124 protein-coding genes, 2 tRNA genes, 2 pseudogenes and 2 riboswitches (1 of these 130 only partly in view) are annotated in these 110,697 nt (G+C 49.6%); of the genes and pseudogenes, 31 read left to right on the top strand and 97 right to left on the bottom strand.

Going from position 1 to position 110,697, the window contains the following annotated elements; translation table 11 throughout:
* Positions 1-6, top strand: the 3' end of a protein-coding gene (locus tag ACLQ3M_RS11910; RefSeq protein WP_411677905.1) for an amidase domain-containing protein. 483 nt of this gene lie to the left of the window's left edge; 6 of the gene's 489 nt are visible here — the last part of the coding sequence; its start codon lies off the left edge, out of view; it ends in the stop codon at positions 4-6.
* 11 nt (positions 7-17) lie between these two features.
* Here the strand turns inward: ACLQ3M_RS11910 and ACLQ3M_RS11905 are convergent, their stop codons facing one another.
* Complete coding sequence (locus tag ACLQ3M_RS11905; RefSeq protein ID WP_411677904.1) at positions 18-239, bottom strand: hypothetical protein; 222 nt, start codon at positions 237-239, stop codon at positions 18-20.
* An 80-nt stretch (positions 240-319) separates the two neighbouring features.
* On the opposite strand from ACLQ3M_RS11905, the gene ACLQ3M_RS11900 reads away from it, so the two are divergent.
* Together ACLQ3M_RS11900 and ACLQ3M_RS11895 are read left to right on the top strand one after the other, a co-directional pair.
* Positions 320-1,708 (top strand): recombinase family protein, encoded by a 1,389-nt coding sequence (locus tag ACLQ3M_RS11900; protein WP_411677903.1) that lies wholly within the window; start codon positions 320-322, stop codon positions 1,706-1,708.
* A 20-nt stretch (positions 1,709-1,728) separates the two neighbouring features.
* Positions 1,729-2,256, top strand: a pseudogene (locus ACLQ3M_RS11895) (manganese catalase family protein); the annotation flags it as partial.
* 212 nt (positions 2,257-2,468) lie between these two features.
* On the opposite strand, the gene ACLQ3M_RS11890 reads toward ACLQ3M_RS11895, so the two are convergent.
* From ACLQ3M_RS11890 to ACLQ3M_RS11810, 17 genes are all read right to left on the bottom strand, one after another.
* Positions 2,469-2,630 (bottom strand): XkdX family protein, encoded by a 162-nt coding sequence (locus ACLQ3M_RS11890; protein ID WP_411677902.1) that lies wholly within the window; start codon positions 2,628-2,630, stop codon positions 2,469-2,471.
* Between the two features lie 3 nt (positions 2,631-2,633).
* A complete protein-coding gene (locus ACLQ3M_RS11885; protein WP_411677901.1) occupies positions 2,634-2,891 on the bottom strand; it encodes a hypothetical protein in 258 nt (85 codons plus the stop codon).
* 13 nt (positions 2,892-2,904) lie between these two features.
* Positions 2,905-3,993 carry a Kelch repeat-containing protein gene (locus tag ACLQ3M_RS11880; RefSeq protein ID WP_411677900.1) on the bottom strand — a complete coding sequence of 363 codons (1,089 nt, stop codon included), beginning with the start codon at positions 3,991-3,993 and terminating at the stop codon, positions 2,905-2,907.
* On the bottom strand, positions 3,993-5,042 hold the full coding sequence (locus ACLQ3M_RS11875; protein ID WP_411677899.1) for a hypothetical protein: 1,050 nt from the start codon (positions 5,040-5,042) through the stop codon (positions 3,993-3,995). The genes ACLQ3M_RS11880 and ACLQ3M_RS11875 overlap by 1 nt, the downstream gene beginning before the upstream one ends.
* Positions 5,043-6,086 carry a siphovirus ReqiPepy6 Gp37-like family protein gene (locus ACLQ3M_RS11870; protein WP_411677898.1) on the bottom strand — a complete coding sequence of 348 codons (1,044 nt, stop codon included), beginning with the start codon at positions 6,084-6,086 and terminating at the stop codon, positions 5,043-5,045.
* A 15-nt stretch (positions 6,087-6,101) separates the two neighbouring features.
* Positions 6,102-6,971 (bottom strand): phage tail family protein, encoded by an 870-nt coding sequence (locus ACLQ3M_RS11865; RefSeq protein ID WP_411677897.1) that lies wholly within the window; start codon positions 6,969-6,971, stop codon positions 6,102-6,104.
* Positions 6,972-8,633 carry a hypothetical protein gene (locus ACLQ3M_RS11860; protein ID WP_411677896.1) on the bottom strand — a complete coding sequence of 554 codons (1,662 nt, stop codon included), beginning with the start codon at positions 8,631-8,633 and terminating at the stop codon, positions 6,972-6,974.
* On the bottom strand, positions 8,634-9,017 hold the full coding sequence (locus ACLQ3M_RS11855; RefSeq protein ID WP_411677895.1) for a Gp15 family bacteriophage protein: 384 nt from the start codon (positions 9,015-9,017) through the stop codon (positions 8,634-8,636).
* A complete protein-coding gene (locus tag ACLQ3M_RS11850; protein WP_411677894.1) occupies positions 8,965-9,315 on the bottom strand; it encodes a hypothetical protein in 351 nt (116 codons plus the stop codon). The genes ACLQ3M_RS11855 and ACLQ3M_RS11850 overlap by 53 nt, the downstream gene beginning before the upstream one ends.
* Positions 9,316-9,396: 81 nt before the next feature.
* Positions 9,397-9,831 carry a phage tail tube protein gene (locus ACLQ3M_RS11845; protein WP_411677893.1) on the bottom strand — a complete coding sequence of 145 codons (435 nt, stop codon included), beginning with the start codon at positions 9,829-9,831 and terminating at the stop codon, positions 9,397-9,399.
* Positions 9,832-10,222: 391 nt separating this feature from the next.
* Complete coding sequence (locus tag ACLQ3M_RS11840) at positions 10,223-10,507, bottom strand: hypothetical protein (protein ID WP_187038178.1); 285 nt, start codon at positions 10,505-10,507, stop codon at positions 10,223-10,225.
* A complete protein-coding gene (locus ACLQ3M_RS11835) occupies positions 10,504-11,472 on the bottom strand; it encodes an ABC transporter ATP-binding protein (RefSeq protein ID WP_411677892.1) in 969 nt (322 codons plus the stop codon). The genes ACLQ3M_RS11840 and ACLQ3M_RS11835 overlap by 4 nt, the downstream gene beginning before the upstream one ends.
* A 13-nt stretch (positions 11,473-11,485) precedes the next feature.
* A complete protein-coding gene (locus tag ACLQ3M_RS11830; RefSeq protein WP_066647144.1) occupies positions 11,486-12,460 on the bottom strand; it encodes an ABC transporter ATP-binding protein in 975 nt (324 codons plus the stop codon).
* 16 nt (positions 12,461-12,476) lie between these two features.
* Complete coding sequence (gene opp4C / locus ACLQ3M_RS11825) at positions 12,477-13,388, bottom strand: oligopeptide ABC transporter permease (protein ID WP_411677891.1); 912 nt, start codon at positions 13,386-13,388, stop codon at positions 12,477-12,479.
* 10 nt (positions 13,389-13,398) lie between these two features.
* Complete coding sequence (locus ACLQ3M_RS11820; RefSeq protein ID WP_066647153.1) at positions 13,399-14,364, bottom strand: ABC transporter permease; 966 nt, start codon at positions 14,362-14,364, stop codon at positions 13,399-13,401.
* Between the two features lie 113 nt (positions 14,365-14,477).
* A complete protein-coding gene (locus ACLQ3M_RS11815; protein ID WP_411677890.1) occupies positions 14,478-16,238 on the bottom strand; it encodes an ABC transporter substrate-binding protein in 1,761 nt (586 codons plus the stop codon).
* Between the two features lie 51 nt (positions 16,239-16,289).
* A complete protein-coding gene (locus ACLQ3M_RS11810; protein ID WP_411677889.1) occupies positions 16,290-17,027 on the bottom strand; it encodes a FadR/GntR family transcriptional regulator in 738 nt (245 codons plus the stop codon).
* Positions 17,028-17,458: 431 nt separating this feature from the next.
* Between ACLQ3M_RS11810 and ACLQ3M_RS11805 the strand changes: the two genes are divergently transcribed.
* The 10 genes and pseudogenes from ACLQ3M_RS11805 to ACLQ3M_RS11760 all read left to right on the top strand — a co-directional run bounded on the left by ACLQ3M_RS11805 (position 17,459) and on the right by ACLQ3M_RS11760 (position 28,096).
* Positions 17,459-18,457 carry an ROK family protein gene (locus ACLQ3M_RS11805; protein WP_411677888.1) on the top strand — a complete coding sequence of 333 codons (999 nt, stop codon included), beginning with the start codon at positions 17,459-17,461 and terminating at the stop codon, positions 18,455-18,457.
* Complete coding sequence (locus tag ACLQ3M_RS11800; RefSeq protein WP_411677887.1) at positions 18,441-19,088, top strand: SIS domain-containing protein; 648 nt, start codon at positions 18,441-18,443, stop codon at positions 19,086-19,088. The genes ACLQ3M_RS11805 and ACLQ3M_RS11800 overlap by 17 nt, the downstream gene beginning before the upstream one ends.
* A gap of 32 nt (positions 19,089-19,120) precedes the next feature.
* Positions 19,121-20,737 (top strand): response regulator, encoded by a 1,617-nt coding sequence (locus tag ACLQ3M_RS11795; RefSeq protein WP_411677886.1) that lies wholly within the window; start codon positions 19,121-19,123, stop codon positions 20,735-20,737.
* A 13-nt stretch (positions 20,738-20,750) separates the two neighbouring features.
* A complete protein-coding gene (locus ACLQ3M_RS11790; protein ID WP_411677885.1) occupies positions 20,751-21,788 on the top strand; it encodes a sensor histidine kinase in 1,038 nt (345 codons plus the stop codon).
* Entirely contained in the window at positions 21,778-23,244 is a 1,467-nt protein-coding gene (locus tag ACLQ3M_RS11785) for an ATP-binding cassette domain-containing protein (RefSeq protein WP_411677884.1), read from the top strand. The genes ACLQ3M_RS11790 and ACLQ3M_RS11785 overlap by 11 nt, the downstream gene beginning before the upstream one ends.
* A gap of 177 nt (positions 23,245-23,421) precedes the next feature.
* Positions 23,422-24,939 carry a sugar ABC transporter ATP-binding protein gene (locus ACLQ3M_RS11780; RefSeq protein ID WP_411677883.1) on the top strand — a complete coding sequence of 506 codons (1,518 nt, stop codon included), beginning with the start codon at positions 23,422-23,424 and terminating at the stop codon, positions 24,937-24,939.
* Between the two features lie 31 nt (positions 24,940-24,970).
* Positions 24,971-26,005 (top strand): ABC transporter permease, encoded by a 1,035-nt coding sequence (locus tag ACLQ3M_RS11775; RefSeq protein ID WP_411677882.1) that lies wholly within the window; start codon positions 24,971-24,973, stop codon positions 26,003-26,005.
* A 46-nt stretch (positions 26,006-26,051) separates the two neighbouring features.
* A complete protein-coding gene (locus ACLQ3M_RS11770) occupies positions 26,052-27,041 on the top strand; it encodes a substrate-binding domain-containing protein (protein WP_411677881.1) in 990 nt (329 codons plus the stop codon).
* Between the two features lie 128 nt (positions 27,042-27,169).
* A pseudogene (locus tag ACLQ3M_RS11765) lies at positions 27,170-27,664 on the top strand (methylated-DNA--[protein]-cysteine S-methyltransferase); the annotation flags it as partial.
* Positions 27,665-27,718: 54 nt separating this feature from the next.
* On the top strand, positions 27,719-28,096 hold the full coding sequence (locus ACLQ3M_RS11760; protein ID WP_411677935.1) for an acyl-CoA thioesterase: 378 nt from the start codon (positions 27,719-27,721) through the stop codon (positions 28,094-28,096).
* Here ACLQ3M_RS11760 and ACLQ3M_RS11755 read toward each other — a convergent pair.
* Both ACLQ3M_RS11755 and ACLQ3M_RS11750 read right to left on the bottom strand, forming a co-directional pair.
* Complete coding sequence (locus tag ACLQ3M_RS11755) at positions 28,041-28,442, bottom strand: sigma-70 family RNA polymerase sigma factor (protein WP_411677880.1); 402 nt, start codon at positions 28,440-28,442, stop codon at positions 28,041-28,043. The two genes, ACLQ3M_RS11760 and ACLQ3M_RS11755, sit on opposite strands and share 56 nt — an antisense overlap.
* Positions 28,439-28,642 carry a hypothetical protein gene (locus ACLQ3M_RS11750; RefSeq protein ID WP_411677879.1) on the bottom strand — a complete coding sequence of 68 codons (204 nt, stop codon included), beginning with the start codon at positions 28,640-28,642 and terminating at the stop codon, positions 28,439-28,441. The genes ACLQ3M_RS11755 and ACLQ3M_RS11750 overlap by 4 nt, the downstream gene beginning before the upstream one ends.
* A gap of 247 nt (positions 28,643-28,889) precedes the next feature.
* On the opposite strand from ACLQ3M_RS11750, the gene ACLQ3M_RS11745 reads away from it, so the two are divergent.
* The 3 genes from ACLQ3M_RS11745 to ACLQ3M_RS11735 all read left to right on the top strand — a co-directional run bounded on the left by ACLQ3M_RS11745 (position 28,890) and on the right by ACLQ3M_RS11735 (position 30,106).
* The gene (locus ACLQ3M_RS11745) at positions 28,890-29,240 is read left to right on the top strand and encodes a helix-turn-helix domain-containing protein (RefSeq protein WP_411677878.1); all 351 of its coding nucleotides are present in this window, start codon (positions 28,890-28,892) and stop codon (positions 29,238-29,240) included.
* 17 nt (positions 29,241-29,257) lie between these two features.
* On the top strand, positions 29,258-29,701 hold the full coding sequence (locus ACLQ3M_RS11740) for an ImmA/IrrE family metallo-endopeptidase (protein ID WP_411677877.1): 444 nt from the start codon (positions 29,258-29,260) through the stop codon (positions 29,699-29,701).
* Between the two features lie 87 nt (positions 29,702-29,788).
* Positions 29,789-30,106 carry a DUF5640 domain-containing protein gene (locus ACLQ3M_RS11735; RefSeq protein WP_411677934.1) on the top strand — a complete coding sequence of 106 codons (318 nt, stop codon included), beginning with the start codon at positions 29,789-29,791 and terminating at the stop codon, positions 30,104-30,106.
* Between the two features lie 157 nt (positions 30,107-30,263).
* On the opposite strand, the gene ACLQ3M_RS11730 is transcribed toward ACLQ3M_RS11735, so the two are convergent.
* From ACLQ3M_RS11730 to ACLQ3M_RS11715, 4 genes are read right to left on the bottom strand one after another with little or no spacing between them, the layout of a single operon-like run.
* Positions 30,264-30,833 carry a chromate transporter gene (locus ACLQ3M_RS11730; protein WP_411677876.1) on the bottom strand — a complete coding sequence of 190 codons (570 nt, stop codon included), beginning with the start codon at positions 30,831-30,833 and terminating at the stop codon, positions 30,264-30,266.
* Entirely contained in the window at positions 30,830-31,366 is a 537-nt protein-coding gene (locus ACLQ3M_RS11725) for a chromate transporter (RefSeq protein ID WP_411677875.1), read from the bottom strand. The genes ACLQ3M_RS11730 and ACLQ3M_RS11725 overlap by 4 nt, the downstream gene beginning before the upstream one ends.
* A 36-nt stretch (positions 31,367-31,402) precedes the next feature.
* Complete coding sequence (gene tadA / locus ACLQ3M_RS11720; RefSeq protein ID WP_411677874.1) at positions 31,403-31,852, bottom strand: tRNA adenosine(34) deaminase TadA; 450 nt, start codon at positions 31,850-31,852, stop codon at positions 31,403-31,405.
* Between the two features lie 3 nt (positions 31,853-31,855).
* Entirely contained in the window at positions 31,856-32,878 is a 1,023-nt protein-coding gene (locus tag ACLQ3M_RS11715; protein ID WP_411677873.1) for a lysostaphin resistance A-like protein, read from the bottom strand.
* Between the two features lie 209 nt (positions 32,879-33,087).
* Here ACLQ3M_RS11715 and ACLQ3M_RS11710 point away from each other — a divergent pair, with 209 nt between their 5' ends.
* The gene (locus tag ACLQ3M_RS11710) at positions 33,088-33,261 is read left to right on the top strand and encodes a hypothetical protein (protein ID WP_411677872.1); all 174 of its coding nucleotides are present in this window, start codon (positions 33,088-33,090) and stop codon (positions 33,259-33,261) included.
* 426 nt (positions 33,262-33,687) lie between these two features.
* Here ACLQ3M_RS11710 and ACLQ3M_RS11705 read toward each other — a convergent pair.
* The 3 genes from ACLQ3M_RS11705 to ACLQ3M_RS11695 form a co-directional block, all read right to left on the bottom strand.
* Positions 33,688-33,764: transfer RNA gene (locus ACLQ3M_RS11705), tRNA-Arg, on the bottom strand.
* A gap of 136 nt (positions 33,765-33,900) precedes the next feature.
* Positions 33,901-35,103 (bottom strand): peptidoglycan-binding protein, encoded by a 1,203-nt coding sequence (locus ACLQ3M_RS11700; protein WP_411677871.1) that lies wholly within the window; start codon positions 35,101-35,103, stop codon positions 33,901-33,903.
* A gap of 26 nt (positions 35,104-35,129) precedes the next feature.
* Positions 35,130-36,377: an ATP-binding protein gene (locus ACLQ3M_RS11695; protein ID WP_411677870.1), complete on the bottom strand. Its 1,248-nt coding sequence runs from the start codon at positions 36,375-36,377 to the stop codon at positions 35,130-35,132.
* 181 nt (positions 36,378-36,558) lie between these two features.
* On the opposite strand from ACLQ3M_RS11695, the gene ACLQ3M_RS11690 reads away from it, so the two are divergent.
* Both ACLQ3M_RS11690 and ACLQ3M_RS11685 read left to right on the top strand, forming a co-directional pair.
* A complete protein-coding gene (locus ACLQ3M_RS11690) occupies positions 36,559-37,383 on the top strand; it encodes a hypothetical protein (RefSeq protein ID WP_411677869.1) in 825 nt (274 codons plus the stop codon).
* Positions 37,384-37,796: 413 nt separating this feature from the next.
* Positions 37,797-37,885 (top strand) — tRNA-Ser (locus ACLQ3M_RS11685).
* Between the two features lie 162 nt (positions 37,886-38,047).
* Here the strand turns inward: ACLQ3M_RS11685 and ACLQ3M_RS11680 are convergent.
* The 6 genes from ACLQ3M_RS11680 to ACLQ3M_RS11655 all read right to left on the bottom strand — a co-directional run bounded on the left by ACLQ3M_RS11680 (position 38,048) and on the right by ACLQ3M_RS11655 (position 43,053).
* Complete coding sequence (locus tag ACLQ3M_RS11680) at positions 38,048-39,295, bottom strand: tyrosine-type recombinase/integrase (RefSeq protein ID WP_411677868.1); 1,248 nt, start codon at positions 39,293-39,295, stop codon at positions 38,048-38,050.
* A 155-nt stretch (positions 39,296-39,450) separates the two neighbouring features.
* Entirely contained in the window at positions 39,451-39,669 is a 219-nt protein-coding gene (locus ACLQ3M_RS11675) for a helix-turn-helix domain-containing protein (RefSeq protein ID WP_411677867.1), read from the bottom strand.
* A gap of 17 nt (positions 39,670-39,686) precedes the next feature.
* Positions 39,687-40,025 carry a recombinase family protein gene (locus ACLQ3M_RS11670; protein WP_411677866.1) on the bottom strand — a complete coding sequence of 113 codons (339 nt, stop codon included), beginning with the start codon at positions 40,023-40,025 and terminating at the stop codon, positions 39,687-39,689.
* A gap of 634 nt (positions 40,026-40,659) precedes the next feature.
* Entirely contained in the window at positions 40,660-41,073 is a 414-nt protein-coding gene (locus ACLQ3M_RS11665) for a sigma factor-like helix-turn-helix DNA-binding protein (protein WP_411677865.1), read from the bottom strand.
* Positions 41,074-41,597: 524 nt separating this feature from the next.
* Positions 41,598-42,338 carry a DUF4097 family beta strand repeat-containing protein gene (locus ACLQ3M_RS11660; protein ID WP_411677864.1) on the bottom strand — a complete coding sequence of 247 codons (741 nt, stop codon included), beginning with the start codon at positions 42,336-42,338 and terminating at the stop codon, positions 41,598-41,600.
* 127 nt (positions 42,339-42,465) lie between these two features.
* Complete coding sequence (locus tag ACLQ3M_RS11655; RefSeq protein ID WP_411677863.1) at positions 42,466-43,053, bottom strand: TetR/AcrR family transcriptional regulator; 588 nt, start codon at positions 43,051-43,053, stop codon at positions 42,466-42,468.
* Between the two features lie 201 nt (positions 43,054-43,254).
* On the opposite strand from ACLQ3M_RS11655, the gene ACLQ3M_RS11650 reads away from it, so the two are divergent.
* Positions 43,255-43,578 (top strand): helix-turn-helix transcriptional regulator, encoded by a 324-nt coding sequence (locus ACLQ3M_RS11650; RefSeq protein WP_411677862.1) that lies wholly within the window; start codon positions 43,255-43,257, stop codon positions 43,576-43,578.
* Positions 43,579-43,755: 177 nt separating this feature from the next.
* Here the strand turns inward: ACLQ3M_RS11650 and ACLQ3M_RS11645 are convergent, their stop codons facing one another.
* Positions 43,756-44,010: a helix-turn-helix domain-containing protein gene (locus ACLQ3M_RS11645; protein WP_411677861.1), complete on the bottom strand. Its 255-nt coding sequence runs from the start codon at positions 44,008-44,010 to the stop codon at positions 43,756-43,758.
* Between the two features lie 14 nt (positions 44,011-44,024).
* A complete protein-coding gene (locus ACLQ3M_RS11640) occupies positions 44,025-45,827 on the bottom strand; it encodes a VirD4-like conjugal transfer protein, CD1115 family (RefSeq protein ID WP_411677860.1) in 1,803 nt (600 codons plus the stop codon).
* Between the two features lie 304 nt (positions 45,828-46,131).
* Between ACLQ3M_RS11640 and ACLQ3M_RS11635 the strand changes: the two genes are divergently transcribed.
* Positions 46,132-46,365: a DUF3781 domain-containing protein gene (locus ACLQ3M_RS11635; protein WP_411677933.1), complete on the top strand. Its 234-nt coding sequence runs from the start codon at positions 46,132-46,134 to the stop codon at positions 46,363-46,365.
* Between the two features lie 38 nt (positions 46,366-46,403).
* Here ACLQ3M_RS11635 and ACLQ3M_RS11630 read toward each other — a convergent pair whose 3' ends face one another.
* The 12 genes from ACLQ3M_RS11630 to ACLQ3M_RS11575 form a co-directional block, all read right to left on the bottom strand.
* Positions 46,404-47,336, bottom strand: coding sequence for a DUF3991 and toprim domain-containing protein (locus ACLQ3M_RS11630; RefSeq protein WP_411677859.1), 933 nt, complete (start codon positions 47,334-47,336; stop codon positions 46,404-46,406).
* Positions 47,337-47,350: 14 nt separating this feature from the next.
* Complete coding sequence (gene mobP3, locus ACLQ3M_RS11625) at positions 47,351-50,149, bottom strand: MobP3 family relaxase (RefSeq protein ID WP_411677858.1); 2,799 nt, start codon at positions 50,147-50,149, stop codon at positions 47,351-47,353.
* 85 nt (positions 50,150-50,234) lie between these two features.
* On the bottom strand, positions 50,235-51,068 hold the full coding sequence (locus tag ACLQ3M_RS11620; RefSeq protein WP_411677857.1) for a hypothetical protein: 834 nt from the start codon (positions 51,066-51,068) through the stop codon (positions 50,235-50,237).
* Between the two features lie 39 nt (positions 51,069-51,107).
* Positions 51,108-51,548 carry a hypothetical protein gene (locus tag ACLQ3M_RS11615; RefSeq protein WP_411677856.1) on the bottom strand — a complete coding sequence of 147 codons (441 nt, stop codon included), beginning with the start codon at positions 51,546-51,548 and terminating at the stop codon, positions 51,108-51,110.
* Between the two features lie 116 nt (positions 51,549-51,664).
* Positions 51,665-51,952: a hypothetical protein gene (locus ACLQ3M_RS11610; RefSeq protein WP_411677855.1), complete on the bottom strand. Its 288-nt coding sequence runs from the start codon at positions 51,950-51,952 to the stop codon at positions 51,665-51,667.
* Between the two features lie 104 nt (positions 51,953-52,056).
* Positions 52,057-52,470 (bottom strand): hypothetical protein, encoded by a 414-nt coding sequence (locus ACLQ3M_RS11605; protein WP_411677854.1) that lies wholly within the window; start codon positions 52,468-52,470, stop codon positions 52,057-52,059.
* Positions 52,471-52,864: 394 nt separating this feature from the next.
* Positions 52,865-53,113, bottom strand: a complete 249-nt coding sequence (locus ACLQ3M_RS11600) for a DUF6103 family protein (RefSeq protein ID WP_411677853.1) — start codon at positions 53,111-53,113, stop codon at positions 52,865-52,867.
* 19 nt (positions 53,114-53,132) lie between these two features.
* On the bottom strand, positions 53,133-53,756 hold the full coding sequence (locus ACLQ3M_RS11595) for a DUF6329 domain-containing protein (RefSeq protein ID WP_411677852.1): 624 nt from the start codon (positions 53,754-53,756) through the stop codon (positions 53,133-53,135).
* A 15-nt stretch (positions 53,757-53,771) separates the two neighbouring features.
* Positions 53,772-54,863, bottom strand: coding sequence for a M23 family metallopeptidase (locus ACLQ3M_RS11590; RefSeq protein ID WP_411677851.1), 1,092 nt, complete (start codon positions 54,861-54,863; stop codon positions 53,772-53,774).
* Positions 54,864-54,869: 6 nt separating this feature from the next.
* On the bottom strand, positions 54,870-55,373 hold the full coding sequence (locus ACLQ3M_RS11585) for a gamma-glutamylcyclotransferase family protein (protein ID WP_411677850.1): 504 nt from the start codon (positions 55,371-55,373) through the stop codon (positions 54,870-54,872).
* Positions 55,374-55,399: 26 nt separating this feature from the next.
* Positions 55,400-56,443 carry an amidoligase family protein gene (locus ACLQ3M_RS11580; RefSeq protein ID WP_411677849.1) on the bottom strand — a complete coding sequence of 348 codons (1,044 nt, stop codon included), beginning with the start codon at positions 56,441-56,443 and terminating at the stop codon, positions 55,400-55,402.
* A gap of 15 nt (positions 56,444-56,458) precedes the next feature.
* On the bottom strand, positions 56,459-58,288 hold the full coding sequence (locus tag ACLQ3M_RS11575; protein WP_411677848.1) for a VirB4 family type IV secretion system protein: 1,830 nt from the start codon (positions 58,286-58,288) through the stop codon (positions 56,459-56,461).
* 149 nt (positions 58,289-58,437) lie between these two features.
* Here ACLQ3M_RS11575 and ACLQ3M_RS11570 point away from each other — a divergent pair, with 149 nt between their 5' ends.
* The gene (locus tag ACLQ3M_RS11570; RefSeq protein ID WP_172634805.1) at positions 58,438-58,857 is read left to right on the top strand and encodes a nuclear transport factor 2 family protein; all 420 of its coding nucleotides are present in this window, start codon (positions 58,438-58,440) and stop codon (positions 58,855-58,857) included.
* 80 nt (positions 58,858-58,937) lie between these two features.
* Here ACLQ3M_RS11570 and ACLQ3M_RS11565 read toward each other — a convergent pair whose 3' ends face one another.
* The 4 genes from ACLQ3M_RS11565 to ACLQ3M_RS11550 are packed head-to-tail and all read right to left on the bottom strand — an operon-like array spanning position 58,938 to position 61,268.
* Entirely contained in the window at positions 58,938-59,528 is a 591-nt protein-coding gene (locus ACLQ3M_RS11565) for a hypothetical protein (RefSeq protein WP_411677847.1), read from the bottom strand.
* Positions 59,521-59,790 (bottom strand): hypothetical protein, encoded by a 270-nt coding sequence (locus tag ACLQ3M_RS11560; RefSeq protein WP_411677846.1) that lies wholly within the window; start codon positions 59,788-59,790, stop codon positions 59,521-59,523. Before ACLQ3M_RS11560 ends, ACLQ3M_RS11565 begins: the two co-directional genes overlap by 8 nt.
* 12 nt (positions 59,791-59,802) lie before the next feature.
* Positions 59,803-60,369: a hypothetical protein gene (locus ACLQ3M_RS11555; protein ID WP_411677845.1), complete on the bottom strand. Its 567-nt coding sequence runs from the start codon at positions 60,367-60,369 to the stop codon at positions 59,803-59,805.
* Positions 60,366-61,268, bottom strand: a complete 903-nt coding sequence (locus ACLQ3M_RS11550; protein ID WP_411677844.1) for a conjugal transfer protein TrbL family protein — start codon at positions 61,266-61,268, stop codon at positions 60,366-60,368. The genes ACLQ3M_RS11555 and ACLQ3M_RS11550 overlap by 4 nt, the downstream gene beginning before the upstream one ends.
* 144 nt (positions 61,269-61,412) lie before the next feature.
* Here ACLQ3M_RS11550 and ACLQ3M_RS11545 point away from each other — a divergent pair, with 144 nt between their 5' ends.
* On the top strand, positions 61,413-61,583 hold the full coding sequence (locus ACLQ3M_RS11545; RefSeq protein WP_411677843.1) for a hypothetical protein: 171 nt from the start codon (positions 61,413-61,415) through the stop codon (positions 61,581-61,583).
* A 7-nt stretch (positions 61,584-61,590) separates the two neighbouring features.
* On the opposite strand, the gene ACLQ3M_RS11540 is transcribed toward ACLQ3M_RS11545, so the two are convergent.
* The 19 genes from ACLQ3M_RS11540 to ACLQ3M_RS11450 form a co-directional block, all read right to left on the bottom strand.
* Entirely contained in the window at positions 61,591-61,929 is a 339-nt protein-coding gene (locus tag ACLQ3M_RS11540; RefSeq protein WP_411677842.1) for a DUF3852 domain-containing protein, read from the bottom strand.
* A gap of 82 nt (positions 61,930-62,011) precedes the next feature.
* Positions 62,012-63,751, bottom strand: a complete 1,740-nt coding sequence (locus ACLQ3M_RS11535) for a hypothetical protein (RefSeq protein WP_411677841.1) — start codon at positions 63,749-63,751, stop codon at positions 62,012-62,014.
* 68 nt (positions 63,752-63,819) lie between these two features.
* Positions 63,820-64,335, bottom strand: coding sequence for a DUF6550 family protein (locus ACLQ3M_RS11530; protein WP_411677840.1), 516 nt, complete (start codon positions 64,333-64,335; stop codon positions 63,820-63,822).
* A gap of 96 nt (positions 64,336-64,431) precedes the next feature.
* The gene (locus tag ACLQ3M_RS11525) at positions 64,432-64,977 is read right to left on the bottom strand and encodes a hypothetical protein (protein ID WP_411677839.1); all 546 of its coding nucleotides are present in this window, start codon (positions 64,975-64,977) and stop codon (positions 64,432-64,434) included.
* A complete protein-coding gene (locus ACLQ3M_RS11520) occupies positions 64,974-65,369 on the bottom strand; it encodes a DUF4320 family protein (RefSeq protein ID WP_041700882.1) in 396 nt (131 codons plus the stop codon). Before ACLQ3M_RS11520 ends, ACLQ3M_RS11525 begins: the two co-directional genes overlap by 4 nt.
* Positions 65,370-65,381: 12 nt before the next feature.
* Complete coding sequence (locus ACLQ3M_RS11515; protein ID WP_411677838.1) at positions 65,382-66,251, bottom strand: secretion protein F; 870 nt, start codon at positions 66,249-66,251, stop codon at positions 65,382-65,384.
* Positions 66,252-66,256: 5 nt separating this feature from the next.
* Complete coding sequence (locus ACLQ3M_RS11510) at positions 66,257-67,186, bottom strand: type II secretion system F family protein (protein ID WP_411677837.1); 930 nt, start codon at positions 67,184-67,186, stop codon at positions 66,257-66,259.
* The gene (locus ACLQ3M_RS11505; protein ID WP_411677836.1) at positions 67,183-68,622 is read right to left on the bottom strand and encodes an ATPase, T2SS/T4P/T4SS family; all 1,440 of its coding nucleotides are present in this window, start codon (positions 68,620-68,622) and stop codon (positions 67,183-67,185) included. Before ACLQ3M_RS11505 ends, ACLQ3M_RS11510 begins: the two co-directional genes overlap by 4 nt.
* Positions 68,619-69,434, bottom strand: coding sequence for an AAA family ATPase (locus ACLQ3M_RS11500; RefSeq protein WP_411677835.1), 816 nt, complete (start codon positions 69,432-69,434; stop codon positions 68,619-68,621). Before ACLQ3M_RS11500 ends, ACLQ3M_RS11505 begins: the two co-directional genes overlap by 4 nt.
* The gene (locus tag ACLQ3M_RS11495; RefSeq protein WP_411677834.1) at positions 69,435-70,268 is read right to left on the bottom strand and encodes a Flp pilus assembly protein CpaB; all 834 of its coding nucleotides are present in this window, start codon (positions 70,266-70,268) and stop codon (positions 69,435-69,437) included.
* A 15-nt stretch (positions 70,269-70,283) separates the two neighbouring features.
* Positions 70,284-70,703: a prepilin peptidase gene (locus ACLQ3M_RS11490; protein ID WP_411677833.1), complete on the bottom strand. Its 420-nt coding sequence runs from the start codon at positions 70,701-70,703 to the stop codon at positions 70,284-70,286.
* Positions 70,693-70,863: a DUF6133 family protein gene (locus ACLQ3M_RS11485; RefSeq protein WP_411677932.1), complete on the bottom strand. Its 171-nt coding sequence runs from the start codon at positions 70,861-70,863 to the stop codon at positions 70,693-70,695. Before ACLQ3M_RS11485 ends, ACLQ3M_RS11490 begins: the two co-directional genes overlap by 11 nt.
* A 95-nt stretch (positions 70,864-70,958) precedes the next feature.
* The gene (locus tag ACLQ3M_RS11480; protein WP_411677832.1) at positions 70,959-71,300 is read right to left on the bottom strand and encodes a SpoVG family protein; all 342 of its coding nucleotides are present in this window, start codon (positions 71,298-71,300) and stop codon (positions 70,959-70,961) included.
* Positions 71,301-71,344: 44 nt separating this feature from the next.
* On the bottom strand, positions 71,345-71,893 hold the full coding sequence (locus ACLQ3M_RS11475) for a YodL domain-containing protein (protein WP_411677831.1): 549 nt from the start codon (positions 71,891-71,893) through the stop codon (positions 71,345-71,347).
* Positions 71,894-71,906: 13 nt separating this feature from the next.
* A complete protein-coding gene (locus tag ACLQ3M_RS11470) occupies positions 71,907-72,464 on the bottom strand; it encodes a hypothetical protein (protein WP_411677830.1) in 558 nt (185 codons plus the stop codon).
* A 2-nt stretch (positions 72,465-72,466) separates the two neighbouring features.
* Positions 72,467-72,751 carry an AbrB/MazE/SpoVT family DNA-binding domain-containing protein gene (locus tag ACLQ3M_RS11465; RefSeq protein ID WP_411677829.1) on the bottom strand — a complete coding sequence of 95 codons (285 nt, stop codon included), beginning with the start codon at positions 72,749-72,751 and terminating at the stop codon, positions 72,467-72,469.
* Positions 72,741-73,172 (bottom strand): hypothetical protein, encoded by a 432-nt coding sequence (locus ACLQ3M_RS11460; protein WP_411677828.1) that lies wholly within the window; start codon positions 73,170-73,172, stop codon positions 72,741-72,743. Before ACLQ3M_RS11460 ends, ACLQ3M_RS11465 begins: the two co-directional genes overlap by 11 nt.
* Positions 73,173-73,186: 14 nt before the next feature.
* Entirely contained in the window at positions 73,187-74,152 is a 966-nt protein-coding gene (locus ACLQ3M_RS11455) for a DNA adenine methylase (protein WP_411677931.1), read from the bottom strand.
* Between the two features lie 36 nt (positions 74,153-74,188).
* On the bottom strand, positions 74,189-74,695 hold the full coding sequence (locus ACLQ3M_RS11450; protein WP_411677827.1) for a hypothetical protein: 507 nt from the start codon (positions 74,693-74,695) through the stop codon (positions 74,189-74,191).
* A 432-nt stretch (positions 74,696-75,127) separates the two neighbouring features.
* Between ACLQ3M_RS11450 and ACLQ3M_RS11445 the strand changes: the two genes are divergently transcribed.
* Genes ACLQ3M_RS11445 through ACLQ3M_RS11420 form a run of 6 tightly spaced genes read left to right on the top strand, consistent with a single transcriptional unit; the run spans position 75,128 to position 83,044 of the window.
* A complete protein-coding gene (locus tag ACLQ3M_RS11445) occupies positions 75,128-75,346 on the top strand; it encodes a helix-turn-helix domain-containing protein (protein ID WP_208925126.1) in 219 nt (72 codons plus the stop codon).
* A 57-nt stretch (positions 75,347-75,403) separates the two neighbouring features.
* Positions 75,404-76,711 carry a DNA cytosine methyltransferase gene (locus ACLQ3M_RS11440; protein WP_411677826.1) on the top strand — a complete coding sequence of 436 codons (1,308 nt, stop codon included), beginning with the start codon at positions 75,404-75,406 and terminating at the stop codon, positions 76,709-76,711.
* Between the two features lies 1 nt (position 76,712).
* Positions 76,713-77,759 (top strand): DNA cytosine methyltransferase, encoded by a 1,047-nt coding sequence (locus ACLQ3M_RS11435; protein WP_411677825.1) that lies wholly within the window; start codon positions 76,713-76,715, stop codon positions 77,757-77,759.
* A 5-nt stretch (positions 77,760-77,764) separates the two neighbouring features.
* Complete coding sequence (locus ACLQ3M_RS11430) at positions 77,765-81,034, top strand: type ISP restriction/modification enzyme (protein ID WP_411677824.1); 3,270 nt, start codon at positions 77,765-77,767, stop codon at positions 81,032-81,034.
* A 6-nt stretch (positions 81,035-81,040) separates the two neighbouring features.
* Entirely contained in the window at positions 81,041-81,448 is a 408-nt protein-coding gene (locus ACLQ3M_RS11425; protein WP_411677823.1) for a very short patch repair endonuclease, read from the top strand.
* Between the two features lie 12 nt (positions 81,449-81,460).
* Complete coding sequence (locus tag ACLQ3M_RS11420) at positions 81,461-83,044, top strand: DUF6119 family protein (protein ID WP_411677822.1); 1,584 nt, start codon at positions 81,461-81,463, stop codon at positions 83,042-83,044.
* A 295-nt stretch (positions 83,045-83,339) separates the two neighbouring features.
* Here ACLQ3M_RS11420 and ACLQ3M_RS11415 read toward each other — a convergent pair whose 3' ends face one another.
* The 23 genes from ACLQ3M_RS11415 to ACLQ3M_RS11305 all read right to left on the bottom strand — a co-directional run bounded on the left by ACLQ3M_RS11415 (position 83,340) and on the right by ACLQ3M_RS11305 (position 103,973).
* Positions 83,340-83,912 carry a helix-turn-helix domain-containing protein gene (locus tag ACLQ3M_RS11415; protein WP_411677821.1) on the bottom strand — a complete coding sequence of 191 codons (573 nt, stop codon included), beginning with the start codon at positions 83,910-83,912 and terminating at the stop codon, positions 83,340-83,342.
* A gap of 576 nt (positions 83,913-84,488) precedes the next feature.
* Positions 84,489-85,736, bottom strand: a complete 1,248-nt coding sequence (locus tag ACLQ3M_RS11410; RefSeq protein WP_411677820.1) for a tyrosine-type recombinase/integrase — start codon at positions 85,734-85,736, stop codon at positions 84,489-84,491.
* Between the two features lie 424 nt (positions 85,737-86,160).
* Positions 86,161-87,327: a hypothetical protein gene (locus tag ACLQ3M_RS11405; protein ID WP_411677819.1), complete on the bottom strand. Its 1,167-nt coding sequence runs from the start codon at positions 87,325-87,327 to the stop codon at positions 86,161-86,163.
* 198 nt (positions 87,328-87,525) lie between these two features.
* Positions 87,526-87,759: a hypothetical protein gene (locus ACLQ3M_RS11400; RefSeq protein ID WP_411677818.1), complete on the bottom strand. Its 234-nt coding sequence runs from the start codon at positions 87,757-87,759 to the stop codon at positions 87,526-87,528.
* A 39-nt stretch (positions 87,760-87,798) separates the two neighbouring features.
* Positions 87,799-88,494, bottom strand: coding sequence for a metallophosphoesterase family protein (locus tag ACLQ3M_RS11395; protein ID WP_411677817.1), 696 nt, complete (start codon positions 88,492-88,494; stop codon positions 87,799-87,801).
* Between the two features lie 49 nt (positions 88,495-88,543).
* On the bottom strand, positions 88,544-89,752 hold the full coding sequence (locus ACLQ3M_RS11390) for an ATP-binding protein (RefSeq protein ID WP_411677816.1): 1,209 nt from the start codon (positions 89,750-89,752) through the stop codon (positions 88,544-88,546).
* Between the two features lie 106 nt (positions 89,753-89,858).
* Entirely contained in the window at positions 89,859-90,431 is a 573-nt protein-coding gene (locus tag ACLQ3M_RS11385; RefSeq protein WP_411677815.1) for a hypothetical protein, read from the bottom strand.
* The gene (locus tag ACLQ3M_RS11380) at positions 90,424-91,539 is read right to left on the bottom strand and encodes a tyrosine-type recombinase/integrase (RefSeq protein ID WP_411677814.1); all 1,116 of its coding nucleotides are present in this window, start codon (positions 91,537-91,539) and stop codon (positions 90,424-90,426) included. Before ACLQ3M_RS11380 ends, ACLQ3M_RS11385 begins: the two co-directional genes overlap by 8 nt.
* 375 nt (positions 91,540-91,914) lie before the next feature.
* On the bottom strand, positions 91,915-93,162 hold the full coding sequence (locus tag ACLQ3M_RS11375) for a tyrosine-type recombinase/integrase (protein ID WP_411677813.1): 1,248 nt from the start codon (positions 93,160-93,162) through the stop codon (positions 91,915-91,917).
* On the bottom strand, positions 93,159-93,476 hold the full coding sequence (locus tag ACLQ3M_RS11370) for a helix-turn-helix domain-containing protein (RefSeq protein WP_411677812.1): 318 nt from the start codon (positions 93,474-93,476) through the stop codon (positions 93,159-93,161). Before ACLQ3M_RS11370 ends, ACLQ3M_RS11375 begins: the two co-directional genes overlap by 4 nt.
* Positions 93,473-93,805, bottom strand: a complete 333-nt coding sequence (locus ACLQ3M_RS11365; protein WP_411677811.1) for a recombinase family protein — start codon at positions 93,803-93,805, stop codon at positions 93,473-93,475. Before ACLQ3M_RS11365 ends, ACLQ3M_RS11370 begins: the two co-directional genes overlap by 4 nt.
* Complete coding sequence (locus ACLQ3M_RS11360; RefSeq protein ID WP_411677810.1) at positions 93,720-94,178, bottom strand: type II toxin-antitoxin system PemK/MazF family toxin; 459 nt, start codon at positions 94,176-94,178, stop codon at positions 93,720-93,722. The genes ACLQ3M_RS11365 and ACLQ3M_RS11360 overlap by 86 nt, the downstream gene beginning before the upstream one ends.
* 520 nt (positions 94,179-94,698) lie before the next feature.
* Positions 94,699-95,148 carry a sigma-70 family RNA polymerase sigma factor gene (locus ACLQ3M_RS11355; RefSeq protein WP_411677809.1) on the bottom strand — a complete coding sequence of 150 codons (450 nt, stop codon included), beginning with the start codon at positions 95,146-95,148 and terminating at the stop codon, positions 94,699-94,701.
* A 490-nt stretch (positions 95,149-95,638) separates the two neighbouring features.
* Positions 95,639-95,725: riboswitch (cyclic di-GMP riboswitch) on the bottom strand.
* Positions 95,726-95,865: 140 nt separating this feature from the next.
* Positions 95,866-97,269 (bottom strand): sensor histidine kinase, encoded by a 1,404-nt coding sequence (locus ACLQ3M_RS11350; protein WP_411677808.1) that lies wholly within the window; start codon positions 97,267-97,269, stop codon positions 95,866-95,868.
* Positions 97,260-97,919 carry a response regulator transcription factor gene (locus ACLQ3M_RS11345; RefSeq protein ID WP_411677807.1) on the bottom strand — a complete coding sequence of 220 codons (660 nt, stop codon included), beginning with the start codon at positions 97,917-97,919 and terminating at the stop codon, positions 97,260-97,262. The genes ACLQ3M_RS11350 and ACLQ3M_RS11345 overlap by 10 nt, the downstream gene beginning before the upstream one ends.
* Before the next feature lie 75 nt (positions 97,920-97,994).
* A complete protein-coding gene (locus ACLQ3M_RS11340; protein ID WP_411677806.1) occupies positions 97,995-98,495 on the bottom strand; it encodes a NisI/SpaI family lantibiotic immunity lipoprotein in 501 nt (166 codons plus the stop codon).
* A gap of 10 nt (positions 98,496-98,505) precedes the next feature.
* Entirely contained in the window at positions 98,506-99,246 is a 741-nt protein-coding gene (locus tag ACLQ3M_RS11335) for a lantibiotic immunity ABC transporter MutG family permease subunit (RefSeq protein WP_411677805.1), read from the bottom strand.
* Positions 99,247-99,975 carry a lantibiotic immunity ABC transporter MutE/EpiE family permease subunit gene (locus tag ACLQ3M_RS11330; RefSeq protein ID WP_411677804.1) on the bottom strand — a complete coding sequence of 243 codons (729 nt, stop codon included), beginning with the start codon at positions 99,973-99,975 and terminating at the stop codon, positions 99,247-99,249. It abuts the gene before it with no gap.
* Position 99,976: 1 nt separating this feature from the next.
* Complete coding sequence (locus tag ACLQ3M_RS11325; protein WP_411677803.1) at positions 99,977-100,684, bottom strand: lantibiotic protection ABC transporter ATP-binding protein; 708 nt, start codon at positions 100,682-100,684, stop codon at positions 99,977-99,979.
* A gap of 133 nt (positions 100,685-100,817) precedes the next feature.
* Positions 100,818-100,904: riboswitch (cyclic di-GMP riboswitch) on the bottom strand.
* 35 nt (positions 100,905-100,939) lie between these two features.
* Positions 100,940-101,695 (bottom strand): ABC transporter permease, encoded by a 756-nt coding sequence (locus tag ACLQ3M_RS11320; RefSeq protein WP_411677802.1) that lies wholly within the window; start codon positions 101,693-101,695, stop codon positions 100,940-100,942.
* On the bottom strand, positions 101,695-102,645 hold the full coding sequence (locus ACLQ3M_RS11315) for an ATP-binding cassette domain-containing protein (RefSeq protein ID WP_411677801.1): 951 nt from the start codon (positions 102,643-102,645) through the stop codon (positions 101,695-101,697). Before ACLQ3M_RS11315 ends, ACLQ3M_RS11320 begins: the two co-directional genes overlap by 1 nt.
* A 1-nt stretch (position 102,646) precedes the next feature.
* The gene (locus tag ACLQ3M_RS11310; protein ID WP_411677800.1) at positions 102,647-103,102 is read right to left on the bottom strand and encodes a GyrI-like domain-containing protein; all 456 of its coding nucleotides are present in this window, start codon (positions 103,100-103,102) and stop codon (positions 102,647-102,649) included.
* A gap of 4 nt (positions 103,103-103,106) precedes the next feature.
* Positions 103,107-103,973, bottom strand: coding sequence for an effector binding domain-containing protein (locus tag ACLQ3M_RS11305; protein WP_411677799.1), 867 nt, complete (start codon positions 103,971-103,973; stop codon positions 103,107-103,109).
* Between the two features lie 570 nt (positions 103,974-104,543).
* Between ACLQ3M_RS11305 and ACLQ3M_RS11300 the strand changes: the two genes are divergently transcribed.
* Positions 104,544-104,867: a helix-turn-helix domain-containing protein gene (locus tag ACLQ3M_RS11300; RefSeq protein WP_411677798.1), complete on the top strand. Its 324-nt coding sequence runs from the start codon at positions 104,544-104,546 to the stop codon at positions 104,865-104,867.
* A gap of 172 nt (positions 104,868-105,039) precedes the next feature.
* Here ACLQ3M_RS11300 and ACLQ3M_RS11295 read toward each other — a convergent pair whose 3' ends face one another.
* The 3 genes from ACLQ3M_RS11295 to ACLQ3M_RS11285 all read right to left on the bottom strand — a co-directional run bounded on the left by ACLQ3M_RS11295 (position 105,040) and on the right by ACLQ3M_RS11285 (position 108,020).
* A complete protein-coding gene (locus ACLQ3M_RS11295; RefSeq protein ID WP_411677797.1) occupies positions 105,040-105,309 on the bottom strand; it encodes a helix-turn-helix domain-containing protein in 270 nt (89 codons plus the stop codon).
* 14 nt (positions 105,310-105,323) lie between these two features.
* Positions 105,324-106,058 (bottom strand): MerR family transcriptional regulator, encoded by a 735-nt coding sequence (locus tag ACLQ3M_RS11290; RefSeq protein ID WP_411677796.1) that lies wholly within the window; start codon positions 106,056-106,058, stop codon positions 105,324-105,326.
* A gap of 87 nt (positions 106,059-106,145) precedes the next feature.
* On the bottom strand, positions 106,146-108,020 hold the full coding sequence (locus tag ACLQ3M_RS11285; protein WP_411677795.1) for a VirB4 family type IV secretion system protein: 1,875 nt from the start codon (positions 108,018-108,020) through the stop codon (positions 106,146-106,148).
* A gap of 332 nt (positions 108,021-108,352) precedes the next feature.
* Between ACLQ3M_RS11285 and ACLQ3M_RS11280 the strand changes: the two genes are divergently transcribed.
* Positions 108,353-109,990: a DUF6119 family protein gene (locus ACLQ3M_RS11280; protein ID WP_411677794.1), complete on the top strand. Its 1,638-nt coding sequence runs from the start codon at positions 108,353-108,355 to the stop codon at positions 109,988-109,990.
* A gap of 87 nt (positions 109,991-110,077) precedes the next feature.
* Here ACLQ3M_RS11280 and ACLQ3M_RS11275 read toward each other — a convergent pair whose 3' ends face one another.
* The gene (locus ACLQ3M_RS11275; RefSeq protein ID WP_411677793.1) at positions 110,078-110,362 is read right to left on the bottom strand and encodes a hypothetical protein; all 285 of its coding nucleotides are present in this window, start codon (positions 110,360-110,362) and stop codon (positions 110,078-110,080) included.
* Between the last annotated feature and the right edge of the window lie 335 nt (positions 110,363-110,697).

Raw genomic sequence — 110,697 nt, 5'->3', positions numbered from 1 at the left:
AAATAGGCCGAAACCGTCTACGGACGCGCGTTCATCTCCCGCTCCGCGCGTTCCATCCGTTCCCGGTCCTGCCGGAGCTGTTCTTCCCGCGGCAGATATTCCCGGCAGCCGACCACCCTGAACCCGCCGCTGCCGGGCTCCGGAAGCTGTTCAAATTCGGTCCGCCTTCTGAGCGAAAAAGCCCCGGACCGGTCTGCCGAATAGCACTCGCCCGTAAACCGAAACGGCTTCTTTTTCATTTTACTCACCCCGTTTCTATTTATACGGGGCGTCGGCCCGTCCTATCCCCCGCCGATTCCCGCGCAAAGGGTGACTTTCCATGAAAACCGCGGCGGCCTATATCCGCGTTTCCACCAGCGACCAGTTGGAATACAGCCCGGACAGCCAGCTCAGCTGCATCCGCGACTACGCAAAGAGCAACGGTTATCTGCTGCCGGACCGATACATCTTCCGCGAGGACGACGGCGTGAGCGGCCGCGGAGCGAAAAAGCGCACGGAATTTCAGCGCATGATCGCCGAGGCGCAGCGCAGGCCGCGCCCGTTCGACTGCATCCTTCTGTGGAAATTCAGCCGTTTCGCGCGCAGCAGAGCGGACAGCGTCCTTTACAAGACCCTGCTGCGGCGCCGGGGTATCGAGGTGATCTCGGTCAGCGAGCCGCTCGGCGATGAAAAGACCTCCATCCTGGTGGAAGCGATGATTGAGGCGATGGACGAGTATTACAGCGTGAATCTCGCCGAAGAGGTCCGCCGCGGCATGCGGGAAAAAATCGCGCGGGGCGAACCGGCCGCCGGCCCCCCGTTCGGGTACCGGATGGCGGAAAAGCGCTTTGTTCCGGACGCGGAGGAGGCCGCCGCGGTCCGGCTGGTCTTCGCCGATTTCCTCCGCGGCGCGTCTCCGGGCGAAATTGCGGAAAAGCTCAACTCAACGGGCCTTCGCACCCGGCGCGGAGGAAAATGGGAGCCGCGCGCCGTGCGCTACCTTTTGAAAAACCCGGTCTACTGCGGGGCGCTCAGGTGGAATCCCGGCGGGCCGCTGGGACGGGGTTCCCCGGAAACCGATACGCTTCTGACGCGGGGCTGCCATGAACCGATCGTTTCGGAAACGCTCTGGAAGGAAGCCCAGAGCCGTCTGCGCCCCGGAGCGGCCCGCAGACGCGGCGCGCCGCCGTGCATGCTGAGGGGGCTGGTCTTTTGTTCCGGCTGCGGATCGCTTCTGGTCCCCTCCTCCTCGGGCAGCATGCAGTGCGGCGGATACAGTCACGGGGCCTGTCAGGAATCCCACTCTATTTCCACGCGGAAACTGGAAGCCATGGTGGTCTCCCTGCTGGAAAACGACCTGCAAGCAACCGCCCTGCGGATTTCTCCCCTTCTTCCCGGGGAGGAAAGCGAGGAGCGCGGGCTGCTTCGCCTGCGGCTGAAGAAAGAGCGCCGCCGCCTTTCAAGGCTGCGGGAGGCCTACCTGGGCGGCGCGGAGAATTTAGCGGAATACTTAAAGGAACGCGGTGAGATCGAACGCGCCTGCCATGCGCTGGAAACGGATTTAAACCGGCTTCCCGGCGGGAATCAGCCCGCCGTTCCGTCGGACCTGATTCTATTCCTCCGCGACGGCGCTTTTCCCCCCGACCAAAAAAATGCGCTGCTGCGGTGTCTGGTCCAAAAGATCATATTTGACCGCGCGCAAAACCGAATCAGCCTGTATTACCGGTAAAAAATCATCGCGGTAAGCCATTCGGCGGACCGCATGGAGAGATGGGGGCGTCGCTGCGGTATCTGAGCCAGCGATACACCATGCCGAACCCGGAGCTCAAGGCGATCCTGACCGATATCGGCACGGAAGAGCTGGCGCATCTGGAAATGGTGGGAACCATTGTCTACCAGCTAACCCGCAACCAGACCCCGGAGCAAATCAAGAAGGCCGGCTTCGACGCCTATTTTATCGACCACACAACCGGCATTTATCCGGCCGACGCGTCCGGCGTGCCGTTCAACGCCGCAACGCTCGCTTCCACCGGGGATTCCCTGGCGGATATTCACGAAGACATGGCCGCCGAGCAAAAAGCCCGCCTGACCTATGACAACATTCTGCGTTACTGCAACGACGACCCCGAGGTGCGCGACGCGATCCGTTTTCTGCGCGAGCGCGAGGTCGTACATTACCAGCGTTTCGGCGAAGGTCTGCGGATTATCACCGACAGTCTCGACTCCAAGAATTTCTACGCGTTCAACCCGCAGTACGACCAGAAAAAGAACATGTAACCCTCTGCTGAACAGGAATTCCCCTCTGAAACCAATCCGTGTAAAAAGCAGGCGGGCCTTTTTGCAAAACCGTCATCCATTGAGCCGGTCAGCCGGCGATTCCTTTCAAATACACGGCAAAAAGCCGGGGCGACCCAATACCGTTTGGTATGAGTGCCCCGGCTTTTTATGTTTTGTTTGATAACAATTTTTACACGTTAAACTCGATGAGCTTAATCCGCGCGGTACTCTTCGCCGGTGATTGTTTTGTAGTCGTCGGCGGTGATATAGCTTTTCGTAACCGCCGTTTTTAATCTGTCAGCCGAAACGCCTTTGGTATTATCAGCCTGAAACATTTTGTACTGCACATTAAAAAACAGTGCATATCCAGTCATCCTTTACACCCCCAATGCCGCGACCTGCGCCGCTTCCAGAGCGGAAACACGGTCTTCAATGGTCGGCTGGCCTTTTGCTTCTTCGGCGGCTTGCTGTTCTGCAAGAATCGCAGCAATGTGAGTTTGCGCTTTGTTTGCCATTGTGTCTCCTGCATACGGGAAATACGGATTATCACCGTCCTGCACAATCCAAGGCTTACCATTAAGCAAGATCGTGTATCCGGTATCTGTAGTTGTGTACGTTAAATCCGATGCTGTCATATATATGCCTCCTTTATTGCGCTGGGCGCGCTAAATTCCATTGTGTTCCATCTCCAATATAAAGCGCTGGAAATGTTATTTCGCCGTCTTTAAACAGCATACAATCTTTGAAATTGATCGGAATAGAATCGATTAATTTGCCTTTTGAAATCGACGCTTCATGTGTGATATCGCCGTTTATGCGGTAAATTAAAAAGGATGGAGAATTTGGATATTGCTTCGCGGTTAGCATGTAATGAAATACTGTTGATAAGGTAGCATGGTTGTAATATCCTCCAAAAATATAGACCTCACTTCCGACTAAAGCGCAGCAGGCATACCCCCGCGCTTCTGGCATGGATGCTATACTGGTATATGTGTTTGTAGAGGGGTTGTATTTGATTGCGGAGGGAAAAAAAGTGGAGGGGTATCTGTATCCCCCAAAAATATAAACTTCGCTTCCGACTAAAGCGCAGCAAGCGTAAGCCTGATTTGCCGGTATATCTGCAATCGAAGCGTATGAATTTGTGGAGGGATTGTATTTGATTGCAGAGGATAAATTGTCTTCTCCGTTGTATCCCCCAAAGATATAAACCTCACCATTATATTCAGCACAACAAGCGCTTGCTCGTTCCCCCGGTATGCTCGCTATGCTAGTATATGAATTTGTGGATGGGCTGTATTTGATTGCGGAGGATAAATAACCGGCGCCACTGTATCCCCCAAAAATATAAACCTCGCCACCAACGATTGCGCAACAAGCACCCCCACGCGCTTCCGGCATTGATGCTATACTGGTGTATGTGTTTGTGGACGGATTATATTTGATTGCGGAGGATAAATTGTCTTCTCCGTTGTATCCACCGAAGATATAAACCTCGCTGCCGACTAAAGCACAGCAAGCGCTGTACCGTGATCCCGGCATATTAGTCACTAAACTAGGGTTTTGCCACTGCCCCGCCGCCCAAATATTATCATCAAATACAATCTTTTTCAGCGTTTCTTTTGAGCCGGTTTGAAGCAGAATCCCGTCGAATTTATTGGTCGGCAAGTCCGGTTGGGCGAATACATTGAGTTTTAGATCTGAACCCCCACTCCCGCCAACCCTGATAATATTTGGCATTACAAATCCCCCCTGACAATGATTCGGACAGGAAGATCAATGGTCGGCTTGTCCCCCCACGCTTTCAATGTGATGCTTCCCGCCGCCTGCCCGCCGTCCTGAATGTTCGCGGCCTGTAGGGCTTCCAGTTCGTCCGCCGTGACTGACGCGCCCGGGAGTATTTCATTCGCGCTGGTTGCCGTCACGCCCGATACACTGATCGTCTGACTGTACGGGGCGGCGGAACCGGCCCAGCCGGAGGCGGAGAGAGTCGCGGCGGTGATAGAGCTTACCCTCGCCGCTCCCACATCAGCGGCAGTCAGATTCACGTCCCCGGTTAGCGCGTGCCCGTTGATTTTCCTGCTGTTCGGCACCGCAGCCGCAAGCTGGTCCTTCTGTGCCTGCGTCATGTGGGCGACGGTGTCGGCTTTATGTTCGTTGATTAAATTGAGCAGATTCCCGGCGGTTGTTTCGTCCAGAATATCTTTTAGCCCGTTTACCCACGCCGTGAAATCGGCTTCATTGCTGCTTTTAAATTCTGCCAAATCCGCAGCAACCTGATTGTAAAACGTCTTTGTGTCAATGTGGTCCACGACCGCGTGAACGATGCCGCAGACGCTGTTATCCAGCCGCGTGTCAGTAATCAGGCTTTGCGTGATTGCCGTCGTGCCCGCCGGGATGCTGATTTCCGCGAGCTTCAGATCGTACTGCTCCGCCGTGCGGACAATTGCCGGGGCGACGGGATTGCTTGCGGGCGCGCCGGTCAATATCTGTGCCGAGATGCTCCGTTCGTTTAAATCCCACCGCAGCACAACCGTGTCTTTCCGGTTCAAAACGCCGTCGGCGTTCCGGATTTGAAACGGAATGTCCGCGTCGCTGCGGTAGTAGTACCCGTTAATCCACGCCTGCCCCGACGGGACAAGCACCTGCATGTTTGCGTCCGCGGTTACCGCAAGGGCGTCCGTGTAGACTCCGTTGCTCAGAAAACTCGCGACCCATTTCGCGAGGAAATCCACCGTGTATTTTCTGTCGCCGCCGACGCTGCGAAAAAATCCGCTCGATTCAGCCATTTATCCTTCACTCCCTAAGTCCAAAGTTTCCGGCAGCGGGGTCCCGCATACCGGCGTGATTGTTGCCGTTCCGTTTTCATAAACTTCCTCGACCTCCGTGACTCGTTGGTCAAGGCGCAGCCCCCACTTTTCGAAGCTGATAATGTCGCCGAGGTCCCAGTCCGTCCGATAGCGGAAATTCTCCGTATCAACCGCCGACGTCTCGAAATTTTCCGCTTTGGCGGCCTCCGCCAGACTTTGGATTCCCCGCTGCCGAAGCTGCTCCCGGTATTCCTCGTCCGTCAGGCTGCCTTTCTGAAGGTCTCCCGCGTCGACCCAAAGCTCCCGGCGCGGTTCGCCGTTTGTCAGGTCCGCTTCCGCAAGGACAGCGGTACCGTCCTCCTCCGCCGCGCAGACATAAGCAAAATTGCAGAAGCCGGTGGTGTCCAGCGTGTAGGAAGACCCGCTGATGTTGGAAAAGCCGTCGCTGAACAAAATGTAGGGATTCAAGGCTTGCGCAACCGTCCGGTCGGCGCCGGAATACACCTCGAAAATCCACTTCCGGTTCTGCACATCCGGACGGAGCCGAAAACCGAGCGGGGCTGATTTTCCCAGTGCTTTCAGAACCGTCAGAAGATTCTTGCCGGATGTCTGAAAGCTGCACAGGGGCGCGAATCCGCCGGATTCTCCCAGGGTAAGAAAATCGATCGGGCGCGAGGAGATTGCGTTATCCGCGACGATTTTCCGCATGCCGTCTTCCACCGTACCGGAAAAACTAACCGCCGGCTGGATTACCCTCCTGCTCAGCAGAGAAGAGGCCATCCGTCCCGCCGCCTCGATTTCATCGCCGGTTTCGCTGTCTGAGGTAATTTTAACGCTTTCAATGATTCCGGCTTCCTGACGGTCCAGGCGGTGCAGAATATTCCCGGCTGTCAGAAGGGACAGAGTATCCTGATTTGCCGGAGCATGGAGTTCAAATTCTCCGGGCTCAAAAAACCGCCTTCTCCATCGCAGGGAAGTAAACCCGTCGAGCACGCCCTGCTGTTCCAGCGCGGCGTTATACACGTACAGTTCCGTCGATCACACCCCCCAATAAGCCTGTGTGCTGAGGATGGACACGCTCAGGTTGTCGATTCCGGAATCGGCGTCGTACCGGAAAAGATTGTCGCCTTCATACGCCTGAAGCCACACGGGCGGGTACGCCATTAGATTATTGATGTTCTTGGTCACTCCGCCGGAAGTCATGCGAACCCGCTTGCCGCCTGTCCCGGTCGTGATGACAATCTGGTCGCCGGTATGCATGGTTGCGTTGATTTTCATGAGTTCATGGCGGTTTACATCATACAGCGACGGACCGACGACCTCGCCGGATGCGGCAAACCTCACGGTAAGTCCCATGGGAACCGCGCTGCCGTTCCAGACATTGCCGATCAGGGTATTCGTTTTTTCCGTCATGGCAAACGGTTCGTCCGTGATCTCCAGGTTCCACTCGATCAGCCCGTTCCAGGCGGCAAGCTGTGTCAGCCGGTCTTCGGCCGAGTAAAACTTCGGGTCGGGACAGATCAGGGAAATCGTAACGTTCCGCGTTTCGTACGGTGAGCTGCCTGCGGGCGAGAAGCTTTCCGCTTCCGGCTCCACTTTTTCCGCATAATAGCGGATTTTCCGGGGTTCGTCGCCCGAAAAGATCAGCGTGCCGGGCGAATCCTTCTGAAAAAAGCTGTACAGCTTCTCGATCTGTTTGTCGTAGTCCCTCAGACCCAGTTCCAGCGTCAGAACGATGTTCCGCTTCTGCGCGTCCGACCCATTGTAGTTTTCTCCGTCCTGCCCGCTGCTTTTGGAGGTGTAGACGTTAAAATCCGACCCAAGGCCGTGCGCGGCAATCAGCCAGAAGGGGGCCGACTCGCCGAATGCCAGCCTCACGCCTTTTCCATTTTCACAAATCAGTTCCATTCAGCGCCTCCGAAAGTAGAGTGAAAGTCTTTGCGCGTTCATCCGCTCCTGCCGGGCGACTTCCCCATAGCTGAGTGCCTTGGGGCTTTGAAAGACCGGGTGATAATCAATCGTTGGACCGGTCCGTCCGGAGGCAGACACCGCGCCGGGCTGCTGCGAACCGGAATACCCACCGGCCGGAACCGCGCTCAGGCTCAGCGTCATCGTGCCGGTCAGGTCCTGCAAAGCAGCGGTAACCAGAGATTTGTTTTCCCGAATTCCGGAAGCAAGTCCCTTCATCATATCGGGCATCCAGTCAGGAAAATCGACCAGAGGTCCTTCGTCCGGAACACTGAAATGCAGAAACTTGCGAATATCATTCGCGACGCCGTTTACCGCATCCCCAACCGCTTTTGCCGCGTTCCTGATTCCGTCGGCGATTCCGCCGATGATGTCACTGCCCCACTGAATCGCCTCTTTTGGAAGATTCTTAATCCAGTCGATAGCCGCTCCGATTCCTGATTTCACGGAATCGACCACCGTGTGAACCGTGCTCTCCACTCCGTTTTTCATCGAGTTAAACATGTTTGCGCCAATATTTTTTAGGGTTTCCGGCAGGGAACTGAACCAGCTGATGATCGAGTTCCACAGCGTCGTGATGCCGGTTTTAATTTTGGTCCCGATTGTAGTCACAACCGTAATGAATCCGTTCCAGGTGTTTTTAAAGATCGTTGCGATTGCCGTCAGAAGTCCTGTAAAATACTGCTGAATGCCGGTCCATACCTGTCGGATGCCCTTCGTGATATTCGCCCAGATTTTTTGCAGGTCAGGCCCGATCTTTCCGAAATTCCCGGTGACCAGGTCGCAGATAATCAGAATCGGGGCCATCAGCACATTTTTTAAAACCGTGAACGCGCCCGTAAAAATCTTCTGAATTCCGCTGAAAATCTGGGAAAAACTCGCCTGAAGCCCGCCGAACGGAGTCATAATTGCCTGGATCAAAGGCCGAACAACTTTCTTCACAATACCGGTAATGGTGTTCCACAGATTGGCCATTCCCGTAATCAGATCGTTCCAGAGGTTTTTGAAAAAAGCACTGATGGGTCCCCAATTTTTAATGATTAACGTTGCGATCAAAGCAATTGCCGTGACGGCTGCGGCAAACGCCAGAATAGGTAAAGCGGACCCGCTTGCTACGGATGAGATTCCTGTAAAAGCCTTTTTCAGTGGTTCAAAGTTGATTTTCAGATTCTTTAGGGTTTCAAATGCCTGATGAACCGTATTGAATTTCCCCAACTGGTCAACGATGTTTTGAACGACGCCGGAAACCGGTGCAAACGCAGATTGCAATGCACTTGAGAAGCCCTGCGCTTTCTGCCCCTGCGCAGCACCCAAATTTTGACTAACAGCGGCTCCGAGCGACTGCAAGGACACGATGATCTGATTCAAAGAGCCAGTTATTGTTTGTGTCTCGGAAGAAAATACGGGCAGAACCTTGCGAAAGGCAGTGCCGATTTCATTTTGCAAACTGCCCGCAATTCTGTCTCCCAGACCCGAAAGCGCGGCCGTTAAGCTTGTATTTAGCTGCTCTGCCGCTTCTTTGCCCGCCTGAGCGGCTTCCGCCAACAGAGAGTCCGTGTTCATTTGATAAGACAAGGCGATGTCTTCCGTATTGTCAGCCATTTAACTCCTCCTTTCATAAAACATTGATTTCAAGGTATTTTGCAGTTGTCCGCCGACCGCCGCCTTTTCGGCGGTTGTTGTGCGCTTGTTCAGCCATGCATACCAATCGTCACGCAGCTTTTTCTGCGGCGCCGAAAGCCTATTCAATTCTTCTCCTTCTGCAGTACGTATCGCGATGGCACGTGCAAGCTGGCTTTCCGCCGGAAGGTTCGTCAGCAGCACGCTGAATTCTTTCCAGCTCATGCGAATTTCAGGAAGTCTGAGACGAAGGCCGTAAGCTGCGGCGAACGACGCACAGATCAAATCATAATCGTATTCCGAATCAAATCCGTTATTTCTTGCCGTGGCTGCCGGTGCGAAAGGAGGGCTTTTTCTCTGTGTCAAGCTGTCCCTCCAATTCTTCCGGCTTTTTTCCGGTCATTGCCGCCATTACGGCAATTTCAAGCTTTTGAAGAACAGAAAACGGCATGGGGTGCGATAAAATTTCATCCGCGGCCGTTTCTCCTCCGATCAGCGAAAAGGCGAGAAATTGATGAATGGAGTCCGCGTCTCCTTTTAAATCAGAGGCAAAACGCTGCATGCTCAGGACCTTTTTAAAATCGCTGTCCACTTCGTAGGATTTTCCGAAAATGGTAACGCAGGGACGCATTTCATCCAGGTATTCATCGAGGTTGATGTTCATTCAGGTTCATCCTTTCATCAGTTGTCCGGGCTTTTGAAAGCCCGGACGGTCTTCAGCACAATTTGTTCCTGCCGCGCTGCGTTACGCCTGCGCCGCTTCCTGATACTCCGGTTTTCCGTCGACGGTATAAGTCCATTCCATCGAATCCATATCGGTGGAAGCGCCGCCGAACGAAGATGTAATGTCAACCAGCCCGTCGCAGACAAGCGCATCGCCGTTGGGAAACGTGATTTTTAGAACAGCCGCGCAGTCGCTTCCGGTGGAAAGCAGCTTGTTTGCAACAAAGTCGTTGCCGGCATCGCCGTAGCAGCGTTTTCCCTTAAAAGTCAGTGAGAGCGTTTTCCCTGTTACCATATTGCGGGCCCAGCCCTTTAGCTCCATCGGACTCCATGCTTTTGTCGTTCCTTTCAGTTTCATTTCCATACTTTCCACATTGGAGATCGTGCTGAACTGCGGTTCCCCCGTTTTTACGGGCGCGCCGATTTCAATTTTGTAGTCGCTGACTGAATAAACCATCTTTTTTCCTGCCTTTCAAATTTTTAATTGCAGAAAGCGATTGCGGTATCATTGATCTGCGTATACTGCGCGGGTTATATTCCGCAGCACCTTTCTGCAACTACCCCTTCCGTCTGTTGAAAATTTGTCCTATTAAGGCTAAAATTCAAAAATTAATTTTATTTTCGTTCATAGGTAACTCCTGTAAAATCAAAATTGTTTTGGCAAATAAATAAAAATAATCGCCCAGCCGACAAGAAGTCCGCTGGGCGATTATTTTTATTCGGGTTCACCCCGTATTTTACATACGGGGATAAAATGGGGTCCGTATTTGAAAAGCGGAACGCCAAAAATCAGGCGTTCCGCTTTTCATTCTGGAATCTCCGGCCTGCCGTAACACGACACGGCCATTTTATATTCTGGTGATTAAAAACATCAACAGGAAATACGCCAAAATTCCGACCGCGATCCATGGTAGAATCAGCTGGAACATCGCGATAATCATGGCAAGAATATCCTTGCCTTCAAAATCGGGCCTGTTTTCTCCCGTTCCCTTTCCGGCGGACTTCTCCGCCGGCTCGCTTCGGTTCTGCTGCTCCTTTTGCTCGGCTTTGCGCTTTTCTTCCCGCCTGAGCTCCTCCTCCAGAAGGTCGGGTCTTGGGCCCTGCCCAAGTTTTAAAAAGTTCAGTGGTTTCATTTCGCGAAATGGCAGGCGACATAATGCTCCTTGCCCAAATCGATAAAAGGCGGAACTTCTTTTTCGCATTTTTCGCAGGCCATCGGGCAGCGCGTGCGGAATTTGCACCCGGACGGCGGATTGGCCGGGGACGGAATGTCACCCTTCAAAATAATCCGCTCGCGTTTTCTGGTCGGGTCCGGCAGCGGAATCGCGGAAAGAAGCGCCTGCGTGTAAGGATGGGAAGGGTGCGCGTAAAGGTCTTCCTTCGCCGCCGTTTCCACGATATTCCCAAGGTACATGACCGCAATCCGGTCGCTGATATACTCGACGACCGACAGGTCATGGGAGATGAAAATATACGAAAGTTTTCTTTCCTTTTGCAGCTCGCAAAGCAGGTTGATGATCTGCGACTGAATGGAAACATCCAGCGCGGAAACCGGCTCGTCACAGATGATGAAAGACGGATCCAGCGCAAGGCTGCGCGCGATGCCGATTCTCTGGCGCTGCCCTCCGGAAAATTCGTGAGGATAGCGGTTGATATAGTAGGACGGCAAACCGCACAGGTCCATCGTTTCTTTCACTTTCTGCCGCATGCCGCTGCGGTTTGTGATATGGTGATCCATCAGAGCTTCTCCGATGATCTCTCCCACCGTCATGCGCGGGTCAAGCGAAGAATAGGGGTCCTGGAACACCATCTGCATTTGAAGGCGCTGCTTGCGAAGCTGCCTTCTGGAATACTTCCCAAAATCCTTTCCCTCAAACAGCACCTGCCCGCTTGTCATCTGATACAGGCGCATAATACTGCGCCCCAGCGTCGACTTTCCGCACCCGGATTCGCCGACAACTCCCAGCGTTTCGCCGCGTTTCACCTTGAACGTAACGCCGTCGACCGCCTTTACCCATCCGACTGTCTTTTGAAGCACTCCGCCGCGGATTGGGAAATACTGTTTCAGGTCCTTTACTTGCAATATGTAATCTTCCATCGTCATTTCCCTTTCATTGTTCGGGTTTTACCCAGCATGCCACAGAGTGTCCGGGTTCGATCTCACGAAGAACGGGCATCTCCTCTTTACACTGCTTTGTGCAAAATTCGCACCGCTCGTTAAAATAGCAGTTTTCCGGCATATCGACGGGGTTCGGTACCTGGCCGGGAATCGAATACAAACGCTTGTTGTGCTCTGTTTGTCCGATGACCGGCTTGGATTTCAGCAGTCCGACGGTGTAAGGGTGGGTCGGATGGGCAAAAATATCCGCAACATTTCCTTTTTCAATGACTTTTCCGGCGTACATGACAACAACATAATCCGCCATTTCCGCCACCACGCCCAAATCGTGCGTAATCAGCAGGATGGACATGTTTAACTCGTCTTTCAGCTTGCGCATCAGGTCCAGAATCTGTGCCTGAATTGTCACATCCAGAGCCGTTGTCGGTTCGTCCGCAATCAATAAACGGGGATTGCAGATTAAGGCCATCGCAATCATGATTCTCTGGCGCATTCCTCCGGAAAGCTCATGCGGGTAGCAGTCAACAATTTCCTCCGCGCGCGGAATATTGACCAGACGGATCATTTCGATCGCTTTTTCACGCGCTTCTTTTTTCCCGATGTTCGTGTGGAACAGCAGATTTTCCATGATTTGATACCCGACCGTGTAAACCGGGTTCAGGGACGTCATCGGTTCCTGAAAGATCATGGAAATTTTATTGCCGCTGATTTGCTGCATTTCCTTGTTGCTTTTTTTCAGAAGGTCTTCTCCGTCCATCAGGATTTCGCCTTCCACAATTTTACCGGGCGGAGTCTGGACCAGATGCATGAGCGACAGCGCGGTAACGCTTTTGCCGCAGCCGGATTCGCCCACGACGCAGACGGTTTTGCCCTCCGGAATTTCAAAGCTGACGCCGTTTACAGCCTTCACAATCCCGCTTTCGGTATAAAACCAGGTACTCAGATTCTTAAATTCTATAAAGGCCATTCTAAACTTCGTCCCCTCACTTATTCATTCTCGGGTCCAGTGCGTCGCGCAGGCCGTCACCAAGCAGATTAATGCACAAAACGGTGATCAGAATGCAAAATCCTGCCGGCATCCACATCCACGGGTGCAGCGTGAAGTCCACCATGTTGGAACCTTCGCTGACGATGTTGCCCCAGCTGGCGTAAGGCGGAAGAACGCCGACGCCTAAGAATGACATGGTCGATTCCATCAGGATCGTGTCGCCGATGGCAAGCGTTGCGGTAACGATCACGAGCGGGAACACGTTTGGAATGATATGCTTGAAAATCTTTTTAATGTCGCGGATGCCCATGGATTCCGTCGCAAGCATGTACTCCATTTCCCGGATTGAGAGAACCTGCCCGCGGAAGTAGCGGCAGATGCCGGCCCACCCCAGCGCGGCCAGAATAAACATGAGCAGATATATTCTGATTTTCGTATCAACGTGCAGATCCGAAAAAACAGCGCTGATCATAATCAGAATCGGCATGGTGGGAAGAGAGAGAACGATGTCGACGACGCGCATCATTACGGTGTCAATCCATCCTCTGTAATAGCCGGCAATGCATCCGAACACCGTGCCGATGAAAATCTCAAGCACGGTAGCGACAGCGCCGACCGTCATGGAAACTCTGCCGCCGAACATCAGGCGCGACAGTATGTCACGGCCGCTGCGGTCCGTTCCCAGCCAGTGCTGCGGGGAAGGCGGCTGTTTCGAGTGCGCCAGATCGACCATATTGACGTCGGGATAAGGAGAGAAATAGGGGCCGAAAAAACAAACCAGAAAAATCAGAACGAGTACGCCCAACCCGACTAGAGCGAGTTTGTTCTTTTTCAGTCTGTGAAAGGCAAGGCGCCAGGGCGTCTGCTGGGTTTCCTTCTGTTTTGCCGTCTTTTTTGCTGTTGTCATTTTACCGCCCTCACTTCAACCGTATTCTTGGATCAGCCACGCTGTAAAGGATATCGGCAAGCAGATTCCCAAGCATGGTCAGCAGGGCAACAAGCATGACATAGCCCATCATGAACAAATAGTCGCGCTTGGCGATCGACTCCAGAAATATCTTTCCGATCCCCGGCCATGCGAAAACGGTTTCCGTAATCAGAGCGCCGGAAAAAAGGCCCGGCAGGCTGTTGCCGATGTAGGTGATGATCGGAATCGCCGCGTTTTTCAGCGCGTGGCGGTAAATGACGATCCGCTCCGGCAGGCCCTTGCTGCGCGCGGTGCGGATATAGTCCTGATTGATGACGTCCAGCATGGATGTGCGAACAAACCGCATAGCGCCCCCGACGCTGATGGTAGTCAGGCAAATCACCGGCAGAATCATATGGGAAAGGATATCCATCAGATAAGCTCCGCCGGCCAGCGTTACGCCGACCGTGTGCATCCCGTCCATGGGAAGCATCTTCCAGTCCACCGCAAAGCCCTTTTGCAGCAGCAGGGCAAGGAAAAAGGACGGAAGGGAAATTCCCGCGAACGCCAGCACGGTAAAGAGGTTGTCGAAGAAAGAATGAATCTTTGTGGCGGACAGCACCCCGACCGGAATCGCGATGAGCAGCTCCAGCACAAAGGAAACAATCGCGAGCAGGAAAGAATTCCAGATGAAATCGTGGATGACCGTCGCAACCGGCAGATTGTATTGGGTTGAAATCCCCAGGTTCCCATGAAGGGCATTTTTCAGCCAGTTCAAATACCGGACGCCCACCGGCTGGTTCAGTCCGAGCAGCGCCTTCATTTCGGCAATTTTTTCCGCCGGCAGACGGGAAGCGCCGAATTTCGCGTCAATCGCATCACCGGGGATCGACGCAATCAGCAGAAAGACTATGATGGAAACGCCTATCAAAATAGGAATCAGAATCAGCAGGCGGCGGGTAACGTATGTTTTCATGTTTGTAACACCGGTTTCATTATTTATCGTCTCCTTTTCTTTAGTAACAAAAACTGGGAAAAGGGCCCGAAGGCCCTTCTCCCGCTCCCCCTACGGAAAAAGAATGCGCAAAGTTACTGCAATTCGTATTTGTAGTACTGATTAAAAATCAGATTGTACGGCGCGCACGCGAAATTCTTAATGCGCGTATTAAACGCCACGCAGTCACTGCGCTGATAAATAATGAAGTTCGGCAGGTCGTTGTTGATGATCTGATATACCTTTGCGTACTGCGCTTTTCTCTGGTTATCGTCCGTCAGGGTAAGCGCGGTCTTATAGGCTTTATCCAATTCCGGATTGGAATAGGCCAGGTAGTTTTCGGAGCCGCCGGTGCAATAGACATAAGAGTCGTCCGGATCCGGCGTCAGCCCCCATGCCATGAAAGCCATGTCGTAAGTCTGTTTTTCGAATTTCTGCTGCAGGGTCGGCCAGTCGACGTACTCCGCCTGCATGTTAATCCCGAGCTGTTTGTAGGCGTCAATCATCATCGGCAGCATCACGTCCGTTACGGCGTTGCCCTTTGTCGCGGAGAATGTAAACTTAAACTGTTTGCCGTCCTTTGTCAGGTTGCCGTTTGCGTCCTTGGTCCAGCCGGCTTCCTGCAGAAGGCTGGCGGCTTTTTTCAGGTCGTAATCATAGGAGTTGATCCCGTCTTCCGTGTACAGCCAGCTCTGCGCGGTCTGGTTGATGTTCTGAACATGCGCGTACTGCCCGTATACCGAGTTGACAAGGCTCTTGCGGTCCAGAGCATACAGCAGTGCCTGGCGAACCTTCTGGTCCTTGAACAAATCGTTCTTATGGTTCAGGCCAACCCAGCCGTAGCCGAGCGTAGGCTGAACCCACATGTTGACAAAACCGGCCTGCTGACCGATGGCGATCTGGTCGTCGTTGCAGGAAACCTCGTCGTCGATGTCGACGTTTCCGGTCGTAACCGCCTGCATTTCCTCGCCCTCGGCGACTACCTTTACGATAATGGTCGGGATTTTCGGCGCGCCCTTGTAATAGTTCGGGTTGGCCTTCATGGTCGCGCTTTGGCCGGCCTTGTAGTCGGTCAGAGTGTAGGAGCCGTTGGTGACATAATTAATCATGGACAAATTCTTGATGCCGTTGACATCGCCCTGTTTAATCAGGCTGCCGTACTTCGCCGTGGAAATCGGGATGATAGTGCCAAGCTGATAAATCGCGCTGGCGTTCGGAGCGCTCAGTTTGAATTCAATTTTGTTGCCGTCCACTTTGACGCCGGAAATATCTTTTGCCTTGCCGTCATGATAATCCTGCGCGCCGACAAGATTATAGTTGTAAAGCGGACTCAACGGTCCGTCATAGCTCTTGTCGCAGATTACCTTTACAGAATTGACATAGTCCTCCGCCTTGACCGGGGACCCGTCGGAGTATTTGTCTCCGTCCTTGAGCGTAAAGGTATAGGTCAGGCCGTCGTCGGAAACCTTGTATGTAGCGGTGCCGGGAATCATTTCGCCTTTATCGTCGTTATCGAGAAGCTGCGAGCCTGAAATCGGAATGGAAACATGCCAGTCGTCCGCACTCGAGGCGTAAAGCTGATTGAAAATTCCGCTTAAATCGGCGCAGCCGACAACCAGCGTGTCTTTGCGGCCGGAAGCCGCCGCCGGAAGCTTGGACGGGTCCGTCGCGGCAATCAATTTTTCTTCGCTGTCCGCCTGGGTACCTGCCGCGCTGGAAGCATCGCTGCTTGCCGACGACGCGGGAGCGCTGTCCGCGGCTTGGGAGCTCGCCGTGCTTCCCCCATTGCACGAAGACAGCAGCAGGCATGCCGCAAGCGCAAAGCTTGCAAACCCGGTAATTTTTCTCTTTTTCATAATTCACCCTTCTTCAAAATGTAATCTATTTGTACGAGCTTATGCTCACGGTCAAACTTTTTCCGGCTTTTTGCGCGGGGAATCGTTCTTTCTTTGCAGCTGCATCGCGGCGCGGATCTTTGCGACCTCGCCGAAATGCTGCTCCATCAAAGAGCAGCAGGCCTTTTCATCCCGGTTTTTTATGGCAAGATAAATGTCGCGGTGCTCCTGCAAGCATTTTGCAAGCCTTCCCGGGTAAGCCAACGTCCTGACCCGCATTTCCTTCATGGTGGTCCCCAGGGAGCGGACCATACCCGCAATCACCTGGTTTTTCGTCGCCATCGCGATGCACTGGTGAAATAAAATATCGGAATCAATTCCGGAGTCGTTGCGGTCGACGCTATCCTGCATCAGGCGCAGGGTCCTTTCAATTTTCATCAGATCCAGCTCATCCGCCCGCCGGCAGGCCAGCTCCGCCACTTTGATTTCCAGAAGCTGCCGCGCTTCATAGAGGTCTTCAAACATTTCGACGTCCGGTTTTCGCGGAATATCGATCGCCTGCAGAATCGTTTCCAGGCAAAACCTGCAAAGAAACGTTCCCCCGTTTTTATGTCTTTCCACAATGCCTTTCGACTCCATCACGGACAGGGCTTCACGCACCGACGCCCTGCTGACGCCGAACTGTTTGGACAGGTCCGTCTCATTCGGCAGCCTTTGTCCTTCCGTCAGCTTTCCTTCTACAATCTGGCACTGGATCTGAGAGACAATTTGATCGCTGACGCGCATGGTTCGAATACTCTGAAACAACATATCCCCCCCGGCTCGCCTCTGCTTCTAAAAAGCAAGGCGGCTTTGATCCGATTCTGCTGAAAGAATTGCTATTGTCCGTTTGTCTTACCTACCAAAGCCCGGCTTTGGCCCCTTGCCATTCGACAGGGCTTTCAGAATCTTGCATTGAAATTTTAATGCAATTCAAGTAATTAAATTAAATATTAAATTAAATAATAATTTTTAATAGTTATTATAATCCATCACTGCTTTTTTTGCAATTGCTTTTTTACTTGATTCACATTTTATTTTTGAATCAATCTACCGATCCACCTGCTTCTCGAATTCCCCTCATTTCACTGACTGTTCCTAAAAAAGCAGAATTGTATTGACTATCTTTGTATTACTAGATAAAATAATCTTAATTAGCTGAAACAATTTGTATACAATCATACAATAAGAGGGATGTTCCTATGTTGCAAATCGGCGTAGATCTCGGCGGTACCAAATGTGCCGTTTCCCTTGGCGAGATCGTGGACGATCAAGTTAAAATTCTACATAAATGTGCCCCCCGACCAACAAAATCCGTGCCTGCGGAAAAAATGCTGAAACTTTTGTCGGACGATATCCGGTTCTGCGCGCGGCGGGCGGAAGGAATCGCCGGGGTTTGCGGAATCGGCGTCAGCTGCGGCGGCCCGCTGGACAGCCGCGCGGGACTGATTCTTTCCCCGCCGAATCTGCCCGGGTGGAACCGCGTGCCGGTCACGGATTATTTCACGGAAAAAACCGGCCTGCGCGCCTGGCTCTGCAACGATGCGGACGCGTGCGCTCTGGCGGAATGGAAGCTGGGCGCCGGAAAAGGCTGTTCGAACATGATTTTTCTCACGTTCGGAACCGGCCTTGGCGCCGGCCTGATTTTAAACGGACGCCTCTACAAGGGCTCGTGTGACATGGCCGGTGAGGTCGGGCATATCCGTCTGGAAAACTGGGGTCCGTGCGGCTACGGAAAGGCAGGGTCCTTTGAAGGGTTCTGCAGCGGCGGAGGAATCGCTCAGCTTGCAAAGCTGATGGTTCTGGAGCAGCTGCAGTCCGGAAAGCAGCCCGCCCTGTGCCGGGGGGAGACCGGGATGGAAGGCGTTACGGCGGCCCGTGTGGGTGAATTTGCGAAGGCGGGCGACCCGCTGGCAAGAGAAATTCTGCGCAGGGTCGGCGTTCAGCTCGGCAAAGGGCTGTCTATTCTGATGGATGTGCTCAATCCGGAGCGAATCGTCATCGGCAGTATCTTCGCCCGATGTTACGACGAAATCTACCCCTTTGCAGAACAGGTGATCGAGCGCGAAGCGCTGCCCGCCGTCCGTAAAAACTGCCGGGTCGTGCCCAGCATGCTTTCGGAAAACGTCGGGGACGCAGCCGCGCTGATGACCGCCAAATACAATTATGAAACGGAGCTAGATCATGAAGGAATCCAGTAAAAAAATCATGGAGCAGCTTTACCTGCGAAGACCCGACCTGATGCCGGTACGCGAAAGCATCGACAGGGCATGCGCCGCTGTTCTGGACGTTTACCGCGGCGGAGGAAAGCTGCTGGTGTGCGGAAACGGCGGCAGCTGCGCCGACGGCGGGCATATTGTCGGGGAGCTGATGAAGGGCTTCCTGCTGAAACGGCCGCTGGAACAGCAAACGAAAGACCAGCTAAAGCAGGAATTTGGAAATGACGGTGAGTTTCTGGCTGAAAAACTTCAGCGCGGTTTGCCGGCGATTTCCCTGAACGCCCACGCCGCACTGATTTCTGCTTTCTCTAACGACGCGGACCCCGCTCTGGTTTACGCTCAGCAGGTTCTGGGTTACGCACGGCCGGGCGACGCCGTGCTCGGCATCAGCACCTCCGGCAACGCGGCCAACGTAGTTTACGCCCTGATGGCCGCAAAGACTGCCGGAGCGGTTGCCATCGCCCTGACCGGAAAAACTGGGGGGCGGCTCGCGAAGCTCGCCGACTGCTGCGTCGTCGCCCCGCACAATGAAACCTATCAGATTCAGGAGGACCATCTGTCCGTTTATCATATGATCTGCGCATTTGTCGAATCCGAACTGTTCGACGAATGATTCGGCCTTCTCAAAGCAAACAAGGAGAAAAAATGATCAAGGTAATTATTGCAGACGATGAAGACAAGGTGTGCCAGCTGATCCGGAATCTGGTCGACTGGCGCGAGCTGGATATGGAAATTGCGGGAATCGCGCACAACGGGGTGGAAGCCCTCGACATGGTCCGCGAGCTTTCCCCGGACCTGATGATCACGGATATCCGCATGCCCGGCTACGACGGCATCGAAATGATCCGCCGGGCCAGGGGGCTCAGCGAGAACCTGAGTTTTATTATCATCAGCGGATACCAGCATTTTGAGTACGCGCAGGACGCGATCAAGTACGGTGTGGGCGATTATCTTCTCAAGCCGATCAAAAAGGAAGACCTGATGGCATCCCTGAACCGAATGCGCCAGAAGCACCTGCAGCGCAGCGAACGGATCAGCAAGGAAAAGATGCTTTACGACCAGCTGAAATGCGGTACGGAAAAGCTGCGCCAGAATCTGTTTGCCGATCTTTTGCCGGGGAAAGCGGTTTTGCCGGACGGGGCCGGTCCGGTCGAGGTGAACCGAACCTATCGCTATTCGTTCCGCCCCGGCCTATATCAGGTCTGCGCGGTAAAGATCGACTGCGGATGGGAGGACGAGTACGACAGCGCCATCCGGATTTTGGAAGACAAGGCCGTCCAGATTATCAGCCGCACGCTGAAAGGCATCTGTTTCGACCTGGAAACCAGCTTTATGGACAGTACGACATGGTGCGTATTGAATTACGCACCCGAACAAAAAAAGGATCTGCGAAAAAGCATGAAATCCCTTCTGGATGAACTGATGCTTCAAAAGGCCGCCTTTGAAAAGTTTTCCTTCACCCTGGGAATCGGCGAGGCGGAGCCGGAGGTTGGAAAGCTCCACTGCAGCTTTCAGTCCGCGAAATACGCGGTGGAACAGAGGCTTGTCTTTGGCTGCGACCGGCTCATCGAGCCCGCGGCTCCATCTGTTTCCGCGGGCTGTGCGGACGGCCTGCTTTCGGACTTTGACAAAAAGCTTTCTCTGTTTCTGGAAATTCTGGACCGGGATGCCGTACAGGCGTGCATTCTGCAGCTCGGAAAAAAAATCGAAGAGGAAAAGAAGCTGAGCGGCGAGGAAATATTTTATGTCGCTTCTCAGGCGTTTGACCTGTACCTGACGCATCTGCGCGGCCTGAAAATCCCCGTTGGAAGCAGCGGGGAACGACGGGATGATTTTCTGACCCGGGCAAACCGATGCGGCAGCGTTTCGCAGCTGTTCGCTTTTCTTTGCGCGCGGGTTACCGGCTCCCTGGACCGGATCGCCGAAGAGAAAAGGCAAACGGACACCCGTCCCATCCGGCAGGCGAAGCAGTACATCCGGCAGAACTTCCGCAGCGCGCTGACGCTGGAAGAGGTCAGCGGCACGGTGGGATTCAGCCCGACCTATTTCAGCACGCTGTTTAAAAAAGAAACCGGCAGCAATTTTGTCGACTATCTTTCGGAAGTACGGATGGAAGAGGCAAAGCGGCTTCTTCGGGAAACGAACCTGAATGTTGCCGCGGTTTGTGAGCAGGTGGGGTACAGCGATCAGAAGCACTTTACGAAAAGTTTCAGAAAATTCACGGGGCTCAAGCCGAACGAATACCGTAAATTGTATGCTTAGGGCGTGAAACGGCATGAAACGAAAAAAATTCAAATACCTTTCAAACCGGGTCGCATGGCTGATTGCCGTCTGCGCGGCGTGTTTTCTTCTGTACCTGGCGGCGTGGACCGCCGTGGCTCTTCGGGAAGAGCGCCACATGAAGCTCGTGCTCGCGGGCTTTCTTCTGTTTGCCGCGGCGGCGGCCGTCTTCTGGCGGTGGATCCGCCGGCCTTATCTGGAAAACTCCCGGGCGCTTCGCCTGTTTTCCACGGGCTACACCATGAACGGTCTGTTCAGTCAGCGTACCGCGCTCAGCCCGGAAATGGAAGACGCCGTACGGAAAATTCAGGAGATCATGAACACGGACAAGCTGATCAGCGCGACAAAGAAACAGGCGCAGTACCTTGCCCTGCAAAACCAGATCAACCCCCATTTCCTGTATAACGCGCTGGAGGGAATCCGGGGCGAGACGCTCAGTGCCGGTCTTGAAAGCGTGGCAAAGATGACGGAAGCGCTGTCCACGTTTTTTCGCTACACGATTTCAGGCTCCGAAAATCTGGTCACACTGGAGGACGAGCTGGCAAACATCCGGAATTATTATATTATCCAACGGTATCGGTTTGGGGAAAAGCTGAACCTCAGCGTGGAATACGACGCGGACCACGAATCGGAAATCATGTCCTACTGTCTGCCCAAGCTGACGCTGCAGCCCATTGTGGAAAACGCGATTTACCACGGAATTGAACGGATCATCGGAGAAGGCCGGCTGCGAATCAAAATAGAAGTGACCACCCGCCGCCTGATCATCACCGTCTCCGACAACGGAATCGGGATGACGGAGGAACGTCTCCGCGAAATCAACAGCCGGCTGGGCGACATGACGCTCGATTATATCAATCCGGAAAAAGAGTCCCACGGCGGAATCGCGGTGGTGAACGTCAACAACCGAATCAAGCTCCTGTTCGGGGAGGAGTACGGAATCTGCATGTACAGCACGCAGAACGTGGGCACCGATGTGGAGATTACCCTCCCGCTGATTCAAAAGGACGGCAGAGGCACCTATGAAAAATGAGATACTGAGGATGGATCAGGTCACCACCTTTCAGGACGGACTGACCCTGTTGGACAATTTTAATCTTCATATTTTTAAAGGCGAAATCATGGGTCTTGTCTGCCTGAACGAAAACGGAAAAGAATCCCTGATCCGTCTGATCCGCCAAAACGCGCCCATTCATTACGGGCGCGTTTACTTTGACGAAACACTGGTCAACAACTACCAGCACAGTCCCATGACGCCGAACCGGGTCGCCGTCATTGAGCAAAAAAGCCGTTTGGTGGAAGACCTGACCGTCTCCGACAATATTTTTGTACTGCGCCGGGGCGTGAGAAAGTTTGTTCTCTCACGCCGGGTTCTGAACGAACAGCTTCAGCTTTTCACAAGTCGGCTGGGGATCGCAGTCAACGGCGGCGATCTGGTCGCGAACCTGTCCCGTTACGAAAAATGCACCGTAGAGTTGCTGCGCGCGCTGATGATGGGGGAAAAGCTCGTCGTTGTCAGGGACATCAGCAACTCCGTCAGCACGGCGGATCTGATGAGCCTTCACAGCCTGCTTCGGCTTTTCTGCAAAAACGGCCTGTCCGTTCTTTATATTTGCAGCCACCATGAAGAGGCGTTTAAAATCTGCGACCGCATTTCCCTGATGAGGGACGGCAAAATTCTGAAGGTACTCGACCGCGGGGAGTTTCTGCCGAAGAATATGCTTCCTTTTTACAGCAAGAGTTTCGACGATCTGCCAAAAAAAGAACCGGTTTCCCGCACGGGAGAAGAAATTCTTTCGTTCCGCGATATCCGGACCGAAACGATGGACGGCATGTCTTTTTCCATCGTGAAAGGGGAATGCACCGTTCTGCTGGACATCGACAACACGGTTCTGCGGGATATTATGGCGTTAATGAACGGCAACCAGAAACCGGAAAGCGGAGAAATCATTTTCTGCGGAGCGCCTTACTCGCAGCGCCGGGCCCGGCGCGCCGCGGCGAACGGGGTTGCGTTCATCGACGAAAATCCCGCAAAAAGCATGGTTTTCAAGGATATGGGCTACCTTGAAAACCTCTGTTTTTTGATTGGTGAAAAACAAAACCGCCTGCCCGTCGGCAAACGGATCAGAAGACATATTGAAAAGGAATACGCAGCGCTGGTGGGCGACGACATTTACGAGCCGAACGTCAAGGGACTGAGCCTTCCCTCCCTGTACGATCTGGTCTATTACCGGACGGTGCTCGGAAACCCAAAGATCGTATTCTGCATGCAGCCCTTTGCGGGCGCGGACATGTACCTGCGCAGGCACCTGATCGACCTGATCGGCCTGATGAAACAAAAAGGAATTACCGTCGTGATGCCGTCGGTGAATCTTGCGGATTCCCTTGTTATCGCCGACCGGCTGATCCTGCTGAAAAAGGGGCGGTTCAGTCAGGAGTATTACAGAAACGAATTCTACCTGTTCCGTTCCGAAGGAATCATTTTATGATTCGCCGTTAATTTACCTATATTTTTTATTATCAGTTTAATAATTCTGTTTGGAAACATCAAAAATACCGAAAAATACCCCCCTTAAATCGAAAGGCGCTCCCCTTACCGCGAAAAGGTAATCCTGCTATACTGAAAACAGTTAAGACGGACGCAATGGAAAAGGAGAGTGAGCTTCGTGGGGGAGTACCTGGTTGAGATGGACCGCATCTGCAAGAGCTTCCCCGGCGTAAAGGCGCTGGACGACGTGTCGTTCCGGCTGAAGTCCGGGGAAGTTTTAGCTCTGCTTGGCGAAAACGGGGCCGGCAAATCAACCCTGATGAATGTTTTAAGCGGCGTCTATCAAAAAGATGAGGGCGAAATCAGGCTGTTCGGCAAAACCGTCGAAGACCTGAATCCAAAGAAGGCGCAGGAGCTGGGCGTCGCGATTATTCATCAGGAGATGAACCTGTGCAGGCATCTTTCCGTGGCGGAAAACATCTTTCTCGGCCGGGAAGAGTCCCGCTGCGGCATTCTTCAGCGAAAGGACATGAACCGGCGCGCCGCGGAAATTCTCGCCCGGCTGAATCTGGATATCGACCCCGCCGAAACAGTGGGAAACCTGGCGGTTTCGAAACAGCAGATGGTTGAAATTGCAAAGGCCCTGTCGACGGACGCCCGGGTCCTGATTATGGATGAGCCGACCAGCGCGCTCACCATGAGCGAAATCGACGAGCTGTTCCAGATCATTCGCAGGCTGAAAGGCGACGGGTGCGGCATTGTCTATATCTCGCACCGGCTGGAAGAACTGCAGAATATCGCCGACCGTGTGCAGATTATGCGGGACGGCCGCTACATCACCTCCATGAATTTCGCGGATACCACCATGGACGAAATCATCGCCAATATGGTCGGCCGTGAAATCACGGAAAAATTCCCGCGGATTTCCTGCCCGCGCGGAGAAAAAATCCTGGAAGTCAGAAACCTGAACGCCGGAAAAATGGTGCGGGACATCAACTTTGATCTGTTCGCGGGCGAAATCGTCGGCATTGCGGGGCTTCTCGGGGCAGGCAGAACGGAAACCACCCGCGCGATCTTCGGGGCGGACCCGAAGGACTCGGGGCAGATTCTTCTGGACGGACGGGAAGTTGTTATCCGCCGCCCCATCGACGCAATCCGCGGGGGTATTATGCTGGTCCCGGAGGACCGCCGGAAAGACGGCCTCTGCATCAAGCTCAGCGTACAGAGCAATATTTCTCTGCCGAACCTTGACATGCTCAGCAACCGGTTCGGCGTCATCGACCGGAAAAAAGAAAAAAAGCTGTCGGAAAAATCCATTCAGGACCTCAATATCAAGCTTCCGTCCTCCGCCGTGAATGTGGCGACGCTCTCCGGCGGCAACCAGCAGAAGGTGGTTGTGGCGAAATGGCTCGCCCGGAACTCCAGAGTCGTGATGTTCGACGAGCCGACCAGGGGAATCGACGTGGCGGCCAAGGTGGAGATTTATAATTTGATGAACGAATTGAAAAAGCAGGGCATCGGGGTGTTGTTCGTTTCCTCCGAAATGCCGGAGATTCTCGGAATCAGCGACCGGATTCTCGTCATGTGCGACGGAAAAATCACCGGAGAAATGGAGATCGGCGAAGCCTCCCAGGATCTAATCCTGAAATACGCAACCGCGTTTGACACGAAATCCGGTCTTCCGGAAGCAATCTGACTGCAAACTATTGATACGGGGGCATTAGAATATGGAAACAAAAGACAGGCAAAACGCCTGGAAACGGTTTATGTCCATTCGGGGGGTCGGTCAGGTCGTCACCGTAACCGCCGGCCTGATCGTTCTCTGCATCGTCTTCAGCATGCTGAGCTCTTCCTTTTATTCCGAGCGCAACGTCGGCAACCTGCTCCGGCAGATCGCCCCGATTCTGATCATCGGCATCGGGCAGGCCTACGTGCTGATTACGGGAAACATCGACCTTTCCATCGGTTCGGTGGTCGGCATGAGCTGCATGATCTCCGCGACGCTGATGACAAAAGGGGTCGCTCCCTTTGCCGCGACGATGATTACCATCCTGATCTGTCTGGGGGTCGGGGTCTTAAACGGCACTCTGGTCGCAAAGTGCAAGGTACCGCCGTTCATTGCAACGCTGGGCACCATGACCATCGCAAGAGGGGTCGCCCAGATTGTCAACAACAACTATAACACCGACGCGATCGGCGACTCGGCGCAGGGATTCCGGAACCTGTTTTACTACGGAAAAACCCTGGGGCTGTACAACACCATCTGGATTGCGGTGATTCTGTTTCTTGCCTTTAACTTTCTCCTTGGCAAAACCAGAACCGGCCGTCATATTTACGCCATCGGCAGCAATATGGAAGCCGCAAAGCTCTCCGGCGTCAATTCGGTGAATACAACCGTCATTGTTTACGTTGTCAGCGCCTTCTGCGCGTGCGTGGTCGGCCTGATCACCTGTGCCATCGCGGGGATGGGAACCATGGACGCCGGCAACATGTATGAAATGTACGCAGTCGCGGCCGCGGCCATCGGCGGGATTTCCACCTTCGGCGGCGAGGGTCTGCTGGTCGGCACCGTGGTCGGCGCCTCCATCTGGGGCGTGCTTCAGAACGGGCTCCAGTTTGCCGGCGCGCCCGTCGCAATCCGCAACATTGTCATCGGCACAATCGTCGTAATCTCCGTCCTGCTCGACGTGGTCATCCGCAAAAACAAGCCCCGCAAAAAGGCAAAGCGCGTTTTACCCATTCAGGTCAGTTCGGCCAAATAATTTAAAGCAACCGCTTTAAATCATAAAAACAGGGAGGTTTTATTGTATGAAAAAGAAACTGTTGGCAGCTTTTTTATCCTCAGTCATGATTCTCGGCGCGGCAGCCGGCTGCAGCCAGGGGTCGCAGTCCGCTTCTGCCGCGGGCGGCGAATCGGGTTCTTCCGCGGGGGCCGCATCAAGCCAGGCCGCGGGTGAAAAAAACCACAAAGTAATTCTCATCACCATGGACAGCATCGACCAGCACTGGGTTTCGGTCGATAAGGGGTGCAAAAAAGCAGTCGCGGAGCTCAACAATGTCGACTACAAGTGGCTGGCTCCCGACAAAAAGGACGACGCGCAGCAGATTGAACGCGTCAACACCGCGATTGCCGACAACGCCGACGCAATCCTGATTGCGGCCAACGGCCCGGATGCCATCACCTCCGCTCTGGAGGACGCAAAATCCAAGGGAATCAAAATCATCTACGTGGATTCCGCCGCGAAGACAGAGGGCGAAGCCACCTTTGCGACGAACAATGAGGCGGCGGGCAAACAGGCCGGCGAGCAAATGCTTGAGGCACTTCAGAAAGCCGGTAAAACGAGCGGCAAAATCGGTGTTGTGAACGTAAACTCCGCCACCGCTTCCACCGTCGCGCGTGAAAAAGGATTCCGTTCCGCCTTTGACGGCAAAGGGTATGAACTTCTCGCAACCCAGTACAGCGAGGGCGACGCGGCAAAATCGCAGGATATCGCGGACAACTACATCACGCAGGGCGCGGTCGGGCTCTTCGGCGCCAACGAAGGCTGCACCGTCGGCGTAGGCAACGCGATCAAAGGCTCCGGCAAGAGCGACCTGGTCGGCGTTGGATTTGATAAATCCGACTCCATTTATTCACTGATCAAGGATGGTTCCCTGCTCTGCACCATGGCGCAGAATCCGGAAGTCATGGGCTATGAAGGCATGAAAGCGGCGGTCGCCGTTCTTTCCGGCCAGACCATTGAAAACAAAGATGTGGATACCGGCGTTTCCGTTCTGACAAAAGATAAAATCAGCTAAAAGAATTTCTCCCCATTTTGGGCGGGGCCGCGGCGAAAGCAGCGGCCCCGCTTTTGCGCGCCGCGGCGGTTTTCAATTGTCCTGTTTTCTGCTATACTGGGGAAAAGATAAAGGGAGCGGTGACAAAAATGCCGGAAAGTGAAAAGAAGCCCGCGTCGGTCGAATCAGAGAAAGCCTGCTGTATTTACGAGACGCGGATCGGAAAAATAACCGTCGCGTCCGCCGAAGGCGCGATTACCATGGTTCATTTCGGCGCGTTGGAACCCGCGGAGCTTCGCCGCTCGAAGCTGACCGACCGCGCCGCTGAGGAAATCGAAGAATATCTCTCCGGCAAAAGAACCGGGTTCGACCTGCCCGTCGCGCCGGAGGGAACCGCCTTTCAAAAACGCGTCTGGGACGCCCTGCAAACCATCCCTTACGGAGAAACCCGCAGTTACCTGCAGATCGCGGAGCAGATCGGGAACCCGAAAGCATCCCGCGCCGTCGGCATGGCAAACAATAAAAATCCGATCGCAATCCTGATTCCGTGCCACCGCGTGGTCGGGGCGGACGGCTCTCTCGTCGGCTACGCCGCGGGACTGGAAATCAAAAAACGCCTGCTTGCCCTTGAGAAAACGGATTCGCCGCCCGCCCCCGCGCCCTACCTGCGCAAAGCGAATTATTATGAAACGGACAAAATGGGAATCATCCACCATTCCAATACTATCCGATGGATGGAGGAAGCCCGCATCGATTTTCTGGAACAGATCGGCTGGGGCTACAAAAAGCTGGAAGACGACGGCCTGATGATCCCCGTGACGGAGGTCTCCTGCCGGTATAAAAGCCCGGTGCGATTCGGCGATACGGTTCGCATTTCCGTTCGGGTCTCCGCGTATCAGGGAGTCCGGCTGACCATCGACTACCGCATCACGGACCTTTCAACCGGGCGTCTCCGCGCAATCGGCAGAAGCGGACACTGTTTCTGCAACCGGGAGGGAAGGCCGATCCGGCTGAAAAAATTCAGCGAAGAGTTCGACCGTCTTCTGTCCGTTCTTGCGAGTGCGGAGGCTGACTGACCGCTGCTTTCCGCCCGTTCGCGGCTCTTTGCGCGGACGGGCGGTCTCCATTCAGCGAAGGATAGCAGTACTGCAGGATCTTTTTCAGACGAAGGCGCGCCTTTTTCAGGTGGCGGGACACCGTGGAGGGAGAAAGCTCCAATTCTTCCGCAATTTCACTCACGCCTTTCCCCTCCTCGTAGCACAGGCGCACGCACTCCATCTGCCGGGCGGTCAATTCGCCCTGCGCCGCAAGCATCATAGTGCGGAGCATCCGCTTGTGCCGGCCGCCGTCGTCAGAGCCCTTTTGGCTCAAATCCAGCCTGTCCCCAAACAAATCAAGGCTTAAATTGGAACCCCGCTTCATTCTCCGTCTCCCCTTTCCAGAAGATCCCGGCCCGTGCGCCAAAGCTCCAGGTGCATTTCATTGAGCATCGATATGCGCCGGCAGAGCAGAACACAGTCCTCCCCGGAGGTGTTTTTCAGCTGCCTGCGCAAGGGCTTTAAATGTTCTTTCAGCTTCTGCGCCTGCCGCAGATACTCCATCCCCCATTTGCAATAGTCCATATGCTTCCTTTCTCTACACGTTTTGTGTAGCTGTTTTGTACAGAGCTGCACCGAACGAAAACCGTTCCGGCCCGCTGTTTACTTAGAATAGCATCTTACCAGAATCATTTCAAGACTTTTTAGAACGCATGTTCTTATTTTACAAGTAAAGGGTCAAATTTGGGACTCATCCTTTTGGCGGCAAAAGATTTCTTGAAACAACACGATATGTGTGATAAAATAAAGAAAACCGCAGAGGGTGTTTGAAATGCTGAACGATAAAATCAGGCAGCTGCGCTGTGAGCGCGGGATGACGCAGAAAGAGCTTGCCGCTCGCCTGGGTGTCTCTCCGTCGGCCGTCGGCATGTATGAACAGGGGCGGCGCGTGCCGGACAGCACGGCGCTGGCGCATCTGGCGTCCGTACTGGAATGCAGCACGGACGAGCTGTTGGAAACGGAGCGCTCCAGCGACGTTGGGGATGTCATCGACAGTTTCGCGCGCACGCTGGAACGCCAGCCGGGGCTGATGTTCAACGGCGCGCCGATCAGCCCCGGCGACCGCGAAAAGCTGGCGAACGCCATCCGGGTCGCCGCCGCCCTGTCTTCTCCGAAGAAATAGGGTTCCGGGAGGTAAAGATGAACGAAATCGAAAAGCTGGCGCACCGGATTACCGCGCGTTTTCAGAGCAATTCTCCGTTTTGCCTGTGCGACTGCATGGGGGTCCAGGTTCAGAGGCTGGACCTTCCGGAGCAGGTCCGCGGTTTTTGTTTTCGCACCGAATCCGGAAAACCGATCATTGTATTAAAAGAGACTCTCTCCAAAACGGAAAGCGGCTACTGCTGCGCCCATGAGCTGGGGCATCTGCTTCTTCATCCGGGCCTGAACGCGCAGGTCATCGCCGACCTGACCAACCTGTGCGCGCCCCGCTATGAAAGAGAAGCGGACTTTTTCGCCGCCTGCCTGCTCATTGACCCGAATTTTGAAGAATGGAGCCTGACTTACAACCCCCTGACGCAGGAGCAGATCGCACTGCTTTCCGGCCTGCCCCGCCGGGTGGTCGGCCTGCGCTTTGAAAAATAAGTGAAACGGCGGAAAATGACAGGTTTTACACAAAAGGGAATGCTACCATTTTTCTGAATAACGGGGAGAGTGATCCTTTTGAAGCGAGTGATGCCGGCGATTTTGCTGGCGGTATTATTGATAGCCTTGGCCGGATGCAAGCCCGCCCCGCCCTCGGAGCCGGATAACCTCACGGGCCGCTGGAAAGATTCGTACGGCCTGACGGAATACCGCTTCAATTCCGACGGGACGATGAAAATCGAGGCGCTGACCCTCGGCTCCTTTCAGGGAACTTATAGCATAGAGGGTTCGCAGATTACCATTGAGTATAAAGTTGTGATCAAAACCGTGAAAGAGACCTATGATTTTCGGGTCGACGGGAATACCCTTTACCTGGATGATCAGGAGTTTACTCGGAAAGAATAGTTACCCCTCGGCACAGCCCGGGGGTGTTGCAAAACGAATTTGCAATAGCAAATTATAAAAAACAAACCCCCAAAATGCAAGAAAATGCGCCTTGAAATGGACTTTTCAGCCCATTCAAGACGCATTTTTGCAACAATCCCTTATCCTTTCGGACGGCTCAGCTTCCGAAATGGAACACAATCCCGATCACGGCGGAAATCGCGATAAACGCCGCGGGATGCCATTTGATTTTTTTCATGGCGAAAAACAGAGCGACCGCGAGCACAAGTGCTTTCCAGTTTACCAGATTCAGCAGATTCCCCGTCTGCGAATAATCGCTCAGCGTCAGAATCGAGATGCTTACAACGCCCATCCCCGCCGCGGCGATCAGCCCGGTCGAAGCCGGGCGCAAAGCGTAAAACGCGTTCTGGACATAACGGTTCTGCTGGAACCGCTTCAGCATATGGGCGATGACCAGGATCACCGCGACGGAAGGGGTCACCAGCCCCAGCGTCGCAACCGCCGCGCCGGGCAAAGACGCCACGTGAAAGCCGACATAGGTCGCCATGTTGACGCCGATCGCCCCGGGCGTCGATTCCGAAATCGCGAGCATGTTCGCTAGATCCGCCGGAGTAAACCAGCCCGTGCTGTTCCCAAGATCCGTTAAGAACGGCAGGGTCGCGAGCCCGCCGCCGACGGAGAAAAGACCGATCTTCGCAAACTCGTAAAACAGTTTCAGATAAATCATGCGCTGCGCCCGCCTTTCACAAGGATTCCGGCCGCGGCGGCAAGCACAACCCAGAGAATCGGGGAGTAATTCGTGAAAAAGGAGAGCAGAAAAACGCAGAGAAAGATGATCAGCGTGACCGTATCCTTCACGGAGCTTTTGCCCAGTTTGATCACGGCGTTGAGAATCAAAACGCAGACGCAGACTCGCACGGCCGCGAAAGCGTCTTTGACCGGCTGAAGGTCGGCAAAATTGCGAAGGAACGCCGCAATGACCGTGATGATGATCAGAGCGGGAAACACCAGCCCCAGCGTCGCGACGATGCCGCCCGCGATTCCCTTTCGCTTGCATCCGATAAACGTCGCCGTGTTCACCGCGATAATTCCGGGCGTACACTGCCCGATTGCAAAGTAATCCGCCAGTTCGCTGTCCTCGGCCCACTTTTTATCTTCAACAATCTCCCTCTGCAGAATCGGAAGCATGGCGTACCCCCCGCCGAAGGTCAGCACGCCGATTTTGGAGAAAGTGAAAAACAAATCAACCAGCTCAGTCATGGAACAGATTCCTTTCCCATTCAATTTTGCCCGGATCTATTTCCTAAGCCGCCGAAAAAAATCAGTGAGAAGAGCGGAGCATTCCTCCCTGAGAACACCCTCCGTCAGCTCCGGCTTGTGGTTATACGGCAACTCGAACAGGTTGACCACAGATCCGCAGGAACCCGCTTTCGGGTCGCGCGCGCCGAACACGACGCGCCGCAGACGGGAATTAATGATCGCCCCGGCGCACATCGGGCACGGTTCCAGCGTTACGAACAGTTCACACTGCCACAGCCGCCATCCGCCCAACGCTCGGCAGGCTCCGTCGATCGCTTCCAATTCGGCGTGGCAAAGGGCATTTTTGCCGTTTTCCCTCCGGTTCCTGCCGTGTGCGATCACCTCGCCGTCGCGCACCACGACAGCCCCGACCGGAACCTCTCCCTCTGCCCCGGCCTCCCGTGCCAGGCGGATGGCCTCGCGCATAAAATCCTCATCGGTCCTCATGGCTCAAGTCCCCGTTAACACATAGATGGAAGCGGCCACCGCGTAAATCGTCAGCATGATCACACCCGAATTTGAAAACAGAGCGCCAATCTTCTGGGAAAAACGAAGCGGAGAGACGGAAGCTCCCGTACGGAAAAAGTTTCTGTCCCGAATTAACAGATAAATCAGGGACAGCAGGCCAAGCACGAGCAGAGCACCCGCCCTGTAATTGCCGACCGTCACCGCGACCCCGGTTCCCCGGTACCGTTCGACAAATTCAAGGACAACCGCCGCCAGATTGTTGAGCGCGTGAATCAGGATGGACGGAAGGAGCGAATTGGTACGAATGACGACAAAGCCCAGAACCAGTCCGCAAAGAAACGCAAAAACCGACTGTGCCAGATTGCCGTGGTAAAGGCCGAACAGTGCCGCGGAAGCGAAAACCGCGAACCCGTTGCCGAAACGGCGCAGCCCTTGAAGGATCATGCCGCGGAACATCATTTCCTCCACAATCGGGGGGATCACCGCAATGCTCAGAACATACAGGGCCAGCACGGCGGGGTTGTCGTTCAGCGGCATGTCCGGAATATTGCCGCTGAACCCGAAGGCCTGCTCCAGGTTGACGATAATGCTGGCGGGAAAATTTGCCAGAAGGCAGCCGGCGCTGCCCAGAAACACACAGGCAAGGGTCTTGGGGACGCCCGCCTTTTCAAACGGAATTCCCACTGAAAGAGGAATCCGGCGCAGCGCAAAATAGATCAACACGGGGGCGGACAGCCCCAGCACATAACCCAGCGCGTTGATCAGATAAAACATCACCGGGTTTACTCCGCCGAATTCCTGTATCCCTGGCTGGTACGGCTGCAGCATGTGAAAATACAGCACTCCGATTAACGGGATTACAGCCAGCAGAAAGATGCCGAGAAACGCGGTCCAGCCAAGGCGGTTGGACTCGCGGCGGATCTGCTTTTTTTCTTCCTGTACGGCCATATAGTAACGCGGGTCTCCATATGGCCCGAAAGGGCCGTACGGTGAATCGTATCTCATAGAAAATCTCCCAAGGAAAAGAATTTGAATATCTGCATCTGATTTTTCATTATATCACAAAGCGGCGTTAATATCACTACCGGCACCGCATCTTTTCCCAAACTCTCATGATACTGTCCGGAGAATCATTTCATTTCGTTGCGAAATTGCGACAAATGCATATGATCGCGGTATAATAGGGTCAACTGCTAAATAGGGAGGTTCCAGTTTTGACAGTTGAGGAAATGAAAAAAATGGACAGGCACATTTTGACAGTTCAGGATCCGTTTGGAAGCGGTCTTCCCGTGGTTCGGAAGATATTTGAAGAAGCCGCTGTCAAAAAGCAGATAGCCGTGACTGATATCGTGCGGCAGTACATGAATTGGAAATGGAGTAAATCGTAACAAGGCCCTATGCCAAACCATAATCGAACACAAACGCGCCCCTTTTCAGGGCGCGTTCAAACTGTATTTTTTATTCCCAAGAATTTATAATTCGGCACAAACTTCTCCGTGAATGCACACTCTTCCGCCGTCCGGACATTTTGCGTCAAAGCATTTCCCTCTGTTCTCGCCGACTTCCAGCTCAGCCCCGTTCAGCAGCGCGTAAACGGACGGATATATATTGTTCCAAAGCTCATGGCATATCGGCGGACAAAGGTCCTGCACCAAAGGTCTCGCCCGCCCGATGAATCCCGCACCGGCAGTTCGACTCTGTAATTGTAAGCTTTACCTTTACCATTGCACACCTCAAACAAATTTTTTGACCAGTGTAGCACAAAACGAGGAAAAACAAAAGAATAAAAAAGAGCGCCGAAATTTACGGCGCTCTGGCGTCCCCGAGGCGATTTGAACGCCTGGCCTTCCGCTTAGGAGGCGGACGCTCTATCCAGCTGAGCTACGGAGACAAATATTCAAAGTACTTCCCGCATAAGAGTCGTTCTCATGCACAAATGCTTATCCATTATAAAATAAGCCACGGGGTTTGTCAATGCCTGACCAAAAGAAAAGCGCCCCGGCGAAAAAGCCGGGGCAGTTTTGCGCTTATTCGGCGGGACGTTTGACCGCGTCGGAAGAGAACATCTTTTTCAGGGTTGCGGGATCCGCCACACCGGTTACCGTCATTCCGTTCAGAAGCTGAAAATCTTTTACGGCCTGCTCGGTTCCCTCCGCGTAAAGCCCCGTCGGCTTTACGAACATATATCCCAGCTGTTTCAGTTGATTCTGCATTTTCAAAACATCGTCGTTTTGCATCCCGTTCTTCAGGGTCTGATCCAGGTTGAGGTTCGTATCCACGGAAGCGCCCGAAGAAGAGGAAGAGGAGGAAGAAGGCGACCCGGACGACGAGGAGGCCGAACCCAGCAGCTCCGGATGCACGGTTCCGGCCATAAAGCTGACCGCCTGGATCAGTTCTTCCCCCTGAAGGTTCATCAGGCCGGGGTCCATCTCATAAACACGCTTTTCCTTCACCGCCGTCAGTTTTGCGTAATCGGGTGAGGATTCCAGCAGAGACTTGACGCCTTTGGCGCAGAATATGTACTTTGGGTCCGCCAGCAGAAGATCGGAGACTTTCACGGTTTTGTCTTTTCCGCCTTCCGCAGAATTGGTCAGCCCGGCGGCGTCAATCAGCTTTCCCGCGAGCGTGTCGCCGGTCGCGGCAGCGCCCTTTGCGTCATAAAGATATACCGCCGTAACCGGTGTGTCGCCGTCCGGCACGACGCGGGTGATGTCGTCGATAGTCTGATAGATTCCGGCCGCCGCGTCCTGTCCTTTCCGGTAGCCGGTCCGCGCGCCCTTGAGCGCGGCGCCCACCTCCGAATAGAGCTTTTCCAATCCTTCCCGGCTGTCCGCCGGCTGCAAAGTCAGAACCGTCAGGCCCGCCTTTTGCATCGAGGATTTCTGCTCTTCGGTCAGGGAATCCGCGAAAACGACGTCCGCGCCAAGGTCGTGCATTTTCTGCGCGTCGTCGGCGGAAACGACCGGCAGAACCGAAAGATCGCTCTGCGTGCAGTCCTTACTTCTCGCTTTCAGAGTCGCTTCATATCCGATGGACAGAATCACGGACGCAATATTCGGCGACAGCACCACCGCGCCGGCAGGTCCCTTTTGAATCGTCACATTCCCGATCGCAACGGGAAAGTCCTTATCCCCCGCTCCGGAAGAAATATCACTTGCGCGGCTGCAGGCGGACAAAGCGGAAAACGCAAGCATCGCCGCCAGGAATACGGCCAAAAATCTTTTTCCCATTCCAGACTCCTTTTCTCGGTCTCGGTTTACTCCGGCTCCCGGCCGCTTCGAATGCGGGCCTCCGCCGCGCGAACATACTGCTTCGCGCAGCGCGGCGAACGCCCTCCGCGGCCGATCGCCCAGCGTTCGGCTCCCTCCTCAAGTTCCTTCATATGGCCGCCGAGGCCCCTCCGCTCAGCCAGCCCGCGTACAATCTCCAGATATTCGTCCTTCGCCGGAAGGCTGAAATTGACGGAAAGCCCGAACCGGTCCGCAAGCGAGAGGCTTTCCTGAATCGTGTCGCCGCGGTGGATTTCATCGCCCTCCCGGTCGGAGAACGTTTCGCGCAGCAAATGCCTGCGGTTGCTTGTCGCGTAAATCAGCGTGTTTTCCGGCCTTGCCGCAAGGCCGCCTTCCAGCACCGCTTTCAGCGAAGCATACGTTTCATCCTGGCGGGAAAAGGAGAGATCGTCGATAAAAACGATAAATTTCATCGGCAGCTCCGCGATCCTGTCCACCAGGACGGGAAAATCGGGAAGGGATTCCTTCGGCATTTCGATCATCCGCAGGCCGCGATGATAGTATCCGTTCAGAATCGCCTTGACGGTGGAGGATTTGCCGGTGCCCCGGTCTCCGTACAGCAGGCAGTTGTTCGCGGGCAGGCCGTTAAGAAAAGCCAGCGTATTGTCAATCACCGTCCGGCGCTGAACTTCGTAACCCGTAAGCTCGGAAAGGACGGTCGGGTCAGGATGCAAAACCGGCCTGATTTCTCCGCCTCGCCAGATAAACGCCCGGCAGCGCGCGTATACGCCACATCCGTTTTCACGGTAATACCGGGCGGCACGGTCAGCAAAAGTTCCGCCGCCGGCCTCAAGCGACGGGGGCAGCGCCCCCGTTTGCCACCGCGGCAGAATCAGCGCCCTTAGGCCGTCCGCAAAGTCACATCCCTCAAGCAGCTGTTCCGGCGTAACGGAAGCCGCCTGAAAGACGACGTCCAGATCGCGCCGCGCCGCGTCCGAAGCCGTGCGGTCAATCTCCTCTCCCCGCGCCGCCGCCAGAGAGAATGCGTTTTCGTCATATAAAACATCCTGGGCAAGACAGCCGCGCAGGTTTGAGCTTCCATCCTGCTCGCAAAGGGCGGAAAAGAAAGCGCCCCACGCTTCCGCAAATTCCCGCTGCGAATAGCCCGCCGCATGAAGCAGTCGGCAGAGCGCCGCGGGTACCGGCCGGTTTAATATTCCGCGATAGACGGAAAGAGAAGCGAAACTCATTGCAAGGCTGCTGATTTGATTCATGCGGGCAACTTCCTTAATTAAAAAATTGAGTGCGCAAAGGGAAAAAATCAGTTGATTTTGCATCTATTTTACGCTGTCAGGTGGGTAACTGTCAAGTTCAGGGGAAGAAATCCGGTTGCGGACATACCCTAAAACAATTATAATGGGGATAGGCTCCAGATCGACTGAAAAGAGGTTCATCATGAAACGAATTAATCGCATTTTTTCTGCGCTTCTGTTTCTTGCAGCCCTGGTAACGTTCAACGCCTGTTCCAGCGGACCCGACGCCGGCGTTCTGTTCCGGGAAGCAAAAACGGACGCGGATTCCATACAAAGCTGCAACGCCGACATCAGCCAGGACCTTGTGTTTACGGTGAACGGCGCCCAGCATGTCTATTCTTCCTCCAACAGTATTACATACACGGCAAAGCCGTTCGCTTTAAAATCGGTTCAGAAAATCCGGAATGACGGCATCTCCAGCGATAATGAGACCTACACCCTGACCGAGAACGGAAAGCCGAGCTTTTACTGTAAGCCCAACGGGGTCTGGCAAAAAACCGACGCGGGCAACCTTGACACTTCGCCCGCGGATCAGGTGGATATTCTCCGCGTGCTGAACAATGCGGAAGACCAGAAATATGTGCGGGAAACGACGCTGGATTCCCGGAAAGTCCATAAGATTGAGCTAAAGCTAAGCAGTGAAATTCTGCGCAGCGCAGTGGAAAACATTGTTACGGTCACGGGCATGGCTGAAAATTCCAGCACCGTGGTCCCGGCTCTGCTGAACGGCGCGCCCGATTTATACGGCTATTGCTACATTGACGCCGGCACCGGAAAAATCGTTCGGATTGAAGCAGACCTGACGGACGCGGTCAATCAGATCTTCAAAAATATTGACGGCAGCAGCGTATCGGTTCATGTAACAAAATGCGAAATATCGGGGAACATCGACAAGATCAACTCCGCGCCTTCTGTCACTCTTCCCGATGACGCCAAGAGTGCCTCCTCCATTCAGGCCTACGGCTGATTGTTTTTGAAAAAGCCTTGACTTTTTCAGCGCTTCCCAGTAAAATAAGGAAGCACGCTTATCATGTGCGGTCATCAATGCAACAGTTCAACAAAGCCTGTATTCATGCGGGTTCGCGGCTCTTATTTTACAGCGGTTCTAATTTTCATCTTGCAGTTTTCTTGCAATTTTGCAATCAACTGAATATCGCCTTTTCACCGAGCAATCGGTTGAAAATACATGGAGAGGTATCGAAGTGGTCATAACGGGGCTGACTCGAAATCCACTCGGTCAGTTGCCTTGGAAATGCGGGAAACCCTTGAGTTTATGCGGGTTTGTGGGATTATGAAAATTTAGCTTTTTACCGATTTCTACGGTTTTTCTACACTTTGCCTTGGTTTCTACGAAAGGCTGTGTGTATTAAAATATAATATGGAGGCGTATCGAAGTGGTCATAACGAGCCTGACTCGAAATCAGGTTGTCCTCACGGGCACGTGAGTTCGAATCTCACCGCCTCCGCCATGAGCCTGTTTGCGGTCAATGTCCGCAGCAGGCTCATCCTTTTTTCGGGATTTCTACGCTCTCTTTTGAGGGCGTTTTTTTCTGCTTTCGTAGAAAATCGATACGCCTGAACCCTTTGTATATAAGGCTTTGCTGCATTTTCATGGAGTAATCTGTAGAAAATTATTCACTCGGTTCAAGTCCGCTTGGTTCGACCACTCGGTTTCTCTCAAACATTCCATCCATAACAAGCCCGGATTCAATCTGTGCATGAAAGTCCAGATGTGAGTAAATATCCGCTGTGGTCGAGAAGGTGCTGTGTCCAAGCCATATCTGAATTTGCTTCATGGATATTCCGTTTGCCAGTAGCAGGCTGGCGCAGCTATGTCTGAGATCGTGGAATCGAATTTTTTTGAGTCCGAATTTTTCAAGCAACCAGCTGAAATGCTCTGTGACATAATTGGGACGCATGAGCTTTCCGGTTTGGTCGAGACAAATGTAATCAAGATAATCCCGGCAGTAAGAGCGTTTGAATAGCCTGCGGTACATTTCCTGTTTCTCTTTCTCTGCAAGCAGCAGTTTCTCGACAGAGGGCAGCAGGGGAAGTGTGCGGAAGCTGGATTTGGTTTTCAGCACATCCTCGCCGACAGCCACAAACTTGCCGTCCACTTCATCCTCAATGACCTTGTGCCTGATGGAGATTGTTTTTTGTTCGAGATTAATCGCATCCCACTTTAATCCAAGAACTTCACTTCTTCGTAACCCATAATAAGCAGCAAGCTTTACGCAAATTTCCAAGGGATCGTCCGATACTGCATCAAACAATGTCATCATTTCTTCTGCGGAATAAAACTGTGCCTGATATACATTCTTCTTTGGCCTGTCCACCTTGTCGGCAGGGTTGCTGCCAAGGATATCCTTTTTCACGGCATTTTGCAGTGCCTTTCGAAGTACCGCATGGTAATGGATGACTGTGTTAGGAGTATGCCCTTCGTCAAAAATTGTTTGATAGAAATCCTGTAAATGCTGAGGAGTAACTTCTCCCACAGTAACATCCAGCTTTGTAAAATACCGATTGACCCTACCGTCCAGCATGGTGCGATATCCCTTAAACGTAGTTTTGGATATGGTGGGCTTGGATTGCAGCAACCACTTTTGAAGGTAATCCATGAATGGTACGTCTGCCTGCGGATTCCTTTTTCCCTTAATCAGCTCTCTGGCTTTTTCTTCTGCTTCTTGGCGTTCCTTTTCCTCCTGAGCCTGCTCATACTCTAAGCGAATTTGATCAAAGGCTTTTTGAGCCTTTCTTTGACTGGTTCCCGCTACCGGCAGTCCGGTGGAAATCCATTTAGTTTTTCTTTTGCCGTCCACCTTTACATATAAAACGGCATAATAAGTATTGTTTTTTTGCTGTAGGCAGCCTGTTATCATTGTTATCCTCCTTTGAAATAACAGCAGTATTTGCCTACCATTGACAACTCCACATTACCACAGAAAGTATAGGATAGCTACTGTTCTGCGTGGAAAAGATCCAACGGATTTTTCTACAGGATAAGTTCAATAATAGACAATAGACAAAAATCATATCAGAAAATATTGATATGGCACATTTCTTCACCCAGCAAATATTCAATCACACAAGCCTTGGGAATCTTATAGGTTCGCCCGACTCGCACGTTTCGTATTTCATTATCTGCCAAAAGTTTATAAGCCAGCTTACGGCTGATGCCGCCGAGCATTTCTCTCAATTGGTTTACCTCGACTACATCAGGGTATTTTTCAAACATTCTTATTTTCTCATTCATAAAAATCTTCTGCCTTTCTATATCAATATTTTCCCCTCCAGTGGTGAAAAGACGGCAATGCCATAAGACATCAGCGTTTTGATAATAGTTTTTGTAGTTGCTTCATCCCGCCCGATCCGGCTTACCGAATCCACCAGCAGAATCTGAAAACTCCCGGCTTTTGCAGCTTCCAGTACAGCTTGCAGGCCGGGGCGATCAATGTGCAGACCGCTGCCCAAGTCCTGCGAGGAACCTACAGCGGTAAAGCCTATCTGTACAGCGTAGGTTTCCAGTCTTTCGTATTGCCCTTTCAAAGCACCGTGGGTATCCTCTGGAGCATCGATGCGGCAATAAATCCATGCAGATTTTGTATTCATAGAAAATCCTCCTTTATGTGAAATAGTGGTTATATCACAAGGATAAGGACAGCCGCCGATTGTGACCGGGTTTACCCGCAGGGCGGCTGTCCTCATAGTTTCTGATATAACAAAACTCTTGTTCTTCGTTTTCTGCTGCTTCTATTCGACACTACTCCCCGAAGCAGAACACCACAGGCAGAGTACCTGCGGTATAAGGACGATTTCGTCCTTTGGGCAGTCAGCTTAAACCAGCCATTGGTTAACGTCACATAAGCGTGACGTATGGCTGTCATGGGACTCTCACCCCCGCCGGGTTCTCCGGCGGCTGCACCCATTGCGATGTCTGTGGCTGTGCAGAAGTATCATTATAGGCTGTTCAGGTTATGGCGGGGCAATCCACCACAGATTGCTTTATGGACGGACATTTCTCGCTCGGCACCTTTGATGCTATCGTGTTGACGAATAGCTCTGACCTATCCGCAGATGGTCTTGGCGTGTCCTCCAAAGCCGCTTTCCCCTCATCGGAGCTGAACAGCTAACGTATTCAAGCTGCTGGATATGACCGAATGGTTTCGGTGTTTTTCAAGGAACACGAGAGAGATAGAAAATCCCCCTCACTTCTATAAAGGAAAAAGTGAGGGGGTTGAGCGGATTAATTTTCTATGAGATTGCGAAGTTTAAGCAGGATTCGTTTTTTCCTGTCGTTAATAGTTTTCTGTGGCACAGAGATCATTGCAGAAAGTTCTCGCTCACTTTTATCATTGAAAAACAGTTCATCAATGAGGGAGCGTTCATCCTCCGGCAGGGATTGAAGAGCAATCCACAGCGCCTCCAGCTGCTCCTGATAAAGGAGCCTGTCCACGATGTCTGGCCGAATACGGACTATGAGGTAATCAATGTTAACACCATCCTCATGGAACCGCTCCAGCGACAGCTCATTCTGGCGAATCAGCTTGTTCTGATAGCGCTCCGCTTCACGCTCTTTATGATAGGCACGGTAGACGGCTTCGCTGACCTCCACGCGCTGCCTTTTTACAACAATGGTATATTTTTTATTCTCTGACATATGTTTGTCCTCCAAATTTTCAAAATGTGATTGAAAACGAAGGACAAGAGGTGGTGACCGGCACTGGGGAATGGTTCTGCGCAGTAAAAAAAGAGCATACCGATGGACATGACCGTCCATTGGTACGCTCTTATATACTATTTCGCATTCTACCTGCTCTGCTGGTTCGCGTTGGTGGGCATAGTTATCCGCTGGAGACCATAGGCTTTTTTTAACGAATTACCTATGTAGGCGTTGGTTACGTAGATTACTTAATATCGCTGCAGCGAATCCGCAGCAGCGTAGTCTGTATTGACCAACACATAAAGCAACCCTCCAAACTTCACGGGTTTGGAGGGTTGCTTTAGATATTCAGGCATGAAGAATGACCCGCCAAAGCGCCGTTTTTTTATTTGGCGGATATAAATGAAAGCTGAAAGCCTCTATTTGTGATTTTACTCACTTAGGGTACTCCCATTTGAAAAACCGGATGGAAATACCACCGCAAATTACCGCAAGGTCATGCGGTATGGTATCAAATAAGATCAGCTGTTTTTCAATAAGTTGATACTTCCTGTAGACGTTTGCAGGATAATCTGGTTGTTTTTCGCACCAATTTGCCCTGTTATTTTTTTGCTGTCATTGGTATTTACAGGGAAGTCGGAGCTAAGTTTTCCGGTAGAGGTTTTAGCTTCATATAAAAATTCGGCGGTATCGGGAAGCCGCAAAGTTATGCTCCCGGTTGTGGTTTCAATCTGTGCGGATTTAGTAAGGCATTCGTCAATCTTGACCGAAGCAGTTTTGCCCTGAATATCCAGCTTTTTAGCCTCCAGCTTTACAGCTTTAATGCTTCCCGATGTTGTGGTAACAGAAATATTGTCCGCGCTTAATGCTTGTGCTTTCATTCCTCCTGAATTTGTAGTCAGAATAAAGCTGTTTAGAGTTACCGAATCAATTTTGACAACACCTGTTGTTGTATGAATATCAAGATTTTTGGTAAAGTCGTTCGGTAGATTGATTGTAAGCGTTGTGTCTTCGAGCAACTTACGATCCCTCTCTATGCCTATAGTAAGTACTCCCTCAATTACCTGAGCAGACAATTTTACTTCCTGCATCATCTTTTTTCCCGTTAAGTAAACCATTACATTGCCGCCGGTGTCGCTCTGGCTGATCTGTACGGTTTCCGTTGTCACATCAATTTTTATTTTGTCAATTGTTTCCGCGGCAAAAGATTGCTCTTCACTGATCTGCTTTACAGACAGCGCGCCAAGTCCTAAAATTCCCAAAATAATCACTCCAATCAAAATTAATTTTTTTGTTCGTCTTAATTGCACTTTATCACCTTTCTCCCTTGAGAAATGAATATTTAAATATTCATTCATAATCGGGCAAAAAATAAATACAACAAGGTATTTATTCTTTTTTCCTATCCATCAGACCTTTCATAATAAATTCTGCTAAGTATTCCAATATACTAGGGAAATATTGAATTCCTAATTCTTCCTTATGAATATCGATATAAGGAATAGAGTTGAAAATGGCGAGGATCATATCGTCATTGATGTCATCTCTTAATATTCCCTGTGAACGCCACAATTTTATCAGTTCAAACGTGCTGCCGTTCATGATTTCATGAATGCTTTTTATCCCGTCCGATTTATAAAATTCTTTTTCTATTTTACTGAACAAATCCCTGTTATACCATTCTTTTAAGATCGGGTTGGCTTTCATTCCTTCAAGGTTTTTTTGAATAATTCCTTTTATCAATTCTATAGGATCAGCTCCTGCTGGAACAGATTCCATGATACTCCTTTTTAACTTTTCATTTTCTTCTAGATAGATATCAATGAAAAGTTCCTCTTTGGAAGTATAGTATTTATAAAATGTACCCGTGCCGATTCCGGCCATTTTCGTAATATCCGAAACATTGGTTACTTTAAACCCATTACGGCTAAACAAATCTTTCCCACAATTAAAAATTTCAGATTTTTTGTCTTTCATAATGCTGCCTCCTAAATCAGAAATGAATATAATTTTATTCATTTCTGATTTTAGCACAGAAATTTTTATTTGTCGAGAGAACAAGTAAGATTTTCCTCAAAATAATATTTGCTATCAGTTGTGTTCACTCTGATAATCATTACAGGTTCGTTCTCAATCCTATGCCCATACTGTAAAATTAGGATGGGAGGTGAACTGACAGTGGAGGAATTACTGAACTCATTTGGTCAGACCATAAAGGATGCTCGGATTGCCGCAGGCATGACACAGGATGCCCTTGCGGAACAGGTCGGAGTCACGCCAAGATACATCATGGCCATTGAGAATGAAAATAAACACCCAAGAATGCCGGTGCTGCTTAAGATCATCCGCACCTTGAAAATATCAGCTGATACGATCTTTTATCCGGAAATTCAACATACAGACAGAGAAAAAGAACAGCTCTTGCACATGATCCAGCTGTGCGGCGAAAAGGAAATCAAAATAGCCGCCGCAACTGTCAAAGCGTTATTGGATGCCAGATAAGCAGAATCCATCTTCTTTCTTCGGAGGTGGATTTTCTTCATGTTAAAGTGATTATTGTTGTTTCTCTGTGTTTAAAGAAATCCTTAGAGTGACAGGTTCACTGCATAGGCCATGATGACACATACCATATGCCGCCAACAGGGCACACTGCTCCCTTGGCGGCAGGGTATGTGTTTTTCATTTCACCGTAAATAATAAACTGCTCTTGCCGCCGTTTTCCCGCCAGCGCTGTTCCTTTTGAAGATAGCCGGTCTTTTCAAGGTCAGCGATGGCTCGCTGTACCGTACGGCGAGAGAACTTCAAGTCCTTGGCAATGGTACCGATGGCAGGGTAACAGGTTCCGTCCTTGTTTGCCCGGTCTTTCAGGTAACGATATACCACCACAGCACGATGCGGAACATCTGCAGCATAGAGAGAGGATAGATAATTCAATCATGAACACCTCCTTAATCCGTGCGTAGTGGCATAGCAGGAGGCTCCGACTCATACTCCTGCACCAGTGTGTGCAGCGCACCCCCTCTGCGGTCATCATCGGGAGGCTCCGGAAATTCAACAAAGTCATCCTCGTCATAGGTACAGCCTCGCTGGAGAATTTCCTGTTCCAGCTCGAAGCGGTCGGCATATTGAACCTTTCGGGTGGCACATTCCTCCACCTCAAAGCCTTTTTCAAACCGAATGCCCCATTTGAGAAACAGCGGCAGCTTGGTGCGCATGGGACAGTAGCCGGTCTTGGCCAGAATAAAATTGCCTTTGGGTAGGGTTTTCAGCTCATCCGGTGTCATCAGCGGCCTTTGGATCATCTGCAAACTCTGGCTAGGATCGTTCTTGCCTCTGCTGATGGAGCCGGACATGACGGTCTTGTATCCCAGCGCCCTTGAGAGGATGTCGGCGCTTTCGGAATTCGGCGCAAAACCTCCGAACAGAATGTCTTGACAGTTATCAATGATGATAGCGGAACCCTCCTTGCCGTAGTTTTTCTCAAGCTGGGCAAAGGACTGGATGATGGGTACCATACTGATGCGGCGGGAACGACCTGCGGAGAACATCATCTCCATTGACTGGATTTTCGGGATGGTTCCGATCTCATCAGCGAAGATCATAACCCGGTTAGGGAGCTTGCCGCCGTATTCATCGGCAACGGTCAGCATCTCCCGGTAGAGTTGCTGCAGGAACAGAGACACCATAAAGTATTTCGTGTTATCTTCCTCCGGCAGCACGATAAAGATGGCACATTTCTCCTTGCAGAAGGTTTCCGTGTCCAGTGAGCTATCAAAACACAGAATCTGCTCCATCTCGGAATCTAGAAACGCATTCAGTCTTGACATGGCGGTGGACAGTACCGAGGCCATCGCTTGATCGGCAGTATTGAGAGCGGCTCCCGCAAACCATCTCGCCTTGTGGTCGGAGGGCAGTTTATCCATCAACAGCTGAAACTGACTTTTGTTCTTTACCGGTGAGGGAGCTAGCAAGTCCTGTATCATTTTGAACACCGATATGATGTGCCGTTTCTCCGGAGGACAGTATTCCGCAATCAGCAGAATCACCGAAGTCAATAATCCCTCGGCAGCATCATAAAAGAAAGCGTTCTGCCCATAGCTTGCCGAGTCCTCACCGCTGCTGGAGATAATCGTTTTTGCAGTAATCTTGGCATACTTCTCGGCCTTGGCTTTCAGTGCAAGGTTCTCTGAATTTTTCATGTAGGCATCCATATAGCGGTTCACTAGCTGCAGGATGTTATCGCCATCCGAACGGGTGGGGTTGCGTAGATCCAGCACCGATATTTTGTAGCCATAGTAATCCTTTGCGATGCCTGCATAGTTTCGGAATAAATCTCCCTTGGTATCGGTGCAGAGCCAGCTCATGCCGGAGGCACAGGCGTATTCAATGTTGGGGTAGAGAAAGTTTGCGGTTTTGCCGACACCGGCAGCGCCGATCATAAGGCAGTGAATGTCGCCATCATCAATGAGGGCAGTGGTAGAGACTGCCTTTTGCTTGCAGCCTACTACAAGCCCCTGCAGAGCAGGTAAATTCTGCCCACGCCGCCATTTTTCCGGCTCGTAGGGTACATGGGCGTATGTCCGTTTGATTTCGCTTTCTGTGGCGAAACGGGCGGTACCGTGCTGACCGTCACCGACCGTTTTGGATTTGATGCCGCTAAGGGTATAATAGTGTGCTAAAAGAGAAAGACCGCCGATGACAGAAAACATCACGGCGACCACTACTATGAGGATATATACTTGGGATGGCATAGGGTTCTCCTTTCTTTTCTGTGATTCTTATAGTAAAATAAGTTCATGATAACCAGTGAGGTAAAACACTATGGAAAATTACAAGCCTGAAGAATTAACCGAGGCACTCCGCGCCATCAATTCCATCATCCACAAATGTGAGAAGGCACAGGAGAAGTTCCCGGAGGGAAATTCACAGCATACTCTTCTGCGAAACCGATTAAAAGCAATGTATATTGCAAAAGCATTGATTACAGATGAACTGTCTAAATTGGAGCCAACCATAGAATCACAAATTATATTTGATGATAACTGCAGTTCTGAACTGTTGCTTTCAAACTTGGATCAACTGCACACTACGAATTTGGGTGTGGAACGCATCCGAAAGAATCTGCGTTTGGACACAGATGATGTGATCGGTTGGTGCAGAGAAAAAATCAAAGCCGCAAATGCCAGCATCACACGAAAGGGCAAGAACTGGTACATCACCGTGGATGGCTGCGAGATTACTATAAATGCTCACAGTTACACCATTATCACCGCACACAGACGAACATAAAAAAGCATGACTGCCAATGAAACGGCTGTCATGCTTTTTTATCTCATCACCATAGCCGGTGTGGTCTGCTCCTGAGAATACACTGCTTTCAAATCCTCATTCCAATCCTTATGTGACGAAACATCATACACCACATCTTCAAATCCTTGCTCCCGCAAGTTTTTATGAATACGGCTGGCGGCTTTGAGTCCGGCATCATCATTATCAAGGCAGAGTGTAACCCTTTGAAGTTTCGGATACAGCTCCAGCAGCTTCAGGATCGGCTGCTCCGACACACCGTTCAGCGCCACATAGCTTGCGTTTTTCCAGTTCTGCGGATGCAGGCTGATGTACGATAGCAGATCAATCGGTGCTTCAAATACAAACAGGTTGTGGGGATAAAGATTTTTTGAGATGTAATGAAAGCTATAGGCCGGATGGCTGCCCTCCACATTGATGCGGAAGCTACTGCAGGTTGCCGTGCTTTTCTTATGGGCATGGCGGGCAATGTCTTTTTCATCATAACCCACGAACACAGCGTTGTGGTATTCGGCATCCTCAAACAGCAGATTTTCTCTGGCAAACTCGGACAGCACCTCCCGGCTGATGCAGCGTTGCTTGATGAGATAGGCAAACACCCGGCGCATATCCGTGTGCGCTGGCGGCAGAGCAAAGGGCTTTCGCTGTTCCGGCTCGCTACTTTTGCTGTGCTGCCGGTATTCCACGCCCTGTTCACCGCCCAGCAGTAGGCTGACTGCCTCCGGGAAAGACAGGTTGTAGAGCCGTTTTACAAGGTCGATAGCATAGCTGCCCTCCTCAGAAGCGTGATCATACCAGCGGTTGCTCCGAACCGTGATGCTGTGATCTCTGGCCAGCCGCTTATCTCTGCCGGAGGGTAGGAGCTTTTCACCCTGCCGCTGTAGGAAATCCACCAAGTCTACGGAGTTGGCACGTTCCTTTTGTTCGTCTGTAAAGTAGATGTAGCCTGACACAATAAAACCTCCTATCATAAATGAATTTGTGGCGCATGGTCATCCCGCTTGTGACCCTGCGCCTGCTTTTTCTCCTGCAGCTTCCGTCTACGCTTGCGGTCAATATGACTGGCAGCGATTCCTGCAGTTCTGCGATAGTCCTCATGGAACAAATTCTCCAGCCGATGCATCAGCCGGGTGGCGGCCAGCAGCACCGAGGGATTGCGATAGCTTTCTATGTTGTCAATCAGGTACTGCGCATAGACATTGCCCTGCGCCGCAGACAGCCCCAGCCAGTAAAGACTCTTTTCCTTGTCACGGGGAACCTCACCGTCATAAAAATACTGCTTACCGAGAGAATACTGAGCAAACTGATTTCCCTGTTCAGCAGAGGCAGTCAGCCAGCGGATGGCGGATTCCACATCTTTTGGAACATCTTCCCCTTGGAGATAGAGCTTGCCGAGTTGGTAAGCCGCAAACTCATTTTTCTTCTCTGCAGATAAGGTGAACAGCCGAATCGCCTCACCGACATTCTTGGGAATGCCGTCAGCGGTAAGATACAACTTCGCCAAGTCATACCCGGCATAGGCATTGCCAAGGTCAGAGGAAAGTGTAAGCCACTTGACCGCTTCCAGAATTTTCTTCGGGATATCCTCACCTTGGAGATAGAGCCTGCCAAGTTGGTAGGCGGCATACTCGTTTTTCTGCTCTGCGGCAGCTGTAAACATAGATACCGCCTTTAAAATATCTTTCTCCACATGATTGCCATCCCGGTACAGCTTTCCGAGAGCATACTGCGCTCCGGCGTTTCCGGCTTCCGCTGCCTTGATCATCCACGCTATGGCCTGTGCGGAGTTTCCGATACCGGTTTCCAGACACACCTTGCCCAGCAGATATTGGGCATTCACATTTCCAAGCTGCGCCGATTTCTCCAGATAGAAAACCGCAGCCTGCGCATCCTTTTCTGTGCCGGTTCCGGTATAAAGCATCTGACCGAGTCGGTATTGCAGTTTATCATCGTGGCTGTCCTTTTCCAGACGATAAGACCCGGAAAAGGCGGCTTTGAAATGCTCATTAGAAGTAGGGGCATCCACCGGTGTGCTGACACCGTCACGGTACATCTTGGCAAGCTCATAATCTGCATATGGATTTCCCTGATCGGCGGACAGAGTATAGAGCCGGAGCGCCTGTGCATAATCCTGCGATACACCCTGCCCACGGTAGTAAAGACTGCCGAGGGAATATTGGGCGTATTTATGATTTTTCTCTACCGCCTCCTGAAACCATGAAGCCGCCTGCCCATAGTCCTGCTCCGTGCCAAGACCGGCGGCATACATTTTGCCGATGCGGTATTCCAGATAGGGTTTGGGCTTTTCTGTTTCTGCGGATAAAAAGGCGGACAGCGCTTTTTCATACCATTCGTGAGCGGCCTGTAAATCAATCTCACGACCCAAGCCATCAGCAAACATCCTGCCGAGGTCATGCATGGCAAGAGCATTGCCGGATTCCGCTTCCAGCAAGAACAATTGATATGCCTTATCAAAATCCTGCGGTACATCCTCGCTGCCGTAGAGATACTTTTTCGCCTGTTTGTACTGCTTGCTCCACTCAGCGCGAAAGACTACATCAGCTGGCTCCATGAAGGCTTCCTCCGTCTCACCATCCGCAGACTCCGGCAGCTCCGGTTCCGTTGCGGCTTCATCCTCAAATGAAACATGGTGACTGCTTAAGCGTAACGCTTCGGCAATCACCATGTTTTTGATACTTTTAAATTGTTTTTGCTGCGAGAGCGGAGGAAGAGGCGGCAGCTTGTTGGTGTAAGTTTTAAGGATTTCATTTTGCCAATCGTTCCATGCCCGGTACAGCTTGTCGATCCGTTCCTCCTTGGCAAGCTCATCCACAATTCGGTCGATGATAGTTTTCACATCAGCCTTGAGGTATCCATACACCTTTTTGCCTCCTGTGTTCTGGAGCCTCTGAGCCAACAGCAGCAGATCTGCTTCAATGGTTTTATTTTTACAAAAGCCACCCTGCACCTGAGGCAGCAGTTCTGCCATAACATCGGCGGCACCCTGCTTGAGCTGGCTGCGGGCTTCGTTCTGATGCTCATAAATATGAGCAAAGTCCTGACGGAAAATATCGTGTGCCAGTTCTGAGCGCATGGCTTCGATGGCAGGCTCAGTGAGAAATCCGTCATTGTCCTTGGCGGAGTAGACCATGAGATGCACGTGAGGATGATGGCTTTCATTGTGGAAGGCGGCATACCAGCGAAGGTTCTCGCTGTCTATTTTCATATGCTTGCAGAGCATGGCTTTTTTGCTGCGCAGTAAATCCTGCCACTGCTTTCCGCTGTCGTATCCGAGCCTTGCGGCATCCTCCCGGCGCAGGCTGATGACATGAGTCCAGACAGCGCCCTTGTGGTTGCACACATCCTCCTGCACCTGCGCCAGCACCACCGGAACTCCCGCATCAGTAAACAGACCATGCTCTCCGATCCGCTCAACACGGGGACGGCCTGCGATGTACTCCACATAGTTTTCACGCTTACCAATGAGATTGAGATTCTGTTCCAATGCCAGAGAAATAAATTCGGTAGCGTTGACGATGGTGGGGTTTTCACAGTAGTCGGCATACTCCAGCATACCCTTGGAAGAGGGAATATCCCGAACGAGCTGTACGATGAGTTGCTGCTGTTTTACCGTAGCCGGTAGCAGCAGCTTGCTCTTGTCTATTTTCTCAACCCCATCACGGGTTCCGATGTACTTCACATAGTTTTCAAGCTGGGCTGGCGGTGCATCCCGCGTATATTGCGAGGTAAAGATGATTTTCGGCATGGCGACCTCCTTTCTGAGTTTTGGGTAAAAGAAAAGAGCGACCACTTGTGGCCACCCTAAAACGAACAATAATCCATTAACAATCTTAACTATTAATTTTTATTACATCCATGATCTGATCCGGATTTATTACAGTGTTCTGTTTCATATAAGCATATTTATCTAAACTGATGTTAGAATTGGCAACATCAATAGCAAGTGACCACATCCAATTTTTCAGCTGACTCCAATTGTCAAGTTTATCATCGTCAAAATCATATTTATCTGTGTAACACGCAAAAGAATACCATGCTAATTGGTTAAAGTTTACAAGCATATACAATAAGTATCCTTGGCACTTGGCAGACCACTCATCTTTGATATGAGATAGTTCGGGAGCAAGATTTGATATGGTAAATAGAAATTCGGGATAGAGATGAATATTGGTTCCGTATTTTTTTGCATCTTGTGTATAGAAAAAGCCATTGATTTGATTATCGAAATAAATCTTTCTGCCGATTTCTTTTATATTCTTTTCGATTTTACTTAAATTATAGCTTTTATCTCTGTATGAGTCATAGTCAATATTGTATTCTAAGTCATTCCATATCATCCTTTTAGCCTGAACATCAAAGGTTAAACCATGAACCATAAGAAAATTATTTAGCGGAGTATCTTCGGATAGTACTTCTTGTAGGTTTTTAACTCCGTGTTCTTTTATATTTTTACACTGATCATAATTTGATGTTACATGGAGTACTAAAAAGGCAACATCTTCTAAATCCATCGCCTCTAATTTATCGCTATGTTTTTCAAGAAAACGATTATTATCCGCATCGCACTCAATATAATATTCGTGTATATAGTCAGAGCCTGACAATCCCAAAAAGTCAAGCAAACAATCAAACGCTTCGTTAGGGCTACTGATATTAAAGGTCATTTTTGCCTCTCCAATTTTTATATAAGCTCTTTCAATAAGTTAATCATTTCGTCTTGTAACTTCTATTTTTGTAGCTCCACGCATAAGTCCATTTTCAAACAATACCTGAATATCAAAATATTCGGTTTGATATTTCAGTTTTGTCTCCAGCTTATCATCGCTTTTGATTTGTGTAATTACACCTTGAATCTGTCCAGAAGGAGCAATCTCCTCCCTAACTAAACTGGAACACTGACTTTTCTTTTTACCTAATAGCTGATGAAATATTTTTTCTATGTAGTCTTTATTCTGACTATTGGATTCTATAATTTGATCAGCAAAATTATAAGTACTTATAAGAAGTCCAGCCGCATCAGTATAGCTGATAAAGCTGTCTTTTTCTTCCCCTGTTTCAACACACTTGACGCGGTATGTTCTGCCTCCTTTTTGAGATGGCAGTTCTTTAAATGTATATTTATCTTGTTTAAATATATTTTCCATTTGGCTTCACCTCTTAGTTTGTAATTTAAATATAATTATACCACCTCCACTGCCAAATTTCACCACCAATATGTAAAACGGCCTCCGCTCCCGCAGAGACCGCCTACCTATGTTTCCTACAACGCACCCAGCTTTTTGAGCAACTCCACACAATCCTTTGCACCCTGCACATAGAGATGCTGGCATTCGTGATCGGCAATGAGGTTTGTTTTCTCAAAATAATCGGTAAGAATTTTCTGCTGATCTTCCGGCAGTGAATTGACAATCTCTTGAGCCTGAGAACTAAGAGCCTTTACCTCAGAATAGAGCTGCAGCTCGCTGTCATCCAGTGCTTCTTTGCGCTTTTCGATAGCAACTTCCGTCAGATCTCGGATGACTGATTCAAAGATTTCACTTTTCTCCATTGTACGTTTCCCTCCTTTCCCGGCACTACAACGCTGTACACCAACATATAAACGGATATGCTTTCATAGTCCATATCCAAAAGAAACAAATTAATCTTACAATTTTAGGTTCGCCGCTTTTGGTAGTTATATGCATCCTCGAAATCAACCGCACCGTTGATCCGTTTTACTTCTTCCACACATTTTAAGTGTAGGCTTTGAAGAGCCTGCTCGTCAACCGCATGGGTATAAGCCACCACATGAGAAAGCTTGGACAGCTCGGTGGCGATTTTGAAATCCATTCTGGCCAGACGATTTTCCGTATCCCGGATGGCGCTGACGAGGACGGAGGATAAACTCTGCAGCAGATAGTTTTCTATTTTCTGCGAGGTGAGATATCCGCAGTAAAACTTCAGCGCCTCAGTGACGAACTCATTTCGGGATTTCACATTGGCCTGCTCCAGCAGCTCATCGCACCGATCCAGCACTTCTTTTTCTATATAAAAGCCGGTGCGGACTTTTTCAGGTGCCTTTGCCATATTGCCTCCTTTTCTCTGTGAATATTGCCCCTTTATGCAGTGGAAGTTCCGGAAAATCCCGGTTTTCCTTGTCTTTTGCTGAAACCAGCATAACAAATCGGGCCTTCGGGCAGAAAGTTATGTAACTTCGCAATCCCCGAACGGCTTTGCCGGTCGGTGTTCAGGGGAGTTATGCTGCCAAAGCAGCATAACTCCTTTAACCTGCACCACTTTCGACCCTACCGGAACGCTCTCATTCTGAGGATTTATCGCCGCATTTGGGGCTTTCTCACATTCTCTCCACACGGGCGCAACGTGGGCAATATGAAACTCATTGGTGTCAGGATGCCACTCTGACCGCCAAAAGGTCACACAGGGCAACACCGCCGCCCACATGCCCAGACAGCGTTTCTGCTTATGTCAGTCTGTTATCAGAACCGCCAGTCGCAACAGGGCGAACCGGTCTTTTGAGTTTTGCAGCAGACTCACGGGAGAGCTTATCGTCAATGTACTCACGGGTGGTCTGCGGAACGTGCTTTTCATAAAGCTTCTGGACGGTATCCTCCAGCTCCGTCTGCAAATCCGTATCTTTTTTGGCCATATGATAGGTCAGGGCATCCAGTTTCTTGCTGTCAAAGCTGATGGCCAGTGTTGCTTTTTTCATCGTAGTTTCCTCCATTTTATCATTTCATTTCGAGTGACTGAGAGAGTGTATCACTCTCTTGTGTCACCCATTTTTCATAGTCAGATACCGGGCAGTACCCAGCAAGCATGACGGAGAATTCCTCTAAGCGGGAGGGCTTCACCTTGTCCAGCTCCATCTGCAAGCCGTAGTAGCCGTTGTAAATCCTGACCACCTCGGCATCCAAAACATCAGCCCATGCCGCTTTCCCGGCATCGGTCAGAGTGTGTTCATCCAACTCCACGATGGTGGCAGGCTGCACCTCCACATCCTTGAGGAGCAGATGGAGATTCTCCCAGCGGGTGCGGAGCAAATCTTTCAGCCTACTGACCGGGGCGATCAGCCCAGAAATATTGGGAACATAGGAGGCATACCGGCAGTAGCCGTAGCCCTCCGATTCCACCAGCAGTCCGTCGTTTCTGCCCTCGCCGGTAAGCAGCAGGCAGTGATACACACCGCTGCTGTCGCAGTGCATATGCTCTATATTTTCCTGAATAAAGGCATACTCCCGCTGAGAATTTTCCAGCACAGCTTCAAAAACTTCAGCGGGAAGCCGTAGGGTTTTCGATACTTCAAAGCTCCGAAGATCAAAATCCGAGGGCTTTCTTTCAAAGATTGCTTTCATATCATGCCGCCTCCTTTACGGCAAAAACTGTCTTGGATTCACTTTCTTACCGCCGATGCGCACCTCCAGATGAAGGTGGTTTCCGGTGCTTCGCCCGGTGCTGCCTACGGCGGCAATCACATCGCCCTGCTGTACCGTCTGCCCGGAACGCACATATACCTTGGAGCAGTGACCATATAAAGTGACCATGCCATCTCCATGATCAATAACCACATGGTAGCCATAGCCGCTACTGCCGGAGTCTTTTACATAGCTGACCACACCCGTGCGGGCGGCCTGTATCGGTGTTCCTTTTGGTGCGCCCATGTCGAGGCCGGAATGACCCTCGCCGCCACCGCCGCCGAACGGATTCGGCCTCCAACCGAATTCTGAGGTGACCATACTACGCCAGTTAGCTCCAAGGGGACTGGCAAAATCACCGCCGCCGGTGTAAATCTCACCGTCAAACACGCCGCCAGACCATTCATCCTCACCGATGCTTCCATCTCTCGGTAGTCCGTGACCATAAAGCACACGGCTGTAAATCTGCGCTGCATTTATCTTGTTTTCCTCTGTGATGGTTCTTTCGAGGGAGCTTTCAAGGCTTGCATATATTTCATTCAAATCGGTAATGGGAACAGCCACCGTGTAGGTTTCCTCCGTTTCGTTGCCGTCCGCATCGGTAACGGTGCGCTCCTCGTACCGGACGAAGCAATCTACAAAGGCTCGGTAATCGGAAGCGTTCATCCGCAGATTTTCAGCGCCGAAATACAGAGAATAAAAAATGGACTTTATGCGGGTGCTGTCGATGCTGCCGCTTTCGATCATGGGCGTAATCTCAGACACAGCTTCATCCAAATCAGAGAAGCTGCCCTGCATATCCTCGATGTACTGCCGGTACTCAGCTGGCACCTGCGAGGATATACTCCCGCCGTGAAAGGTGAGATCTACAGCGGAATTGTTATGTTCTGCGGTACCGGACAGCAGGCTCATAATCATAACGATGATTAAAATAAACGGGGTGAGAATGGCGGCAATTACCATGCCCACCGCTTTCCATGTCCGTTTGTCAGTGACTGCGGCGATTGCCGCTTTCACCGCAAGGGTAATGGTTGCCGGGTCTGCCATCGGTGATCACCACCATTTCTGTTCCCAAAGGTTGAACTGCGCATCCTCCGCAGCCTGCTGCTCCTGCGCCAGTCGGATGGATTTCTCCACCGCCTGATCCAAAAAATCCGTATCAAAGCCTGCGGTTTCATAGCCCTCGGCGATGGTGTGCAGATAAAAATCCGAGGGTGCGCCGAACTCTCTGCCGTCATTCATGATGTACACCATCGCATTGATCGGCTTGCCGTTCAGCTCTACCTCCAGCATTTCCTTGCGGTAAAAATTCGGGTAGCCCTCGTAACGGTCAAGGGAAAGCTCATCCTGCGGCCTGATTTTCCATAGAAGCACAGGCACGGAGCTGCCCTCCAGCGGCTCAATGGTGGCTACGGCACCACGGCTGCCGCCACGGAACAGCAGCTCATATCCCTTGACCTCGCTGGCTCCCACCACCTTGGCGGTGGGGCAGCGGAATGCCATCTGCGGCAGATGAAGATTGCTGCCATAGGCAATGTATAAGCGGTTTTTCGTCATGGTTTCCTCCTTACATTCACATAAATTTACATATGCATAGTAAAAGCCGGGGCATTTTCTGCCTCGGCTTCGGTTGGTTCGGGAGCGGTGGGCTGGGCTTCTGTGGAAGCCTGCCGTGCCTGCTCCAGCTCTTTTTCTTTTTTCTGCCGCATCCGTTCCTTTTGTTTTTCTGCCTGCGCCGGATCACGCCAAGCAATGCAGCCGTCCAGATTCTTCAGCAGATGCTCACGAGCAGTTTTGAATTCATCCCCAATCAGCCCCAAGCGCAGCAGCCAAGTGCGAAAGGTGTACTTCTCGTTGGTGGTCTGCGTCTTGGTTCGGCTGGCGCAGCGTTGATTGAGCGCCTGTGCGGAGATTGCCATGCACAGTTGGATGTAGGCCTTGATTTTTCCGGCATGGGTGGTTCCGTTGAACAAACGGAACTCCACCGTACCTTTCTGGAACACTGAATGAAGATTCAGGCAGTGGTACCGGCTGTCATCATAGTGGATGTTGCTGCGGCTCTCGCCGTTGTACCAAATGCGACCGACCTGATCCAGTGTCCGGGGCTTTCTGCGGTTCAGCTCCTCCAGAAACCGGTTGTCCACCGGCTTGCACCAGCGATGCTGTCTTGCTACCGATACCTGAAGCGCTTTATAGATCAAGTCCTCCTTGGCGGCCATGATGTTGGTGATATTCCGCAAAGTATTCGCATCAAAGGGAGAGGCATCCACATGAACATGGATGCCGCAGGAGCTGTTGGCAATGGCACCGGCCTCTCGGAGCTTTCGCACCAGCTCCTGCACTTTTTCGATGTCCTCCCAGCGGCAGATGGGGCTGACCATCTCGGTTTTGTATTCATCCGATGCTGCGACGGTCTGTCTGCCGTTTTTTCTCTGTGGTGTTATGCTGGCATCGCTCATAAATTTCCACTTGCGGCCTTGGGAGTCGATAGCGGCGTAGGTGTCGTAATAACTGCCGTCATACACAGCCGTTGTACCAAAATAAGCGGCAGCAATATCGGCGGCAGCTTTACGGGTGATGCCGGTCAGCTCCACCTCAATACCGAAGCGCTGATCTTTCATGTCCATTTTTCTCACCTCCCATTAACGGCCACCTGCCTTTCCGAACAACTTCGCCTTATGCTCCGGAGCGTTCACCATCAGGTTATACCGCTCGTTGCCGCATTTGTAGAGACACACGCCACGCTGCGGGTAACGGATCAGGTTGTATTCGCTCTGCTCCAACTGGAGGGTGTCAATATAGAACTTGGCATCAATATTTCCGGCGTTAAACAGGAACTGATGAGTAGGGATGCTGAACAGGGGCTTGGTATATTCCCGGATGCCCTCGATGTTGAAGTCCTCCAGATTCTGCGAGGCGATGATTACCGCCGAATCCTTTTTACGCACACGCTTGGAAAAGTTGCGGACGTACTCAACGGCGGTGAGATTGGTGAGGAACAGGTAGAATTCATCGATGCTGGCGGCGGTGTTTCCGTTGGTCAGAAGCTCGTTGCTCATGTAGGATAAAATGTTGAACAGCAGGGCGTTTTTCAGGCTTTTGCTTGCCTGTAATAATCCTTTCACCCCAAAGGTCACAAAGCTGGAATCGGTGATATTGGTATGTCCGTCAAAGAATTTCGACTCCGCACCCTTGCAGATGGAGTGCAGTCCCAGCAGGATATTCTGTAAAAGCTCTGCGGTGTAAAGCTGGCGGCTGTTCTCGTCAAAGGCTTTGTATTCTTCTTCAATCAGCGCATACAGATCCGACAGGATGGGATAGTCCTTGGCAGTTAGCCGGTCGAACTTGGTACTGTCGCTGATGCCGAACTTTGCGTACAGCTTCTGCAGCATGATTTCGATGGTGTCGATCTCCCGGTCAGTAAAGTCCTTATAAGTTCTGAAAAAGTCCTTGAGAAAGGAAATATGCTGACTGAGCTTGCTGCTGATGCGGAAGGTCTGCGGGGCATCCTTATCCTCCGGGCTGCCGTTTTCATCCCATGTTTTCGGCTCCAACACATTGATGATGAATTCGCCAGACATGAGGTCAATGAAGCAGCCACCGAGGTTGTTGGTCAGATCCTCGTACTCCATTTCAGGATCGAGTGCGGTTATATTCATGCCTGATTCCCGCAGATTGCACAGGATGAGCTTGAGAAGATACGACTTTCCCTGACCGGAATTGCCGAGAATCAGGATGTTTGCATTGGTCTTGTCATCGGCTCGCTTATTGAAATCCACCAGCACATTGCTGCCGAACTTATCCCTCCCCACATAAAAGCCGTTTGCATCTGTTTTACCTGAGTAATTAAAGGGATAGAGGTTCGCCACACTGGAGGCCGGGAGAACACGCTCGAACTGATAACGAAACACATTAAAACCGCTGGGCATCACGCATTGGAAGCCCTGCTGCTGGCGGAGCATCAGTCTGTCTACATTGAGCTTAGAGCGGATCAGCTCGGTCATGACTTCTGTCTGCAACAGCTTTAGTTGATCCAGATCATGTGCGGACAGCTCGATGTACACAGCCGAGTGGATGAAGGGTTCCCGATTCCGATGCGCCTGCGCCACGATGGTGGCTACATCCTGCAGATTGCTTTCAGCCATGACGGTCTGCTGCAGATCGTTGGTGTTGGATTTACTCAGGCGGTTTTTATTGGCGGCGTTGCTGATGATTTTCTTTTCCTCCACCGGCGTGACATGGCGGGTATAGATACGCAGGGTCACGCCATCCTTTTCTCCCAAGTGGCGGAGAATGGCCTGTTCCTCAGTGGCGGTGGGGTACTCCCGCAGCGCCCAAACGCAACGGTAAGTGTTCCCGCAGATGAAGTGGTCGGTGTTGAATTTGACCACCGAGGGGGCAACCATATCCAGAAATTCTTGGATTCTGGCATCCTCCTGTGGCGGTGATTGGGGCTTTCTTTTTCTTGCCATTGGCGTTTCTTCCTTTCTGTATTTTGATTTTGGATATAGGAAAAGCCGCCACGTTTGTGACGGCTCCAAGTAAAATGGTTCACTTTGATAGAGAAGTGAGATATAATTACTGTACACGACAGATACGAGGAGGCTGAAAAATGATTCCTATACAAAGTAGAGAAAAAACTATCAGACTTTGGTTTGATATGTGGCTGCAAAAACAAGATTTAGGGATTGCAGATATTTTTTCATATGATGCAATTTATATTGAAAGTTGGGGACCAAAATATAAAGGTAGTGAACTAATCAAACATTGGTTTACAGAATGGAATAACCGTGGAAGCGTACTTGCGTGGAATGTAAAGCAATTTTTCCATAAAGAAGACCAAACGTTAGTTGAATGGTATTTTAAAAACACTATGGTGGATGGCAGAATAGAAGAATTTGACGGTATTTCCCTTATCCAGTGGACACAGGATGAAAAAATATGCTTTTTAAAAGAATTTGGATGTAACATAAATAACTATAATCCCTATCAAAATAGCCTAACACCACAATTTAAAGATCAAAACGCAATATGGTTTTAACTTTTGTAGTGCTTATATAACAAGCAAGATAGGGAGTTAAAAACGGGAAGTCAAGAACACCCTCTTGACTTCCCATTTTTCTATTCGTTCCAAATAACCCATCTCTCGCCATCGAAATCCTCGAATTTTTCGGTCGTGACATTCTGCTCAAAATAAACCGCAAGGATGCGCTTGATATCCTCCTTGTCCGCTCGCTTGACGGAGAAGCCCTGTTCTTTCAGGGACTTCTCAATGCGAGACAGGTATGGGAACACCTCTTTTTCTTTTTCATTCCACAGGCGGATCATGATTAAAAATTCCCTTGCGGTGGCCATCTGCACCTGTATCCGATCAAGAAAGGACAGGTCTTTTTCAAGGAGCTTTCGTACCACGGGATTCTGCTCCTGCTCCATGCGGCTGCGGAGAAACCGCTTATTGTCCTCGAAGTTTTCCCGGCTGTTTAAGCACAAAATCTCGATTTCGGCGATTCCCTTGAGAACCGTCATCAAGGCATAGATGCGGGTGCTGATGCTGGCCTCGGAAAGCACCGATATGTTGCTGGGCTTGATGATGAAATACACAAGCTCCCCATGCCCATAGGTCTGCAGGCTGTATTCAGTGATTTCCTTGGTACCGATGAGCTGCCGGGTGGAGGCTCGCTGTTTTTCCTCCTGCTTTGCTTTTTTACTCATTTGACGTATACCTCCATTCATAGAATTGCTGCTTGGTAATAAAAAAGGCACAGGCATACCGGAGGAAATCCAGAATGCTTGTGTCCTCAAAGCGGATGGTTAAAAAGGCGTAGACGGCGGTCAGAACAATGGGAGGCACAAAGCCCATCTGGGAAACCGCAAGCACAGAAATGAGCAGCGCCACACCGATGATGCCGATATCCCGCAGCTGCCACAGCCACAAGGTCGCCTTTGCTCTTAAGTGATCAGGGTAAATATACATGAGGCACCTCCCTTACATCCGCATGGAAAAACCGGAGCCTTGATTCAGCGACCGTTCCATTTCTTTAGCGGCATAATGTACATTGGGAGAATAACAGGATTCATTCAACCGCTTGGCATAGCTTTCAGCCTGCTCCATCGTGTCAAACTCCATCGGCTTGCCGCCGTGTTTGCACCAGCTTTGAGCGGCTCCGCACACCGAACCGGCACTGCGCATCGCCCACACACCATATTTCTTTTCCATCGTAAAACCTCCTTGGATTTGTTCTGCGGATATCTCCCGAACAGGGATACCCAACTTTTTAGCTTCTTTCAGCTCCATCGCCATGCCGGTGGAAATTCGGCTGCCGCAAAGCCACAGCTCATCGCAGGCCTCCAGCACACGATACCCCATGCGAAGACCGGATTCCCGCTGGATGGGGTCATTGTCATCCAAAAACTGCGGATACAGAAGATGGACAGCTATCGGCGTACAATTCTGCTCCATTGCATAGCGGCAGGCCGCCTTTGCAAATTCCACATTCTGTTGTATGTCCCCGGCGTAGGGTGAGGCGATATAGACCAGCTTGTTCTCACTCATTTCGCCACCGCCTGTACCACTGTTTTGGTCATATTTACCGCCGTCTGCGCCGCATACACCGTACTCATGAGGTTGGCTTTGGTGCTGGTGTCCAGTCCGAACTGTCCGGCAATGCGGGGAATTTCACCGGCTGCCAGCATCAAGCCAAGCCCCAGCAGCGCATGGTCTTTTACCACCATGAGTCCGGCAATCAGCACCGTTGCCTGTAGGAATGCCGTAAGACACAGACCGATCACCTGCTTGCACCACGAAACAAAGCCGTCAATATATCCACGGGGAACACTGAACATATACAGGCTCCCCACAGCAATCTGAATGAGCAGGATGCCACCCCGTTTGAGGTTGGCGAAGAACACTTTAATGACCGCATAGCCCATCAGAATCAAGATAAAGATCATCATGATGGGGCTTGTAATAGCAGACAAGCCGCCGAACACATTGCTGGTCATGGCCTGCTCCAGATTCCCCGCATCCTGCAGGGAGGCGATAATACCTTGGGCTACCGTTCCGAAGTCGGTTCCAAGGCCGGTAATCCCGGCAGTGAAGCTGCCCTGCAAAGACACCGACAGCTTATACAGCTCCACCGGCACCGTAGTGAACAGCCCCACAGCCATGAAGCCCTTGATAGCGTTGAGGGCAGTATCCTTGATGCTGCCTCTGCCGGACTGAGATTCAATCCCGCATTCAAAGGCAGCCACCACAAGGCCGACACCGTAGAGCGCCCACGCCAGATAGGAAAAGAACAGCACGATGGACTGCACCCAGCTCATTTCGAACAGGTCAGCGCCCATGTTTCCCATCTGCATAAAAAAGTCGCCGAGGAAGCCCACGATCTGACCATAGATCCAATCTACAATCTGACCGAGGACAGTGTCGGCAACAAAATCCCAGATAAACATTTGAATTTCACCTCTTTCATAACTGCCGCTTCCTCCCACACCGGCCAGCTTTTTTTCCTGATTTATGACTTGACAATTAGTCCTTTCAGAGCTTTAATACCACACAACGGAGGCCGCCGAAATAATTTCAAAGGAGGTATTTGTGTGGCAGATTACAAAAAGCTCTACTATAAAATGTTCAACACAGCAACCGATGCCGAGAAGCTCATTTCTCAGGCTGCTTGTATCATGCGCACCGCCCAGCAGGAGTGCGAGGAAACATATATGGATGCAGATGAGACCCCGCTGTGCCTGACGGATAAGCCGGAGGAATAACCCTCCGCTACATCCCCAGCACCTGCCAGATGTATAAGGGAGCGGTCAGTGTGAACACTAAGCAGGCAAACAGGATTGCCGGAGCCGCCCATTCCATCTGGCCATGTTTGCGATATTCAAAATAACATGTGCCTAACTTAGCAAAGAAAAACACGGCCAGAATCAGGTCGATGGCGGGGAACACCACCTTGTTGACCACGGTTTTAATCTGTTGGGAGGCCGTTGTCCACGTTCCCTCAATGGCTCCGGCTACATCACCGGTTCCCGCTGCATAGGCTGTTGTACTGAACATCAGGCACAGCATCAGGGCAACGCACAGGAGCATTGCAATTCGTTTCGATTTCATTGATTTTCCACCTTTCATCATAGGGTTGAAAACAGCAAGACCGCAGCTTTCGATTGGCTGCGGTCTTGCTGTTTCTCTGTTCTTAATGGGGTTTCTGCGGCGCAATGTGCCAGTCCGTCCATAAATTATCCCGGATGGTAACGCTGTCCGTGAGATTTATGGAGAGCATCCCGGCGGGTGACCAGCAATCAATCAGCCATGTGTACGGGGTATAGCTTCCATCCGGGAACCAGATGGGTGAAAAATGCGTCCTGCGGTTATAGGTGCTGTAGGAGTTTTTCTGAAATTCAAACCGGGCGCTGTAGCCTGAACTCATACGCTCCAGCAGCCGCCAGTAGGTTTGATACCCGAATTCCGGGAAATAGGTCACCGCAGTCTGCGCTCCGGTTACCGCCGAGGGCTGATTCGTGCTGACTCTGGCAGAAACCGTTTCATTGATCCCATAGCCGGATTTCATCGTCTTGCCGCTGGCGGTTGGATTTTTGTCATCGGGCTTGATTGCCATGCTTGCCGACAGGCTGGCCTGATATCGGTCGAGGTCAAACTCCCACCAGCCCTCATCGACCCATTCGCCGTCATCCTCCCAATGACCGCCTCCGTCACCATCGCTGTACCAGTTCCAGTCGCTGTGCCATACCCAATGCTCTTGCCACCAAGGCCGCCATACCGTCCAGCTCGTGGAGGTCTGCTGCGGATTATTGGGAACAGTGGATTTTCTAAAGCTGTCGTTGCGGTCATCTGCCACAGGATTGGGCGGCGGATTCTTATCAAGGTCAACGATATTTACGTTAATTGTCGCCTTGCTGAAGCTGCCGCCTCCGGACACAGAAACGGTTATCGTCATCTGCTGTGGAGTATTCGGCGTTGTCCAGCGTATCCACGCCAATTGACTGTCACCGTCCGGATAGTAGATGTTGCTGACCCGGTAGCTTCTGCCGTTCACATAAAAGGTAGCGGACACCGGATGATCCGGATCACTCTGACCGCCGCTGACTGTAATCGCTGTGGTGACCTCGGTGTTCACCCGGTATTCGTAGTTATATGCCGAAACATTGGGCGGCTCGGCAGGCGCATCCTTAAATCGCACGACGCCAAGACCAAGAGCTGCTTTAATATCCGCATTGGAAGCGGCCTTGCTTTGGCTGCCTGACCATGCCGGATAGCCGAGATCCGCCACCTCCAAGAACATGGCCAGCGGCAGATTTTTATGGGATAGTGATACCATCCTCCTGCGCAGGAGGCCGCCGACCTGTTCGTCATACATGGCGGCTTCTGTGGCTGTGGTGGCAATCATCACACCCTCGAATTTATAATAGGCGATGGGTTCCAGTAATATTTTATACTCGCCGCCAATCAGCACATCGTAGCTCATTCCGGTGATCTCTGCGATACGCTTTACCACATATTCCGAACAGAAATAACTCTTGATGGCTTCGATATTGTTGCTGCCATTGGTGCTGATGATCTTCGGCATTGTCTGTCCCGGATTTTTAAAGGTATATCCACCTTTTGTTGGTGACAGGCTCATGCCCCCGTTATATTGCAGCTTACTGACTTTTCCAAAATGATAGATGCCAGAAGAAGGTGTCTTATTGGTAAAATCAAAAGGAGTCGTAACCACTGCATGGTCACTTGCCCGAACCACCGTTACCCGCACACCCTCATTTCCGGGAGTCCACGAGTTGGTGCTGGTACCGTCACCCATGCCGCCGCCACCGCCGTCCACATTGCCGCTGCCGCCTGTATCCGCATAAGCATTCATAGGAAAAACAGCAGCGAACAGGATCGCCATTGAGAGCAGCACTCCCATAAATCGCTTCATAAACTCTCCTTTCTGCAACAAAAAACACGGCGTTAAACCGTGTTTCCTTGCTGTTAATATATTTTTTGTCAGTCCATTTCCCCAACCTGCTTATTGATATCACCATCACCATCTACATATTCGCCCTGATTGGCACCGCCGTCCGGCACATTATCAAATCCCGGCAGGCCACCGCCGTTTTGCGGCTTGCTTTCAGCAGCCGATTTCTTTTCTGTATCCTCCGGCTTGTATTCCGGCGGCTTGGACGGGTTCGTGGTATCCGCATCCTTTGGCAGCTCAGGCTTTGCAGGAGCTTCCGGCTTTACCGGATCGGGCTGGAGCTTCTGCTCCGGCAGATCGGTTTGCGGAGACAGCGTTTCCGAGCTTTCCGGCTCCGGTGTGGGCTGCGGGGAAACCACCACCTCTTTTTTCTCTGTGCTATTCTGTATATCAGGAGCCACATTCGAAGAACTAACCGGCTCCTGTGAAGAAGTATCCGGCCTTACGGGTTCCTTGGCAAACCGCATCCCGATGGCAATCACCAGCGCAAGGCCGATGACCGCAGCTCCCGCAATGGCAAGCCTCCGTTTCGTTTTATTACCCATATAGAAAACCTCCTTTGAAGAAGTGTAAAATGTTACCTTTTGTATTTCTCACCATACTACAATTTTTTTCGGAAGTCCAGACAATTACCCGAACAGTTAAAACACCTCGGTGTATCCCGCCTGAACTTTGAGCTTGATCTTCATGGGAGCCAACTCCTTGCCGCCGAAATAGACCGGTACCTCCAGCCAGATTACCGCATCCGCTTCAAAACGCTGTGCGTTTTTAGTGGAGGAAGGAGCCAGCGGCGCATTTCGGATGGTAACATCCAAGCCGGAGAGTTTGTACTCCAAAGCATCTCCGGTATATTTTACATGGTAACCGCCTACATTTTTTGTGCCGAGGACACCGTCCATGTAACCGTAAATATCACCGGTCTTTACGCTGTAGGAAAAGGAGGAGCCGTTCGGCTGGTAGCCGCCGCTGTAGCCCTCCCGGACACCGTGATACACATCGGCATAGTTGTCGTTGACTGTTACAATAATGGCATCCTCCAAGGCTTCTTTTACACCGGCGGCAATGATATTCAGCCGAAAAAACTCCATCACGCCGCACAGGATAATCACAAGCGCCAGCGTAATGGCTACCACCAAGGGGAAGCCGTTCCCGGCTTTATCCTTGAGAATGTATCTTAGCTTGTTCATTTGTGGTACACCTCGCTTTTGCCGGAGGCCTCCGAGCGCAGGGTGATTGGGAACGAGCCAAACCCGCCGAATAGCCCGATGTTCTTCTCTAAAGTCAAGGTCACGGTGATTTCCTGATTCAGCTGGATATTCCCGGTCTTTGACCATGAAATTCGAGGACTCAACCCGGTCTGCTCAGTGAGAACCGCAGCACGGCGGCTGGTTTCGCTGCCCACCCTGCCGCTGATTTCTGCTTCCCGGCACAGCTCGGTGGCATAGGTATCCAGCTGGTTCTTTGCGATAAACACCGGCAGCACCTGCACAGCCAGCGCAATCACCAGCATGGCGCAGAGGACAAGGACACATACATCAATGTAGCCCTCGCCATGTTTGGATTTTAAGATTTTCTTCATGCTCACCCCTCCCTAAAACATCCCGCCAAGGGACTTGATGATCTCATAGGCAATAATGGCCAGATAGGTAAAGAGGAAGCACATCAGCATGAGAAAGGAAAACACACGGATTTTCGGCGGTATTTTCTGTGCCTCGCTCTTGAGTCGCTGCAATTCCAACTGCTTGAAATCATGCGTCAGCATCTGAAAATACACCGTGCTGTCATCGCCACGCAGCACACCGATGAGACCACGCACCACGTCGGACAGCATGGGCGAATTAAGCCTTGCCTCAAATCGGGTAAGGGCGGCCTCGTAGCTGGAGGAGCGCATATCCGCTGCCAGCATGGTTAGCTCACCGGCAAAGGCTTCCCCGGCGTTTTTCTTGTAGTTCTCTATAATCGCCAGCACATCACGGGAGGCTTTGAGTTCCTGTTCGATGTTGGCAACAAAGCGGGGCAGCTTCTTTTCTACGGAGGCTCGCTTTGCGGAGAGCTTTTCATCGGCCTTTTTGGTTTCCTTAAAATACACCATGACCGCAAGGAATACCACCACCGGCACCAGCAGGGGAAAGATAAACCCAGCCGGAACTGCCAGCAGCAGAATCACTCCGGATTTCACCAGCGCATAGGCCTGATAGACCTCCGGCTCCATGTTCATGCCGGTGGCTTTCAGCACATTTTTGAGCCGATGCCTGCGGTATTCGTCCATGCGGATGAGCTTGGCGAGCTTTACCGCCCAAGTCATGAGATAGGCTTCTAAACTCCTTGCCACTTTTTTCTCTGCCCTTGTGGTATTGAGCATGGCCTTGGCGGTGCTGAGGTACGGCAGGCGCAGCACGTCCAAAAGGAGAAAGAACAGCCCCGCCGCAAAGGTGACTCCGAATAAAAACAGTAATCCCATCCTCATCACCTCCTGTACTCAATGGGCTTGGTAAGCCGAAGTACACAGGCCGTAGAGACAAAAATCAAGGCGGCGCTGATGGCCAGAATGATCTTACCCAGCGGCGTGTGCATCAGCGTGTCGTACCAGCTTTTGTTGAGTAGATACATGAGCGGAATGTTGCCGATGACGAAGATGACCATGATAATAAATTCCTTGCGGGGTTCAAAGACAAGGTATTCCAGCTCGCCGTTTACAATCCGCATATCACTGAGCTTGCTGACAATGGGAGTAAGGGTAACTTTCAGGCTGCGGTCGTGCTGGCAGTCGCACAGGGCATCGCACCATTCCCGAAACACCTCGTTGTCGATTTTGGTGCGCAGCACTTTGATGGCTTCCAGCACATCCGGATCAATGAGTTTCACCCGAAGGACAAAATCCTTGAACACCTGATGCACGGGCGGGTTCAGATAGTGGAGGTTTTCCTCCACAGCCGTGAGGATATTCTCACTTCTCAGGTAGGCTGTGGTTACGATGGAGAGCGCCGTTTCCAGCTCGGCAGCAATGTCCTTTTTGAAATGGCTGGCGGTGAGCTGCACATACCAAAAGGGCAGCATCATAAAGCCTGCCGCCATCACCGGAGCCAGAAAGAAATTGCCCAGCACAATGGCGATGGAGGCACCGATGGCGAACAGTAGCAGGGAGCAGGCGCAAACCAGAGAGAAGCGGTTGCTTCTGCCGGTCATGGCCAGCACCTCCTGTGCCATCTGGATTTGCCGCTTCAGGAATCCCGGCTTTTGGCGGTGCTGTGCCGCCTTGATTTCGTCCTTGATGGACTTCTTTTCTCTGGTGAGAAAGGAAAACAGCCCATCGGTGAATTCCATCGGCTTTAGGCCGAGTAGAAGAAAAAAGCCTGTAATCATTCCGACACAGGCCAAAAGTTGAATGGTTGTCATGCATGACACCTCCGTTCTTCACTTAATTTGGACGCAGGCGGTAACCCTCCAGTGTCATCAGGTGTTCCAGTGTGCGAATTGCCAGCGGCGGCTCGCCGCCCTCCTTTCTTCAGAAGATTGATGCGTTCCTGCGGCATTCCGTTTTCCAGCAGCCTCTTGCACAGGCTGTCGGAGATGGGATTCACCGTTACATGGTGTCCGGTAATGAAAAACTGGTTGTCCTCATAGCGGTTTTCAGTAATCTCATACCGGAACAGGGTACGGTAATTCCTGCTGTTGTCCGGCAGGATTTCGCATTCCATGATTTCCATAAGCCGCCGCTGCTTGTTTTCCAGCTGCTTGCAAAATACGACAATAGGATAGGCTTCCGTCACATAGCCCATGAGGGTTTCATCCGACATATCCACGGCTCGCTTGCACAGGGAAACCATGCGGCGGTAGGTGGATTCGCAGGAGTTGGAGTGAATGGTGGTGACTACCGCCACACCGGTTCTGGCTACCTCCTGTGCGGCATTGGCTTCCGCACCACGCATTTCACCGACTACGATAATGTCAGGATTGAAGCGCAGGGAAATATCCACAAGGTCGATCTGCTCAATGCGGTACAGCTCGTTCTCGCTGTTTCGGGTGAGGGTATGCACCACGGAATTGGTGACTCTGCCGTTCTGTTCCCGAATGAGGGACAGTTCCCGGCTGCCGTTTTCAATGGTGAAAATACGCTTGTTATCGGGAATGGTGGTTAGCAGCCAGCCTGCCACGGTTGTCTTGCCGCTGCTGGTGGCTCCTGCGATGCACACCGAAATGCCATAGCGGATGCATTCCGAGAGAAAGTCCAGCATTTCAGCGGTAGCCGTGCCGCCGTCTATGAAATCTTTCTTTTCCATATGGTTGGGATTTACGATACGGATGGAGGCGGCAGCGCCGATATTGGCATCCACAATGGGGCTTTTCATGACGGCAATCCGGATGTTTTCCGCAAGGGTGCCGACCACCAGCGGGGACTGATCATCCAGAATCGTGCCGGACACATGAAGCATCCGGCGCAGCACATTAATGCAGTGTTCGGGGCTGTCAAAGTGTTCCGTGAGCTTTTCGCAGCGTCCACCGGCATACTGGATTTCAATATCCCGCCAGCTGTTGATGTCGATTTCTTCGATGCCATCGCTAAAGATGTACTTGGTGAGAAAGGAATACTCGGCCATTTCTGTGTAAAGCGCATCCACCAACTGCTGCGATGTCATGCCTTTGACCGCCACACGGCTGTCCTGCACAAACTTGGCGATGTACCGCTTGATATTGGCCTTGGCTTCGGTGGCATTTCCGCCCGACAGCAGCTCACTGTGCTGACCGGCGATATATTCCTGCACCTGCTGCAGCACACTGTGAAAATCTCCGGTTTCCTGCTCCGGGGTAAAAAACAGATTATGCCTACTCATACGCCGAACACCTCCTCCGAGATTTTCTGTATCTCTTTTCGGAAGCCCCGGCTGTCTTTCAGGGATAAATCCGCAAACAGGTTCCCGGCCAGCACCTGCGCCTCCAACTCCGGGGAATGCGGGAGGGTAAACACAGCGCTGCCCAGCACCTGCTCCATGTTCTGGCTGGCTTCGTTGGACTTCACATTGCTGACCGCCTTGTACAGCTTGTTAAAGTCAAAGCCTGCCATCCGCAGATATTCCTGCTGGCTGGACAGGTAGCTCACCGATTTCAAATCACAGTTAATGAGCCGCAGCACCGCATCGGCCTCCAGAATGGCAATGGTGGACAACTCGTCAAAATAGATGGAGCTGCCGCAGTCGATGATAACGTGGCTTTCCATATCACGCAGCACTTCGAGCAGCTCCCGCAGCAGCTTCTCGTTCACCGGCGGATAGCAGTTTTCGTTTTCTCCTTTTTGCAGGCCGATGACCGCCAGATGGCTCATGTGCTTATGGGTGTTGCAGTTGTTTTTCACCAGCGATTCGGTGATGGAATTGGCGGCCAGAATACTTCCCAGCGAATGACCGCCATCTAAATCTCCGGGCGGACAGATGCAGGGTAGCATGGGCGTGGTGCAGTCGCATAAAAGCAGCACCACGTTCTTTTTTCTGTCTGCCAGATATTTCGCCAACTTCACCGCCACGGTGGTTTTGCCACAGCCGGAGCTGCCCCAAACCGCCAGTACCTGTGCGCCTTTATCCGGTTCTGTTTCCTGTAACTCAGAATTGTTCTTGTGGCTGAACAGGCCGCCTTTTTTGAAGTTCAGCATTTACTCAGCCCCGCTTTCCACCGGTGGTTCCGCAGGCGTTTCCGGCTGACTGGCATCCTCGCTTTCCTGAGATTCCGTTTTGTCCGGATACATCTCGGAAAGCACCGAGTCCTGCACCTTTGTAAACTTTGCCGCATTTTCCTTGCTGCCACGGTAAACGAGGGACACATGAAGGGTGCCATCCGTTTCCAACTCGGCAAGGATTTTGCTCTGTTCCGGCGTGACCAGCAAAGTGACGGTAGCAGGCAGCTCTTTTTCATCCGCATCTGCCTGCTCCGAAGACGGATTGGATTTCCCATTCTGCTGGTTGGCATCGTAGCCGCTGTCTGCGGTGACGGCGATGACCTCCACATACTGCAGCTCCGGCGGGATCACCGTCACGCCCTGCTTTTTGTAATCCGGGGCAACGATAGACACGATATCCCCGGAGATCAGCTTACCGGACAGCCCTGCAGCGAAGCTCTTGACCGATACGGAGATGGCCTGTTTTTCTCCGGTCAGGCTGTAGAGATAGGCGTTCTCCGCAGCCGGGGTATCGGCAATTTTGGAGGCGATGATATAATCTCCCGGCGCTAAGTCGGCGGAGGCGAATTTACCGATGACGTTGTCCGTCTGCCTGACCACGTCCTCCGGCAGATTGTAGCCGCCCACCTCCACGGCCTGTACCATGTCCTTGGTGATGGCCTCCCCGATTTTGATGGGCTTCATAACCCGCACAATCTGGGCTTTCTGGCTGATGCTTTGGTTGAACAGCGGCGTGATCGCAAAGCATATCAGAAGCGACAGCACAATGCAGACCACGCCGATGACCGTTCTATTTTTGAAAAAGCTCATGTCTTAATTCCTCCTTTAAATAAAATAGGCGAGCAGACAGCCCGCCGATAAAAAAGGCGCAAGGGGGAAGGCTTTTTTCGCCTCCCGCCTTTGCACCTTGTAAACAATCCGGTATATGGCTGCATAAATGAGCAGCAGATTGAGTCCGGCCATTGCCGCAAGCAGTCCTTTCGATAGCCCCAGCACCAAACCGCAGGCAGCCATCAGCTTGATATCGCCGCCGCCCATGCCGCCGAAAAACACGGCGGCCAGCAGAAACGGCAGGGCGATGAAAACGCCCAGCAGCTTTTCCGGTGCAAAGCCCGATGTGGACAAGGCTACGATAGCAGCACAGATCCAGTTTGGAACAATGCGTTTTGTCAAGTCCGTTATCGATGCCGCACACAGCAGGGCAACAAAAAAGACCGCCTGCAAGACGGCCAGTTTATCCGGCATAATTGAACATATCCTTAATGCGTTGAACGAGGGTTGGCAGCACGGTTTTATCAAAAAGCATATACAGACCAGCCAGCACCAATGCTCCGATCACCACGGCCATCAAAATCTTGATGGCCGTATCCACGAAGCCCTCGGCGTGATTGTTGGTAAGTGCCATTTTTGCCTTAATTGCCAACAGATTGGCCTTATGGGTTACCTTGTTCATGATTCTTTTCATGGTGTTTTACCTCCAAATTTTTTATTGTGGTTGAGTTACATACCGCCCATCTGCATGGGCGGCTGGGACTGCTCCGAGGCTGCTTCCTGCGGCTGCGCCGGAGCTTGGTTCATGGCTACGGCCTGCTGGTAGCTGTCCAGCACCGCCTTATGGAGCTGTTCGCGGAACTCCTTGGTTACGGGGAAGCAGATTTCCTTGTAGCCGTTTTCTGTCTTACGGCTTGGCATGGAAACAAAGAGACCGTCACGGCCTCCCTCCACTACCTTGATGCCCCGGATGCCAAGGCAGCCGTCCACCGTTGCCGAAGCGTAGGCACGAATGCCGCCGCTGGCTCCGGGCGGGTACATGGAATTGATTTTTACTTCTACATCAGGCATAATTTCTTTCTCCTTTCGCATTTTGGCAATAAAAAACAGCCCCTTTAGAGCTGCATGGTTTGTGTCTGTTCCGGTGGGGTGAAGCCGATTTCCTGAAATCCGAAACGGTCGCAGTAATAAAAGCTGCTACCGTTTTCATCGTACAGCTCCAGCACATCCGACATGGACAGGGAATGCCCTGCATAGCCGGGAGGATGGGCGGTGTTGAATTTTGTATACAGGGCTTCCAGATCGTTGGTTTCCACCTCTCCGTCATAGACGGTCTGGTAATCGGACATTTTGGGTTCCCCAAATGATTTGCAGAAATCCGAAAGGCTAATGAAGCGCATCCGGAGATCCGATTCGGGCTTTAACTGCCACACACGGCAGTTTTTCAGCAGAGTGAGTTCTTGGGTATCCCGCTGACCGTTTACAAGGCGGTCATACACACCGCCCGTCCATTTCACCTCGCCGATGTCCTTTTGGCGGCTGAGAAAGGCGTTCAGTTCCTCCGACTCAAATAGGGGATCGACCACTGCCTTGCCGCCGCTGATATACCCGGCGGGGTTGCCGTAGTACAGTATGATATCTTTTTCCATCCGGATATTTCGCATGAGCTTGCCTCCTTTACGTCATAGTCAGGCCTCCGTTCTGCGGATTGCGGAAGGCTTCCATTTCCTCTTGAGAGGGATGCAGGAGTCTGCCGTTTTCCATTTCCAGCACACAGAAGTCATCCCGGTCGCAGAGCATGATGCGGTGCTGGTAGGACTTCTGCATTTCCACATATTCCAGCGCTTCCTGCTCGGTGCAAAGCCACACACCGGAGGCATATCGGCCATCGGCGAGAAAGCTGTAGCCGCTATATTTCAACTCGTGATTCTTCAAATCCAGCGCTCCCACCGGTCTGATTTGGGAAAGCTGCAGCTTGGCGCTGTCTGGCAGAAGCTCCGGCTTTAATATGCCGATGACCTCGCTGCGGTTTTTCAGGGCAAATTCTCCGGTGCGAAGCGATACCAAAAAGGCAGCGGAGCCGCTTGGGTTGGCACCGGCTCCGTTTCCGCAGAGGCAGAAATACAGTTGCCGTTCAGGGTTATCGTGATTGATTACGACAACTTTCCCCTGAATACTGTAGCCCAAGCCGGTTGCCGAACAGTCTGCTGCTGTATAGGTCAATTTTCTTTCCATTCTCAGCCCTCCTTTTTCTGCTGGAGAAGGACTGTCAGATCGGAAATGAGGGAAAGCCGGGTATCGTCAGGCATGGTCTTGAATGCTGCACGGACATAGGCCTCCACCGCCTCCGGGGACTGGTCGCCGATTTCGATGATATCCACTTTTTGCACGCTGACTCGACCATTGGCGAGTTCAAGCCGCACAATGTCGCCGTAATCCATGCCGCTGGCGGTGCGCAGCTCCTTGGGGATCAGCACACGGCCTTTGCTGTCCATCAGCTTGTAGAGAGGCTTATTCTTCATTTTTCGCACCACCCTCCAGCACACGGCGGATGGTGTCATGGCTCACGCCAAGGCTGTCGAACAGCTCCATGAGCTGAGTCGGCAACTGCCTGACGAGATCGGCGCTGCCAATGATGATAGCGCCGTCCTCGCAGCGGATATCCAGATCATCATCCAGCGGAATGCCTGCCGCCTCCAAAAGCGCATGAGGTACCGACAGCTCTGCGGATTCCGGCGCTTCCACCAGCTTGCTCACGTTGTCGATGCCGTCCTTAGTAAGAAAGATCTCACCGTAACTGTTGATCTGCTTTACCGGATGGTGGGACAGATACGCCAGATGTACGGTATCACCGGCAGTGACGCACATGGTTTCCAAAACATCAGGCGGCAGGGTGATGCTGCCGTCCTCGGCAATCCTGCCCTTGGTTTCAATGATTTCCATAGCATAAGCCTCCTTTAATTTTCTTGGTTGATCCTGTATTCCGTGGAATTTTTCTCGTTCATACAGATTCCATAATCAAACAGATTCAGCTGGAACATATCCTTTTCCCGTTCCTTGGGATCGTAGTTGGTAATGATCACCTCCGGGTACTCGCAGCCGCCCTCGTATCGCTGCGCCAGATTGCTCAGGCGGGTAACCGGGGTGATGGTGTAATCCTGATACAGCTCCCGGATGAATTCGCAGTCGTTGTAGCTGACCATCCATTTGCTCCTGCTGCCTGCCAGCGCATCCCGGAGCCGCTGATGGTCGGTTTTGAGAAACTCCACCGCATAGTGACCCTCGGTCATGTAATAGGGCGGATCGCAATAAAAAAAGGCATCGTCCCGGTCGTACTGCCGGATTAATGCCTCAAAGTCCTTATTCTCTACTACTGTATTGGCAAGACGCCTTGATGCCTCCCATATCACAGCGAACACCTTTCGGATGTCAAAGGGCTGGCAGCCGTAAGAGGTACATCCGCTGCCGTAGCTGTAGCGGATGAGCTTGAAAAAGGCCGCTGCCCGCCAGACATCGCTTGGCTCGGCCTGCTCCAGCATAATCGCCCTCAGTTCCTCAAACTCAGGCGGCGGGAGGTTTTGCTGCGCCAGCTCCAGTTCTTCTTTCAGGTATTCGGTATCGAATTCATCCTTTTCAAAGAAGCGGCGCAGGACACCGAATTCACGCCGGGAGTTGAGGGGCAGAAAGCCCAGCACCTTGAGGAAGGCCAGTGTTCTGTTTTTTACGCAGTAGAACAGGTTGGTCAGGTTGCCGTTAAAATCGTTGTAGACCTCCATTCCTTTGCAGTCTGGCGGCCTGCCGAACAACACCCAGCCCCCGCCGCCAAAGACTTCGATGTATCTGCCGAAGTCCTTGGGGAAGAGTCGGTAAATGATATTGCGGAGGGCTTTCTTGCCGCCCACCCAGCTGATAAAGCTATTGATATTCCATCACCTCCCTTGCTGCAAAATCGCAGCTTTTCACAACGACATGCCAAAGCCGAAGGTCTGGCTGCTTTTCAATTCATCCTCCGACTTGATAAAAAAACGGTCACTACTATCCCAAAAGCTGACATACAGCTCGCCGTCCTCCAGCTTGATTTCTCTTTGCTCCAACCCCTCGCCCCAACCGTCACTCAGTTGTCCGGAGAGCCATTCTGTCAGCTCCGCAAGCTCAGAGGGGGAAAGCGTACCATGAGTTTGCACCTCGGTCACACCCCACAGCTTGCCATTCCATTCCTCTACGGAAGGGTTGATGCGGTATACTTTTCGGCTGAGATCGTCATCAAGGTAAACGGCGAGGCCACGCTCACCCTCGCTGGTGAGCTTTTCTTTCTGAATGAGCGCGACAATTTTGTCCTCGTATTCCAAAACCTCACCGGCAGTTAAATCCTCTCGACAATCGTCAAGATTGCCCCATTCGTTTTTTCGGTCGATGTGAGGAAAGAGGGGGCTGAATAACCGCAAGGTTTGCAGTTCGTTTTTCATAGAGTATCAGTCCTTTCATTTTGATTTTGAGCGCAAAAAAACGGCTGTGTTTTTCAGTTGCGAAGAACACAGCCGCTTCAAAATTGAATGTTATTCAAGTTGTAAACTATACTGTTCCCGATTATAAATTTATATCAAATCTCCATGTTTACTTTTGAGATTTTTCATGGAAGATTTCGTGCGTCCTGCATTGCGTAGATTTCATAGCCGTCTTCAATATTATGGTAAAGATATTTTTACAGTAGGCGGTGGATATGCTTGTTTTAGGCAATCAAGTAATATGAAAAATCATAGTGAAATATTGTGTGGATTTTGGTGTCCACTGTATGTTGGGTTTAAATAGTATTTGCGAACGCAAAAATATCATTGATTATTCCAAATAAAAATGATATGATTATAAAAACTATATAGAAAGAGCAAGGAGGCTAAAAGGTGATTGTCAGTTATAACAAGCTTTGGCATTTAATGCTCGATAAAAAGATGAATAAACAGGACCTAAAGAAGGCGACCGGTATCAGCACCGCATCCATCGCCAAGTTAGGTAAAGGCGAGAACATCACGACCGATGTTCTCGTTAAAATATGCAAAGCTCTCGATTGCGAATTACATGACATCATGGAGTTGTCGCACGAAAATGAGGAAACAAGATGACACTAGCAGAATATCGAAAGTTTTGCTTGAAAATAATCATTGATTGGAGGTGATGATATGGCCGCGTTTACAAAACTACTTCAAATGAAAAATCTAAGCGCCACCACAAAAAGTGACTTCCGAAGTTATAAGGCATTGTTATTTACGGAAGCGGTTAAAGCGTTGCCTAAATTCTCACCACTCGATGTAGGTTCTTCACATTCCAACCCTATACAGATACTCGATTTTTTTAGCGGTGCGGGAGGAACGTCGTTGGGCTTTGCTGCGATAAATCAGGTCGTGCCTATGTTTAATTTTTTAGCCGGGTGTGACATCAATCCAATATCAGCCGCAACCTATAGTAGAAATTTTGGAACACCGACTGTTTGTGAAGATATTCTTAAAATTGCGAATACTCCCGCAAACATTCGCCAGTTTTTAAATAGAGTTGGTTTTGACAGCACTAAGCCCACGATTTTGATCGGGTGTGCTCCGTGTCAGGGCTTTTCATCGCATAGAAAAAAACACTGGGACAATGAGGATGATGATCGCAACAGTTTGGTGATTGCTTTCTCCCGTATTGTTACCGAAGTCAACCCTGACATATTTGTTATGGAGAACGTACCGGAGTTTTTATCCAATAGATACTGGAGATACTTCAGTAAAGCGCGCGAGACGTTTCGCGAGGCGGGGTATACGGTCAAGCAGAACATCTATAACTCTGCCGAGTTTGGTGTGCCTCAGGAGAGATTCCGCTCTATTATAATTGGTATGAAAAAAGACTTTCTGCTTCCGGAGGGTTATTTTACTTCAGATGAATATAAGACTGTTCGCGATGCTATTGGAGGGTTGAGTCCACTTGAGGCGGGAGAAGTTGACCCGAACGACCCACTTCATAAGGCTGTAGCTCATAAGCATAGCACTATCGAGGTTATTAAAAAAGTACCTCACGATGGTGGAAGTCTACCACAAGGTGAGGGACCTGCATGCTTGGCGAAAGTTAATGGTTTTTATGATGTGTATGGGCGACTCAGTTGGGATAAACCTGCGATCACCATCACACACTACGCACGCAATCCGGCAAGCGGGCGCTACACACACCCTGTTCAAGATAGAGGGTTAACGGCGAGAGAAGCGGCAAGATTACAGAGTTTCCCTGATGGTTTTCAATTTGAAGGTAAGTCCGATGATATTTATCGTCAAATAGGAGAAGCTGTGCCACCTTTGCTTTCATGTGGGGTCGCGGTAAACGTGCTAATAGAGTACCTGTCAACAGAGCCGACAACTGCTCAACTGCAAACCGGTATGGAAACTATCGATCTGCCGGTAAGCAATTCATACTCCAGCGTAATTGCAGGCATCAAGAACACAAGGAGGCGAGGTTAATATGCGTTTCACTTGCGTCGATAGTTTCTCGGGAGCAGGCGGTTTATCGTTGGGATTGAGTGAGGCGGGATTTGAAATCCTGTTGAGCTTTGACATAGACAAAAGGTGTATCGAATCGATTCAAAGCAATCCTAAATATTTCGCACATCCCGCTCTCTGCGAGGACATTAGAAATATGCTTGGAGGACGGCTGCTTGATATGATCGGGTTAAAGCAAGGCGAGTTGTTCTTGCTTGCCGGAGGACCCCCTTGCCAGGGGTTTTCTGTCCAACGTATCGGTAAGGATACAGACGTTCGAAACGAGCTAGTTCTCCTATACGGAAGACTTATCGAAGAGGTTCGTCCGATGTTTTTTGTTATGGAGAATGTATCGGGTATTCAAGGTAAACGAGGAAAAACCATCCTGGCAGAGCTGATTGAGAAAATGGAGTCTATTGGCTATCATGTTCATAAACAACCCGTCGACGCAGAGGATTATGGTGTTCCACAACGGAGGAAGAGACTTGTCTTGGTAGGCGAACGGCATGATATTGGTTCGACGTATATATTCCCCAAACCAACGGGCGAAAAACATACCGTTCGTGATACAATATCTTTCCTTCCCCCTCCTCCTGAAGACGGTAAAGCACATCCTGACTTTCCATTGCATCGACGTGATCGGTTGTCAGAAAAAAATCTGCAACGCATACAGGCGTTGCAGCAAGGGCAAGGGCGGGATCATCTGCCTAAAGAGTTGTTAGCTGATTGTCATAAAGTGGACAGCGCTATTATTGGGCATCGTAACGTATACGGACGCATGTCTTGGGACGAAGTAGCGCCGACCATAACCGCTCGTTTTGACAGCTTTACCCGAGGCCTATTTGGCCATCCGGATCAACCGAGGAGCATCTCGTTGTGCGAAGGCGCATTGCTGCAGACATTTCCTTTGGACTTTGTTTTCAAAGGATCGAAAATTGAAATTGCTCGCCAAATTGGAAATGCAGTTCCACCTAAATTGGCTAAAGCTATCGGAGAGAGTATCATAACCTATTATAAAGGAAAGAGGTGAGAGATGTGTCATATCAGGCAATTATAAAGCGTTACTTAAAGAGCTTGCAGCGTGATTACAACGATTCTCTCGCCGCTCACCAACACACAGCCGAACTCTCTTTTCGACCTTCATTAGATACGCTATTCAAGGAATTGGCAATGGAGCTAAACGGTAGCTCGGATATCGTGGTCATTCTTGAACCACGTAATCAGGCTCGGATGGGGCGTCCCGACTGGCTTATCCATGACAGAGCAACTCTCGGCGTTTATGGTTACATTGAGGCAAAGGGGCTCTCCGCGGGAGCCTTTGATATCACAGTGCACGAGGAGCAGTTCAATCGTTATTTGTCGTTGGGGCATAAATTGATAATTACCGATGGAATTGATTTCATCTACTCCTTTGACGAGGGTGTGCATCCCCAAATTATATCTCTAATAGACAAATCCCACATGAATCGCCCGGACTGGTCGCGCCTAACTCTAAATCCTCAGTTTGAGGTTATGATGCGCAGGTTCTTTGCCGATCCGTCCCCACAGTATTGCGACGAAGGAAAGCTCGTTGAGTTAGTTGCTTTGCGAACAAAGTATCTGTCGGACGAAATCCTGCGCTATTCGAGCATCCCGATAGATGAAGCGATGGATGAGACCGAAAGGAATGCTATATCACTTTTGGATGAGTTACGCGTTTTGGTCTATAACCATAATGATGAAAACATGAGGCGAGACAAGGTATTTGCTGACTTTTCCGCACAAGTGATTATGTTCGCGTTGTTGTACGCCCATCGCATTGAATGTACAGACAACGATTCTCCGACTGAAAAGGAACGTAAGATAAAGGATTATCTGGCGCGGGATGTCGTGGATGGTCAGGCGTTGCGTCCGTTCCTTACAATAATTCATTATCTCAACAACCACGGTGACAATGACAGCTTCATCCTGAATTGGACAGATGAATGCATTCGGTTTTTGTCGTTTGTACATATGACCGAGCAGCAACGGCGTAGTCCCGATTACCACAAGCTGTTTGAACTATTTCTTTCAAAGTTCGATCCGCGCTCACGCTTTGACTACGGCGCATATTATACGCCGAGTGAACTGGCCGATTGTATTGTTCGTTTGACAGAGATTATTGCTCGTGATAATTTTGATGGTGTGAGTATCTTTGACGATGGTAATATGCTGATCGACCCCTGCTGTGGGACAGGTTCATTTTTAGAAAGAATACGTCAAAACGATGTGCGGTGTGGTGCGTTTTCTCTTTGCGGAATTGAGATCCTTCCCGCTCCCTATATGCTTGCAAACTATCGAATGGCAGTGCTGAATCAAGAAATCAGAGATTATCGTTCAAGATACGAATTGATACTGGCGAACACTCTCAGCGACTGCGTATTTGGGAGAGAACCAGCCAATACGGATACGGTTGAGGGATTTGAGCTTAATCGCGCACGGGAACTGTCCTCTCGACCAATTACTCTTGTCATAGGGAATCCCCCTTCCTCGGATTCGTCAAAGACAAATATAGGTTCGGATTTTTCAAAGATATTGGGGCTAATGGATGATTTTCGTCCTCCTGCCGAGAATCGACACGCAAGACAAAATACGCAAAAGCAGGTTAACAATCCTCATCTTCAGTTTTTACGTTGGGGATGTGAAATGCTGGAGCATTCGAATAATCACTCAGTCTTAGCATATATCGTTCCAGCGACATTCCTTGAAGCCGAGTCTTATAAATACGCTCGGAAGTATATTGTCGAACATTTCTCGTCCGCCTGGATAGTGTCGGTCGATGCAGACGCAAGGGCTGGCATCCGTTCTGACAGTATGTTTAGGACGCAGCAAGGTCGAGCGGTACTCATTGCAACAAGAAAATTCGGAGAAACTTCGGCAATGAACGAGTTTAAATACTTCGATATCTCGCGGTTCGCAAAGACTGAGAAAACAGCATGGCTTGAGCAAGACGCCAATGTGTCCCTAAAAATGTTTGATGGTTACTCTATAGATAATTCAAATTATGCCCTACGTCCGTCCTTGCCGTTTGACGAAGAGCTGTATTTATCATATTGGCCTGTAAGCGGAGAGTCCGAGCTGAACGCAGTGTTTAAGAATCATTGCTCCGGTATTAAACTTGCTCCATCCAGCCTCTTTACACACTTGAAGGCGCCTATGTTGAAACGCCGTAGCAAAGAAATAATGAAGCACGGAATGCAGGCTTCCGAGGAGTGGTTGCGTTCTCAGGATAAGCCCCCGCAGGAGGCCGATACCCGCGCCTTTGCTGATGCACTGAATGAATTAGGGAGTGCGCAAGCGGTTGAGGCTACCCTTGACCAAAACATTGTAGATTATGCTTTTCGACCGTTCTTGTCGATGAAAGCATTCCTTTGGCAAGACTTGCTACATAAATTCAGTCGAGTTGGAGGCGGTGGGACAAGGCGGCGTCCGGAGATCGGAAAAGCGTATGCTGATGAAAATACCATTGGCTTTGCATTATCGCACTCGCCGAAGGATCAGAAAGATAGCTTAAAGCCTTTTGCTTCTTTTTGCTGGTATTATCCCGATAATGATCTGTGCCGTCGTGGAAACTCTTTCATTTACTTGAATCAGTACCCAGTCAGTAAGAAGAGCGACACTCTACGTGAAAATATCAATGATCGGCTTTGTGAACTACTTGCAACGCTCTTGGGTATTGATGGGGTTGCCCTTGCCACAGAGGTAGTATTCTATACTTTTGCCATTCTTTGCTCGCAAGTCTACCTTGATGAATTCGAGGGTGCTCTATTCACGGTTAATCGTGCGGATTTGCGCCCACGTATCCCTGTAGTTAATGACGCCGACACGTTTATGCAGATTGCTGAACTTGGGCGAAAAGTAGCTGCGTTGGAAAAACGAGACTACACACCACAAAATCTTGCGGGATATGATTATGATGCTGTTAAGTCGCTGGTACCTCCAGACTTCAGACTCTCATGGACGAAAGGCATCCAGCCATTCGATGAGGATAATGAGACCATCACGTTGACGGACGGCCGAACCAATATCATAATTCCTTGTCCTCTGGATGTTCAAAGAATAAACATCTCTGGATATGAGGTTATCAAGAACGCATGGATGAAGTTTAACTCATACGACTTTACCCATTGTGCCTTTACCGCAGAAGATATGGGAGAATTTCTTAATCTTGTGAACAAGTTGCTTGAATATGTTGAACTTGTTGGAGAAATTGATATCGTAATGCACGATGTTATTAAAGGACACTATCCTCTGATTTTGCCGGATTGCGGCGGCGAATCGAGGTGATGTGGGATGCCAGACGTATACGATAAAGCGACTCGTTCAGCAGTTATGAGTAAGGTGCGCTCCAAAGGCAACAAGTCCACAGAGTTGCGTTTAATCGAGGTGTTTCATGAGTACGGAATAACCGGTTGGCGACGAAACTATACCGTCAAGGGTCATCCAGATTTCGTGTTTATGGAGCGTCGAATTGCCGTATTCGTAGATGGCTGTTTTTGGCACGGACATGATTGTCGTAACACGCGGCCGAAAGAAAATGAGGACTTTTGGGCTGCAAAACGGAAAAGAAACATTATGCATGACAGAGAGGTAACTGCGAAATTTGAACAACGCGGATGGACGGTAGTACGAATTTGGGAGTGCGAACTAAAAAAGAAGAACCTTTCCAAATTACTTGTAAAACTTAATTTGATGAAGTAAAGGGGGATACATATGCCAAACTATAATATCTTCAAAGTTGATCCTGAGTTACGCATCGGGATGCTTCAAAAATTTCAAGAGGTTGGTCTAACCGAAACGTATCATGAAGATATTGATGGATATGTTCACTCTTTTTACTTCTCCGACGAGCCTATTGAAGCCCAAATTGAGTGGATTCGGCTATACTCGTCATTTGTAAACCTCGACGAAGAACCCAGCAATAAAAGCTATTTTGCCGTTCTTCTTATTCAAGTGCCAGAAGGCGGAGAATACGCAATAAGCCTTGGAAAAGCGCATTTTTACTTATCACCATTTTGTTACTACGACTTCGGGCTACAACTTGCGGAGCGCATTTTTCAAAGATCAAGAATGAAACAGGCAAAACATTTTTCATCGCGTAGAAGCAAGACTATTACTTCATACACTCGGAATAATGAATTGAGTTATGAGAGCGGTGAGTCAATCGGACTAATTAAAGGCAGTACCGATGCCCATGAAACTTGGGGAAAGTCCGTAACGTTTGGACAATCTGTTAAGTTGTCAATTCCACATATCCCGGAAGAAGTATATCTGATTTTAGATGAGATTGAAGCAGCCATGGAACTGCCGCCTCGTATTCAACTCCCAAGAGCAAAAGTAATTAAAGATGCCGCTGAAATCAGGCGATTGGATTCTTTGTTATGCCAAAGCTTGCGCGAAAACTCCGTTTCAGTAGATATTGATGAGTTTTCACTAAATTCCGTTTTCTTTACATTCACTGATGAATACGATGGGTTTGCGATGCAGATAAAAACGAAGATTGGTGAACAAGAATTTGTGGAAAAAGCGAGTAAGGAAGATTCTATATCCAAGGAAACCGTTGGACATTTTTTATCGAATATCTCTGGCAAGGGCATCAGTGTTGTTGATGATATTGATAGAGTAAAGGTTGGTTTATGGAAAGATGGAAAACGGCGCTTAACACAACCTATAAAAGAACTGGTTGAATACGTTACAGATGATTGGTGCTGCCTCATAGGGGGAAGATGGATGAAATTTTCTCAAGACTATGTGGCTTATCTGAAAGATAAAATTGACAGCGTCCAACTTAATCGCGATGCCCCTGTTATATTAAAAAAATATTCTCAGACACAACAACGGCAATATGGCGTTGTTAATCAAGAAGAACAAACGCTAATTGATATGATGGAGCAACGTGGGCATATCGTCCTTCATAAAAGTAGCGCTGACGAAGAAGGGGTTCGAGGTTTTAATGTTGAAATTGCTGATATGAAAAAGGACGATTGTCTGTATTTTGTTAAAATGGGAACGCCCCAAAAGCTCATATATGTCATCGACCAATCATTGACAACAGTATCTCTTATTCAAAACAAGAGGCTTTCACAAGATGAAAGTGTTCACGGTGTCACGACAATCTGCCTGTGGCTTATTTTTGACGAAAGAAAATCGGATCTAACAAAACTATCGGAGGTCAGTTCCATTACATTTCTTATTGCAATGAATGACTGGATACAAGCGGTTCATGATGCAGGCTATAACCCTGCGGTAAATATTGGTTATCGTCGTTTTGCGAAAGTGGAGGAATCTGCGATATAGAACACTGGTTGCGTTCCTCACATCAAATGATTGATGCAGGGTAAAACACCGGTATCAATCTTTACTTGATATGGAAAAAAACCTGAAAGCATCAAGGTTTACAGACTTTCTTTAAAAAGAATTAAGCCCAAGACTCAAAGTGCGCTTGCAGTCCGAACGTTCGTCTTGAGCTTATCGTTTCTGATTGTTTTATCAGTTATAACTTATAAAACAACGTAATTGTTTCCTGGTTTAAGATATAAAGGTTCAACCTTAAAGAGTATATGTGGAAAACAGTTTTTTTCTAATACATTCCTTAACTATACTTCTCCATTTTTTGATACTCTTGTATCAGAGCAGAATGCTCTTTGGATTTCTGAGTGATGCGGTGGGCTTTGGTTGCCATGTATTCGATCAGGTAGTCTTTGGGTATCAGGTATTTGTTGTAGTACCACACCCCGAATAATTTCTTTTTGGCTATCCATTCTGACACTGTGGTTTTGCAGTAACCGGTCAGTTTCACAGCATCGTCCACAGTAAGGGCATCAGGAGAGCTTCTCCACCTTTTCTTCAGCATTTTCATAAATTCGTCGGAATCTATGGGCTCCACCATTTTGTGCTTTGGCTTATATTTTATTCCGCTTGAGAATATTCCAAGGGGTGTCAGCAGGGATTCAGGGGAATATTCTAAGCGGATAAGGTATTCTATCACATCTGTTATTCGAATTTTGAACCTTCGGGTCTTTTTACCTGTATCCTCACAGGGGATATACCCATTCTCTAAAAGCCATGTGGCTTTTCGTTTGCTTATTCTGCAAATCCTGTAAAGCTGATCTTGGCTTATTACCTCTGGATATTCATCCAGAAGGTGAGCATAGTCATTTGCCATTGCTATTCCTCCAATCACATTGATCCTACAGGCAGAGATTTACTCTTCCTGATTTAGGCTGTTCACTTAAAAATCAATGTCAATGGTAGGATTCGCTGTGGTTTGTGTACTATAAAAGTATCGGGTCTTAAAGTATCTTAAGGTTATTTCGCAAGCTATTTTTCTACGCTTTTTCTACACTTTGCTCTGAAAACCGTTAAATTCGGTGGTCATGCCGAAGCGTGGTAAACTCATGGTTTTCGCTCGAAAAGCCTTGATTCATGCTGGTTTGCGGGATTTTAAGGTATCTTAAAGTTACCCTGATAGTTTCATAGAAACTTGCCCTCAAATAACTCGAAATCAGTTTGACGGCAACGTCACATGGGTTCGAATCCCATCCTCTCCGCCACAATCGTCCTAAAAGCCCGAACTTTCCGGGCTTTTAGGACATTTTTATGCCTGCTTTCACATTACTTCCCCCACTTTGGTAGAAATCGAGGCAAGCGGATTCGCGGCTTTTCTAAGCTTTTTTTGCAAGAAAACTGCAAGATAGGAAAGTCTTCTGCGACATTGCGTGGGTTCGAACCTTCGGAGAACTTATTCCGGTTTTTCGTCCTTGTCGTTCTCCGGATTATCCTCGTCTTCGGTCACTCCAAGCACTTCTTCAATCATGTTGGCGCTGGCCAGCTTGCTGGAGCTGTCGATGTGCGAGTAGATGTTGGCGGTGGTCGCCATATCGGAATGCCCCAGCCAATCCTGAATCATCTTCATGGGAATATTGTTTGCCAGCAAAAGCGAGGCACAGCTGTGCCGCAAATCATGGAAGCGGATTTTCCGCAGTCCGTTTTCTTTGAGAATCACCTGAAAATGACTGCTGACATACTGCGGGGTAATCAGGCCGCCCAAGGCGTCCACGCATATGTACTCCGAATATTTTTTGTCGTAAGCGCCGCGCATGACCTTCTGCATTTCCTCCTGCCTCGCCTGTTCCGCCAGAAGTTCCTCTTCAATATGGGGAATCAGCGGAAGGGTGCGGTAAGAGGATTTTGTTTTCATCACGTCGTAGCCCTTGAGCACGATGCCGCTCTTGGTTTCCTCCTCCAGAATCTTGTGCCGGATGCTGACCGTTTTGGCGGTGAAATCCACCGCGGACCATTTCAGCCCCAGCACCTCGCTGCGGCGCAGACCGTAGTAGGCCGCCAGCATGATGACCAGGCGGATCGGGTCCCCCTCGACGCAGTTCAGAAGCTCTTTTAGCTCCTCGGCGTTGTAATAGTTCCCGATAAAAGGCACTGATTTGGGACGATCCGCTTGCTGACAGGGGTTTGAAGGAATGATGCGCCGCTTAACGGCCTGTTGGAAAGCCCTGTGCAGCATGGCATGGTGACGTTGCGCCGTCGTACCTTTCAGCCCATCAGCTCGGATTTTGGTGTAATAGGCGTTGATCTCGTCACCTGTGATTTCTTTCACCTTGAGTCTCATCGGCTTGAAAAAGGATGTCATCCTGCCGTTGATCATTCGCTTGTAATTCAGATAGGTTGAACTTGAAATATTGGGTTTGTGCTGCTCCAGCCATTCCCGAAGATAGTCCTCGACCAGCATGTTGGCAATCCGGTTGCGCTCCCGGTCCGCATGAGTCACGGCCTCCTGCAAATACAGGTCGCCGGTGTTGTACTGCGCCAATATTTCAGCGAGCCGGTGATTAGCTTCCGTTTTTGTGCCGCGCTGGTCTTTTAAATCAAGATTGATCCACTTTTGTGAGCGTTTTCCGCTCGTGTCGTAAAGATTGAGTACGGCGTACCATTGTAGATTTTTTGAGGTCAGATGACCTGTAATTCGTTTCATTTCTGCTCTCCTTTCGCGTGATTTTCTCCGGTACTGCCGTCGGCAGTACACACAATACCACACTCGGACGGAGAAAGCCATGCATCAGACAGCACAAACTTGCACGGGTTATTTCGACATTGTTTTGCTGAATCTCAACCTTCGACAGTATCTGCTATGTTCTTTCACTAGTTGTGTTTCTTTCAGTGAAAGAACGAAGGAATGAAAGGCAGGTAAGAGTTATTTCTAAGATAAAGCAAATATGCCGACCGGATTTGACCAGTCGGCATATTGTTTTTCTATGTTTTATTTTTTCTACTCGTTTTTTAACAACTTTTTTGCTTTTTCAAGAATGATATTAATAATCCCATTACCTCCATCTGTATGGTGCAAAAATGGATGCTATCGCCACTTTTTTGAAAAAGGACAACATCAAATATTTATGTTATTCTGTATGCTGCATGACCCCGAGGATAAAGTCGTCTTTGTGTACCAAAGGATCAAGCCAATCTGCTTTTTCTAATATCCATTGAATCTTCTGTTCCAAGGAGACTTCCGAATCAACAGATATATCTGATAGCGATTTTAAGGCCTGCGCATATTCGCGCAACAGTTGAGCCCTTTTATAACATTGAGCTTCCTTTTCAATACTATCAAGCTTTTGCAGCTCTTTTTTGCGCCTTTGCTCTTTTTTCCGTTCTAATTCTTCTTGCTGCCTTTTCCTATCCCATTCGCGTGAAGATTGCTCATGAACTAACATATCTTTACTAGCCGTATCAAAAAGTGTGTAAATAATTTCTCCCAGCTGATTTTCCAGTGGAGATTTTTCATTATCCGAAAATATTAGTTCTTTGGCATCGCAATACCAACCGGAATGGAGTTTTATGTTCAGACATCCTGTATAAGTAGTTGTTGAATTGTATCGCCTACCAGTAGTGGTTTTATCTTCATATAAAGACATATTCCATATACCACCCGGTATTTTTAAAGTACAATAATCTCTGTCTGAGTAATTTTCTGTTTCTATATGTCCTTCAAGCTGCTCTATAGATTTAATCAAAGTATCCATGATTAAATAAGCACGATGGATCTGTTCAGATGAGACAGAAATATCAATTACTGATTTCGTGGAGATATTTCTAAACCAGTACTGGCTGTTTTTGTAGCCTGGATTAAGCTTTATCTGCTTCTCTCGGTAATTCATTTCGTCCTTATGTTCTTGAATTAAGCGGTCGGGATTTCTTAATTGTGAAGGTATAATTATTGAATTACGCATTGTCTGTATAAGTTCTTTGGATTTCATTGAATAAATATATAGTGGGTCCTCTGAAAGCAATTCGACGTCAGATAAAGCTTTTACATCTTTTGAAATTTGAATAGCGTAACCGGAAACATGTTTTTTACTTTCTTTTGTAAGCGCCGGAAGAGCAATTTTTTGCACTTCCTTGCCTGCACGAAGTTTTGCCCAATATCCGGCAGGAGGTACAGGTATTCCTGCTGCAATACACCTTTTTCTTAAAGCCACATCTGATATGCCGTACTTTTGGGAAACTATCGTCATTGGCTCTGCCCAAACTTCATTGTAAAGTTTCTCGCGTTCATCCACGGTCATAATTTTCACCTCAGACAAAAGTATATCATATTGCAAGGGATTATGGTCACATACTAGCTGGATAATTTAATACCCGAGAAATTGTTCTAAAAATATCACGTGCTACCAACATCCTGAGAAATCAGCGAGCAGATAACTTTTATTGTCACTCATATTTCGCATAAAAAGCCGTCGTTTGTATGTAAGCGACGGTTTTCTCTACATCATGTTGAGATCAACATATTGACTGCATTCATTCAAAACCTTTGTATCCATTCTTTCTGCGTGTCCAAGCAAGTACAGAAAAGCAAATGCAGGGATACAAATATGATTATCACCGGCAGCAGTATTGTGGATACCATATTCATTTGCATTTTTAGTTACGATAATCGTGGTGGATGCCTCTTTACAGAGCTGGCAGATAGCATCATCATCTGCAACTGGTATACCCACTTCAATGTAAAGCACCTGTGGGGAAGTCAATATCCATTTTTACACTCTAAATTCATCAATGCGCTCAAACAAGAACTGCATCTTATCAATGCACTTCTCGGTATGATAATGCCCACAATACCACTTTTTATAGTTCAGCTTTCCTTCTATTGTATCCAGCCATTCTTCTGTTGAGTTATCAACGGTGGACTGGTCAATGCCAGGCAGAAACACTTCGCGTGGGATATACCTAAACGGACAGGTATGCGAAAGCACAACATCAACAGTATTCCCGGCAGCGGACAGATTCTTTTCAACGGTTGCTTTGACTTTTTCGGATGGCTGCTCATCCGGCCACCAGCCGTAGCCGTTCTGAAGACGGTAAAACTTATCAACGCTGTATGCTCCGCCGATAACAATGCACCTCTGACCGTCGATATCGTATATTTCGCCGTCTTTGGCAAAGATTAGATTCGGATATTTTCCTTCAATAAATACGGTGCCACCGTGCCATTGCTGTTCCTTATAAGTACTGATGTTCTGTGCACGGTTTTCATGATTGCCATGCAAGCAGAACAACGTAATCGGAATATCTGCCAGTTGATTTTTCAGCCGTTCAGCTTTTTCTCCGCTGTAAAAGTTGATTCCCGCATCACCGAGAATGATCATGATGTCCTCACGCTTTGTCTCGATGGTGTCACAGAAATAAGCGATACGACGGAAGTCTCCATGCGTGTCCCCTGTAATGTAAATCATTTTCATTTCTCCTCAAATGCTTAGAGTGTTATTCATCTTCCAAATGCAGCTATAATTCTTCGCTGAGGAGAAAATCAGCAATGTGAACGGTTTTGATTCCCTGATGGTTTCCTCCTGCATAGTCATCCGTTGTCAAAACATATTTGGGATAGTTATCGTGAATATCGAGCAGTCGCCCATATTCACGCTCTGCGGTTTTTTCGGACTTAATTTCCTTTGTCACCTGCACATAGATTTTCTCTTCAAGCCTTGCAGCAACAAAATCAATCTCGAAATTATCGAGTTTCCCAACACAGACTTCATAGCCCCGGCGGAGAAGTTCCAGGTACACAATATTCTCCAGCATGGCATCTGCGCTGTCAGCGGTATAACCAAGAACGCTATACCGCAGCGAAGGGTCAGCAAGATAAAATTTCTCCTGTGTTTTCAGCAATTCTTTGCCCTTGATATCATAGCGGGAACAGCGGTGCAAAATATAAGCACTCTCCAACTTACTGAGATAACTGTAAACCGTTTCATTGTCCAGCGTCCGTTGCTCGCTTTTCAAATAATTTGAAATAGACGATGCCGAGAAGGTATTTCCGACGTTATCAAAGACGTATTTGACCACCCGTTCCAACTGATCCACTTTTTTGATCTGACTGCGTCGCACAATATCGGTAAAAATAGTGGAATTATAGATGTCTTTTATAATAGGATAAGCTTCTTCTCTTGCATATTCCCGAAGATGAATCGCGGGGAAGCCGCCGAATTGTAGATACCGGACAAGCTCGGTGCGCGGGTCGCCTACGGTTGTGTATTCTTTACGAAAAGCAAGATACTCCGAAAACGAGAGCGGAAAAATTCGGAACGAAACATATCGTCCAGTCAGATAGGTCGAAATCTCTGAAGACATCATCCGGGAGTTTGAACCGGTCACATAAATATCCACATTATAATCAGACATCAGTGAGTTTACAACTTTTTCCCATGATTTTACTTCCTGGATCTCGTCGAGAAACAGATAGGTTTTTTCGTCCGGTGACAGTTGCTCCTTCAGAATGGTAAACAGCTTTTTAGCCGTCATGTCTTCATATTCCAAAGAATCGAAGCTATAATGAATGATGCGCTCCGGTTCAATACCACACTTGAGGAACTCATCCATCACCATCTTCATGATCGTCGATTTTCCGCAGCGGCGAACACCGGTCAGTATTTTCACAAACGGCGCATCCTTGTACGCCATTATCTTTTCAACATAATCAGGTCTGAAAATCATTTCATACACCTCCTGTTTACTATATTATACCTCAAATATAAGATAGTCAAACAGTTTTGCGGTTTATATCCGCAAAACTTTATAAATTATATTTTTGTTGCGGATATTATATGCTTATTTGTTCTTTGTTATTCTGATTGCATATTAGCTGAGATGATGTGGAGAATTCTTTAATCATGATTTTTAATGTGACACTTGACAGAATCACTTTTTCTGAGGAGATATATTCAATAATTGACCGTTTTGAAATTACATAACGCGTTCCAATAAGTGATGCAAAAATCTCTTTTCTCTTAATTCTGAGCAAAATATAGTTCGGCGAAAGGTGTGACAATTTCGATGCTTGTGCTAGTGTAAGAGCACCGGGATATGTACGGTACTTTTCTGTGAGCCAGGATCTGAAAGCGGCCAAATAAGCGGGATTCAAACAAAGCCTTGGATTTTTCTGTACTTTACTCCTCCCGGAGTTGAACAGCCCAGATGGTAGCCCGAAACAGTTCGGATTAGCTTCCAGACTCTTTTGTACCTGTTCGACGGTTTCTTTATCAATCCAATATCTCCATGTCCTTGAGCTCCGAATTTCACAAGGGATGTATCCGTTGTCCAAGAGATATTTCAATTTCCGCTTGCTGATATGCAGAATTTTATATAACTGATCCGCCGAAATAAATTCACTCATGCTCTGCACCCCCAACAGCCGCCCTTTGACATTCAGGACGACAGATTGTATCCATCAGTAGTGCCGCAGTCCGTTTTGAATGTTCCTCCAGATGGATGTAAATGTTAGCCGTAGTGGAGATATCCGAATGGCCAAGATATTCCTTGACGGTAATCAACGGAATTTGGTGCTGTATCAGGATTGACGCGCAGGTGTGTCGGAGATCATGAAACCGAACATCGGGTAATCCGCACTGTTTCAAAATCACTTTAAAATGAACCGACACATAGTCTGGATGAAAAAGCCGTCCAAGTGGATCACAACAAACATAATCGGCATATTCCGCAGAGTAGGAATCGGCGAACATCATCTGATAAAGTTGAATCTTCTTTCGTATATCCAGCAATACCGCCTCCGCATTTGGAGTCAGCGGAAGATAACGTCTGGATGAATTGTTTTTCATTTTTTCTATGGGAACTGTTTGAGATTTACCATTGGTCTTGACTTCAATCACTTTTGTATCAACCAAGATTCGTTTTTGATCAAAGTCGATACGGCTCCATCGTACTCCGAGCGCTTCGCTCCTGCGTAAACCGAAAACAGAGGCAAGATAAATCACTATGAACATAGGATCGTCTGCTGCATTTTGAAGAAGGATTGCCAATTCCTCTTCATGCAAAAAACGCGCATGGTATTTATCTGCCCTTGGCCTATCTACTTTATCGAAAGGATTGCATGAAATCATATCTTCCTTGAAAGCCTGCTGAAAGGCCTTGCGCATTACCACGTGGTAATGAATCACTGTGGCCGGGCTGCAGCCATCCCGAAAGATACCCATGTAAAATGCTCGAATATCCGCAGGCTTCAGAGACGCCACTGTCAATCCGGCTGAGGAATAGTATTTTTTGATTCGGCCATTGATTAGCTCTGCGTAAGAATTATATGTGGAAAGCTGAAGCACATATTTCCTAGTTTCAAGCCATTCCAACATATATTGATAGACTGGCACGTCAGATGGCGTACACGAGAAATTCGAACCCATAGATGAGGATTTTTGAAAATATCCTTGATCCTTGGGTTCGAACTCTGTAAGATGATCTTTGAGTGATGACTTGCGTGTGTTTTGCACAAATTATCATCCTTTCATTTGTCAGTTTGACAAAGAAAGGATACCATATTTTAAAGAAAAATTAAGTGTTTACTGTTTTACGTTGGGGGGTTGACAAATTCCGAACCCATAACCATTTGGACACCGTAGGCCTCGAAATCAGTTTGACGGCAACGTCACATGGGTTCGAATCCCATCCTCTCCGCCACAATTGTCCTAAAAGTTCGAACTTTCCGGGCTTTTAGGACATTTTTATGCCTGTTTTCACATTTCTTCCCCCACTTTGGCAGAAATCGAAGCAAGCGGATTTACGGCTTTTCTAGGCTTTTTCTGCAAGAAAACTGCAAGATGTGAAAGTCTTCTGCGACATTGCGTGGGTTCGAACCTTCGGAGAGCTTATTCCGGTTTTTCGTCCTTGTCGTTCTCCGGATTATCCTCGTCTTCGGCTACCCCAAGCACTTCTTCAATCATGTTGGCGCTGGCCAGTTTGCTGGAGCTGTCGATGTGGGAGTAGATGTTGGCGGTTGTCGCCATATCGGAGTGTCCCAGCCAGTCCTGAATCATCTTCATGGGGATATTGTTTGCCAGCAGGAGCGAGGCACAGCTGTGCCGCAAATCGTGAAAGCGTATTTTTCGAAGCCCGTTTTCTTTCAGAATGACTTGAAAATGACTGCTGACATACTGTGGGGTAATCAGACCGCCCAAGGCGTCCACGCATATGTACTCCGAATATTTCTTGTCGTAAGCGCCGCGCATGACCTTCTGCATTTCCTCCTGCCTCGTCTGCTCCGCCAGAAGCTCCTCTTCAATGTGAGGGATTAATGGCAGGGTGCGGTAGGAGGATTTTGTTTTCATCACGTCGTAGCCCTTGAGCACAACGCCGCTCTTGGTTTCCTCCTCCAGAATCTTGTGCCGGATGCTGACCGTTTTGGCGGTGAAATCCACCGCCGACCATTTCAGCCCCAGCACCTCGCTGCGGCGCAGACCGTAGTAGGCAGCCAGCATAATGACCAGGCGGATCGGGTCCCCCTCGACGCAGTTCAGAAGCTCCTTCAGTTCCTCGGCGTTGTAGTAGCTGCCAATGAACGGCACGGATTTGGGCCGGTCGGCCTGCAGACAGGGATTCGTGGGAATGATGCGCCGCTTTACCGCCTGCTGGAAAGCCCTGTGCAGCATGGCGTGGTGGCGCTGTGCCGTAGTGCCCTTCAGCCCGTCGGAGCGAATCGTCATGTAGTAGGCGTTGATTTCGTCGCCGGTGACCTCCTTTACCTTGAGCTTCATCGGCTTGAAAAAAGCTGTCATCCTGCCGTTGATCATTCTCTTGTAATTCAGGTAGGTGGAGCTTGAAATATTGGGCTTATGCTGCTCCAGCCATTCCGGAAGATAATTTTCCACCAACATATTGGCGATTCGGTTGCGTTCCCGTTCAGCGTGGGTCATATTTTCCTGCAGGTATAAATCCCCAACATTGTACTGCGCCAATACCTCGGCGAGCCGGTGATTGGCTTCCGTTTTCGTGCCGCGCTTGTCCTCCAGGTCAAGACTGACCCATCTTTGCTTGCGGACTCCATCTGTGTCATACAAATTTAACACGGCGTACCATTTCTGATTTTTCGTGGCCAAACGGCCTGTGATTCGTTTCATTTCCGTTCTCCTTTCGCGTGATTTTCTCCGGTACTGCCGTCGGCAGTACACACAATACCACACTCAGACGGAGAAAGCCAGGTGTCAAACGGTACAAACCTGCACGGGTTATTTTCGACCAGAAACGCTGCAACGGACAGCTTGGGAACCAGTATCTTGTTAGTCACCCGGATGCTCCCCAATCGGCCGCTCCGTGCTAAGCGATAGGTCTGATTGATACCGATCCGCAGCAATTTGGCGGCTTCCGGAACCGTGAGGACCTCCGGCTCATCCTTGAACATGGAGAGATAGATACGCTCAGAAACGGCAATCATGGCTGCACCTCCTCTGTGGAGACGCGGCCATCAAGAGGAGAAATTACCTCTATACCGAAGTGCTGAAACTCATGCGCATAGCAAAGCGCCTGTTTGCGGTCACGATGAATATGGAACAGGCTAGTGACAAGGAGAGCATCAAAACGTTTTACGTCGGCATCCTGTTTCAGCTTCTCCAATTCCGTATTCTGATCAAGATCAACGCTTACTCCGACGATTTGATATCCCAACTGTTCCGCAAAATCATAAAGCTGTTTTTCCTGTTTCTTCAGCGCGCCGCTTCGATCCTCCGGCGCGTCTATGCGGCAATAAAGCCATGCTCGTTTCATACTGCTCCTCCTTACTCTCAGCTTGTCTGATAAAAAACCCCAGGCTGACGCCCAGGGCTTCGTCAACATTCCGAAGGCACTCGCCGCCGATGCGGCCCAGATACGCGCGCAGGCGGGAGCGGTCAATGGTGCGGATTTGCTCCAGCATGACGATGGAGTTTTGCCGCAGTCCGATTCGCTCTCCCGTCAGGGGTACATGGGTAGGCAAAGGATTTTTCTCCATGCGGCTGGTGATGGCTGCAACGATTACGGTGGGGCTGTATCGGTTGCCAATGTCATTCTGAATAATCAGGGTGGGGCGGACGCCGCCCTGCTCACAGCCCACTACCGGCGTCAAATCCGCATAGAAAATATCGCCTCTGCTCACATTCATGCCGAGCACCTCCGCCACTGTATGTAACGAGGGACAGCCGTTTGGGCATGGCTGTCCCTCAAATCTATAGTAAGCTTGTTCTTCATTTTAACGATTGCACGCTTCTATTCGGCACTGCTTCCCGAAGCTAGGGCGGCAGCATAAACGGTTTGCCGGTTAAGCAAACGCCATAGGAATCTCACCTCTCCCAGGATCTCTGCGAGCCGCCCCCATTGCTTGAGTCTGTGGCTGGACGGAAGTAGCGTTGGCACTGTCCGTTTCATTGCGTGACAGCCTACCACAGGCTGTTTTATGACCAGGCCTTGCCGCTCGTCGCCTTCGATGCCATCGGTTCGACGGATGTCTGTCACCCATCCGCAGGTAGTCTTGGCGCGCCCGTCATCGTCGCTGCCGCTCATCACGGCCGGACAGATCATGTATTTATGCTGCCGGATATGATATTTTCAAGGAACTAATGAGGGAATAGAAAAACCCCCTCACTTACTTACCCGTTGAGCGAGGGGGTTGCACGGAAAAACCTTTAATTTTCCATCATCTTTTTTAATTTTCCGAGGATTTTTATCTTTCTGTCATGGATGGTCATAAAATGAATGCCTGTTTCCGCAGATAACTGCCGTTCACTTTTGCCTTTGAAAAACAGAGCGGTGATCAACTCCTGTTCCTCCGTGCTGAGCTGCTTGAGGCAGGTCAGCATTTTTTCGATCATTACGGTTTTAATTGCGGCATCATCTACACTTTCGCCACTGGCGGCGAACTGCCTGTTTTCCTCCAGAAGACGTTCATAGGAGTCCTCCCGGCTGGGGAGGTATGTAACAGTTCCACTGACGGAATTGATCTGGCAACGCTCTACCTTGATGTCATACTGCAGATATTCCATCTGCCGGTCGCTTTTCTCCAAAACTTCAATGATTTCTTTGCTCACGCCGGGGTATTTCGCTTGGTAATCTGTCTTTTTCTGATACTTTGCCATAAGGCTTGTCCTCCATTTCAATGATTTTGAAATCCGGAAATGAAGAACAAGCGGCGGAGCCCGGCAGTGCGGTCTGGCTACAGACAACAAAACAGGAGCGTACCTGTAAGCATGATTGCCCGCAGGTTCTCCCCTGTAAAATATTTCATATTTTACCTGCTCTGATAGTTCGTATTGCTGCCCGCGCTGTTTTGTTGAAAAGCACAGGCTTTTTTTGACGAGCTACCGGTTAGAAAAGCGATGAGCAGCGGATTGTAGTCCGCTTCATCACGCTCGGCCGCTGACGAGCAGCGGCCGCCTGAAACTCATGACATATTGAATGCGCATAGAAAAGCCCTCCAAACCTGCAAGTCTGGAGGGTACACTGTTTTATTCAGGCATAAGAATAGACCCGCCAAACTCACGTTTTTTTTGTTGGGCGGGTGGCGCCTCTATTTTTTGATCCATATAAAAAACCTGTCACATAAAAGGGCAGGTTTAACACGCACTTCACGGTAGCCAGGCTGTCATCATGCTTACGCACCTTAGACCCTCGGCTTTGCGTCCCTGCTTTTCGGCAGGTTTGCCCTTTGTCGGAATCATATTCGATTTTCATAACTTTAGGAATATTGAAAAACCACTTCATTATTGATTGGAGGGTTGAAACACTGCGATATTCAGGCATTACGATAGACCCGCCAAACTCATGTTTTTTTTATTTGGCGGGTACCTCGTATTTTATTTTGTGCCTTGTGCCTGTATTGGAATCTTAATAATAACCATTCCTCCACCTGTGGGAGATTTGTTTCCAAGGGTTAGCGTGCCGCCGTGCTGCCTCACGATAGAATCCGCGATAAACAGACCCATTCCATAATGAAATTTTGAGCTCCTGCTGGAATCCCCCTGGTAAAACTGATTCGTCGCGTTTTTCAAATCCGCCGGGGAAAATCCCTTACCATCATCGGCAATTTGAAAGCAGATTGTCTGCCCGTCATTGGACGTGGAAAATGTGATTGTGCCGCATTCCGGAGAGTAATCGACTGCATTAGAAGCAATATTTATAATCGCTCTGGATATTTGGGAAGCGTCCAAGCGAAGGGTATCCGGCAGATCCGTTTCGTCTGTTTCCACACGGATTTGTTTCATGGAAGCCAACGCATTGATCTGCGTGTATAAGCCGTCCAGAAAAACTCTTGTTGCGGTAGATTTCAATTTTAGCGGACATCCGTTTTCAACTTTGGACAGGTCGATCAGCATCTGAATATACTGTTCCATCTGATCGGCGTTCTTCTGGATGTAGAGGGTGCATTCTTTTTGTTCTTCTGTCTGTTTCGTATCGTCCAGGATCTCCGCGTTGCCGCGGATTACGGTAAGAGGTGTCTTTAAATCATGCGCCAGAGCGGAAACCTGTGTTTTTCGCGTCTGCTCCATTTTCCACTGTGCTTCCAGAGAATTCTTCAATTCGGCTTTCATCGTGTCAAGCGATTGCAGCGCGGAATCAATTTCTTTAATGCCGCTGTATTGAATCTCAAACGCGAGGTCTTTCCCGCGTATTTTTTCCGTAGCGTTTTCAAGCGGAATCAGTTTCCGGCTGATTTTCTTTCCATAGATTTTAGAAAGCAAAAAAATCTCGACTAAAAATGCGCCGATGATGATCAACACCGATACAATTTCCGGAGCTGGCAGGTGTTCCCGCAGCACCGCCGGTGAAAATTGGGATAAGGAGGAGTACTCTACAATGCAGAACCCGCCCTTCCGTTCAATCGGGAAATAACAATCTGAAATAAAGCCTGTTCCGAGAAATCCCCACGAATTTCTTCGCCCTTTTTGGATCGAATCCCATGCGGCGGAAGTTTCGGCTTCGGTCATGTTTCCTGACAAAAATTTGCCTTCTGTGCTTACAGTAGCATATTTACAGGTGTTTGGGATCAACTCTGCGTTGACGGTTTCAGCGGACGCAATTGCGTTCTTCTGGCTTTCAATGGATGCTTCCACATCACCCACGGAAATAATGAAGCCCGACTGTAGCGATACAAAAAACAATCCGGTCACAATTAGGATAATCATCAGAAAACCGATAAATAGGGCAAGCAAATATTGAACAAAGAAGGTTCGGAGCTTCATGCTTCTTTTCAGTCCCATTTGTATCCTATCCCCCAAACCGTAGAAATCGGAGCCATTTCATATACAGCCAATTTCGCCCGGACGTTCTTGATATGCACGGCCACGGTAAAGCTGTCGCCCTCCGCGTCATATCCGCAGACAGCATCGTAAATTTGTTCTTTGGTAAATACCTGCCCATGATTTTGGGCGAGGTATTCGCAAATTCCATACTCGATTTTAGTCAACGGAATCTTCTGCCCGTCCACGGTTACTTCCTTTGCCGCAAGATTGAATTCCAGTCCGGACACGTGCAGCACATGCCGCTTTTCACGGGTTTCCCTGCGCAGATGCGCGTTCACCCTCGCCCGAAGCTCACCGGTGCTGAACGGTTTCTTGATATAGTCATCTGCACCCAGGCCAAATCCAACCATCACGTCGGACTCCATCGTTTTCGCGGTCAGGAACAGAATAGGGCAGTCCACCGCATCCCGCACTTTCTGACAAAACGCAAATCCGTCCGTCCCCGGCATCATGACATCCAACAGAATCAAATCAAAATGATTCAAAGTGTTTGACTCAATATCGTCGGTCGACAACGCTGTTGTCACAAGGTGGCTGTCCCTTTGGAGTGACCTCTCGATCACGGATAAAATATCCGGCTCATCGTCAATCGCAAGTATTTTTGCCATGGCTTTCACATCCTTTCAAGGCTCATACCGAGTATACCGAGTCATTTTCCAAATAGCAAATCCAACGGCAAAAGCTCATGACTGCCCGTCGATAAAAGAAATCCCTTTCGCTTGAGTGACGTCGATTGACGCTATATTCTCGGAACCTTTTGATATGGCAACAGCCTTATAAAAATAATTATTGGAAATTCCTATGGCAATCGTATCTTTGTGATCTGAATCCTTCACCGCGTAAACATTCTGGAAAGGTACGATCAGATAAGCGTTGGCGGGAGGATCTTTTTTGATCGCATTGACGGTATCGTTAAGCGATGTCCCCAACTTTTCCTGTTTCAAATTATTCAAATCTTTGTCAAGGACGACCGCTTCTTTAATGATACCGATCCAGCCTCCAAGCTCGTCGGATTCCAAAGAGGTTGCTGAAATCTGATAGGTTGTTCCCTGATAACAGATTTGAGTGGCGTTATCGTCGCTCACGGCGTATACGGGCTTATCCTGGTTCGTCAGAGAACAGGCACTGATGGAAACACACAGGATTATATTCAGCAGCGCAATCGAAACTCTCCGCAACTTCATATTTTTTCTCCTATTCATTGGACTTTGAACCGTTCCAGCGCCGAAACCACAGCAGGCTTGCGGCGATAGATAAAACGGTAGCTGTCGCACATACGGAAACGCCAGATTGAATATCTGCGGCGGCCAATGATGCTGCGGAGGGAGTTTGCAGGGCGAATATCATGTCGTTACAAATGCGCACGCTCCATGCCCACGGCATCCAGTGCCAGATTTGATCACCCAATCCGGTTAGCATCAGGGCGGTAATCAGCGCGCCGAATATGCCCAATCCGATGGAAGCCCCACGGCCAAAGCGGAAACTCACAAATAGATGCAGGGCATATAAAAACACGGTTCCGCCCCAAACGGCGAATGCGGCATGAAGATAGAGCTGTGCGGACGCTGCATGATACCCCGCCGCAAAAACGCCTATGGCAAGCGCCACGGAAAAAACGGACAGGATCAGTAATAGAAAAAGTTTACTCAGAAATGCGGTCGTTCTGGATTTTGTTCCGGCAAGCATAACCTGATAGCTGCCGGCCTGTTCTTCCTGTGCGGCCGTCATGCCGCACAACAGCCCGATCAGTATGGGAAAAACAATGCACAGTGCTTCCAGAAAAGCGTTGATTCGGCCCAAAGGTTGGTTGTTGACTGTGATGGAGTAATACCCTAAAAACATGAAAGCTCCGATCAAGGGTGCGGCAACATGAAGCCATAGAATAGGAGTGCGCTTCATTTTATAGAAATCTGAACAAATACAGCGGATCAGCACTTATCTCGCCTCCTGTCTCGGAAACCATACAGTCGTGGCAAGCAATAGCAGCGCAAACAACACTAGAGACAGCGCGATTCCTATGGGAACAACAGACGGATTCAACAGCGGGTCGCCGCTCGGTGCAAGGGTTCCATTTGGAAGAATTCCGAGTACCGGCGTTATCATTCGTGCTGTCCAGCTATAAGGACAAAGCCACCAATTTGACTTCGTTGCAAATAGTATGCCAAGCACGTCACCGACGCCAACCTGAATGATAACTGTTCCAACCATGCCGATTTTTCTGGATAAAAACAGGCAAAGCGGAATCTGCCATAAGGATGTTATGAAAATGAGAAGCATCCCACGACAGGAGGCTCCGAACGGTAGCGGATTCGGAACGGAGGAGCCTCCAAGTAAAATTCCAATCAATAAAACAAGGTTTGACAGCGCCGCGTAAAAGATTATTGTCAGGTTTTTTGCAATCCAGACCTTTTTCAGTGAAACCGGCAACGAAAGAACGCCGCGATACCCCAGCTTCTTCGTTTCTTTCTGATCGGAAAGAGCGCAAATCAAAGAGATGAATCCGGGCATCAAAAGGATGTACCACCAGTTAAAAGCGTTCACTTGGAACCATATGGCCGCTAAAGCCCATGTCAGGAGCAGTGTGGCAAGCGGAGCTAGCAAGACGAGTTTCCGCGTAAAGGTGCGCTTCAGTTTCAGGTTTTCCGCCGCAAAATATTGGACCATGTCACGCACCCGCTTTTTTGCTGTTCTTTACGACTTCCATAAACAGCGACTCCAGATTTTCACCGGGGTTGATCTTGCCTTCATACCCCAGCACCCCGCCTGCGATAATGCCGATATGGTCCGCAATCAGCTCCACCTCGGACAGGATATGGCTTGACAGGATAACTGTCATACTCTGCTCGGGAAAAGACCGGATTAGCTCACGCAGGTCCTGAATGCCGATTGGATCGAGCCCGTTGGTCGGTTCATCCAGAATCAGCAGTTTTGGATGATTCAACAAGGCGATTGCAATGCCAAGACGCTGTTTCATTCCCATCGAAAACTGTCCCGCGCGCTTGTTTCCGGTGTCGGTCAGGCTGACAGTTTCCAAGACCTCTTGAATACGGGAATCCGGCAACCCCAACAGCAAGGTGCGGACTTTCAAGTTCTCTTTGGCGGTGAGGTTTTCATACAGCGGCGGCGATTCTATCAGCGCGCCGATATTTTCCAAGTCCTTGCGGCTCCATGGACGGCCTTCAAAAATGATCTCACCGGAGGTCGGGCGCAGCATTCCAGTGATCATTTTCAGGGTCGTTGATTTTCCCGCTCCGTTGGGTCCGAGCAAGCCGTAGACAGAATTTCTTGTGATGGAAAGCGAGATATTACTGACGGCATGTTGCCGCTTGAAGTCTCGGCATAGGTCTTTCGTTTGTAAAATATAGGAATCCATAAGTATCTTCCTTTCATCGTTCTGATTTCACTATAAAAGGAAATTTTAAAGATTCCATAAAGAAAATAGTTTTATTTGTTCATTTGTGAATACAAAAACCTGCCGCATAAAAGGTCAGATCTAATACACACCTCATGGTAGCCATGGTATCATAATGCAATTGCACTTTAGATCCTTGGCTTTGCGTCCTTACCTTTCGAAAAGTTTGCCCTTAACTAACTTAAGGTTAGCTACCTTATCAGAAAATACAGCGGTTTATAAGCTTGTTTCCTTTTTTAGTCGATGCAATGCCCACGAAAAGCTGATTAAGCACATAACAGCAAGTAAAAGGATGATCAAGATTACATCGTGGGCGACAATGTTTCCCTGCAAGATCAAATTCCGTAAAACATTGATTACATGAGTAAACGGGTTCAGATTGACAGCAATTTTAAGTCCCCCGGATAATTTATCTTCCGGAAACAATGCTGTACTGAGGAAAAAGATCGGCAGGACAATCGCGTTCATCACGGTTTCGTAAAGAACTTCATTGGGGAGGCAAAGACTGATTGCATAAGTTAACCCTGCCATAAAGAAAGACGTCATGAATACAAGCAAAATGATTACAAGCAGCCCTAAAAATCCAGAAGCGATTTTTACCGAGAAAAACAGGCTGACAACGCACATAATGGCGACTTCAATAAAGTTACATAATACCGCTTCCAATACCTGACCGAGAACAATCGAACTTCTTTGAACCGGAGCAATCAGTATCCGGTAAAAGCTGCCGTCCGCTTTCATAAGGTAATTCATAATGCCGCTGCTGCTGCAAGTTCCGAAGCTCACCAATACAATCAGCCCGGCGAGAATAAAAGCCGTATAGTTTTGGATTCCAATGCCCTGCATCGCTTGACCGGCGACGGCGCTGTATAAAACCAGCCAAAGCATAGGCTGTAAAATGGTAATCACGATCGTAAAAGCGTTGTGAAAACGCCACTTTATGTCGCGTTGAAGTAAAGTTAAAACGCCCATCAACTGGCCTCCTTTGCATCTTCACCGGTTAGCCTGATAAAAACGTCTTCCAGAGTGGGCTGCATAATTTCAATACCCAGAAAAGGAATATCATGTTCTAACAGCCACCGGTTTGCTTTTTCCAAATCGACATGGCCGTTTTTCAGGCTGGTGATAATTTTATCATGGCGCAAGTCCGATTCTTTCAATTCAATAACGCTTTTTAACGGTTCAAAACTGTTTCTGGCTTCTTCTTTCGATGGAAAGTTGATTTTCAGCATATCCTGACGCAAGTATTCCCGGAGAGCATTCGGGGAACCCTGAAGTACCTCTTTTCCGTTTTTCATGATACAGATGGTATCGCTTAGCTGGTCGGCTTCTTCCAGATAGTGGGTTGTTAAAAAAATCGTAGTGCCAAAATCGTTTCTGATTTTCTTTACCATATCCCACATTGCCATACGGGATTGGATATCCATACCGACAGTTGGCTCGTCCAAAAACAGGACTTTTGGCTTTGACATCATATTAAGCGCAATATCAAGCCGCCGTTTAACCCCGCCGGAATAAGACGAAACCGGATATTTCAAATATCGTTCCAAACCGAAGCAGGAAATTAACGATTTCATGCGGTTTTGCGCTTCCGGCTTCGGCACCCGATAAAGCCTGCTTTGAAACATCATGTTTTCCGTAAGAGACAAGTGTGAATCAATGGAAGTCCGCTGTGCTACACAGGAAATCTGTGTGCGAATTGCAGCCGCTTCATGGGCGGCGTCTTTTCCGAATAGAATCACGCTGCCGGATGTAGGGCGCAGAAAAGTGGTCAACACGTTAATGAGGGTCGATTTTCCGGCACCGTTTGGCCCCAGTAGAGAGAAAATTTCGCCTTCATTTACCGTCAGAGTAAGACCGTCCAATGCCTGTACTCCATTCTTATATTTTTTCACAAGATCTTTAACTCTGATAGCAATCATTTTAATCCTCCCTGATTGGGAATTGAATTTCTGTAATGTACTTATTCGGGTTCCCTTTCAAAAACATTCCGGGGCCTTTGACATAAACCTCACGGAACGGCGGCTGTAATTGCAGCTTATTCTCTGCAGCATATCGGCTGATCGCTTCATAAGCATAATGTAAGGTTTCATAGGGGCCGGTATGCGTTGCACATACAGCCTTGACAGAAGGTACTTCCTTTACTTCAATCCCATTATCAATGGGATTTTCTTCGGTTGGTACGCATAAATCCATTTCGCCCATTTTCGTTTCCGGGTTCATCACATAATAGCAGAAAAACGGTGCACCGTTTGACTTTCCCTGAATCGACTTAAAAACATTAGGAAAAAACTTATTTGCTTCGGTCGCAATTCCTTTGTAGTGCATGAACGCAACACGAACCGGTTCAATATTTCTGATTTCAATTTGGTAATCCATTGGTTTAATTCTCCTTTTCTTTTTTTACCGCAATCCAAACTTCGGAGTGTCCCGCCCGAGGCCTCTCCTCGCTGATTGGATAAACTTCAATATCCGGCAGTTCTGCGTAAGTATAGCCTGAGAATGGAAGCCACTCTGTAAGAAAGCGTCTGAATATGCTTTGAATGGATTCTTTGAAATACCCGTCACTCTCAAAGATCACCCATGTCGCCGCCGGAATTTCATACTCACACATATCTTTTGGCACAGGCTTATCGGTTGACGCCGCTATGTAATAATAAATTTCATCGGGACTTTGACATGCGGTAATTCCCAGCACACCTTTTGGCGACTGGTTTGACAGATGGCAGATTTCAGGAAACTTGCTGCTTTTTAATGTCTTTTCCCAGAAAGGCGGGACGTTTTTTTTGTTTTCTTCCATATCCAATGTCAGAGGAATACGGATACCTACAATGCGCATGGCTTCTTTTTCTTCGACCCGATAGGGCATAACATTACCTCCCGTAATTTTGATTGAAAACCGAATAGGCGGGTATGCATTCAATACGCTTCCCTGCGCTTTTGCAGAGATTGGGGAAATTCCATGCACGCTTTGAAATGCCCGGTTGAAGGATGTCGGGGAAGTATAGCCGTATTTGAGTGCCACATCAAGGACTTTGCTATCTGTTGTTTGCAACTCAAATGCCGCCTGCGTCATTCTCCGCCGCCGGATATATTCAGATAATGGAATACCAGCCACGTAGGAAAACATCCGCTGAAAATAGCAGGTGGAACAACATGCGATTTTAGCAGCTTCTTCATAAGAAATCTCACCGGCTAGGTTCTTTTCAATGTATTCAATGGCTTTGCTCAGATTCTTCAGCCATTCCATTTCTTCACCTTCCTGCGATAATCATACAGCATCAAGGAATTTTAATCCTCGCTTTTGATGTCTTGTTTTGTAAACTCCACTTTAGCGCATTAAAATTTTTATATCAAGTGTAGAGAAATGTTATTCTGCCTACTAAGATGAAGTCACTCATAGAACGACATGAAACCGCTGCCCTGCAAAGCAGGGCAGCGGTTTCATGTTTTTCGTCTATTGCGTGTTTATCTCAATGCTTTTTTATGAAACTCGTGCATCGTTTCGCACTTTGTCAACTACAAGTTGCAATCCTTGTTAGAACGTTAGCGGAGATGAATGTGGAACTGAACCACACCGAAGTGAAGCTACAAAAAAATATTATCTCGTTCGGAATGAATCAATGGAATATCGCATGACACCCGTACCCCTCTATCGCTCATCTACAGTCAGGTGGTAATAAATAACCTCTCACTCAGTATGTGCGGGAAAGTAAAGGAAAGCAAATGCTTTAGATAATAAATTCGTATTAACCGTCATTGTCAGTACGTTTTCATTTTTCTCTCTCCACGTTAAAATTTCCTTGGAGGTGAACTGACAGTGGAGGAACAGCTGAATAATTTCGGCCAGACGATCAAAGACGCGCGGCTGGCCGCTGGTTTAACACAAGACGCCCTTGCCGAACAAACCGGGATCACGACGCGGTATATCATGGCGATTGAAAACGAGAGTAAACTACCAAGAGTAAGAGTACTGTTTAAGCTCATTCGCGCCCTGAAAATATCCGCGGATACCATTTTTTATCCGGAAATTCAACACGCAGACAAGAAAAAGGAACACATTATTCACATGATTCAGCTGTGTGACGAACGGGATCTTCAGGTAGTCACGGCAACCGTCAAGGCATTGCTGGACACAAAATAAGCAAAGGGTCATCTTCTTACGTGGAGATGGCCCTTTCCCGTAGAGAAGATTGTTTTTCTCTGACGTTAACTTTCTGTTAGAGTGGGACCTTCACTGACGGTTCACCATGAACCGTATCACAGTCCAGCGCAAGGACAGACCGCCCCCTTGGAGGAACGCCCGTTTTTCGGCGCTAACTGGAATCGGCCTTCGTCAGATAAAACATGTTGCTGCTTTTGCCGCCGTTTTCCCGCCAGCGCTGCTTCCTGCGCAGGTAACCGCTTTTTTCAAGGTCGGCAATTGCCCGCTTGACGGTGCTGCGGGACAGCTTAAGCTCTTTTGCGATGGTACCAATCGCCGGATAACACTTGCCGTCCCGGTCAGCCCGGTCACGCAGATACATGTACACCGCCCTTGCCCGGTGGGGCAGCTCCGAGGAATAAAGCGAGGAAAAATAGCTCATTGAATCGCCTCCCGCTATATCCGTATTGAGGACTTTTGCTGTTCCGGCGCCTTATGCTCCAGTGCGGGGGTATGCTGGATACCAGCGGAAGCGGAAGAATCAGGTTCCGCCTTTTCCTCCGGATCGGCTTCACACGCGGCGTTACGCCGGATGATTTCTTCCTCAAGTGAGTGCCGGTTTGCGTACTCCACCTTTCGGGCGGATTGCTCCGCGATCTCATACGGTTTGCCGAAGGTGATGCCCCATTCGAGGAACAGCTTCAGCCGGGTGCGCATCGGGTAGGCCCCTGTCTTCGTAACAACAAACCGGCCTTTACCCTCATAGGCATATGCGGGAATGATCTGCCGGACGCTGGCAACATAGCGTTCCGGCAGCGTTTTTAAAGTTACGTTGTAACTCATCGCGGTTCCATCCTTTCTCAGCCTCTTGATGGCTGTTTCAAGGAGTAGCAGACGGTGCTCGGTTTCCTCGGCCTCCGCTTTCACTTCGGCTTGCTTTACGGATAAAAACTCCGCCAGCTTTTGCGGATCGTCGTAGATTTTCAGAATTTCCCCGATAGCGGACAGGCCAAAGCCCATATCCTTGAGAGAATTGATCTGCCCGGCTACCGGAAGCTGATCCTCGCCGTAATAGCGGTAACCGGTAAATGGATCGGTGCTTTTGGGTACCAGCAGGCCGATCTCGTCATAATGCCGCAGCATCCGGATACTGATCCTTGAGAGTTTTGAAAAATCACCTATTTTCAGCATGGTCGACACCTCACACGCGTGCGCTTTTTTGAGCTCATTTACAGTATAGAGTATACCATCATGGGAGAGTCAAGGGCAATTTTCAATTTATCTGCCGCCCGCCTTTCCGAACAGCGCCGCCTTATATTCCGGTGCCTGGACCATGAGGTTGTATCGCTCGTTGCCGCATTTATACAAACATACGCCGCGCTGGGGATAACGGATCAGCTCGTATTCGGATTTCTCCAGCTGGAGCGTATCCATGTAGAACCGCGCGTCTATGGAACCGGCGTTGAACAGGAACTGGTGCGTCGGAATGGAAAACAGCGGCTTCGTCAATTCGCGGACGTGCTCCACGTTAAAATCCTCCAGGTTCTGCGACGCGAGGATGATGGCGCTCTCTTTTTTGCGGACGCGCTTCATGCAGTTGCGGATATATTCGATGGCGGTCAGGTTTGTGAGAAAGAGGTACAGCTCGTCGATACTGGCCGCCGTATTGCCGACCGTCAGAAGCTCGTTACTCATGTAGGACAGAACGTTGAACAGCAGGGCGTTGCGCAGGTTCTTGCTGGCGTTGAGCACGCCCTTCACGCCGAAGGTCACAAACTCGCTGCTGGTGATATTCGTGTGCCCGTTAAAAAATTTGGACTCCGCTCCCTTGCACATGGAGTGGAGTCCAAGGCAGATTTCCCGCAGGGAGTCCGCCGTATAAAGCTGGCGTCGGCTCTCGTCGAAATTCTTATATTCCGTTTCGATGAGATCGTACAGGTCGGACAGGATGGGATAATCCTCCGGCTTCAGGCGGTCGAAGTTGCTGTGGTCGGTGATGCCCCATTTGTCGTAGAGCTTGCCCAGCATGATCTCGATGGTGTCGATTTCCCGGTCGGTGAAATCCTTGTAGGAACGGAAAAAATCCTTGAGAAAGCTGATATGCTGGCTGAGCTTGCTGCTTTTTCGAAAGGCTTCCGGCACAAACCCGCCGTCGTCGGTGTTCTGATCCGCCGGTGTTTTCGTATGGGGGTTGAGCACAGGCTCCGTCTGCTCGTCCCAGCTTTTCGGCTCCAGCACGTTGATGATGAATTCGCCGCCCATCAGATCGATGAAGCAACCGCCGAGGTTTAGGGTCAGATCCTCGTACTCCATTTCGGGATCTAACGCCAGAATGTGCATGCCGGATTCCCGCAGGCTGCACAGGATCAGCTTCAGCAGATAGCTTTTGCCCTGGCCGGAGTTGCCGAGAATGAGGATGTTGGCATTGGTCTTGTCGTCGGAGCGTCGGTTGAAATCAACCAGAATATTGCTGCCGAACTTGTCCCGGCCCAAGCAGAAGCCCTTCGGGTCGGTCTTGCCAGAATAGTTGAACGGGTACAGGTTGGCAGCGGAGCTGGCTGGCAGCACCCGTTCGAACTGATCCCCAAACACATTCCATCCGGAGGGCATCACCGACAGGAAACCCTGCTGCTGGCGGAGCAGGAGCCGGTCCACGTTGAGTTTGGAGCGCACCAACTCGGTCAACACCTCCGTCTGTAGGAGCTTGAGTTGGTCGAGGTCGTGGGCAGACAGCTCAATGTATACCGCCGTGTGAACCAGCGGTTCCTTGCTCCGGTGCATCTGCGCCACGATGGTCGCGACATCCTGCAGGTTGCTTTCGGCGGTAACCGTCTGCTGGAGATCCTGAGTGCTGCTGCGCTGCATCCTGTTTTTGTTGGCCGCGTTGCTGATGATTTTCTTTTCTTCAATCGGGGTTACATGACGGGTATAGATGTGCAGCGTCACGCCGTCTTTTTCTCCAAGATAACGCAGGATTGCCTGTTCTTCCATGGAGGTTGGGTATTCCCGCAGGGCCCACACACAGCGGAAGGTGTTGCCGCAGATGAAATAATCCGTGCTGAACTTGATGATGGAGGGTGCGATCATATCGAGAAATTCCTGAATACGGGCGTCTTCCTGCGGAGGCACGTTGGTTTTCGTCTGTCTTGCCATGGAGCATCATTCCTTTCTGTTTGCTTGTTGTACAAATAAAGCCGTCACTTTTTTGGTGACGGCTTAAAGCAGAGCTATTTATTTGTGTGGTACAATATGGTATAGTTGTATTTGTGGAATTATAAGTTGTCGGGACTATTCTTGCATTATGAAAGCTATTTACAGTATCGAGTGTTCGTAAAAATTCTACTGATTTTGACACATTTCAACATTCTCACAGATATAACTGATTTACATAATGCTTCGATTATTAAGTATAAATCCGTCGTAAGTCTCAATGAAAAATCGAGAGAAGAACTTACTGGTGAAATAAGAAAGGGTGAGAAGAATAAATGGGAAGCATTAACCTTTATAAAATCGATAGTGAAAAGCAACAACTCCTGTTCCAAGAATTAGCTCAGAAAATGTGGAATCGGAATACAATCGAAATTGAGCGTAATATCCGTGAAGGCGAAGTAGAGAACTTCAGCTTTACACTGTATACTTCCCGTCCACAGGACAACAAATATCTTAACTGGAATTGGGTTCTTGAAGAGTTCCATCTTCCTACCGAAGATGTCACACCTTCTCCTAAGGCAGTTGTTGTTATCGAAAAAGAAGATGACACCACCTACGCAGTTACATTTGGACATGCTTTTTTCTTGGTAGATAAATTCTGTGACAGGAATTTTGGATTTCGTTTTGCTCGAAAAATTCCTTATAAAGAGATTAAGACAACAACGCTTACTACACCAAACTCTCACCGAAATAAAACAGTTAATACGTATATTAACTACAGCGAACTGGAGTTTGATAGCGGAGAGTCCTTTGCAAAATTAAAAGCTAAAGCAGCTTTACCTGATGGGTTTACACTGTGCAAGCCTTCGCTTGAGATTGGAAGCTCTATCAAATTTTCCACGGCTGAAGAATCCTTGGAACAAATTATTTCTTTGATTTTGCGTATTGAAAACATAATTGAAACTGAAGAGGATAAATATCAGATACCGGTGTTTTCTAAAATCAGCGATGTGGATTATATTCAACATTTAGACGAACGACTGCTTGATAGTATTCGTCAAAATCCAGCACAGATAAACATTTCGGAACTTGATATTATTGGAGCAACCGAAATATTCAATAATAATGACAGTGAATTTCTGCTAAAGTTTCGAGGCAATGAGAAAACAGTATATTCGTTGTCAAGTGGCGAGATCGAAGAGTTTTGTAGAGAAAACAATTGGGATTACGGAAGTGTAGTACTGGATATTTCTGTAATTAGCCTTTTTAATGAACAGCCTGTCGCAACGAGCCGGGTAAAAGATCTTATTGATTATACCGATGATGAGAAGAGATGCTTGCTTTCAAAGGGATTATGGTATAAATACAACGATGATTATTTGAATTATTTGAGGGATTCGATCGCAGAGATTCCCGCAGAATACCACCCAGAGTATGATTTCTCTACTGAGGCACATAATGCTTTTATTGATGCAAAATATGCTGAGGAAAAGGATGCATCTGAGTATGCTGGAAAAACGAAAGTTGAGATAAAAACAGCTTTAAAGAAAAAATACTACGCCGAAAGAGCTTTTAATCTTATCCGTGCACAAGATGATGGTTTTCAAAATTTTGACCGTGATGGGAGCCGAGTCGGAGGATCTACCGTTGAAGAAATGGATCTATATAAAAATGGATTGATGTGTGCCGTGAAAATTGGAAACACCTCAGCTAAGCTTTGTTATGCTGTAGACCAATCACTTACATCACTCAAGCTCTACAAACATGACCAGATTCCAGCCATGCCACAAATTGACACGGTCGTTCTATGGTTTATATTAGAACGTCAAGGACACATTGAGAACGCGACTGGTAAACCTGATCTTAATCAACTTGATATGCTGATGCTACGAAATCGGTTAGATCAATGGAAAAAGGAAGTACGTTTGCAAGGATATCGTCCGCTGATATACATCAACTATAGGGCGAATTAGACTAAAAATATAGCCCAATCATATTCTTTATATAATGTGGAAATCATTCTGACTTTTCAGGATGGGCTGTCGAAATACGTGGCTTATTTAAATCACCTCCAGTGCTTTGAGCAGCCGCACACAGTCTTTCGCACCCTGTAGATAAATGTTTTTGCTATCACGTTCGCTGATTTTTCCTACAACCTCGCTGTACTCTGTCAGAAACGTCCGCGTTTCGGCATCCAGCCCGGCAGTGATTTGCTCAACCTGTTCACTGAGCTCGACCCGACGCTTTACAAGCCTGTCGAGCTGTTCGTCCTCTGCGCGTTGCTGCTGGAAGCTCCGTTCGGTCAGCTCCGTGACAACCATATCCACAATTTCATCGTATTCCAAGTACTTCACCTTCCTCGTTTTTACATACAACAATAAACAAATAACGGTCCCAAGTCCATATGGCAAAGCCAACAAAGTACCGAGAAAATTATTCACCGGAAATGATCCAGCGCTCCCCGTCGTAGTCCTCAAATTTTTCCGTTGTTACATTCTGCTCGAAATAAATGGCGAGGATGCGCTTGATGTCCTCCTTGCCGGCGCGTTTTGTGGAAGGGGCTGTTGCAAAACAGCGCCGAAAAAAAGCCGGAACAACCATACCAAAAGGTATTGGCTGCTCCGGCTTTTTGCTTTAGAATTTAGTTGTGACACAAAATGAAAAGCTCTTAGAGCATAAC

Origin of the sequence: Caproicibacter sp., from assembly GCF_046707225.1 — a bacterium.
GTDB lineage: Bacteria > Bacillota > Clostridia > Oscillospirales > Acutalibacteraceae > Caproicibacter.
The sequence above is the reverse complement of the archived record's forward strand: the minus strand, read 5'-3'. Positions and strand labels throughout refer to the sequence as shown.

Bases quoted from the DNA above. Each gene is read 5' to 3' on its own strand.
- ACLQ3M_RS11605 (WP_411677854.1), bottom strand. From the start codon at position 52,470: ATGGCAAAGGCACCTGAAAAAGTCCGCACCGGCTTTTATATAGAAAAA.
- ACLQ3M_RS11640 (WP_411677860.1), bottom strand. From the start codon at position 45,827: ATGCCATCCCAAGTATATATCCTCATAGTAGTGGTCGCCGTGATGTTT.
- ACLQ3M_RS11840 (WP_187038178.1), bottom strand. From the start codon at position 10,507: ATGAAACCACTGAACTTTTTAAAACTTGGGCAGGGCCCAAGACCCGAC.
- ACLQ3M_RS11355 (WP_411677809.1), bottom strand. From the start codon at position 95,148: ATGGCAAAGTATCAGAAAAAGACAGATTACCAAGCGAAATACCCCGGC.
- ACLQ3M_RS11440 (WP_411677826.1), top strand. From the start codon at position 75,404: ATGGCCGCGTTTACAAAACTACTTCAAATGAAAAATCTAAGCGCCACC.
- ACLQ3M_RS11535 (WP_411677841.1), bottom strand. From the start codon at position 63,751: ATGAAGCGATTTATGGGAGTGCTGCTCTCAATGGCGATCCTGTTCGCT.
- ACLQ3M_RS11460 (WP_411677828.1), bottom strand. From the start codon at position 73,172: ATGGAAATCATTGAAACCAAGGGCAGGATTGCCGAGGACGGCAGCATC.
- ACLQ3M_RS11665 (WP_411677865.1), bottom strand. From the start codon at position 41,073: ATGTCAGAGAATAAAAAATATACCATTGTTGTAAAAAGGCAGCGCGTG.
- ACLQ3M_RS11800 (WP_411677887.1), top strand. From the start codon at position 18,441: ATGAAGGAATCCAGTAAAAAAATCATGGAGCAGCTTTACCTGCGAAGA.
- ACLQ3M_RS11435 (WP_411677825.1), top strand. From the start codon at position 76,713: ATGCGTTTCACTTGCGTCGATAGTTTCTCGGGAGCAGGCGGTTTATCG.
- ACLQ3M_RS11350 (WP_411677808.1), bottom strand. From the start codon at position 97,269: ATGGGACTGAAAAGAAGCATGAAGCTCCGAACCTTCTTTGTTCAATAT.
- ACLQ3M_RS11850 (WP_411677894.1), bottom strand. From the start codon at position 9,315: ATGAACATCAACCTCGATGAATACCTGGATGAAATGCGTCCCTGCGTT.
- ACLQ3M_RS11770 (WP_411677881.1), top strand. From the start codon at position 26,052: ATGAAAAAGAAACTGTTGGCAGCTTTTTTATCCTCAGTCATGATTCTC.
- ACLQ3M_RS11310 (WP_411677800.1), bottom strand. From the start codon at position 103,102: ATGGATTACCAAATTGAAATCAGAAATATTGAACCGGTTCGTGTTGCG.
- ACLQ3M_RS11785 (WP_411677884.1), top strand. From the start codon at position 21,778: ATGAAAAATGAGATACTGAGGATGGATCAGGTCACCACCTTTCAGGAC.
- ACLQ3M_RS11320 (WP_411677802.1), bottom strand. From the start codon at position 101,695: ATGGGCGTTTTAACTTTACTTCAACGCGACATAAAGTGGCGTTTTCAC.
- ACLQ3M_RS11495 (WP_411677834.1), bottom strand. From the start codon at position 70,268: ATGAGCTTTTTCAAAAATAGAACGGTCATCGGCGTGGTCTGCATTGTG.
- ACLQ3M_RS11290 (WP_411677796.1), bottom strand. From the start codon at position 106,058: ATGCTGAAAATAGGTGATTTTTCAAAACTCTCAAGGATCAGTATCCGG.
- ACLQ3M_RS11485 (WP_411677932.1), bottom strand. From the start codon at position 70,863: ATGGCACTTACCAACAATCACGCCGAGGGCTTCGTGGATACGGCCATC.
- mobP3 (WP_411677858.1), bottom strand. From the start codon at position 50,149: ATGCCGAAAATCATCTTTACCTCGCAATATACGCGGGATGCACCGCCA.
- ACLQ3M_RS11395 (WP_411677817.1), bottom strand. From the start codon at position 88,494: ATGATTTACATTACAGGGGACACGCATGGAGACTTCCGTCGTATCGCT.
- ACLQ3M_RS11830 (WP_066647144.1), bottom strand. From the start codon at position 12,460: ATGGCCTTTATAGAATTTAAGAATCTGAGTACCTGGTTTTATACCGAA.
- ACLQ3M_RS11415 (WP_411677821.1), bottom strand. From the start codon at position 83,912: ATGGCAAATGACTATGCTCACCTTCTGGATGAATATCCAGAGGTAATA.
- ACLQ3M_RS11860 (WP_411677896.1), bottom strand. From the start codon at position 8,633: ATGGCTGACAATACGGAAGACATCGCCTTGTCTTATCAAATGAACACG.
- ACLQ3M_RS11530 (WP_411677840.1), bottom strand. From the start codon at position 64,335: ATGGGTAATAAAACGAAACGGAGGCTTGCCATTGCGGGAGCTGCGGTC.
- ACLQ3M_RS11580 (WP_411677849.1), bottom strand. From the start codon at position 56,443: ATGGACATGAAAGATCAGCGCTTCGGTATTGAGGTGGAGCTGACCGGC.
- ACLQ3M_RS11305 (WP_411677799.1), bottom strand. From the start codon at position 103,973: ATGGAATGGCTGAAGAATCTGAGCAAAGCCATTGAATACATTGAAAAG.
- ACLQ3M_RS11775 (WP_411677882.1), top strand. From the start codon at position 24,971: ATGGAAACAAAAGACAGGCAAAACGCCTGGAAACGGTTTATGTCCATT.
- ACLQ3M_RS11505 (WP_411677836.1), bottom strand. From the start codon at position 68,622: ATGAGTAGGCATAATCTGTTTTTTACCCCGGAGCAGGAAACCGGAGAT.
- ACLQ3M_RS11325 (WP_411677803.1), bottom strand. From the start codon at position 100,684: ATGGATTCCTATATTTTACAAACGAAAGACCTATGCCGAGACTTCAAG.
- ACLQ3M_RS11330 (WP_411677804.1), bottom strand. From the start codon at position 99,975: ATGGTCCAATATTTTGCGGCGGAAAACCTGAAACTGAAGCGCACCTTT.
- ACLQ3M_RS11540 (WP_411677842.1), bottom strand. From the start codon at position 61,929: ATGAAATCGAAACGAATTGCAATGCTCCTGTGCGTTGCCCTGATGCTG.
- ACLQ3M_RS11835 (WP_411677892.1), bottom strand. From the start codon at position 11,472: ATGGAAGATTACATATTGCAAGTAAAGGACCTGAAACAGTATTTCCCA.
- ACLQ3M_RS11390 (WP_411677816.1), bottom strand. From the start codon at position 89,752: ATGATTTTCAGACCTGATTATGTTGAAAAGATAATGGCGTACAAGGAT.
- ACLQ3M_RS11610 (WP_411677855.1), bottom strand. From the start codon at position 51,952: ATGGAGAAAAGTGAAATCTTTGAATCAGTCATCCGAGATCTGACGGAA.
- ACLQ3M_RS11345 (WP_411677807.1), bottom strand. From the start codon at position 97,919: ATGGCAAAAATACTTGCGATTGACGATGAGCCGGATATTTTATCCGTG.
- ACLQ3M_RS11700 (WP_411677871.1), bottom strand. From the start codon at position 35,103: ATGGGAAAAAGATTTTTGGCCGTATTCCTGGCGGCGATGCTTGCGTTT.
- opp4C (WP_411677891.1), bottom strand. From the start codon at position 13,388: ATGACAACAGCAAAAAAGACGGCAAAACAGAAGGAAACCCAGCAGACG.
- ACLQ3M_RS11600 (WP_411677853.1), bottom strand. From the start codon at position 53,113: ATGAAAAAAGCAACACTGGCCATCAGCTTTGACAGCAAGAAACTGGAT.
- ACLQ3M_RS11525 (WP_411677839.1), bottom strand. From the start codon at position 64,977: ATGAACAAGCTAAGATACATTCTCAAGGATAAAGCCGGGAACGGCTTC.
- ACLQ3M_RS11280 (WP_411677794.1), top strand. From the start codon at position 108,353: ATGGGAAGCATTAACCTTTATAAAATCGATAGTGAAAAGCAACAACTC.
- ACLQ3M_RS11715 (WP_411677873.1), bottom strand. From the start codon at position 32,878: ATGAGATACGATTCACCGTACGGCCCTTTCGGGCCATATGGAGACCCG.
- ACLQ3M_RS11725 (WP_411677875.1), bottom strand. From the start codon at position 31,366: ATGACTGAGCTGGTTGATTTGTTTTTCACTTTCTCCAAAATCGGCGTG.
- ACLQ3M_RS11615 (WP_411677856.1), bottom strand. From the start codon at position 51,548: ATGGAAAATATATTTAAACAAGATAAATATACATTTAAAGAACTGCCA.
- ACLQ3M_RS11370 (WP_411677812.1), bottom strand. From the start codon at position 93,476: ATGATTGCCGTTTCTGAGCGTATCTATCTCTCCATGTTCAAGGATGAG.
- ACLQ3M_RS11385 (WP_411677815.1), bottom strand. From the start codon at position 90,431: ATGAGTGAATTTATTTCGGCGGATCAGTTATATAAAATTCTGCATATC.
- ACLQ3M_RS11730 (WP_411677876.1), bottom strand. From the start codon at position 30,833: ATGATTTATCTGAAACTGTTTTACGAGTTTGCGAAGATCGGTCTTTTC.
- ACLQ3M_RS11760 (WP_411677935.1), top strand. From the start codon at position 27,719: ATGGGAATCATCCACCATTCCAATACTATCCGATGGATGGAGGAAGCC.
- ACLQ3M_RS11790 (WP_411677885.1), top strand. From the start codon at position 20,751: ATGAAACGAAAAAAATTCAAATACCTTTCAAACCGGGTCGCATGGCTG.
- ACLQ3M_RS11890 (WP_411677902.1), bottom strand. From the start codon at position 2,630: ATGACTGGATATGCACTGTTTTTTAATGTGCAGTACAAAATGTTTCAG.
- ACLQ3M_RS11810 (WP_411677889.1), bottom strand. From the start codon at position 17,027: ATGTTGTTTCAGAGTATTCGAACCATGCGCGTCAGCGATCAAATTGTC.
- ACLQ3M_RS11475 (WP_411677831.1), bottom strand. From the start codon at position 71,893: ATGCGAAATATCCGGATGGAAAAAGATATCATACTGTACTACGGCAAC.
- ACLQ3M_RS11805 (WP_411677888.1), top strand. From the start codon at position 17,459: ATGTTGCAAATCGGCGTAGATCTCGGCGGTACCAAATGTGCCGTTTCC.
- ACLQ3M_RS11755 (WP_411677880.1), bottom strand. From the start codon at position 28,442: ATGAAGCGGGGTTCCAATTTAAGCCTTGATTTGTTTGGGGACAGGCTG.
- ACLQ3M_RS11555 (WP_411677845.1), bottom strand. From the start codon at position 60,369: ATGAGTGAGAACAAGCTGGTCTATATCGCCTCACCCTACGCCGGGGAC.
- ACLQ3M_RS11565 (WP_411677847.1), bottom strand. From the start codon at position 59,528: ATGAGTAAAAAAGCAAAGCAGGAGGAAAAACAGCGAGCCTCCACCCGG.
- ACLQ3M_RS11900 (WP_411677903.1), top strand. From the start codon at position 320: ATGAAAACCGCGGCGGCCTATATCCGCGTTTCCACCAGCGACCAGTTG.
- ACLQ3M_RS11450 (WP_411677827.1), bottom strand. From the start codon at position 74,695: ATGAAAAACGAACTGCAAACCTTGCGGTTATTCAGCCCCCTCTTTCCT.
- ACLQ3M_RS11420 (WP_411677822.1), top strand. From the start codon at position 81,461: ATGCCAAACTATAATATCTTCAAAGTTGATCCTGAGTTACGCATCGGG.
- ACLQ3M_RS11340 (WP_411677806.1), bottom strand. From the start codon at position 98,495: ATGAAGTTGCGGAGAGTTTCGATTGCGCTGCTGAATATAATCCTGTGT.
- ACLQ3M_RS11675 (WP_411677867.1), bottom strand. From the start codon at position 39,669: ATGAATGAGAAAATAAGAATGTTTGAAAAATACCCTGATGTAGTCGAG.
- ACLQ3M_RS11515 (WP_411677838.1), bottom strand. From the start codon at position 66,251: ATGGGATTACTGTTTTTATTCGGAGTCACCTTTGCGGCGGGGCTGTTC.
- ACLQ3M_RS11410 (WP_411677820.1), bottom strand. From the start codon at position 85,736: ATGAAACGAATTACAGGTCATCTGACCTCAAAAAATCTACAATGGTAC.
- ACLQ3M_RS11815 (WP_411677890.1), bottom strand. From the start codon at position 16,238: ATGAAAAAGAGAAAAATTACCGGGTTTGCAAGCTTTGCGCTTGCGGCA.
- tadA (WP_411677874.1), bottom strand. From the start codon at position 31,852: ATGAGGACCGATGAGGATTTTATGCGCGAGGCCATCCGCCTGGCACGG.
- ACLQ3M_RS11865 (WP_411677897.1), bottom strand. From the start codon at position 6,971: ATGGAACTGATTTGTGAAAATGGAAAAGGCGTGAGGCTGGCATTCGGC.
- ACLQ3M_RS11690 (WP_411677869.1), top strand. From the start codon at position 36,559: ATGAAACGAATTAATCGCATTTTTTCTGCGCTTCTGTTTCTTGCAGCC.
- ACLQ3M_RS11490 (WP_411677833.1), bottom strand. From the start codon at position 70,703: ATGCCGGATAAACTGGCCGTCTTGCAGGCGGTCTTTTTTGTTGCCCTG.
- ACLQ3M_RS11845 (WP_411677893.1), bottom strand. From the start codon at position 9,831: ATGGTTTATTCAGTCAGCGACTACAAAATTGAAATCGGCGCGCCCGTA.
- ACLQ3M_RS11500 (WP_411677835.1), bottom strand. From the start codon at position 69,434: ATGCTGAACTTCAAAAAAGGCGGCCTGTTCAGCCACAAGAACAATTCT.
- ACLQ3M_RS11740 (WP_411677877.1), top strand. From the start codon at position 29,258: ATGAACGAAATCGAAAAGCTGGCGCACCGGATTACCGCGCGTTTTCAG.
- ACLQ3M_RS11695 (WP_411677870.1), bottom strand. From the start codon at position 36,377: ATGAATCAAATCAGCAGCCTTGCAATGAGTTTCGCTTCTCTTTCCGTC.
- ACLQ3M_RS11905 (WP_411677904.1), bottom strand. From the start codon at position 239: ATGAAAAAGAAGCCGTTTCGGTTTACGGGCGAGTGCTATTCGGCAGAC.
- ACLQ3M_RS11315 (WP_411677801.1), bottom strand. From the start codon at position 102,645: ATGATTGCTATCAGAGTTAAAGATCTTGTGAAAAAATATAAGAATGGA.
- ACLQ3M_RS11285 (WP_411677795.1), bottom strand. From the start codon at position 108,020: ATGGCAAGACAGACGAAAACCAACGTGCCTCCGCAGGAAGACGCCCGT.
- ACLQ3M_RS11510 (WP_411677837.1), bottom strand. From the start codon at position 67,186: ATGACAACCATTCAACTTTTGGCCTGTGTCGGAATGATTACAGGCTTT.
- ACLQ3M_RS11595 (WP_411677852.1), bottom strand. From the start codon at position 53,756: ATGAAAGCAATCTTTGAAAGAAAGCCCTCGGATTTTGATCTTCGGAGC.
- ACLQ3M_RS11360 (WP_411677810.1), bottom strand. From the start codon at position 94,178: ATGAATGTGAGCAGAGGCGATATTTTCTATGCGGATTTGACGCCGGTA.
- ACLQ3M_RS11480 (WP_411677832.1), bottom strand. From the start codon at position 71,300: ATGCCTGATGTAGAAGTAAAAATCAATTCCATGTACCCGCCCGGAGCC.
- ACLQ3M_RS11875 (WP_411677899.1), bottom strand. From the start codon at position 5,042: ATGGCTGAATCGAGCGGATTTTTTCGCAGCGTCGGCGGCGACAGAAAA.
- ACLQ3M_RS11365 (WP_411677811.1), bottom strand. From the start codon at position 93,805: ATGAAACGAGCATGGCTTTATTGCCGCATAGACGCGCCGGAGGATCGA.
- ACLQ3M_RS11795 (WP_411677886.1), top strand. From the start codon at position 19,121: ATGATCAAGGTAATTATTGCAGACGATGAAGACAAGGTGTGCCAGCTG.
- ACLQ3M_RS11295 (WP_411677797.1), bottom strand. From the start codon at position 105,309: ATGAGCTATTTTTCCTCGCTTTATTCCTCGGAGCTGCCCCACCGGGCA.
- ACLQ3M_RS11465 (WP_411677829.1), bottom strand. From the start codon at position 72,751: ATGAAGAATAAGCCTCTCTACAAGCTGATGGACAGCAAAGGCCGTGTG.
- ACLQ3M_RS11880 (WP_411677900.1), bottom strand. From the start codon at position 3,993: ATGCCAAATATTATCAGGGTTGGCGGGAGTGGGGGTTCAGATCTAAAA.
- ACLQ3M_RS11405 (WP_411677819.1), bottom strand. From the start codon at position 87,327: ATGACCGTGGATGAACGCGAGAAACTTTACAATGAAGTTTGGGCAGAG.
- ACLQ3M_RS11425 (WP_411677823.1), top strand. From the start codon at position 81,041: ATGCCAGACGTATACGATAAAGCGACTCGTTCAGCAGTTATGAGTAAG.
- ACLQ3M_RS11820 (WP_066647153.1), bottom strand. From the start codon at position 14,364: ATGAAAACATACGTTACCCGCCGCCTGCTGATTCTGATTCCTATTTTG.
- ACLQ3M_RS11520 (WP_041700882.1), bottom strand. From the start codon at position 65,369: ATGAAGAAAATCTTAAAATCCAAACATGGCGAGGGCTACATTGATGTA.
- ACLQ3M_RS11745 (WP_411677878.1), top strand. From the start codon at position 28,890: ATGCTGAACGATAAAATCAGGCAGCTGCGCTGTGAGCGCGGGATGACG.
- ACLQ3M_RS11560 (WP_411677846.1), bottom strand. From the start codon at position 59,790: ATGTATATTTACCCTGATCACTTAAGAGCAAAGGCGACCTTGTGGCTG.
- ACLQ3M_RS11470 (WP_411677830.1), bottom strand. From the start codon at position 72,464: ATGGAAAGAAAATTGACCTATACAGCAGCAGACTGTTCGGCAACCGGC.
- ACLQ3M_RS11575 (WP_411677848.1), bottom strand. From the start codon at position 58,288: ATGGCAAGAAAAAGAAAGCCCCAATCACCGCCACAGGAGGATGCCAGA.
- ACLQ3M_RS11585 (WP_411677850.1), bottom strand. From the start codon at position 55,373: ATGACGAAAAACCGCTTATACATTGCCTATGGCAGCAATCTTCATCTG.
- ACLQ3M_RS11655 (WP_411677863.1), bottom strand. From the start codon at position 43,053: ATGAAAGACAAAAAATCTGAAATTTTTAATTGTGGGAAAGATTTGTTT.
- ACLQ3M_RS11680 (WP_411677868.1), bottom strand. From the start codon at position 39,295: ATGATAACAGGCTGCCTACAGCAAAAAAACAATACTTATTATGCCGTT.
- ACLQ3M_RS11885 (WP_411677901.1), bottom strand. From the start codon at position 2,891: ATGACAGCATCGGATTTAACGTACACAACTACAGATACCGGATACACG.
- ACLQ3M_RS11750 (WP_411677879.1), bottom strand. From the start codon at position 28,642: ATGGACTATTGCAAATGGGGGATGGAGTATCTGCGGCAGGCGCAGAAG.
- ACLQ3M_RS11590 (WP_411677851.1), bottom strand. From the start codon at position 54,863: ATGGCAGACCCGGCAACCATTACCCTTGCGGTGAAAGCGGCAATCGCC.
- ACLQ3M_RS11550 (WP_411677844.1), bottom strand. From the start codon at position 61,268: ATGTTTATCTGGGATTTTGTTGCCGACACTGTCCTCGGTCAGATTGTA.
- ACLQ3M_RS11620 (WP_411677857.1), bottom strand. From the start codon at position 51,068: ATGACCTTTAATATCAGTAGCCCTAACGAAGCGTTTGATTGTTTGCTT.
- ACLQ3M_RS11670 (WP_411677866.1), bottom strand. From the start codon at position 40,025: ATGAATACAAAATCTGCATGGATTTATTGCCGCATCGATGCTCCAGAG.
- ACLQ3M_RS11375 (WP_411677813.1), bottom strand. From the start codon at position 93,162: ATGAAACGAATCACAGGCCGTTTGGCCACGAAAAATCAGAAATGGTAC.